The sequence below is a fragment of the Myxococcus sp. AM010 genome (assembly GCF_013372585.1).
In the GTDB taxonomy this organism is placed as follows: domain Bacteria; phylum Myxococcota; class Myxococcia; order Myxococcales; family Myxococcaceae; genus Myxococcus; species Myxococcus vastator.
Map to the genome: position 1 here is coordinate 1 of NZ_JABXEO010000014.1, position 115343 is coordinate 115343.

Genomic DNA, 115343 nt, shown 5'->3' on the forward strand with positions numbered 1-115343 from the left:
GGGCGGGGTGGGGTGGCTCAGCCGCGCCGTGGACGTGGGCCCGTAGGCCCCGCCCCGGACGTCCGGCTCAGACGGACAGGTGCGCCGCCGCGCGCCCGAGCCCTTCGGCCACGGAGGTGAAGGCATCCGCGGTGCGCACGCGCCCTTCGCCGAAGCGGCGCACGTAGAGCTGGCGCACCGCGGGAATCTGCGACGAGCCGCCGGTGAGGAACACCGCGTCGATGTCCCTCGCCTCCGCGTGCTTCTCCAGCAGGCCCGTGGTGCACGCGTCCAGCTCGTCCAGCAGGGGCTTGCTGAAGGTGTCGAACTCCTCGCGGGTGATGGGCTCGTGGAGGGTGATGCGGGCCTCCTCGAAGTCCACCGTGGCCTGCTCTTCCTGGGACAGGCGCACCTTGGCCGCTTCAATGGCGCGGAACAGGCGGTAGCCCAGGTTGTCCATGACGAGGTCGTACAGGGCCTGGATTTCGGCCTTGCGGTCGCTCGTGTTGAGCATGGTCTCCAGCAGCTCCTGGGTGGACTTCTCCCGGATGAAGGACATCTCGTGCCAGGTGAGCAACTTGGCCATGATGTGCTGGGGAATGGGCAGCCGCTTGTCGCTGAAGCCGCGCACCTGGTAGGTGGAGCCCGCGCCGAAGCGGGGCAGCAGCTTGTGGCGCATGATTTCGGCGTCGAAGCGGTCACCGCCGATGCGCACGCCCGTGGAGCCCACCACGTCCTGGCGGCGGTCCGGGTTGCCGCGGCGGCTGGGGCCCAGGCGCATCAGGGTGAGGTCGGTGGTGCCGGCGCCGAAGTCCGCCACCAGCACGAGCTCGTCGCGGGTGAGCTGGGCCTCATAGGCGAGCGCCGCGGCGATGGGCTCGATGAGGAACTGGACGTGCTGGAAGCCCGCGAGCTCCGCGGCGCGCAGCAGGCGCTGCTGGGCCAGGGCATCCGCCTCCGGGTCCGGCGTGAAGACGGCGGGCCGGCCGAGCACGACGGCTTCGGGCGCGCCGCCCATGCTGCTCGCGGCGGCGTCCCGCACGCGGCGCAGCAGCACGGCCACCAGCTCCTCGATGGTGTAGGTGCGCCCCTTCACCTGGGTGGCGCGGAAGGAGCTGGAGTGGAGGAAGGACTTCACGGACTGGATGAAGCGTCCGGTGTTGTCCTCCAGGTAGCGCTGGATGGCGTCGGCGCCGGCGTAGATGTCCTGCTCGTCGTCCGGGAAGAAGAGGACGGAGCGGAAGAGACGGGCCTCCGAGGTATGGGGTTGCAGGGACAGCACCGTGCCGTCAGGCAGGGCCGCGGCGGTGTTGCTGGTTCCGAAATCGAGTCCGCACGCACGCATGGGGGGCGCCCCTTACCGTTAAACCCCATCCATGGGTAGCGCTTCGTGCATCAACAAGTGGAGGTGGGCGGCCAGGAGGGCGGACGCCTGGCGCGGATGTGGGTTGGCGCGAGGATGCCGCTCGCCATCTTTCTCCCAGGACGTGCATGACGGACGGGAGACATCCAATGAGATTTCGAGCGGGGTGGTTGATGGCGGGCGCCGCTGCATTGACGCTGGGGACGGCGTGTGAAGAACGCGACCGGGGGACCCAAGGGCAGGCAAGCGGGCAGTCGCCGGTGAATGACCAGTTGGCGCAGGCGCAGCAGCGCACGGAGAGCGCCTTCGGCTCGGCCCGCCAGGCCCAGGAGCAGGCGAGCAAGCAGCAGGAGCAGGCCGCCAGCGCCCAAAAGGAGCTCCACGAGAAGCAGCAGGCGTATCAGGAGGCCCAGGCCCAGGCGCATACGGCCTCGCAGGAGGCCCAGCAGGCCCAGCAGCGCGCGCAGCAGCAGGCGCAGCAGGCCCGGCAGGAGGCGCAGCAGGCCCAGCAGGAGGCGCAGCAGGCCCAGCGTCAGCAGAGCGAGAGGCTGGCGCAGCAGAACCAGCAGGCCCGCCAGCAGACCGAGCAGCTTCGTCAGCAGTCGCAGCAGCCGGTGGCCGTGGCGCCCGCGCCCCAGGCGCAGCAGCAACAGCAGGGCGCCCAGGCGCAGGAGGGCGCCGAGCAGCAAATCGTCGGTGAGGTGCTGAGCGCCAACGACGACGAGCTGTTGCTCAGCTCACGGGGCGAGCCGCAGCTGCGCCTTCAGATGTCGCCGCAGACGCAGGTCACGGTGGACGGGCGCCAGGCCAGCGCTGGGGACATCCAGGAGGGCAGCCAGGTCCGAGCCTCCTACCGGACCGACGCGCAGAGCGGAGAGCCTCAGGCGGTGCGAATCGAGGCGACCTCGCAGGTGCAGCCCACGGCGCCGGCCGCTCCGGAGAGTGGCCAGTCCACCCCGGGTTCCCAGCAGCCCACGCAGTAGGCGGCATGGGTCGTCCGTCCTTCCCCCACGGTGAAGGGCGGACGCGTCATCGTCAGTCAGACTGCATTCGCGCTTTGACCCGTTGAGCCGGTGCGCGCGTCGTGCTCTAGGGCATGCGCATCATGCGCACGGAGACTTGGCTTCCCCTCATCAGTCTGTTGCTCGTCATTCCCCTTCGCACCGTGGAGGCCCGGCCCGTCAGCGCGGAGGCCCAGCTCTGGTACACGGTGTCGGCGCAAGGGGGCATCGGGGAGCACTTCCTCTACTACCTGGAAGCCCAGCCGCGCTTCGGCAAGGACGACGCCCGCGCCATCCTCCGCTCGGCGGCGGGTGTGCGGGTGGGCCAGGACCTGTCGCTGTGGCTGGGGCCAGCCTGGATTCCGCTGTGGCAGTGGGAGGGTGACCCGGCCCTGCGCCAGGGCGAAAGCCGCCTCTTCCAGCAGCTCCTCTACACGCCGAAGTTCGGGCAGGTGGCGGGCACGCTCCGCGCCCGCCTGGAGCAGCGCTTCCTGCCCGGCACGACAGAGGTCTCCCACCGTGCCCGCGTCATGCTGCGCGGGGCGCGCCCCGTGGCCGCGCAGGGGCGGCTGTCGTTGATTGTCTGGGATGAGGTCTTCTACCACCTCAACTCGGTGGCGAATGGCCCCAGCGCCGGCTTCGACATGAACCGCGCGTTCGTCGGCGCGGGCTGGAAGCTCGGGGACCACTCCTCCATCGAGGTGGGCTACCTCAACGCCTTCACGCGCAGGCCCTCCGAGCAGACCGATCAGCTCATCCACACGCTCTCCGTCAACATGCCCTTCAATTACATGTAACGGAATGCGCTACAAAACGCGGAGGCCGGGTCAGGACGGACGCGGTCTCCGTGCGCAGCACCTGTGTCGCGGTGGTTGTTGACATCGCGTTTCATGAGCCCGGGTGTTGTCTGTTTATTCAGAATGCGCTGACATGCGTGGCCTCGTTCCCCCAAGGAGGTTCACGTGAAGTCTCGTCTGGTCGTCATGCTGGCAGGGTTGTCACTGGGGCTGTTCGCCGCCTGTGGCCCCGTGGAGTCGGAGTCGGAGCTGGTGGAGGTGGGGCAGTCCGAGGCGGAGGTTCAGCGCTACCTGTGTGGCGACGGGTTCTGTGACACCCTCAACGGGGAGAACGGCGACAACTGTCCCTGGGACTGCAACGTGCTCATGTGGTGTGGGGACGGGGTGTGCAACGGGCGCGAGACGAGTCGCACCTGCCCCGAGGACTGCGGCCTCATCCTCGCCTACTGTGGTGATGGCATCTGCAACGGCAACGAGACCACCAACACCTGCCCCCAGGATTGCGGCCCCGTCACCTGGTGCGGCGACGGCATCTGCAACGGCTCGGAGACGACCGCGACCTGCGACTTTGATTGTGGTTCCCTCTGTGGCGACGGCGTCTGCAACGGCCTGGAGACGCCCCGGAGCTGCCGGCAGGACTGCGGCCTCATCCTCGCCTGCGGTGACGGCATCTGCGGGCCGGGCGAGGACGTCGTGACGTGCTACGTCGACTGCTGCGTCGGCCCGCGCTGCCTGGATCCGAACCCGGACCCGGCCCCCTGGCCGTAATACACAGGTCCGCCACGTCTGGGCCTCACCTGGGCGTGGCGGGCGGGTTGAGTCGTTTCAACTGACCAGACAGACTGTGTGCCATTGGGGATGTGCCACATACGCTCCGTGGCCTTCAGGTCAACATGCGGCGCAGGCGCTTGGGAATCTCCTCCGTGCGCCAGCGCTGGACCTCGCGGGCAATCTCCGCCGCGCGCTTCGTCCGCTCCTCCCGGACCAGGGGGAGCAGCGCCCGAGCGGACTTGCGCTCGCGCGGCGCGGACTCCGCGGCCAGCCGCTCGAACAGCTCCAGCCGCACGTCGGCGTCATGCAGCTCGCCCAGGCCGTCCTGGAGCGGGACGAGCACCTCCAGCAGCGCGTCCAGGGTGCGGCGGAAGGCCGGCTGGAAGATCTCCAACTCGTAGCGCAGCCGCTTCAGCTCCTTGCGCAGCTCGTGGGCGGACGCCGCGTCGGCCGCGTCCACGTACGTGTCGATTCGCTTCTGCACGCGCTTGAGGCGCTGGCGCAGCGTGTCCCGGACGCGGCGGCCAGCGAAGCGGTGCCCGTCATCCAGTCCGTCCAGCTTGCGCAAGAGCCGGGGCACCGTCTTGTCCACCCAGCGCTCCAGCTCCGCGTGCAGGCGCGTCTCGTGCGTCTCCAGCTCGGACAGCCGCTTCTTGCGCAGCGCCTGGATGCCGGCGCGCACCTGGGGCTTCTTGCTCGCCTTCCGGGCCACGCCCTCCAGCCACGCGGACTGGACGTGCACGTCGCGAACGCCCCCCAGCGCGTCCTGGATGCGCTTCACGTCGCGCTCCAGCTTCTTCAGGCCGCCCAGGGAGCGGAACACCTTGAGGGCGGCGCGGAGCCGCCGGGTGGCCACGCGCATGTCATGGACGGACTCGTCATCCACGGCGTCCTGGAAGCCGGCCTCTGGCTTGCGGACGTCCGCGAGCCGGCCCGCGAGGATGCGGCGCGCGGCGTCGCCCAGTCGGCTGTCGGGCCCGAGTCCTCGGATGGGCGTGGGGTGAGCCATCTATTCCTCCGTGCGTGCGTGTTGGCGGAGCATCCGCTCCACACCCTCCGGCCCCTCCCAGCCCAGGATGCGCGCGTCCTTGTCCTCGAAGCGCACGGCGGCGAGGAAGAAGTGCTCCAGCTCCTCTCGCTCGCGCCGTGGCAGTTGCTGAGAGTCCGTCAGGTGTCCGGCGCGGGACGGGGTGACGGGGACCGCGAGGATGCGGTCATTGCGCTCGCGTCCGCCGCCGCCCGTGTTCTGCTCCACCTGGAGCACGCCGAGCGCGCGGCAGGGCAGCACCACGCCGGGAAAGCTCGCGTCGTCCCAGTACACCATGGCATCCAGCGGGTCCCCATCAGGCCCCTGGGTGGAGGGGATGAAGCCCCAGTCGAAGGGATAGCTCAGGCCCCTGGGAAGCGGCCGTGAGAGGCTGAAGGCCTGGAGCGCCGTGTCGTACTTGAGCTTCAGCGTGGAGCCTCGGGGAGACTCGACGACGACGTGAAAGGCGCCTTGTTTCCCTCGCAAGGGCAACCGGGTGAGGTCCGTCACCATAGACAGCAAAGGTTGCGCCTGCCGTGGGTTCCGGCAAGCGCGTCCGGGCGGAAGCTTCGCCTCTTCAACCTTCACCAGCGCGCGGCCTCAGGAGCTGCAGCTCACCTCGAGGTGCCGGCCCCAGGCGGGCGGCGCCGCCGCGTAGGACTCCGCGTCGGGGTGCTCGGCGAACGGGTCCGACAGCACGCCGAGCAGCCGGTCCACGAGCGAGAAGTCCCCAGCCTCCGCGCGGGAGATGGCCTCCTGCGCCACCCAGTTGCGCAGCACGTACTTGGGATTCACCCGGGCCATGCGCGCGTGGCGCTCTGGGTCCACGCTGCCTTCGGCGGCCAGCCGCGCCCGGTAGCGCCCGGCCCAGGCGTCGAAGCCCTCGGGGGCGGAGAACATGTCACGCACGGGACGGGCGTCCGAGCCCAGCGCGCGGAAGAAGCGCGTGTAGTCCACGGGGGCCTCTGCCATGCGGGCGAACAAGTCGCTCACCAGCTCGCGGTCCTCGTCGCGCGCCTCCCGCAGGCCCAGCTTCGCGCGCATCCGGTCCATGAAGTGCGCGTTGAAGGCGGGCTGGTAGGTGGCCAGCGCCGCGCGGGCCTCGTCCTCCGAGATGAGGGTGAGCAGCGCTTCGCCCAGACACGCGAGGTTCCACAGGCCGATGCGCGGCTGCTGGTCGAAGGCGTAGCGGCCCCGGTCGTCGGAGTGATTGCAGATGAAGCCCGGCTCGAAGTCGTCCAGGAAGCCGAAGGGCCCGTAGTCCAGCGTGAGGCCCAGGATGGACATGTTGTCCGTGTTCATCACCCCGTGCGCGAAGCCCACCGCCTGCCACTGCGCAATCAGCCGCGCCGTGCGCTCCACCACCTCCGTGTAGAAGCGCGCGTAGCGGCCCGCCTGGCCCGCCAGGTGAGGGAAGTGCTCGGTGATGACGTGGTCGGCCAGCGTGGCCACGTGCTCACGCTGTTCGGTGTAGTGGAAGAACTCGAAGGAGCCGAAGCGCACGTGCGAGGGCGCCATGCGCACCAGCATCGCGCCCGTCTCCACCGCCTCGCGGTACACCGGCGCCTGGCTGCCGAGGATGCCCAGGCCCCGCGTGGTGGGGATGCCCAGGCCGTGCATGGCCTCACCGCACAGGTACTCGCGGAGGGTGGAGCGCAGCACCGCGCGTCCGTCGCCCCCGCGCGAGAAGGGCGTGGGCCCGCCGCCCTTGAGGTGCAGGTCCCACTTCTCACCGGCGGCGTTGCGGACCTCGCCCAGCAGCAGGGCGCGGCCGTCGCCCAGCCGGGGCACGTACACGCCGAACTGGTGCCCCGCGTACACCATGGCGAAGGGCTCCATGCCCGGCAGGGGCGCTTCGCCGCCCAGCGCCGCGACGAACTCCGGCCGCCGCGCTTCCTCGGGCGTCAGGTCCAGGAGCTTCAAGGCGGCGGGGTTGACGCTCACCAGCTTCGCGTCCGGGAAGGGACTGGGGTGGACGCGCGCGCCAAACCCAGCGGGCAGGCGGGCGTAGGTGTTGTCGAATCGGAGCTGTTCGAGCGTGGCCATGACGGGGGAGAACACACGGCAGCGCGGCGGCCATCCGGCCACCGCGCTTCCAGGCAAGCTGCGTGGGACTACTTGAGCTCGGGGACCTTCATGCCGCGCTCCACGGCGGGACGGCTGCCCACGCGGTGGAGCCACTGCACGACGTTGCTGGAGCCCTGGAACAGCTCGGGGAAGTACGCGCGGGTGCCGGCCACCCAGGGGTACAGGGCGATGTCCGCGATGGAGTAGCGGCCCGCGACGTAGTCCCCCCCGCCCAGCTTTCCGTCGAGCACGCCGATGAGCCGCCGGGACTCGGCGTGGTAGCGCTCGATGCCGTAGGGGACCTTCTTGGGGGCGAAGCGGGCGAAGTGGTTGAGCTGGCCGAACATGGGGCCCACGCCGCCCATCTGGAACATCAGCCACTCCAGCACCTCCGCCCGGCCGCGCGGGTGGGAGGGCAAGAGCTGGCCCGTCTTCTCCGCCAGGTAGATGAGGATGGCGCCGGACTCGATGACGGTGAGCGGACGGTGGTCCAGCGCCGCGTGGTCGACGATGGCCGGAATCTTGTTGTTGGGGTTGATGGCCAGGAACTCGGGCTTGAACTGGTCGCCCTTCGTGATGTCCACCACGTGCGTCTTGTACTGGAGGCCCAGCTCCTCCAGGGCGATGGAGACCTTCTGCCCGTTGGGCGTAGCGAACGTATACAGGTCAATCATTCCTTGACTCCCGTGAGCTGCGCGCTCACCTGCCAGAGCCGCTCCGCGAGCGCGTCGTTCCGCGCGGCGGAGGACGGCTTCTTCGGACGGCATTTGTAGAAGTACTGCCCGGACACTGCCTCCACTTCGGGCGAGGACGCCAGGTAGATGGACGTCCGCGCTCCCTTCTCCGCCGAAAGCATGAACGCCGCGCCCAGCTTGACGATGTGGCGGAAGAACCCCTGCGTGTTGTGACCGAAGCCCGTGCGCACCACGCCCGGGTGCAGGGCGTTGGTCGTCACCTGCGTGCCCTCCAGCCGCTTCGCCAGCGCGCGGGTGAACAGGATGTTGGCCAGCTTCGACGTGCCGTACACGCGGAAGCCGATGAAGCTCCGCTCGCTCTGCAGGTCATCGAAGTCGAGCTTGCCCGCGGCGTGGGCATCCGACGAGACGTTGATGATGCGGGCCGGGCCGGTGGCCTTCATCACGTCCAGCAGCAGGTTCGTCAGGAGGAAGGGCGCGAAGTGGTTGGTGGCCATGGTGGCCTCCAGTCCGTCCTCCGTCACCTGGCGCTGGTCCAGGATGAGCCCCGCGTTGTTCAGCAGCACGTCCAGCCGCGGGTAGCGGGAGCGGAAGGTCTCCGCTAGTTCCCGCACGGACTTCAGGGAGGTGAGGTCGGCGCGGAGCCAGTCCACCTGGGCGCTGGGGGCGGCCTCCTTCACGGCGGCCACGGCCGCCTCGGTGCGGCCCGCGTCCCGGCCCACCAACACCACCGTGGCGCCCATGCGCGCGAGCGCCTTGGCGGCCTCCAGGCCAATGCCCCCCGTGGCCCCGGTGATGAGGCACACCTTCCCGTCCATGCGCGTCTGTGAAGTCAAAAGGCGTCCTCCAGCGTGAGAGGACGCCTTCTATACGCTGGAGCCTGTCCGCGCGCTTGCTCTTGAGCAGGCGCGCGGGGCCTTCCGGTGGTCAACGCTCCGCTCAGGCGTTGGACGGGGGGGTGGAGGCGTCCTGGGCGCGGACCTCACCGCCGCGGCGCACCCCCGCGCGAGGCTCGCCGTGCAGGTGGCTCTCCAGGAACCAGAGGTCCAGTTCGACCTCGCCCAGCGTCTGGGTGAGCAGGTCCGCGGTGACGGGGTCGTTCAGCTCGTCGGAGCGGTGGATGCCGCTGCGGATGCTGGCCCCGTAGCGGGCGAAGCGGTCCACCAGGGCCTTGAGGTGGTCGTCACCGTCCACGGCCTTCAGGTCGTACTCGGGCAGCTCGCTGTTCTTGGCCGCCAGCCGGATGGTGCCCTCGGCGTAGCCGCCCAGCGTGCCCGCGCGCTCGGCGAACTCGTCGGCTTGTTTGCGGACGTGCTTGGCTAGGTCGTCGAACAGCTCGTGGCGGCTGTAGAAGTGCCGGCCGCGGATGTTCCAGTGCGCTTGCTTGATTTGCCAATGCAGGTCGATGGCGTCGGCCAGCAGGGTGTTGAGCGAATCGATGAGCTCTTCACGGGCGTCTGTGGGGAGATTGACATGGCTTGGAAAGTTCATGGTCACCCCAAGGTGGGGATTCCTTCCGGGAATGCCAGTCCGCGCGCGACGCCTGGGGGGCAGGCGGCCGGGCTCCCGGCCGGTATGATGGGTGGACCATGCTTGCTCTCGACCTCGTGGAACGGCTGCGTCAGGTATCCCCCAGCGCGGCGAACGCGCTGCTGACGGTGGCGGTGAAGAACATCATCCCGCTGTCCTCGGTGATGGGCGTCCGGGTGGAGGACGCCTCGGATGCCCGGGCGAAGGTGTCCGTGCCGCTGAAGCGGCGCACGCGCAACCACGTGGGCAGCGTGTACCTGGGCGTGCAGGTGACGGTGATGGAGCTGACGATGGGCGTGTGGCTCTTCCGCCGCTTCCCGCCGGGCCGCTACCTGGCGCTGGTGAACGAGCTCCAGGTATCCTTCCACGCGAAGGCCAAGGGCGGCGTGCGCGCCATCTGCGAGCCGCCTCCCGAGGTGTTCAACACCCTGGACGCCACGCTCCAGCAGAAGGGGGACAAGGCCCGCGAGTGGATTCCCGTCCGCCTGGAGGACTTCGAGGGCACGCACATCGCGGACGCCCGCTTCCTGGCGGTGCTGAAGAAGGCGTGAGGTGGCGTGGGGTTGACCCCTTGCGCCGGGGCCAGGCGGTGCCGGTCGTCATCCCCCCCTGACTCAGGTCGCGGCCGAGGTGCGCCGGGTCCTCGGTGTGGCACCGGCGCGCCGGATGAGGTCGCGAAAGGAGACCATCGCAGGGTCGGCGTGGGTTCGTTCGTGCCAGCACAGGTTGATGGTGAGGGTGAGCGAGGGCACCGGGCTCTGCACGCCGCGGAGGCCGAGGCGAGGGCCGAGCCGGGAGAGCAGTGAGGCGGGCAGTGTCGCGACCAGGTTGGTCTCCGCGACCACGGCGGCGGCGGTACTGAAGTTCGGCACCACCAGCGCGACGTCGCGAGCGATGCCGAGCCGGGCGTAGGCGCCGGGCAACGCGCGGTAGCCCTTGCCGGGGGCCACCTGCACCTCGACGTGGCGCAGGCTGGCCAGCGCGCTCCTGGAGACACGGTCTCCTGCCTGGGGATGATTGTGACGCGCCACCAGCACGGTGCGCTCCCGGTAGAGGGGCTCCAGATGCAGGCCGGGGGACTTCTCGCCCACCGCGATGGCGACGTCGACCTCGGTGCTGGCCAGGCCGCCTCCCGTGAGGAAGGTGTCGATGCCCATCACCCGCAGCCTGGCGCGTGGCATCTCAGCGGCCAGCAGCGTGGCGATGCGAGGCAGCCGCACCATCTGTCCGGAATCCGCGATGGCGAGCGAGAACTCCCGCGTGGTCGTGGCGGGGTCGAAGGCCGCGCCGTGAACGGCGTGGTCAAGGTCTCTGAGGGCGCGGCTCAACGTGGGGGCCAGCGCCACCGCGCGGGGCGTGGGGACGATGCCCCGGCCGCTGCGGGCGAACAGCGGGTCGCCAAGCGCGACGCGCAGCCTGGCCAGGGCGTTGCTGATGGCCGACGGCGTGACATGGAGGCGGCGCGCGGCCCGCGCGACGCTGCGCTCGGTGAGGACGGCGTCGAGCACCACCAGCAGGTTGAGGTCGAGGGCGGAAATACTCATGAGTGGTGAGGATACCCATCACGAACAATCACTATCCGAAAATAAAGAAGCGACCCATGAAGGGGCCATGCCAAGGATGAACCTGCTGTTCCCGCTCCTCTCGGTCGCGCTCACCGCGTGCTTGCGCGTGGCGACCCCTCCCTTGCCTCTGGAGACAGCCATGCGTGACGTCAACGTCCTCGATTCCCACATGGCCTATCGGGAGGCGGGGCGCGGCCCTTCGGTGGTCTTGCTCCATGGAAACCCGACCTCGTCCTATGTCTGGCGCGACGTCATCCCCCATCTCTCGGACCGCTACCACGTGCTGGCGCCTGACCTGATTGGCATGGGCGACTCGGGCAAGCCGGACATCGCCTACCGCTTCGCCGACCAGTCCCGGTATCTCGACGCCTGGTTCGATGCGCTCGACCTGCGCGACGTCGTGCTCGTGGGCTACGACTGGGGCGGCTCGCTGGCCATGGACTGGGCCGCTCGCCACCCCGACAGGGTCCGCGGCCTCGTCGTGTACGAGACCTTCCTCCGCTCACTCGAGTGGAGCGACTACCCACCGCAAGGCGCCGAGCTGTTCAAGAACCTGCGGACGCCTGGCGTGGGGGAGACCTTGGTGCTGGAGCAGAACCAGTTCCTGGCCCGGTCGCTGGGGGTCGGCGTCAAACGGGGTCTGACCGCGGCTGAGGCCGCGGTGTACGCGGCGCCCTATCCAGACGCGCCTTCACGGCGCCCGTTGTTGGCGTGGCCGCGGGAGATTCCCATCGAGAATCAGCCGGCTGACATGATGGCGGTGCTGGAGCGCTATGTCGCTTGGATGGGAGCGTCGCCGGAGGTCCCCAAACTGCTGCTCACCTTCGACAGTCCGACGCCGCTCGGCGCTCCGTCCGTCGTCGAGTGGGCTCAAGGCCGGTTCGCCAACCTCGAGGTCGTGGCGCTCGGCGCGGCCGGTCACCACGCGAGTGAGGACCTCCCGGATGACATTGGACGGGCCATCGCCCATTGGCTTCGCAGCCTGGCGCCTCCGCGGGAGGAGGGGGGGAAGCCGGCCAGCGGACGGTAGCCGCGAGGCCGGAAGGGGGGCGTTCCAGCCGCGCCTGCCTGTTGCGCCACCCACGCTTGCCTGCCATCCGGCGAAGTCGGGTTGTCAGTCGTGCCTGGAGGGAAGGTGAGGGCGGGGAGTTGGCAGGCACGCGTCAGTCCCGTGCGCCAGTCCACAGGGCTGCTTCACTGTGGTGGCATGGCGAGGCAAGCTGTCCGCCGTGTCGCGGCGCGCTCAGTTGATTTTCATGCTCCTGGTTTCGGGGCTCCTGCACGGAGCGCTCTTCGTGGCGCTGTCGAGCCGTGCGCCCAGCGACCGCCAGCGCCGGGCGCCACCGCGTGCCGTCGAGATGGAGGTCGTCTACCAGGACGTGACGCCTCCCCTCGCGCCGCCGGTGCCTGAGCCCCGCCAGCCGCCTCCTGACGAAGCGCCTCCGCGCCCGCCACGGAAGTGGGCGCCGCCGCGCCACGCGGAGCGCCCGCGCCGAGCCGCGACGGAGCCCCCCGACACGTCCCAGGCACCTCCGTCCGAAGCCGCCCCGGCGGGCGCCGGAGCGCCGCCGCAGGTCCTGGCTCAAGACGTCCCGCCTCAGCCACGGCCGCGTCCCAACCTGGAGCCAGAGGGCCTGCTGGGCGGTGGTCTGCTGGGCGGTGGCCCACCGTCGACGGGACGGACGCTCCGCCCTGGCGAAGCTCCCGACCCGAAGGCCGTGGCGGCCCGGCAGGCCGAGGAAGCCCGCGAGCGGGTGGACGGCTGGGCCCAGGACGCCGCCGCGAGTGCGCGCGCATCGAGCGGCGCCACGCACCCCTACTTCGCGAAGCTGCGGGAAGGCTTCGCCAGGCAGTTGGTGAACCCGCCACCCCCGGACCTGTCGGTGCTGGGCTCACGGATGAAGCGCGAGCAGGTGGAGGCCATCGCGCGCTTTGGAAAGACAGGCAGCCCCGTCGTCTCCGAGCCCCGGGACCACCGGCTGGAGCAGCGCAATCGCATGCAGGCGGCGGTCGAGGCCGGGCGCGCGGCGAACATGTACATGGCGGACGTCACCGCGCCGGTGCTCGCGCTCAAGGCCATCGTCGAGGTCTGGCAGGCGCGCGACGGGGAGTTGCTCGACCTCAAGGTGCTCGAAGGCTCCGGCGACCCGAACTTCGACACCTGGGCCGTGTCCCAGCTCCGGGAGGCGCTCGCCAGCGCCGACGCGCCCGAGCCCAGCGGGGGCCTGGGCATCCGGGATGACGGCATGCGCAGCCGCTGGCGACTGGAGGAGTACCTTGGGAATCCGCGCGTGCAGATTCACCTGATTGGCGTCTACTGACCCAGCCGGACGTTGGGCTGCTCGTCCTCCAGCATGAAGTCGACGATGGCCTTCCACGTCGACTCGAACTGGGGCCTGCGGAAGCCGGAGCCGGAGATGAGCCAGTCCACGTGCGGCGGCTGGTGCGCGGGCTGGTCGAAGTGGCCAATCGCATCCAGGTGGTCCGCGCGCACCGCGGCCAGCACCCGGCCATGCACCTGGGAGCGCGTGGGGACGATGCCGTCACACGCCGTGGGCCCGGGCATCGCGCCATAGGCCTGCACCAGCGCCGCCGTCTGCGCGGGGGTGTGCAGCGGCAGCGCGGTGAGCGGCATCCGCTGCGTCTGTCCGTATGTCAGCGCGTAGATGGTGTGCGTGAGCTGGGCATACGGGTCCAGCCCCGCCGCCATGCGCGTGCGCAGCGACGGCGGCCGCGCCTGCGTCACCACCGAGCCATACCGCACGCCGGGCCGCTCCAGCGTGCTGGCGTTGAACAGGTCGATGCCTTCCGGCGTGAGCTGCGGAATCAGCGACGTGTCGTTGCCCACGTCGCTCAGGAACTTCGACACCGCGTCACGACGCTCCGAGGAGAAGTCCCCCAGGAGCTGGTCATAGAGCTGGTCCAGCAGGGTGGGCTTGAACCCGAGCTGGTCATCCGCCCGCGCCAGCAGATGTCCGAAGCGGAACACCACGCGCAGCGGCAGCCGGCCGAAGCGCAGCACATACACGGTGAAGAGCGACAGCAGCTTGAGGATGCGCTGTCCGAACAGGCCCATGAAGAACGTGGCCAGCGGTGTGCCCGCGTGCGGGGTGGACACGGACGTCACGGAGCGCACGCGCCTGGCGAAGGGCTCCAGGTCCAGGCCCTCCGCCACCTGCGCGCCGGGGCTGACGAACAGCCGCGCGTCCAGCCCGCCCGTCGAGTGGCCGATGAGGTGGAGGGGCCCGTCATCTCCAGCGGCCGTCTCCTGCACGGCCCTCAGCAGGTCCGCGGTGCGCGTGCGGATGGAGGCCGTGGGGTGGGAGAGGACGATGATGACCTCCGACTCCACCTGCCTGCGGGCCAGCTCCGCCTTCAAGTAGTCCAGGGCGTGGCCGAAGTAGATGAGCTCGCCCAGGTTGATGAAGCCGAAAAAACCGGGGACGAGGTAGACGCGATGCTTGCCGGACATTGCCGCCACCATATCTGACGCGGCGCATGATACCTGTGGGGAATGCGTCCTCCGCCCGGAGGTTGACGCGCGCCGGCCGTCAAGTCCAGCACCGGCAACACCCACTCACAGTCACGACAGAAGGACGCCCGCACGTGGATCGCAGACTGCTCGCACTCGGCCTGCTCCTGTCCCTCCCCGCCGCCGCGGATGAGGGAATGTGGACCTACGACGCCTTTCCCTCCGACGCGGTGAACAAGGCCCATGGCTTCACGCCCACGCAGGCGTGGCTGGACCACGTCCGGCTCGGCTCGGTGCGGCTGGCCGGCGGCTGCTCCGCCAGCTTCGTGTCGCCGGAGGGACTGGTGATGACCAACCACCACTGCATCCGCGGCTGCATCGAGGATTTGTCCTCGCCGAAGAAGGACCTGCTGGCCAAGGGCTTTTATGCGTCAAGCGCCGCGCGGGAGCTGCGCTGCCCCAAGGTAGAGGCCAACCAGCTGGTGGAGATGACGGACGTCACCGCGCGGATGAACGCGGCGACGAAGGGTCTCATTGGCGCGGCCTTCAACACCGCGCTGAAGAAGGAGACGGCCGCGGTGGAGGCCGCCTGCGCCACGTCCGGAGACGTGCGCTGTGACGTGGTGACGCTCTTCAACGGCGGCAGGTATCACCTGTACAAGTACCGCCGCTTCCAGGACGTGCGGCTCGTCTTCGCGCCCGAGTTCTCCATGGCCGCCTTCGGCGGTGACCCGGACAACTTCAACTTCCCGCGCTTCGGCTTCGACGCGGCCTTCCTGCGCGTGTGGCAGGACAACGCGCCCGCGAAGAGCCCGCACTTCCTGCCGTGGGCGAAGCAGGGCGCGAAGGAGGGGGACCTCGTCTTCGTCTCCGGCCACCCCGGTGGCACCGAGCGCAAGGCGACCGTCGCCGAGCTGGAGTTCCAGCGCGACGTCAACCTGCCGTACACGCTGCTCCAGCTCGCCGAGCTGCGCGGCATGCTGCGCGAGTACGCCGGGGGCTCCGCGGAGCGCTACCGCACCACGCGCTCCCTGCTGCGCGGCGTGGAGAACGGGCTCAAGGCGCTGCGTGGGCGGCACCAGGCGCTGGCGGACCCGGCGCTGCTGGCCGGCAAGCGTCAGGACGAGGCGGCGCTGCGCCAGAAGGTGGACGCCAACGCGCAGGTGAAGGCCGCCACCGACGGCGCGTGGGAGGAAATCACCCAGGCGCTGGACGTGTACCGCCGCATGCTGCCCGACTACCGCATGAAGGAGGCCGGGGACGCCTACCCCTCCGAGCTCTTCCGCATGGCCCGGCACCTGGTGCGCGTGGCGGAAGAGAAGGAGAAGCCCAACGCGGAGCGGCTGCGCGAGTACACCCAGGCCCAGCTCCCCACGCTGGAGCAGCAGCTGCTGCGCGACGCGCCGGTGACGCTCGAGCTGGACCAGGCGCTGCTGACGTTCGGCCTCACCCGCGTGCGCGAGACGCTGGGCGCGGATGATGCCTTCGTCCAGCAGGTGCTCGGACGCGAGGCGCCCGCGGACCTGGCGCGCGCCCTGGCGCGTGGCACGAAGCTGCGGGACGTGAAGGTGCGCGCCGCGCTGCTCAAGGGCGGCAAGGCGGCGGTGGTGGCCTCCAAGGACCCGATGATTCTCTTCGCGCGCAAGGTGGACGCGGAGGCCCGCGCGGCTCGCAAGCGCTACGAGGACACCGTGGAGGCGGTGCTCAAGCGCAACGGCGAGCGCATCGCCAAGGCGCACCTCGCGGTGTACGGCACCTCCGGTTATCCGGACGCCACCTTCACCCTCCGCCTCAACGCGGGGCAGGTGAAGGGCTGGGATGAGAATGGCCGCCCCGTGGCGGCGCTCACCACCTTTGGCGGCGCGTATCAGCGGCACACCGGCAAGGCGCCGTACAAGCTCCCGGACACCTGGCTGAAGGCGCGCGGCAAGGTGCCGCCTCAGACGCCGTTCGACGTGGCCACCACCAACGACATCATCGGCGGCAACTCCGGCTCGCCCCTGGTGGACCGCGACGGGCGCGTGGTGGGGCTCATCTTCGATGGGAACCTGCACTCGCTGGGGGGCCGCTATGCCTACGTCCCCGAGACGAACCGCGCGGTCGCCGTACACGGCGAGGGCATCCTGGCGGGGCTGGAGCACGTCTACGGGGCCAGGCGCGTGGTGGACGAACTGCGCACCGCCAGCGACGTCGCGCTCTTGCCCGCGAAGTAGTCGCGGCTCTCAAGAACTGAGACGCCTTGGCCGCGGTGGCCAAGGCATGTCAGAGGGAGCAGGATAGAATCCGGTTCAAAGCTGAAAACCGGTTACTCATGGCTCCCTCCAAACCCAATGACATTCCCCTCGGCTCGGTGCTGAGGGAGACCTATGAGATTGCAGGCGTCCTCGGCCGGGGTGGCATGGGGACCGTCTTCCTGGCCAACCACCTGCGGCTGCGTGGACGGCAGGTGGCCATCAAGGTGCTGCGGCACGATGCGGGCATGGGGGCGGAGGCCCTCGTGCGCTTCCGGCGCGAGGCGGAGATTGCCTCGAAGCTGGGGCACCCCAACATCGTCGAGGTGCTGGACTTCGACAGCCTCGAGGATGGCTCGCCCTACATGGTGATGGAGTGCCTGCGCGGCCAGCCGCTGTCGCGCAGGCTTCGCAAGGGCCCGATGACGCTGGAGGAGGTGTTCTCCTGCACACGGCAGATGGGCTCGGCGCTCCAGGCCGCGCACCGCGCGGGCATCGTCCACCGTGACCTCAAGCCGGGCAACGTGTTCCTCGTGCCCACCGAGGTGGGCGGCGTGATGATGGAGCACGTGAAGCTGCTCGACTTCGGCATCTCCAAGGTCATCGACTCGCAGAGCGTGCACACGCAGGGCGGCATCCTGCTGGGCACGCCGCAGTACATGGCGCCCGAGCAGGCCACCGGGAAGAACGGCGAGGTGGACCCGCGCACGGACATCTTCGCCTTCGGGTGCCTCGTCTACGAGATGCTGGCGCGCCGGCTGCCCTTCCGGGACAACGGCAACCTCGCGGAGCTCATCTACCGCATCGTCTATGATCCGCCGGAGCCCCTGGAGGCGCTGGTGCCGGACCTGCCGGACCACGTCATCGCGGCGGTGGAGAAGGCGCTGGAGAAGCGCCCGGAGGACCGCTTCCCGGACGTGGGCGGCTTCATCTCCGCGCTGACGGGGCGCGCGCTCCAGACGATGGGCGAGGTGCCGATGCTCACGCCGCTGAGCACGCCGCGGCTCGCGGTGGAGTTGGCTCCGGAGTCGAAGCCGGAGACGGTGCCCGGCAGGCGCTCGGGACACGGGACGAAGGAAGGCGACGTCGACGCGAAGCCGCCATTCCGGGAGTCGGAGACGGTCAGCCTGCCAGCGCCCGCGCCCGCGGTCGTTTCCTCCCACGACGCCGCGACCATCGCCGAGGCGATGCCCTTGCCGGAGCTGGAGGCGCCCCCGGCGCGCCCCGTCGTGGCGCCAGCGGACGTCGTGCCCGCGCCCATCGCCCGCTCGCCCGTGGCGAGGTCACCCTCCGCGGGGACACCAGGCCCGGGTGCCCGGAAACCGACGCCTCGGGACGGGGCCGTGGCCGGGACGAGGGCGCCTGACGCGGCTCGGCCCGCACGTCCGCCAGCAGGGGGCGCGCAGGCCGGTGTCGCGTCGCCCAAGGTGGTCCCCGCGCCCATCGCGCGGTCGCCTGTCGCCGGGGGCCCGTCCGCGCCTGGCGCTGCCCGGAATGGACCGCCCGCGCCAGACGCGGGCGCGGTGGGGTCGACCGTGCTGCTGCGCTCGAAGACGGGCGTGGCCCCGTCGGCCTCGCAGGGCGTGCTCGCCGCCCAGCCGAAACGGAAGCTGACGCCGCTCACGGTGGTGATGATGGTGGCGCTCGGAGCCGCCGTGGCCTTCGCCGCGTGGCCACGGCCGTCTCCACGCGTGGAGGCGTCAGGAACGCCCGCCGCGGGCGCGGAGTAGCGCCCCGCTCACGCGGAGGCGTCAGGCGCGATGACCGAGCGCGCCTCGAGCACGAGGCCGTGCTCGGGCTGAACCCTCCGGCGCTTCCTCGAAGGTCAGCCCCTTCGGACCGTGGGGCCGTGCCCTGTCAGGACCCGGACCGAACCCAACCTGCTGAGTTCGAGGCTCGACAGCCCGGACAGGACGCAGCAGGGCGTTGGTGCGGCGCGTCAGGGTTTACGTATCCTGAAGAGGGCTGACACGCCGGTTCATGTCATGCCCAACACCGAGCGTAGGCGGGCGCGGGGAGGGCAAGGGGCCCTCGGGGGGAGCCTGTCGTCGCCGGTGGACCCACCGTGTACGGCCACGTCCCCCCGGGGCGGACGGCCGTCCAGGGCCCGGTCCCAGCCGGGAGGGGGGCTCGGCTGGGACCGGGGGCCCTGTGTGATGTAGCATTGCTGACAGTGCCGGGGGGGAAGGGGAGATGCACGATGGTGGTGGAGGCTCCAGAACCCGGGAAACTATCGGCGATTCTCTTCACGGGCATTGAGGGCCCTGATGGGCTCTCATGGCGTGACGAATCGCTCCAGAACGACATGCGGGATGAGCATGCGCTGCTCGTCCGTGAGTTGTTGCCGCGCCATGGTGGGCGCGAGGTGAAGCGGATGGAGGATGGCTTCCTCCTGGAGTTCGAGGGCGGCCCCTCGGCGGTGGACTTCGGTCTGGAATTGCAGCGCGTCCTGGAAGCCCGCAACGAAGACGTGTCCGCGGAGCGCCGGGTCGTCTTGCGCGTGGGTGTCCACCTGGGCCTGGTGGTCCACCGCGACGGTGACGTGTTTGGCGAAGGCGTCAACCTGGCCGCGCGCATCGAGGCGCTGGCCCGTCCCGGCACGCTCTATGTCAGCGAGACAGTGGCGCGTCAGGTGGAAGGCCGTCTGGCTTCACCGCCGGTTCGCCTGGGCCGTGGCGAGATGAAGAACATCCGGTTGCCCGTGGCCGTCTACCGCATCGACCCGCCCGAGCACCGCCGCCGGATGCCGCTGCTGTCGCGCATGCGCTCCTTCTGGGGGCGCCGGAGCGCGGCGCACTGACGCGCACAAGCGCGGGCGGGCCTGGGCGAGCGGCGTTATAGAGGCCGCCCCATGCCCCAGCTCACGCTCGTCGTCGGTTCGAAGAACTACTCCTCCTGGTCCCTGCGGCCCTACCTCGCGCTGGCCCACACGGGGCAGCCCTTCCAGGAGGTGGTGGTTCCGCTGGCAGTGCCGGACACGGAGGACCGGATTGCCCGGTACTCCCCCAGCAAGCGCGTGCCGGTGCTCCAGCACGGCGACCTGAGCATCTGGGACTCGCTGGCCATCTGTGAGTACCTCGCGGAGACCTTCCCCGAGGCGCGGCTGTGGCCCCAGGACACGGCGGCCCGCGCGGTGGCCCGCGCCGTCACCGCGGAGATGCACTCCAGCTTCGGCGCGCTCCGGCAGCACATGAACATGAACCTGCGCGCGCGCAGCCCGGGCAAGGGCCGGGCGCCCGGCGTGGCGGAGGACATCGCCCGCATCCAGGCCATTTGGAAGGACTGTCGCGGCCGCTTCGGCCAGGGCGGGCCCTTCCTCTTCGGCCGCTTCTCCATCGCGGATGCCTTCTACGCGCCCGTCGTCACCCGCTTCGTCACCTACGGGGTGGAGCTGGACGCGGTGAGCGCGGCCTACCGCGACGCGGTGCTCGCGCTGCCCGCGCTCCAGAAGTGGACCGAGGAAGGGCGGAGCGAGCCCGGCATCCCGAAGTACGACTGAGCCTCCGCCCTCAACGCGCTACCTGCTCGCGGGGGCCGGCGTCACCTCTTCGATTCGGGTGGCGCCGTCGCGCACCCGCTCGAACAGCGCGTCGTAGCGGCCCTCCGCGTAGAGCCGCGTCAGCTCCGGGTAGCGGCCCTGGCGCAGCTCGCGCAGGTACGCGTACTTCGTGGCGTGGTAACCCGCCACCGCCCAGGCCAGGCGGGAGGCCGCCGCGCCGCCGCGCCACAACGCCCCCTTCAGCAGGCAGTCGCGCGCCCAGGACGCCAGGCGCTGCACGCCCACCGGCTTGAGGCCGCGCTGCTCGGCATGGGCGCGCAGGGCCCACAGCAGGGCATAGCGGTCCTCCTTCACCGCGCGGTACTCCACCGACGTGGCGAAGCGGTGCTCGATGAAGGCGTGGACGCGCCCACCCGCCAGCTTCGGCAGGGCCTCGTGGACAATCTGCTCCGGCCGCCACACGGCCTTGTCCTTGCGCACCAGCCGCGCCCGCCACTGCGTGCGGTAGCGGAAGCGGCGCGCCCCCAGCTCGGCCCAGTCGCGGCGGGGCAGCCGGTACACGGCCGCCGTGGGCGAGGTGGCCCTCCACGCGCGCAGCGTCTCCACCGCCTCGGGCTCCAGGTGTTCGTCCGAGTCGAGGAAGAAGACGTAGTCACAGGGCGCCAGGGCGTTCACCGCGGTCTCACGCGCGGCGCCGTAGCCGCGCCACGCATGGGGCACGGAGCGCGCGCCCAGCGAGCGCACCAGCTCCGCCGAGCCATCCGTGGCCCCGGAGTCCAGCGCCACCACGTCGTCGCAGAGGGCCAGCAGCCCGCGCAGGCACGGCTCCAGCGTGTCCCGGTTGTTCCGGTGGAGGACGTAGCCGCCCAGCTTCATAGACCCAGGGCCTCGAGCTGCGCGTCAAAGGCGTCAGCGGTGGTGAAGAGCCGGCCATGCAGGCCCACGGCCTCGGCGGCCTGGACGAACTCGGGCAGGTCATCGAAGAAGACGGCCTCCTCCGGGGCGCAGCCCACGCCCGCCAGCGCGAGCCGGAAGATGTCCGGCTCCGGCTTCACGTGGCCCACCTCGCAGCTCATCACCACGCTGTCGAAGCGCTGGAGCACCGGCAGCAGCGGGCGCAGGTAGGCGACGTGCAGCGCGTTGGTGTTGGACACCAGCCCCACGCGCACCCGGCCCAGGAGCGCCTCCACGCGCGGCAGCACGGCGTCATGCAGCGTGAAGTGGCTGCTCCACAGCGGGGCGAACTCCGCCATGGGCAGGTCCACGTCCAGCGCGCGGCACACGTCCTGGCGGATACCCTCCGCGCCCAGCACGCCCCGGTTGGCGTCCGTCCACCCCGCGCCCGTCAGGCGCCGGGCCACCTCCGCGGCCTCCAGGTCCGCGCGGGCGCCCAGCCGGGAGAAGAGCAGGGTGTTGTCGTGGAAGACGAGGACGTTGCCCAGGTCCAACAGCACTGCCTTCACCTGCGCCATGCGAGCTCCTTCAGATGCGATAGGCGCGAGCCACGTCCTGCATCTGCTCGGACACGTCCTGGAGCAGCTTCGCCGCCCGGGTGGTGGCCGCCAGGCTTTCCTGGGTGTCGTTCATCATGGAGGACAGGTCGGTGACCGCGCTGAAAATCTGGGCGATGCCCGCGTTCTGCTGGCTCACCGCGCCGGCAATCTGCCGCACCGCGGTGGCGTTGTCCTGGATGATGGCGGCCAGCTCCTTCAGCCGCTCGCCGGTGCCGCGCACCTGCTCCAGGCCGGCTTCCATGTTCGTGTGGCCCAGCTCCGTCATCTTCGCGGTGGAGAGGATGGCGCTGCCCAGGTCGCCCAGGATTTCGCGCACCCGGTCCGTGGCCTGGATGGACTGGTCCGCCAGGCTGCGAATCTCCCGCGCCACCACGTTGAAGCCCTTGCCGTGCTCGCCGGAGCGGACGGCCTCGATGGCGGCGTTGAGCGCCAGCATGTTGGACTGGTCCGCCAGGTCCTTCACCGTCTGCGTGATTCCGCCAATCTGCTGCGTGCGCTCGTTGAGCTGGGCGATGCGCTCCGTCATCTGCTCGGCCTGGGACAGGATTTCGGAGAAGCCGCCCAGGCTGTCCCGGATGGCCCCTTCGCCCGCGCGTCCCACCTCTTCGGCCATGGAGGCGCGCTTGAGCACGTCCTCCGCCTTCTCCGAGGCCAGCACCGACGTCTGCTTGATTTCCTGCGCCGTCACCTGCGTCTGCTGGAGGGCCGCGGCCTGGCGGGCCACGTTGCGCTCCTGCTGCGTCGACGCCGTCTGCAGCTCCGCCACCGTCTCGCTGAGCACGCGCGTGCCGGTGTGCAGGCTCTGCGCCGTCTCCCGCAGCTGGAACACCAGCAGGCCGAAGGCGCCGGCCAGCTCGCCCACCTCGTCGTTGCCGGCCTTCACGTCCAGCGTCTGCGTGAGGTCGCCTTCGCTCACCAGCCGTGTCACCGCCGCGCGCAGGGCCAGCACCGGACCGGAGATGCGGTGCGACAGCAGCCACGCCCCCACGACGGCCAGCACGATGAAGCCCACCGCCATCAGCAGCGCCACCCGGCTCACGCGCTCCACGGGGGCGTAGGCCTCCGCCGGGTCCACGCGCGCCACGAAGTGCCAGCCGTCGGCCACGTCGCGCACGTCCGTGCCGTTGACGGCCGTGACGGCCAGCAGCCTGTCATTGCCCTGGGCGTTCGCGCCGCGTGAGTCATACAGCACCGCGCCGTCCGGCCGCTGGAGGCTCACCGCGAAGCTCTTCAGCGCGCGCTGGTGGGCGCGGGCGAGCGCCGGCTGCACCAGCTGGTCCACGTGGGTCCAGTCAAAGGCGGCCAGCAGCACGCCCAGCCGGTGCTTGGAGACCGGGTCCAGCACCGGGAAGGCCAGCGACAGCACGTGGCCGGTGAAGATGGGGTGCTCCTCGGTGATGCCCTCGCTGCTGGTGCGCCCCTGCTGGGCCTCCACGAACCAGGGGCTGCGCCGCACCTCGTCCTGCCGGCGCAGGTACTCGTCGCGCAGGGCCGGCGTGTTGGCGGAGATGGCTCGGCCGGTGTCGTCGAAGACGACGATGCCGTTGAGGGTGAGGTAGCGGCTCTGGAGCACGCCGAGCATGGCGTCGGAGGGCGCGACGTCACCCCGCAGCGCGGCGCGGACCGCGGCGTCCTCGGACCAGCCGCGGGCGCTGGCCTCCCGTTCGGCCAGCGTGGCCTCCAGCAGGTCCTTCACGCCTTCGGCTTCGCTCAGCAGCGACGCGCGAATCTGCTCTTCCATCACCTGCCGCGCGCTGCGGGCCTGGAGCCACGTCAGCGTCAGCAGCGGGACGACCGACAGCAGCGTCGCGTAGAGCGTGAGGCGCCCGCGAAGGGACTTGGTTCCAGGAAGAGAAAGGGCCATGTGGCGCGGCGGGCAGCGTGCGGGGGCCTCCCAGAAAGGTCGGCCCCCGTCCTATACCAGAGCCCCGCGTCTCCAGGGCACCCCCGCGCTTGCCTGCTCAGCTCAGATGACAGGCACCCGGCCGGGCAGGTCCTTCGCGGGGACGCTGGAGTAGTCCGAGTCCACGTCCAGGAGGACGCGCTGACGGACCCGGGTGCTCAGCGCGCGGCGTATCCTCCCCAGGAACCCCGGCGGGGCGGCGATGACCAGCTTGTCGAAGTCGTGCCGGTCATGCCCCTGGTCCAGGAACACCGACAGCTCGCGGGCGAAGCGGTCGTGCTCCAGCTCCTTGCGCCCGTCGGGCTCATTCTCCACGGGTGGACGGTGGAGTGTGCCGGCGTTGGGGTTGTCGGCCTGCTGGAGCAGCTCGCCTTGATGGGCCCGACTCTCGTCGTGGTGGAACTCCTCCACCAGCCGCCAGTCCTCTTCCGCCTTCGCGTCCGTCGCGAAGAGGCGGGCCCGGCTCGCGTTCCCCACCAGAATCCAGAGCGTCCCATTCGCCATGTCGTGCGTCTCCTTGCGCTATAGAGTGGGAGATGCGGACCCTGCGGGGCCAAGGCAAGCTTCCCCAGACGAGCCGCGCGCCCGCCGCGCGGAGGGCAGGCAGCCGGGCCGCGCGTCCTTGACGGGTTTTGCGGAGACTGGGGGCGTCTCATTCCGTTGCGCGGAGCGTCGCGATACAAGGGGGGCCATGCGTATTCCCGTTGCTCCCGTCACCGCCCTGCTGGCGCTCGCGCTGCTGGCCGCTCCCGCGTGGGCCCAGGAACAGGGTGGACTGGGCCTGGACCTCACCTCGGACGCCCCCGCCGAGCAGCCGGGAATGGACATGGGGCTGGACCTGCGTCCCAGCAATCCAGACGCGGACCTGCTGCCTCGCTTCGCGTTGGTGGGGCTGTACGCGACGGAGCGCGCGGGCGCGCAGCAGGCGTCGAGCTGGTTGGAGGCCCTGGCGCGTGGGACGCTGTCCTCCGTCAGCGTGGCGCAGGCGTCGGACCTGGTGGAGACGCGTGAGCGGCTGGCGGAGGGCTACGACGCGGCGGTGCGCTGCGCGGAGGCCGCGTGCTTCGCCGAGCCCGCGGAGCTGCTGGACGCGGACCTGCTGACCACCGCGCGGCTGTCTTTGGAGGACGCGGGCTGGACGCTGCGGACGTGGACCTACGACAGGGACCGCCGCGTGGTGCACGAGGACTTCGTGACGGGGCGCAACCCGCGCGACGAGGACTTCGTGAACGAAGCCGCCGCGATGCTGTCCAAGCGCCTGACGGCCTTGGCCCGGCCGCGCGCGATGTTGACGGTGAACGTCAACGTGCCGCAGGCGGTGGTGAAGGTGGGCGAGCGCATCGTGGGCGTGGGCAGCGTGGAGGTGCGCCAGGCGCCCGGCGCGGTGGCGCTGGAGGTGTCCGCGGACGAGTACGGCACCCGGACGCGCACCCTGGACCTGCGGCCCGGCGCGCGCGAGACGGTGGACGTCATGCTGGAGCTCTCCGGTCCGGCGCCGGAGGGGCCTCCCGATGAGTCCGTGGCCGGCGTGGGGGCTTCCCGGAAGGCGCCTCGCGAGTCCCTCTTCAAGCGGCCCGCGCTCTACACCGCGCTCGTGGGGCTGGCCGCGGTGGGCGCGGGTGTGGTGATGGGCCTGGCCGCCAAGGACGTGGAGAAGCGCGGAGGTGACGCGGATGGGGACGGGGTGTTCGACGTCACGCGCAAGGAGCGGCTGGACGCGCAGTCCCAGGCCAACCTGGCCACGGCGCTGCTGGTGGGCGGCGGCGCGGTGACGGCGGGCAGCGTGGCGTGGCTGGTGCTGGTGCCCGCGCGCGGCGCGCCCGCCTCGACGTCCGTGGCGCCTGGAAGCAGCGGTGGCGCCTCCACGTCGCTGCACCTCATGGTCGGCGGGAGTTTCTAGAACCTATGAAGACCTTCGAATCCCGGCTGCGCGTGTGGTGTGGCCTGTTGCTCGTCGCGGGCGCGGTGGGCTGCACGGTGAGCTTCCCGGACGACGTGCCCTACACGTGCACGGAGACCGCCGACTGCGGCGGTGACGGCTACGTCTGCACGTCCCTGCCCGACGACGGGCCGCGGTACTGCTGCCTGCCGGACCCCGCGGAGGTCTGCAACGGCCTGGACGACGACTGCGACGGCCGGGTCGATAACCTGGAGACCGCCTGCTACACGGGGCCGGAGGGCACGCGCGACGTGGGGCTCTGTCACGCGGGTGAGTCCATCTGTACCCGAGAGGGGAGCATCGCGTGCGTGGGGCAGGTGCTGCCCGGTCTCGAGACCTGCAACGGCCTGGATGAAGACTGCGACGGGGCGGTGGACGAGGACTTCGACCTGAAGACGGACCCGGGCCACTGCGGCGCCTGCAACAACGACTGTTCCTTCCTCCAGGACTGCGTGAATGGCGAGTGCGTGCGCCGGCAGGAGCTGGACTGCGCCAATGGCCAGGACGATGACAGGGACGGCTTCACGGACTGCCAGGACCGCGCGGACTGCGACGGCCAGTCGTGTGGTCCGCAGTGCGTGTGCCAGGAGGGCTCGAAGACGGAGATGAGCTGCACCAACGGCGAGGATGATGACGATGATGGCCAGGCGGATTGCGCGGACCGCGCGGACTGCCCCACGGGGACGCAGTGTGGACCTCGCAGGTCGGATGCCCCAAACGACTACCCGAGCTGCCAGGTGAACGGAGTCTGTTCGTGATGAAGCCCTCGCCCGCGCGTCTCTGTCCGCCATCCCGCACTCGGTGCGTGGGGAGGGCGTCCCTGGGAAGACAGAGCGCGGATCAAGGGTTGCTGTTTGCCCCGGACATGGAAATTTCTTCTCACCATGGGCTCCGATGACGCCTTCATGCAGACCGTGCAGTCCCGTGCCGAGGCCACCGTGAGTGACGCGGGGCCCCGAGCCAGTGACGAGCTCCAGGAGGGCTCCACGCTGGGGAACTACCAGTTGGAGCAGCTCCTGGGCGAAGGGTCCATGGGCCGGGTGTTCCAGGCGCGGCACGCGCGGCTGGGGCGGCAGGTGGCGCTGAAGGTGCTGCGGCCGGAGCACGCGCGGGACGGCGGCTTCGTGCGGCGCTTCTTCCAGGAGGCCCGCACCGTCAATCAAATCAACCACGAGCACATCGTGGAGATTTTCGACTTCGTCGACGAGAGCGCGACGGGCGGGCACGTCTACTGCGTGATGGAGCTGCTGCGCGGGCAGAGCCTGAGCTCGCTGGCGCAGGCGGAGCCGCTGACGCTGGCGCGCATCCAGCGCTTCGTGGTGCAGGTGTGCGCGGCGCTCGGCGCGGCCCACCTGGTGGGCGTGGTGCACCGGGACGTGAAGCCGGACAACCTCTTCGTCATCCACCGCGCGGGCCAGCCGGACTTCGTGAAGGTGTTGGACTTCGGCGTGGCGAAGCTGCTCACCGTCGAGGGGAGCACCACCGGGACGCTGGACGGCACCATCATCGGGACGCCCGCGTACATGGCGCCGGAGCAGGCCGCGGGCTTGCCGGTGGATGCGCGCTCCGACATCTACGCGGTGGGCAACATCCTCTACGAGCTCATCTCCGGCAAGCCGCCCTTCCAGGCGCCGGCCTTCGGTCACCTGGTGGTGCAGATCATCACCCAGCCGCCGCCGCCGCTGCCCTCACACCTGCCGTCCGGCGAGCCCGTGCCGCCGCAGCTGGCGGAGCTGGTGATGCGCTGCCTGGCCAAGGAGCCCGAGGCCCGGCCGCAGAGCCTGGCGGAGGTGACGACGGCGCTCCTCCTGCTGCCCGCGTCCGCCCAGGCGCCGACGCCCGCGGAGCTGGCGCTGGAGGCCTCCGAGCGGCCCACGCACAAGCTGCGCGTGGCGGTGACGGGGCGCTGGCGCCGCCGGGCGGCGGTGACGGTGGGCACGGCGGCGTTGGGGGTGGTGGCCGCGGTGGTCACCTGGTCCGGCATGCAGCCAGCGCCCGCCCCCGCCGAGGCCCCGGTGGCCGGCGTCATGGGCCGGCCCGTCGCCGAAGCCCCGGCCGCGCCCGCCGCCGCGCCGCGGCTGCTTCCGCCCGTCACGCTCACGGTGCGCTCCTTCCCGGAGGGCGCGCAGGTGCTGCGTCTGGACACGGGCGAGCTGCTGGGCGTGACGCCGCTGGTGAAGCAGGTGTCCGGTGAGTCCGCGCCGCTGCGCCTGCGCGTGGAGCTGGCCGGCTATGCCCCGCTGGAGCGGATGGTGGAGCTGGACAAGCACGCCGAGCTGGAGGTGCCGCTGGTGAAGGCGCTGCCTTCGCCCCGGCAGCAGCCCGCGGCGGGGACGCAGCGCGTGACGGGCAACAAGCGCCGCGCGCGCCCTGTCACGCAGTAGGTGCCGCGGTGGCCCCGCCCTGGGTGGCGGGGCCCGTGTCCGCTCAGCGCGGCGCGGCCGTCTGGGCGAGCACCTGGGCGGCGATGCGGCCAATGCGCTCGTTGAAGTCCTCCGCCTCGTGGAAGGTGAGGCGCACGTCCCCCACGTTCAGCGGTACGCCGGGCTGGAGCACGGTGGGCTGCTCCGGCTCCAGGGCCGTGCCGCCCAGCGTCACCGGCCGGGAGGCGGCCACGCGCGTCACCGTCCAGCGTCCTTCCAGGGTGGGGGACAGGTGGAGCTGCTCGCGCGACACGGTGGCGTCATTGACGACCAGCGCGTTGTTCGAGGCCCGGCCCAGCCGCAGCGGACTTCCGTCCGTGTGGCCCACCAGCTCGAAGCACAGTGCGTCACCCGCGGGCAGGCAGTCCCGCAGGTCCGTCAGCGGCAGCCGCGTGGCGGCCACGTTGCCCTCCACCACTTCGGGGACATTCCACGCGCCCGCCTCCCACACCAGCCACGGGTGTGGGTACTTGGCGCGAAACTTCTCCTTGAGAGCCATGTGCTGCCTCACGAGCAGCGAGAGCAGCAGAGCGCGAGCCATGCGGGTTGAATAGCCTTCCTCCCCCGTCGCGGCCCGAGAACGTGCGCGCGGGGGGCCATGGGATGTCAACGAATGGCCAGATGCCGGGTGGGATGCCCCACTCGCGCACGGGCCGACCCCTGTAGTACACCCGCGACCGCCTCCTGTCCCCGGACAAGGCCTCCCCTGCCTCCTGGAAGATTCGATGCGTCGCCTGCTCGCTGCCGTGTTCTGCGCCGCCGCCGTGCTGGTGGCTTGTGAAGACGACTCCCCACCGGCCCCCACGCCGCCGCCTCCCTCCACGGAGACGTACCCGGACGCCGGCACGCGCCCGGACGCGGGCACCCAGGAGCCCTGGGCCTGCCAGCGGAGCACGACGGTGCACAACGCGCCCATGACGCTGCTCACCCGGCTGCAGTTGGAGATGAGCCGCGCCACGTCCTCCGCGCAGCGCACGGAGGCCATCGACCGCTTCGTGGCGGAGGTGGAGGAGCAGGGCGGCAGGCCCCTGGTGAGTGACGCCAGGGCGGGCCGTCCCCGCGTGGCCTTCTTCGTGCGGGGCGAGGCTGGCCGGGACACCTTCGTCGCTGGTGACTTCAACGGCTGGTCCGCCACGGCCACGCCCCTGGTGCAGGTGCGGGACACCGACTTGTACGTGGCGGAGGTGGAGGTGCCGCGCACCGGTCCGCAGCCGTACAAGCTGGTGAAGGACGGTGACTTCATCGCGGACCCGGGCGCGCGCCACGTCGCGTGGGACAACCTCAACCGGTACGACGTGGGGCAGTTCAACTCGCTCGTCTACCCGGGGCTCCAGGACGCCACGAAGGGCCGGCTCACCGCGTGGTACGGCGTGCCCGCCACGGTGCTGGGGGATGCGCGCGACGTCTTCGTCTACACGCCGGCGGCGTATGACGGACCAGAGTGCCCGGCCCTGCCGGTGATGTACCTCCATGACGGCAATGAGAGCCTGACGCGCGAGTCCTTCGCGGAGGCGGCGGACGCGCACTACGCGGCGCGGCCGGCGGACGCGGCGGTGCTCGTCTTCGTGGCGCTGCCGGACCAGTCCGTGCGCCTGGCGCAGTACACCTTCCCGCCCGCGCGCGCCCCCGGCTGGCCCACGCCGCGCGGGGATGACTACCTCGCCTTCCTCCGCGATGACTTGATGCCGCGCGTGGAGGCGGCCTGGCGCGTGAAGACGGGGCCTCAGGAGACGGGCATCGCCGGTGCGTCGCTGGGCGGCCTCATCTCCGTGTACGCGGGCTTCCAGATGCCGGAGGAGTTCGGCTTCGTGGGCACCCAGTCCGGCACGCTGTTCTGGCCTCACGACGGCGAGGTGGACCGCGACGACGGCAACGCGATGGTGGTCCGCGCGGGCCAGGAGCCGGTGGTGCCGGTGCGCTTCTACGTGGACCACGGCTCGCCGGTGGCGGGGTGCACGCGGGACGGCGAGGCGGGTGGGGACGACTGCCAGTCCAACCTGCAGCTCGTGGAGGCGCTGCGCGGTCGCGGCTACGCCGTGGCCCACTGGAACGAGCCCGGCGCCGAGCACGACTGGTTCTTCTGGAAGCGCCGCCTGCCGAAGCTGCTGTGCAGCTTCCGCAACGAGGACCCGGCGGTGTGCGGCCTGTAGTCCGGCCTCACAGCTTCGCGACGATGGCGCGGGCCAGCCGGTCCGCGGCCCCCGCGTCGAGCGACAGGAACAGGCGCGGCTCGGTGGCCTCCAACTCTTGCAGCCGGGACTGGCCCGCGTTGTCGGTGGCCACGTCCACGCGGGCGTAGAGCAGGGGGCGGCCCACCGCCTCCAGCACGGACTCCGCCAGCCTCAGCTCGGCCGCGTCCTCGGGCGTGAAGGCGGTGGGCTCGGAGAAGCCGCGCGGCGCGTCCAGCAGCGTGGGCGGCCGGCGCACCGCGTGGCTGAAGGCGCCGTCGAAGAAGACGTAGCTGCGCTCGCCCTCCGTTTCGAAGGCGGTGAGGTAGGGCTGCACCATGACGTCGCCCTCGCGGGTCAGCTCCAGCAGTCGGGTGGTGGCGGCGTGGGCCTCCGCGCGCGGGAAGATGTGTGTCTTGAGCGCTCCCGCGGACACGGCGGGCTTGAGCACCACCGCGTCCCAGCCGTGCCTGCTCGCCAGCTCGCCCACGTCCAGCGTGTCGCCCTGCCGCGCCCAGGTGGTGGGCGTCACCAACACGCCCTTCTCCTCCAGCTCGCGCAGGTAGTGCTTGTGCGTGTTCCAGCGCAGCACGGGCGCGGGATTGTGGAGCTGCGTGAGGCGGCCCACCTTGTCCGCCCAGGCGACGAAGGCGTCGCGGCGCAGGTGGCTGTCCCACGTGTTGCGCACCAGGGCCAGCCGCACCGTGCGCCAGTCCATGGCCGGGTCATCCCAGACGACGGGCCGGGCATCCACGCCCAGCGCCGCGAGCGCGGGCAGCAGTGACGCGTCGAACGCGTCGAGTCGAGGCAAGCCTTCGAAGGTGAGGACAGCGACGTCCATGACGCGGACTCCCGATGTTGAAACCTGCCGCGGCTTGTAGCGCGCGCGGCGCCTGCGCGCAGGGCTCTCGCGGTGCGTCAAAGTGGGGTGCGGGCCAGGCCGACAGGTAGGCACTGAACGTCCCGCACTTGAGGTGAGGCGGGCGGCGTACTCCACGGCACATTCGCGGGCGCGGACGCTCGGGAACTGGACCTGTGCGGTCAGGTGTCGCTGAAATGTTTCAAGGGGTACGCTCTTCGCGTGCCAAGGACCTGTCACCTTCCCTCCGGCCGGCTCCGCCGGGAGACCCACGAGATGCGAATGTCCCCACGTTTATTACTGGCCGCGCTAGGCGCGGTCCTCCTCTTTCACGCCGGATGTGGCGGCGACGAGCCTGGCTGTGAGGGTGCGAGCTGCACGCAAGCCGTCTGCGGCAACAACGTCGTGGAGCAGGGCGAGCAGTGCGACGACGGCAACAAGGTGGACGGCGACGGCTGTGAGTCCAACTGTACGCCGACGCCCCCGCCGGCCGCGGTATGTGGCAACGGCAAGCTGGAGGGCGAAGAGGTCTGTGACGACGGCAACACGGTGGACGGTGATGGCTGTCAGGCGAACTGCGCGCTGACGCTGACCCAGTGCCCCGCGGCCAACGCGCCCGCGCTCCCCGACGGCGCCACCTGCGCGGTGACGCAGGCCGGCACCGCCGCGCGCCTCTTCACGGGCGTGGTGCTGAAGGAGGGCGAGACGCTGGTGGGCGGCCAGGTGCTGGTGGACGCGCAGGGCGTCATCCAGTGCGCCGCCTGTGACTGCTCCGCCGCGGCGGGCGCCGCCGAGGCCACGCAGGTGTCCTGCCCCGGGGGCGTCATCTCTCCGGGCCTCGTGAACCCGCACGAGCACATCACCTATCCGATGGAGCCGTTCGTCGGCACCGAGGAGCGCTACGAGCACCGCCACGAGTGGCGCACCGGCCGCAACGGCCACACGCGCATCAACAGCCCCGCGGCCAGCGCCGCGGACAACGTCCGCTGGGGCGAGCTGCGCCAGATGATGGCGGGCGCCACCACCATGGCGGGCGCGGGCGGCCAGGCCGGCCTGCTGCGCAACGTGGACGTGAACAACACCGCCCTCCAGGAAGGCCTGGGCGAAGGCGTGGTGGACTCCGACACCTTCCCGCTGGGTGACACCAGCGGCAACCTGATTGCTTCGGGCTGTGACTACGGTTCGAGGCCGACGACGGCCTCGCTGCCGCGCTCGGCCGCGTACCTGCCGCACGTCTCCGAGGGCATCTCCACCGCGGCGCTCAACGAGTTCCTCTGCCTTTCCACGGGCCCGAACAACGTGATGCAGCCGCGCACCGCCGTCATCCACGGCATCGGCCTGACGGCGAAGGAGATTCGCCTCATGGCGGAGAACGGCACCGGCCTCATCTGGTCGCCCCGCTCGAACATCTCGCTGTACGGCGACACGGCCATGGTGTCGACCTACAAGAACCAGGGGGTCACCATCGCGCTGGGCACCGACTGGCTGCGCTCCGGCTCCATGAACCTGCTGCGCGAGCTGCAGTGCGCGGACTACCTCAACAGCACGCACTACGCGCGGACCTTCAGCGACGAGGACCTGTGGCGCATGGTGACGTCGAACGCGTCGGACCTGGTGGACACGTTCGAGAAGACGGGCCGCATCGCCGAGGGCAAGGCGGCCGACCTGGCCATCTTCCAGCTGCGCACCTTCGCGGCTTCGCCGCACCGCGCGGTCATCACCGCGAACCCCGAGCACGTGGTGCTCACCATGCGCGGCGGCAAGCCGCTCTACGGAGACCAGGCGCTGATGGCCGGGCTCCGCGGCGCGGACGCTTGCGACACGCTGGACGTGTGCGGCAGCTCGAAGGAAGTGTGCCTCCAGTCGGAGATTGGCAAGGACCTGGCGGCGCTGACGTCGGGGGCCACGCACAAGTACCCGCTGTTCGCGTGTGAGACGCCGGAGAACGAGCCGGTGTGCGCGCCCCGCCGCGCCTCGCTGGACTCGCGCTGGCCGGCCAGCGTGAACAACTCCACCAGCTACACGGGCGAGGTTCGCGCCGCGGACCCGGACGGCGACGGCCTGGTGGGCGCCGCCGACAACTGCCCCAACATCTTCAACCCCATCCGCCCCATGGACAACGGCAAGCAGGCGGACTCGGACGGTGATGGGATTGGCGACGCGTGCGACCCCTGCCCGCTGGAGGAGGGCAACGCCTGCACGTCGTTCACCGTGGGCGACGATGACCACGATGGCATCGTGACGTGGCAGGACAACTGCCCGTTCGTGGCCAACCCGGACCAGGCGGACGCGGACAGCGACGGCAAGGGTGACGCGTGTGATGCGTGCTCCAGCGTCCCGAACCCGGGCGACCTGGGCTGCCCCGCCACCATCCACGAGCTGAAGACGCCCGTGGACGGCAACCTGCCGCTGGTGGGCCGGCCGGTGTCCATCTCCGACGTCGTCGTCACCGCCGTGGTGAAGGGCGGCGCGAGCTCCCTGGGCTACTGGGTGCAGACGCATCCGCTGCCCTCGGGCACGAGCGTGGATAACTCCGGTCTCTACGTGTACGCGCCCAAGGGTGACCTCGCGGTGGGTGACCGCATCGACATCCACACGGGCGTGCTGACCCTCTACTTCGGCCTGCCCGAGCTGACCGAGGTCAAGTACGTCAAGCGCAGCTCCGGCAACGAGGTGCCCGCGCCGGTGGTGGTGACGACGGCGGACATCCGCACCGGTGGCCCGCGCGCCGCCGCGCTGGAAGGCGTGCTCGTGGAGGTCCGCGACGTGGCGGTCAACACGGCGGTGGACGAGTTCGGCCAGTTCCTGGTGAACGAGGCCGGTGACGCCGGTCAGCCGGGCCTGATGGTTGACGACCAGGCCTATGCCTACGCGGTGCCTGCCATTGGCACGCGCTTCGGCGCGCTGCGCGGCGTGCTGACGTACAACTTCAACGACTCCAAGCTGGTGCCGCGCTTCCAGGCGGACATGCCGCTGCCGCCGCCGTCGCTGACGGGCTTCGGTCCGGACGGCTACGTGCGTCTGGGTGGCACGGGGCCGGTGAGCACCTTCCCGCAGGCGCTGACGGTGACGCTGTCCTCCGCCTACGCGGAGGCGCTCGACATCACCATCACCTCCTCCGACGAGAACGCGCTGAGCGTGCCGGACGGCCGCATCACCATCCCCGCGGGGCAGACGTCCGCGACGGTGCAGGTGGTGCCGGTGGCGCCCGCGCAGAGCGTGACGCTGACGGCCACGCTGGGTGGCTCCTCGCAGACGGCCACCGTTCGGGTGCTGGGTGCCGACGAGCAGCCCGAGGTGGTGGGCGTCACCCCGGGTGACGTGACGATGGTGCCCGGCGGCGAGGTGGTCTTCACCGTGCAGTTGGACCGTCCGGCGCCCGCCAACACCACCGTGGCGCTGAGCATGGAGCCGGCGACGGGCTTTGGCGCCTTCGTTCCGGCGGACGGCGTGCTCACCGTGGCGGAGAACGCCACGGAGGCGGTGTTCTCCTTCATCGCGGACCCGGCGGCCACGGCCACCGCGCCCGGCACGGTGACGGCGACCCTCGGCGCGAGCAGCGGGAGCGCCACCGTGACGCTGGACCAGGATGCGCCGCGGCTGACGGCCCTGTCGCCGTCCTCGGCGGTGACGATTCCGGCGGGCGGGACGCAGACGTTCACCCTGACGGTGGACCGTTCGGCCGCGCAGGACACCGTCGTGGAGCTGGCGGTGGTGCCGGGTGCGGGCGTGCCGAACTACGGCACGGTGCCGGCCACCGTGACGATTCCGGCGGGCGCCACGGAGGTGACGTTCACCTTCACGGCGGACGCGCAGGGCGAGGGCACGGGCACGGTGTACGCCATGCTGTATGGCATCACCCAGGCCACCGAGCTCACGGTGCTTCCGCCTCCGCCCACGCTCAGCGCGCTGTCACCGTCCACCGCGGCGGTGCTGACGGGCCGGACGTTCACCTTCACGGTGACGCTGGACCGCCCGGCGCAGACGGACGAGTCGGACGTGGCGCTGACGCTGGAGCCGGCGACGGGTGTCGGGTCCATTCCGGCCTCGGTCCGGGTTGCCCGGGATGCGACGACGGCGACCTTCACCTTCACGGCGGACGAGGTCTCCAGCCCCGCGCAGGCGCTGCTCACGGCGAGCTTCGGCGGGGTGGACCAGACCGCGCAGGTGTCCGTCATCCTGGCCGCGGAAGGCGGGCTGGTCATCAACGAGGTGGACTACGACATGGTCGGCGCGGGTGACTCGCAGGAGTTCGTGGAGATCTACAACAACTCCTCTACGCCCGCGTCGCTGAGCAGCGTGTTCCTGGTGTTCGTCAACGGCAACAACATGACGAGCTACCAGAAGATTGCCCTGGCGGAGGTCAACGGCGGCGTCCTGGGGCCTCGGGAGTATCTGGTCGTGGGCGCTGCCTCCGTCGTCGATCCGCTCGCGGGGCGTGCTGGCGTGCACACGCTGCAGCGGGGGACCACCGACTTCATCCAGAACGGTGCGCCGGACGCGGTGGCCCTGTACGACGAGGCCACGGATGCGTTGATTGACTCCCTCTCCTATGAGGGGCACGTGGTGGACGCCTCCATCGCCGGGACGGACACGAAGTTCGACCTGCGTGAGGGTGACGCGGACACGGCGACCCTGGCGGACAGCAACACCGCTCAGGGGTCGCTGTGCCGGGACGCGGACTCGACCGACACGGACGTGAACATGGCGGACTTCGCCTTCACCACGACCGTCACCCCTGGCGCGGCGAACGTCATCACGGCGCTGCCGTAGCCGTCAGGTGACTGGGGGGCGGGGCTGAAGCGCGAGCCCTGTCCCCGTGAGGTCCAGAACGGGCGGAACCCTGACATGGGGTTCCGCCCGTTTGATTTTCAGCGGCGCCAGGGGTTGTAGGTAATGCCAATGATTATGTGAAGAGCTGCCTTGCTCTCGGGCGTGTCCCGATTGAACTGGCTTGGTTTGACCGGACGCTCTCCTGTGTGTGTTTAAATCTCGGCTCTGGGCTCGTTGAACCAGGAGGGAGGGACATGGGGACGCGACATGGCGCACGGGAACACCCCGACATTCAAGGTCTCATCGTCTGTGCGCGAAAGGTGGCGGAAGTCATCGGCTCTCCGGACGTGTCGGACGCCGAGTTGTCCAGGTTCATCGAGTCGATTCTGTATGGAGAAAAGGAAGCTTGGGTGTGTGCGGGCATGGGGCTCATCACCAGGGAGGAGACTGCGAACTTGTTGCTGGCCCACTTGGAGACGTGGTTGATGGACCGGACCAACAAGGGCTTTCCGGAGCAAGGGGCGTGGGACCTCGAAGTCTTCAGGCCCGCGTTGGAAGAGGCCTTGTTTGGGTGAACGAGGAAGCTTCCAATCGCATCATCAAGGTCCGGTTCCCGCAGGCGACGGATTTCCCTGGCGGGGCTTGGGTGGGGCGGTGGCGCATTGAGACCCGGGCGGATGTCGTCTGGGGGCGTTTCCTGATGGGGGCGGCCGAGGCGTTTACCCAGTGGTGGAGGGGGGCGCGATTCCAGCCGTCATCAGCAAGCTCAGCGCTGCCACAGGCAGGTCAAAGGCCATGGAGGCCCGGAAGAGGTTCTGGTGCACGAGCACTCCCAGGAATCCACCAAGCAGGCTGTGCGCCGCGTGGAGTGCATCCACATCCTGTCGGAATTCTCCCGTCTCCTGCCCGTGGCGGATGATGTCCTCCAAAGTCGTCGCGTAGAACGCGAGCTTGTCGCGGATGGCCTCCGCCACCTGGTCATTCGAATCAGCCGCTTCCGCTGCGAGCATCGCGAAGAAGATGCCGTATTCGCGGTGCTCGCGCAGGAGCCGGTGCGCCCGCTCGGATATCGCCTGGAACTGCGCTTGTGCCGGCAGATCGCGGTAGTCGCCGAGCAGTTGGAACTCGTGGACGCAGCGCTGGTGCAGTTCTTCAATCGCAGCCAGCAGCAGGTCTTCCTTGGTGGGGAAGTGCCAGTACAGCGCTCCAGGGGTCATCCGGATGGCGCGGGATAAGTCCGCCATGGTCGTGGCGAGAAATCCCCGGCGCGCGAAGAGGTGGATAGCCGCTTCCAGAATCTCCGTGCGCGTGCGCGCGGCACGCTCTTGTTTCAGCTCTCGCTGGGCAGGTTCCCTGGCCATACCCGGCGAATCTATGCATCACGCCAACAGTGTCACCCGGACAATCTCCGGCGGCGCTCCGACGCGCAGCGGCGGACCCCAGAAGCCTGTTCCCCGGCTGACATACAGATTCCGGTCCCCCTCGCTGAACAAGCCCGCGTCGTGCTCCCAGATGGCGGAGACCGCCAGCGTGAATGGGAAGAACTGACCCCCATGCGTGTGTCCGGAGAGCTGCAAGCCCATTCCCTCTTGCGCCGCGACCTTCCAGTTCGACGGCTGGTGCGCGAGCAGCACCGAGGCCCGCTCGGAATCCCGGCCCGCCGTCGCCGCCGCCAGGTCATAGCCCTGCGAGAATCCCATCTTGCCCGCCGACCAGTCGTCCACGCCCACCAGGTCGAAGGACGCGGCCGTGTCGCCAATGCGCACGTGGCGGTTGCGCAGCACCTGCACCTCCATGCGCTCCAGCGCCTCCGCCCAGGCCGCGTCGCTCCAGTAGTACTCGTGGTTTCCCGTGACGAAGTAGGTGCCGTGGCGTGACTTCAGCTCGGACAGCGCCGACACCGCTGGGGCCAGCGACGCGACGTGGCCATCCACCAGGTCTCCGGTGATGCACACCAGGTCCGGGCGTAGCGCGTTGCAGCGGCGCACCAACTCGTCCATGAAGCGGCGCCGGATGACGGGGCCCACGTGGATGTCGCTCAAGTGGACGATGCTGAAGCCATCCAGCGCCTTGGGCAGCCCCGGCAGCTTCACCGCCACCTCGTTCACTACCGGCGGGTGGAAGGCGCTCCACATCCCGAAGCCCGTCACGCCGCCCGCGGCCAGCACCGCTCCGCCGGCTGTCGCCCGAGCAAGGAAGCGTCGACGCTCCACATCCACCGGGGCTGAGGACGCGGAAGTGGCGCCGACGGGCCCCTCCGCCATGGCCACCGGCGCGGCTTCGGTGCGCGTCGCCGCCGCGCCGTGTCCACGGGTCGCCATGGCCTCTTGAGCCACCGAGATAGACTCCGTGCCAGTCGCTGCCAGCGTGCCGCCAGCTTGCGCCGAGCCACCCACCGCGTGCGCCTGGAACACCGGGTCCGCGGTGCCGACGACCCGCGACTCAACCACCGCCGGCTCGCCGCGCGAGCGCTGTATCCGCGCCGTCACCTTGCGCACCGTGCCCAACACTCCGAGCGCGAGCAGCAGGTAGATGGCCATGCCCATCCACGTCCACACCGCCGTGGCCACGGCGAAGGTGGAGTCCATGGGAAGGAAGCGCGTCACGGACCACGACAGCACCAGCAGTGTGCCTAGCACCGTCATGACGCCCATGCCCACGCGCCGCCACGCGCGGTGTTCCGACGTGGCCGCGAAGAGGCGCCGGTACAGATAGACGTGGACGGCGACCGTGGCGGGGGCGGTGACGAGGGCGAAGAGGACGAAGCGCGCAGTGACCATGCAGTGCGCCATCCTGCTCCGTGCGCGACGCGCTGCAACGCAAGCCGCGTGAAGAAATGTGAACGCCTCGTACACGGACATCGCATCAATCCGCGCGGGACGTTCGCGGCTGGGGCAATCGCGACCCGAACTCACGTCGCATGCGCTTGCGGCATGCAGCCCATGGCGCTCGGAGTCCGATGACCATCAACACTCCAGCGCCGCCCTATCGCGTCGGCAGTTCGCGGAATGTGATGCCATCCAGATTCAGGCGGCGCACGGCGTCCACGAAGCGCTCCGTGCCGATGACCATCGTGGCGAAGTTGCTCACCCGGAACAGGTCCAGCTCCGGGGGGAGGGATGCCGTGTCCAGGATGGGCTCGTCGGGCCTTCTGAACGCATGTCGGCCGCAGGTAGGGCACGGTGGCGGCACGTCCAGAGGGACGCAAGCTGGGTGCAAGCGCCCACGGGGCTGTACCTGAAGCTCCAACAGTTCCGGTGGACGCTTCTGACGGAATCGCAGGGCTGTCGGGCAAGGATGGATGCCCCGTAGCTCCTCGGCCTGGAGCCGTTCCACCGCCTCTCGGTGAACAAGTAGCACATCGATTATCCAGGCAAACGCAGGGAGCTTTCCGAAGGCGGTTCCAACCAACGGGCCGAAGCCCGTACCGGGTGGAAGTTGCGAATCCGGAGCCACCAGAGGCCGCACCAACTCGCGCAGGCGTACAAACTCCGGGAAGGGCTCGGGTCGAGCCTTCTCGAACGCGCGGTGCTCTGGCAGTTGTGACAGGTCAACGGACGGGAGGTAGTGCCCGGCCCCGCTCCATGTAGCGCCGCATGCGGAGCAGCTCGCGCCGGGCAGCCCCCATTTGTGTGAGCCGTGGGCCTCCCCGCCGTATGTGTCCGCGACCGCCCTGTCTTCCCGCATCCAGAAAAATCGATTCATGGGCTCACGCTCCGGGCCGGGAATAGTACGGCTGGATGGGGCCACCGATGAGCTGGAAACGGTGGATGAGCTCCCCCGCGTGCTTGTAAATCTCGACAGGCGCAGCCAATGGGTTGTCCGCCTTGAAGTCGCGCCAGGCTTGATTCCACCGACCACCTCGCCCCCCCACGTTGTGAATCCGTTGATGAACGTCACGCGGAATGGGCATGGTGTAGTCGTGGATTTTGATGCCCTGGCGCTCAAACCACTCTCTGAGTTCCCTCTCTTGCGGGAAGATGTGGTGCTTTTCCCAGCGTCCGGGCGTGAGCTGACGTGAAGGGGGGATGACCCGCGCGGGGGCGCCGTTCCAGTGGGGGAACGTCATGACGGCGCCACGCGGGAGATTCCGCGCGCCGCCCCAGTTCCTCCGGGGGCCACTACCGGGCGCCGCCGCAGCCGCTGGCGGACGCGAGGGCGGGAAACGCGCAAGCTCAATCTCCCCTGGCGTGTCCTCGCAGCGGTAGAAGCCGCAGGCGTCATCCAGGCACAGGAGGGTGACGCACGAGTCTTCCCGAGGGTCGTCGCACTCCACCTCGGCCGCTTCCCATGCCTGCTGGATGGGAGGCCTGCTGACGGTGGAACAGCCCAGCCAGGACACGGCGAACAGTGCAATTCCCAAAGCGAGGTAGGCTTGCATAGGCGGCAAGGCCTACCATTCCGGCCTGTCATGGCGAGCGGTGCGGCAGCCCCCTGCCTTGGCGCCCATCCCGCGCGCCATCCTGACCCGTGCACGACGCGCTGCAACGCAATCCGGCGTGAAGAAATGTGAACGACTCGTACACGGACATCGCATCAATCCGCGCGGGACGTTTGCAGCTGGGGCAAACGCGACCCGAACCCACGCCGCATGCGCTCGCGGCAGGCAGCCAGGAGAGCGCCTGAGCCGTTCTCGCGATACAAGTAACAGCGTGTTGGCCGTATACACCGGCCTGCCCGCAAGCCACTGAAGGGTCGCCGCGCGTGTGACGGCGAACCGCCTGGCTGACGCGAATGCACCACCTCCTCGAGGAGACCCCCATGCCCCCTGACCTGATGGCGGGAACACGCCGCCTGTTGACGTGCCTGTTGAGCGCCTTGCTGATGGTTGGCTGCGAGCCCTCGGGGGAGCTCGCCACGCCGGAGCCTCCACACGCCGCGCGCGCCCAGCGAGTGGTCGTCGCGGCCCCGCTGATGCGCATCGCCGCGGGTGCCCAGCACTCGCTGTATCTGTCACCCGAGGGCGACGTGTGGGCCTGGGGCGGCAATGGCTCCGGCCAGCTTGGCGGGGCGGCGCTGTCCCTCCAGGGGCTGGCGCCGGTGCGGCTGGCGGCGCTGGAGGACATCGTGTCGGTGGTGTCCGGAGCTGCCCACTCGCTCGCGCTGGACGCGGATGGCACGGTGTGGACATGGGGCAGCAACAGCTCCGGGCAGCTCGGGGACGGCACCACCACCGACCGCGCGACGCCGATGCAGGTGGCTGGCCTTGCCAGCGTAGTGGCGGTGGCCGCCGGAGACTTCCACTCGCTGGCGCTGCGTGAAGACGGCACGGTGTGGGCGTGGGGGACGAACTTCCACGGACAGCTCGGCCGGGGGCACACGCAGCCGGGGCTCACGCCCGAGCAGGTCCCCGGGCTGAAGGGCGCGGTCGCGCTCGCCGCGGGCTTCGACTTCACCCTGGCCGTGCTCGAGGACGGCACGGTGCGCGCGTGGGGCTCCAACGGCTCCGGCCAGCTGGGCGACGGCACCTTCACCCCGCGCCTGTCTCCCGTGAAGGTCTCCCAGCTCAATGGCATCACCGCGGTGGCGGCGGGCACCTACCACGCGCTGGCGCTGGGCAAGGCCGGCGGCGTGTGGGCGTGGGGCAGCAATGCCTCCGGGCAGCTCGGTGATGGCACGTGGAATGACCGCGCCGTGCCCATGCAGGTGCCGGGGCTCGAGCGGGTGAAGGCCGTGGCCTCCATGGACTCGGATTCGCTGGCGCTGCTCGAAGCGGGGACCGTGTTCGCGTGGGGGGCCAATGGCTCCGGCCAGCTGGGCAATGGAGACACCACCGACCGCGCCACGCCGGGGCAGGTGTCGGGGCTGAACGCGGTGGCCTCGGTGGTGGGCGGCGCGCAGCACGCGCTGGCCCTGCGAAAGGACGGCACGCTCTGGGCCTGGGGCGGCGGCCCCTCGGGCCAGCTGGGCCACGGCGGCTCCGAGCGCCACGTGGTGCCCGCGTCGGTGATGCGCCTGGCGGGCGTGACGTCGGTGGCGACGGGCAGCTTCCACTCCCTGGCCGCGCTGGGGGACGGCTCCGTCTGGGCCTGGGGCCGCAACTCCTACGGACAGCTCGGTGATGGCAGCACCGCCGAGCGCCACGCCGCGGTGCGCGTGGAGGGGCTCGGCAGCGTCCGCGGCGTCGCCTCGGCCGCCCACCATTCGCTCGCCGTGGGCATGGATGGGACACTCTGGGCCTGGGGGCGCAACGCCGCCGGGCAGCTGGGAGATGGCACCACCCACGACCGCGCCCGGCCCGTCGCGGTGTCGGGTCTGACGTCGGTGACGGCGGTGGCCGCGGGCGGCAGCCATGTCCTGGCGCTGCGCAGCGACGGCAGCGTATGGGCCTGGGGCTACAACGCGCTGGGACAGCTGGGCGACGGCACGACGGCGGACCGGTTGACGCCGGTGCGCGTGTCGGGGCTCGGCACGGTGGTGGCGGTGGCCGCCGGCTCGTACTTCTCCATGGCCCTGCAGTCCGACGGCACGGTGTGGACGTGGGGCGAGGGCTTCGAGGGACAGCTGGGAGATGGCGGCGGCGTGCAGCGGCTGCGACCGGTGCGCGTGGAGGGACTGACGAACGTCACCCGCGTGGCGGCGGGCTCCGCGCATGCGCTGGCCGTGCGGAGCGACGGCACGGTGTGGGCATGGGGCGACAATGGTGAAGGGCAGCTCGGGGACGGCTCCTGGGCGGACCGCTTCCGCCCCATGCAGGTGCCGGGGCTGCAGGGCATCACCGCCGTCAGCGGTGGCCGCTCCCACTCCATGGCGCTGCAAGGTGACGGCACGGTGCGGGCGTGGGGCTCCAACGGCTATGGCCAGCTCGGGGACGGGACGCTCACCTCGCGCGTGCGGCCCGCCCTCATCCCTGGCCTGACGGGCATCCAGGCGCTTCATCCCAGTCACCTGCACGTGCTCGCGCTGCACTCGGACGGGACGTTGCGCGGGTGGGGCTACAACCGCTTCGGCCAGCTGGGCCTGGGCGCCGCGGGTTGGAGCGCCGTGCCGGTGCAGGTGCGTGGCATTGGCCGCGTGGACCGGCTGTCCGTTGGCCGCGCGCACACGTTGATGGTGCGCGCCGATGGCATGGTGATGGCCTGGGGCGAGAATGGCTCGGGACAGCTGGGCGACGGCACCACCACCCACCGCGCGGCGCCCGTGCCCGTGCGCGGCGTTCCCTGTGTCCGCTCCGTCGCCAGCGGTGTGCGGCACTCGCTGGCGCTCGCGTGTGACGGCACCGTCTGGGCCTGGGGCGCGAACAGCCGGGGGCAGCTGGGGGATGGCACCACCGCCCCGCGCGTGACGCCGGGGCTGGTGGAGGGGCTTCAAGGCGTGGTGGCGCTGGCGGCGGGTGGAGACGCGTCGGTGGCGCTGCGCGCGGATGGCTCCGTGTGGAGCTGGGGCGGCAACGCCAGTGGCCAGCTGGGGGACGGCACCGTCATGGACCGCGCGCTGCCGACCCAGCTCAAGCACCTCTCCAACGTGGTGGCCGTGGCGCTGGGCGAGACGCACGCCCTGGCGGTGGGCGAGGACGGCGCGCCATGGGCCTGGGGCGCGAATGGCTCGGGCCAGCTGGGAGAGGGGGGCACCGAGCCGAGCCTGACGCCGGTGCGCGTGAAGGGGCTGGAGCGTGTGGCGTCCGTGGCGGCCGGGCGCGCCTTCTCGGTGGCGGTGCGTGACGACGGCACCGCGTGGGCCTGGGGCACGAACCCGTCCGGCCAGCTGGGCGACGGCACCAACCACACGCGGAGCGTGCCCAGCCAGGTGGCCGTCGTGAAGGGCATCCGCGCCATGTCCGCGGGGGCCCACCACGTGGTGGCGCTGAGCGCCGACGGCACGGTGTGGACGTGGGGCGACAACACGCTGGGGCAGCTGGGCAATGGTTCGTCCTCGCCGACGTGGATGTGGCCCCAGCAGGTGCCGGAGCTGCGGGGCGTGGAGGCGGTGGCCGCGGGAGAGCAGTACTCCGTGGCCGTGCTGCTGGACGGCACCGCCCGCGCCTGGGGCAGCAATGAGTACGGTCAGCTCGGAGATGGGGAGACGGGCCCGCGCCTGACGCCCATGGTGGTGAAGATCGAGGGGCCGAAAATCCGCCCGCCCGTGCGCACCGTGCGCGCCTGGGAGCAGCACGCGGTGGCGCTGATGTCGGACGGCACCGTGCAGGCGTGGGGTGGCAACGCGTTCGGCCAGCTGGGGGACGGCACCACCGAGCGCCGCGCCGCGCCCCTGGAGGTGCAGGGCCTGTCGAGCGTGGTGGCCGTGTCCTCGGGCGCCTGGCACTCGCTGGCGCTGCGCAGTGATGGCACCGTCTGGGCGTGGGGCGCCAATGGCTTCGGCCAGCTCGGGGACGGCACGTCCACTTCGCGCACGAGGCCGGTGCAGGTGGCCGGGCTGGAGAACGTGGTGGCCATTGGCTCGGGGGGCTACCACGCGCTGGCGGTGCGCTCGGACGGCTCGGTGTGGACGTGGGGCTACAACGTGTTCGGCCAACTGGGCGACGGCACCACCGCGGAGTCGCGCGCCCTGCCAGGCCGGGTGGAGGGGCTGGGGGGCGTGGTGGCCGTGGCGGGCGGAGACCACTACTCGCTGGCGCTGCACTCGGACGGCACCCTGTCCGCGTGGGGCAACAACGCGTCGGGCCAGTTGGGAGACGCCACCGGCACGACAAGCTATTCGCGCTGGGTGGTGAAGGGCGTGGACGGCGTGGTGGCCGTGCGCGCGGGCGCGGCGCACACGGTGGCGCTGCGGGGCGACGGCACCGTGTGGACGTGGGGCGACAACGCGTTCGGCCAGCTGGGCGACGGCGACGGCGGCACGCCGTCTCGCTTCGTGCCCCGGCCGGTGCCGAACCTGTCCTCGGTGTCCGCCGTGGGCGCGGGGGCGCGCCACGCGTTCGCCGTGGGGGCCAAGGGCACGGTGTGGACGTGGGGGCGCAACTCGCACGGCCAGCTGGGGCTGGGGGACAACGCGAACCGGACGGAGCCCCTGCGCGTGCGGGAGCTGGCGGACGTCACCGTGGTGTCGGGCGGGGCGGACTTCTCCCTGGCCATGAAGCGCGACGGCACGGTGCTGAGCTGGGGCTCCAGCCTCCACGGCGCGCTGGGCCTGGGGACCGCGGGACAGCGCTCGTCACCCGGGCAGGTCGCGCTGCCCTGAGCCGGGCGCGAGCGCGCGTCCGTCAGAAGGTGCGGCGGGCGGTCCGCAGCCGCACCCGGTACTTCCTGGCCGGGCGCGCCCTGAGCCGGGCCCGGTACGTGCCATGTGCGCGCCGGGCCGGGCGGGAGCGTCTGCTGATGGTCTTCCTGCGACCCGCGCCGGGGGTGCGTCGACGAGGAGCTTTCATGGGTGCATCCGGCTCGTGCGCTACGGCTTCTCCGTGAGGGGGCGGGAGGGCGTCAGCTCAGAGCCAATCTGCCGCCACTCCTGCGCGTAGGCGCCGCGAGCGAAGGCGCGCAGGTCGTCGGACGTCACCGTGCCCCGCGCCATGGCGGTCCCCAGCGCGCGCACGACGGCGCTGCGGTGCGGCTGCTCGACGTAGGGATTGCCCTCGCGGAACACCTCGCCGAAGAGCGACTCCAGGCGGCCGTCCTCCTTCAAGCGCTCGACGATGCGGGCCTGCGAGGCGGGCTCGTTCGCGTGCGCGTGCAGCATGGCGGAGGCGAGCCCGCCCTGGGCGTCCGCCTGGTCGGGAAACTCGGAGAGCAGCTCCAGCTCCGCGTCGGCGCCCGCGATGGCGGTGGCGTCAGGGGGCGGCGCCGCCACGCCGCGCTGGGTGGGGCGCCGGTCGGGCTCGAAGTCACTGCGGCCCTGGAACGTCTGCACCGTGCGGTGCGCCTGGACGCCCGTCGTCCCCTGGGTGGCGGCGCCGGAGGCCGGCCGCTGCTCCGGAGCGCTGGCGCGCTCAGGCGCCGTGCCCTTGGGCGAGGACGGACGGTTACCACCATCAATGCGAGACATGGGGGGCTCCAGGGATGGGGCCCGGCGCGGACAGAGCTCCGGGAATTCCCATGTAGGTTATCGGGCGCGGTGTGGCTCCAGTTGCGTCCCGCCCCTAACGTGCGTCCGCCGCGACCCCCTCGCACGGCGGGCGGGCCCGCGTCAGCGCCCGGAAAAGCGCAATGACTCCCGGCGCTTGGCGGGCCAGGGAGGGAAGTGGCGCTCCAGCCCGTGCACCAGGTCTTCCCGCCACGCCGGGTAGTTGTGCCCGCCGCTGTATTCCCGGAGTTCCACCTGATGCCCGGCTTCTGAGAGCACGGGAGTGATGCGGCGGTTGCCCGCCAGCAGGCCCTCGAAGCGGCCGCAGTCCAGCCAGACGTCCAGCGGGCGGCGGGGCGGGTGCCGCGCGAGGTCGAAGACGACGAAGTCATGGCCCTCCACCGCGAAGGCCCCGGACTGCGACAGCACCCGGCCGAAGACGTCCGGCATGCGCAGGCCGGTGTAGAGCGCCATCAACCCGCCCAGCGAGGCCCCCAGCACCGCGTGGGCGCCGGGGCTGCGCCGCTCGTCCACCAGCGACAGCTTCTGGCGCGCCAGCGGCAGCACCTTCCACTTCAGCAGCCCCACCGTGTATTCGCTGCAGGCGTACTCCGTGCTGCGCGTGTCGCCGCCGTTGCACACGAGCGCCAGGGCCACCGGACGCATGCGGCCTTCGGCCACCAGGGTGTCCACCAGCTCCGGCAGGCGCACGCGGCGCAGGTAGTCCTCGCCGTCGTACACCACCAGCAGCGGCGCCGGCGCGTCCGTGGGCGGCGCGTACAGGTACACCCGGCGCTGGCCCGGCAGGTCCACGTCCCCCGTGTCCACCACGTGCCGTGTGACGCGGCCCCGGGGCGCGCCGCGCGGGTGCCGGGCGGGCAGGGAAGAGCGGGCCCGGGGCATGTGGAACGAATGGTTGATGCCGCCAAGGCCGTTGTCGGAAGGGTGGCGGTTGAGCGGGTCCTCCACGCGCTGGCCGCGCGCGTCCTCCAGCGCGTATTCGACGTAGGCATCCGCGGGCAGCGTCAGCGTGCGAGCCCACAGCCCGGGCGCCACGCGCTTGAGGGGCAGCGGCTTGCCTCGCCAGTCCTGGAAGTCACCTTGGAGGCAGATGGGGCCCCGGCCACGCCACACGAAGGTGGCGGTGTCCGCTTCGATGACGGGCGTGCCCTCGGCGCGGGCCCGCGCCTCCAGTGTCTTCGCGTCCATCCACGCACCCTATGCCAGCAGGTCGCGCAGCGCGCCCTCCAACTCCGGGTAGCGGAACACGAAGCCGGCCTCATGCGCGCGCTGGGGCAGCACGCGCTGGCCCTCCAGCACCACCTTCGCCATCTCTCCCAGGGCCGCCTTGAGCATGAACGCCGGAACGCGCACCACGGACGGGCGGCCCAGCACGTGGCCCAGCATGTGCGCGAAGAAGGCGTTCGTCACCGGCGTGGGCGCGGTGGCGTTCACCACGCCCTCCACCTGGGGGTGGGCCAGCAGGAAGAGGAGCAAATCCCTGGCGTCGTCGCGGTGCACCCAGCTCACGAACTGCTCGCCGCTTCCCACCGGGCCGCCCGCGCCCACGCGGAAGGGGGGGAGCATCTTGTGGAGCGCGCCGCCGTCCGGGTGAAGCACCACGCCCATGCGCACCACCGCCGTGGTGATGCCGGACTCGCGCGCCTGCATCGCCTCCGCCTCCCAGTCCACGCACACGCGGGCCAGGAAGTCGTCACCCGGAGGGCTCTCCTCCGTCAGCGGGTCCGCCCCGCGCGTGCCGCCGTAGTAGCCAATGGCGGACGCCGACACGAACCGCCGCACCGTGCTCGCGCCCCGCATCGCCGCCACCACCGCGCGCGTGCCCAGCACCCGGCTGTCGTGGATGCGGTGCTTGCCTTCCTTCGTCCAGCGCTGCGCCACCGGCTCGCCCGCCAGGTGCACGACGGCCTCCGCGTCCGCCAGGGCCTCGGGCGGCAGCGGCGCGCCCGCGTTGAAGGCCGCCCCCGTCACCCCGGCGGGCAGGTGGGCCAGGGCGTGTTCAACGTTCCGGGCCAGGACGTGGACCTGGTGTCCACGCTCCAACAAACCTTGGACAAGCCCTGGACCCAGGAAGCCGCTCGCGCCGGTGACGGCCACCTTCACGGCGAGGGCTCCGAGGGCGCCGGGTCATTCAGGTCCACGCCCACCAGGCGGCTCAGGATGGCGAAGAAGGTCGTCAGCTCATCCGGCTTCATCCGGCCGGAGTGCCGGTAGACCAGGGCCCCCTCGGCGTCCAGCAGCACGATGTTGGAGGTTTTCACCGGCAGCTTCCACGGCGCCTTCCCCAGCGTTCCATCCATATCCACCAGGATAGGCACGCCCACCTTCTTCTCCTCGTCCCGGACGAAGGAGAGGGCAATCTGCCGGGCCGGAAAAAAGTCGAAATTCTGAAGGTTTGCGACCGCCAGCACCCAGGCCGCGTCCAGGATTCCGCGCTCCTTCCCCCGGGCGAACAGCTCCTTCTTCAGGGCCGAGTTGAGCTTGGTCGAGTCCTTGTCCTCGTAGAACAGAATGACCGGTTTCCCGCGCCACTTGGAAAGCCGGACCTCCTTTCCCGCGGAGGTGCGTAACGTCGCGTCCACCGGCTCCGTGGCAGGCGCCGCGCCCAGGGCGCTTCCCGCTGCCAGGGAGATGGAGAGCGCACCTGCGATCCACGCCTTCATGAGGGGACCTCTGTGTACAAGGTTATCGCAAACCTTAGACATACCCTTGACAAGCTCTGGACGCAAACGCTACCTCTAGGGAGCAAAGGATCAGGTTCTTCGGAGGAAAGAAGCATGGCACTCACGCTTCCCGATGCGCAGCCGCCGACGGGCCTGCTTCCTCTGGAGCAGGCCTGGCTGCAGCTGGTCCAGGCGGAGGTGGAGACCTCGCTGGCGGAGCTGTTCGAGCTCCCCGACGAGGCCTGCCTGGACGTTCGTTGGACACAGGCGCTGTCGCAGGCCCGGGCCTATACCTTGCGGCCCGCCAAGCGGCTCCGCCCGGCGCTGGTGATGGCCGGACACTGCCTGGCGCGTGGGAGCGCGGTGGTGCCCTCCGGGCTGTGGCGCTTCGCCGCGGGCCTGGAGCTGCTGCACACCTTCCTCCTCATCCATGACGACGTGGCGGACCAGGCGGAGCTGCGGCGGGGCGCCGCGTCCCTGCACCGGATGCTGGCGCCCGGACGCGCGGGGGAGGACCTGGCCGTGGTGGTGGGCGACCACCTCTTCGCGCGCGCGCTGGAGGCCATGCTGGGGTCGGGGATGCCGGGCGTCGCGGGCGTGGTGCAGTACTACCTGGGCGTGTGCCGTCACACGGCGGCCGGGCAGTACCTGGACCTGGACCTGGGGCGCGCGCCGCTGGCGGAGGTGACGCTCTTCCAGACGCTGCGCGTGGCGCATCTCAAGACGGCGCGCTACGGCTTCTGCGCCCCGCTGGTGTGCGGGGCCATGCTCGGCGGCGCCAGCAGCGGCATGGTGGAAGGATTGGAGCGCGTGGGCCGTCACGTCGGTCTTGCCTACCAGCTTCGGGACGATTTGCTGGGCCTTTTTGGTGATTCGAACGTCGCTGGCAAGGCCGCTGACGGCGACTTCCTCCAAGGCAAGCGAACCTTTCCAGTGCTGGCCGCCTTCGCGCGCGCCGCCGCGGACGAGCGCGCGGAGCTGGAGGCGCTGTGGGCGCTGCCGGTGGCGCGGAAGGACGCGGCGGCGCTGGCGCGGGCCCGCGCGCTGGTGGAGTCCTGTGGCGGCCGGGCCGCGTGTGAGCGCATGGTGGTGCGCGCCTCCCGGGCCGCTCGCCGCTCGTTGCAGTCGCTGCCCAATCCCAACGGTGTGAGAGAGCTGCTCGACGCGCTCATCGCCCGGCTGGCCCACCGCGCCGCCTGAGGACGCCATGAGCGCATCGACACAGGGCAGGCGCATTGTCGTGGTGGGCGCGGGCGTGGGGGGCTGGCCGCCGCCGCCCGGCTGGCGCACCAGGGCTTCGACGTCCAGGTCTTCGAGAAGACGCAGGGGCCGGGCGGGCGCTGCAACCGGTTGCAGGTGGAGGGCTTCACGTGGGACCTGGGCCCCACCATCGTGCTGATGCCGGAGGTCTTCGAGGAGACCTTCCGCGCGGTGGGCCGCCGCATCGAGGACTACCTGACGTTGCTCAAGTGCGATCCGAACTACCGGGTCCACTTCCGGGACGGTTCGGAGGTCACCTTCACGACAGAGCTGTGCGCCATGGGCCGCGAGCTGGAGCGCGTGGAGCCCGGCAGCTATGCGCGCTACCTCGCCTTCCTGGCCCAGGGCCGCGTCCAGTACCGCACGAGCCTGGACCACCTGGTGGGGCGCAACTACGAGGGCCTGCGTGACTACCTCTCGCCGCGCGTGCTCGCGCGCATCTTCCAGGTGCGCGCCCACCGCCGCATGTACGGGGACGTCAGCCGCTTCTTCCAGGACGAGCGCCTGCGCGCGGCGATGACCTTCCAGACGATGTACCTGGGCGTGTCGCCCTACGCGTCGCCCGCGGTTTACGGCCTGTTGCCCTTCACCGAGCTGGGCGTGGGCATCTGGTTCCCCAAGGGCGGCCTGTATGCCATCCCCCAGGCCCTGGAGCGGCTGGCGCGCGAGGAGGGCGTGCGCTTCCGCTACGGCGCGCCCGTGGAGCGCATCCTCACCGACGGCGGCCGTACGCAAGGCGTGCGGCTGGAGGGCGGTGAGGTGGTGGAGGCGGACGCGGTGCTGTGCAACGCGGACCTGCCCTACGCGTACGACAAGCTGCTGGACCCGAAGGCCACGACGCTCAAGCGCAAGGAGAAGCTGCGCTACACGTCCAGCGGCTACATGCTCTACCTGGGCATGAAGCGGCGCTACCCGGAGCTGTTGCACCACAACGTGGTGTTCGGCCGGGACTACAAGGGCTCCTTCGACGACATCTTCGAGCGCTTCCGCGTGCCGGAGGACCCCAGCTTCTACGTCAACGCGCCCACCCGCACCGACGCGTCCCTGGCGCCCGAGGGCAAGGACGCGCTCTACGTGCTGGTGCCCGTGCCGCACCAGCACCCGGACCTGGACTGGAAGGAGGAAGGGCCCAAGGTCCGCGCGAAGTTCTTCGCGCGCATGGCGGAGCTGGGCTTCCCCTCGCTGGAGTCGGACATCGAGGTGGAGCGCGTCTTCACCCCGGACGACTGGGCCGGCACCTTCAACCTGGCGCGTGGCAGCGCCTTCGGCCTGTCGCAGAACTTCACGCAGATTGGGCCGTTCCGTCCGGCCAACCAGGACGCGCGGGTGAAGAACCTCTTCTTCGTCGGCGCCTCCACGCAGCCCGGGACGGGGCTGCCCACGGTGCTCATCTCCGCGCGGCTGGTGACGGAGCGGCTGATGACGTGGGCCCAGGCGCAGGGCGTCTCGCTGTCGCCCCGGACGGCCGCGCCGCTGGAAGGGGTGGCCGCGTGAGCCCGCCTGTCGACAAGGCGCTGGTGGCGCGCGGCTATGTGCTGGCGAAGCAGGTGACGCGCCATCACGCCAAGAGCTTCTTCTTCGCCTCGTACCTGCTCTTCGGCCTGCGGCGGAAGGCGGCGTTCGCGCTCTACGCCTTCTGCCGGCGCCTGGACGACATGGTGGACGGGGACGACGCGGCGAGCGCTGCCGACGCGCTGCCGGTGCGGCTGGCGCGGGCGCGGCAGCGCGTGGCGGAGCTGTATCTGCCCATGCCGGAGCTGGCCTCGCGCGAGCTGGGGCCGCCGGCGGACCGGGTGAAGGGCCGCGAGGCCGCGACGCCGTGGGACGCGCGGGAGTTCGCCGCGCTGGAGCACACGGTGCGCCACTTCCGGATTCCGGAGCAGCCCTTCCAGGACCTCATCTCCGGCATGGAGATGGACCTGACGAAGCACCGCTACACCACCTGGGCGGAGCTGGACCTCTACTGCTACCGCGTGGCGGGCGTGGTGGGGCTGATGCTGACGCCGGTGCTGGGGTGCGCGGACGCGGCGGCGGTGGAGCCCGCGGCCGACCTGGGCCGGGCCATGCAGCTCACCAACATCCTCCGCGACGTGCGCGAAGATTGGGAGCGCGGCCGGGTGTACCTGCCCGCCGAGGAGCTGGCCGCCTTCGGGCTGTCGGAGGAGGACCTGCGGCGCGGACAGGTGGATGCGCGCTGGCGGTCCTTCATGCGCTTCCAGGTGGAGCGCTCGCGGGCGTACTACGCGCGGGCGGCGGCCGGGGTGCGCTACCTGACGGGCTTCGGCAGCCAGCGGATGGTGCGGCTGATGGGCGCCATCTACGGCGACATCCTGCGCGACATCGAAGCGCGCGACTATGACGTGTTCAGCGCCCGGGCCCACGTGACGACGCGCCGCAAGCTCGCGCTGGCCTCCGCGGCCATGGTGCGGCCCGCCGCGGTGCTGCCCGTCCCCCAGGGCGAGGCGCGCATGCCGCTCTTGCCCACCGGGACGGGAGGGTGAGGGCGTCATGCGTGGCGATGGAATGAACCCGGGGCTTCAGCGGCGCATGGGAGGTGGGGCATGAAGCGCACCCGCGTCGCGGTGGTGGGGGGCGGCATCGGTGGCCTGACGGCCGCCGGATTGCTGGCGAAGGACGGGCACGAGGTGACGCTGTTCGAGCGAGGCGCCTCGCTGGGCGGCAAGGCCCAGGCCGTCACCGTCAATGGCATCACCCTGGACACGGGGCCCACGCTGCTGACGCTGCCGCACCTGGTGCGTGGCACCTTCCAGCAGCTGGGCGCCGAGGACCTGCTGCCGCGCTTCACGGAGCTGGAGCCGCAGTGCGCCTACCGCTTCGAGGACGGGTGTGACTTCACGGCCTACAAGGACGTGGAGCGGATGGCGCAGAGCGCGGCGGGAGTCCGCCCGGGTGAGCGCGACGGCATCCGCGGCTTCTACCAGGAGGCCGCGGCCATCTGGCGGGCCGCGGGCGAGCCGTACCTGGAGGCGCCCTTCGAGGGCATGGCCGGCTTCATGACGCGCGTGGCGAAGCGCGGCGTGGGGGCCGTCATGGCGGGGATGAAGCTGGGCACGCTGCATGAGCTGGCGGGCCGGCACTTCAAGACGGACCACCTGCGGCAGTACGTGGGCCGCTTCGCCACGTACACGGGCGCGTCCCCCTACGAGGCCAGCGCGGCCTTCGCGCTGATTCCGCACATCGAGCAGGCCTACGGCGTGCACCACGTCCGCGGCGGCATCGGCGCGCTGGTGGAGGCGCTGGGACAGGCCGTGCGCCGGCTGGGCGTGCGCATCCACCTGGACACGCGGGCGCGCTTCGAGCGCACGCGCGAGGGCTACCAGGTGGGCCCACAGGAGGGCACGGAGCGCTTCGACAGCGTGGTGGTGAACGCGGATCCGCTGGAGCGGCTCGCGCGCGCGGAGGAGCCCCTGGCGCTGTCCGGCTTCGTGCTGCTGTTGGAGGTGGAGGGCCGCATCGCCCTGCCGCACCACGCGGTGCTCTTCGGCGGCGACTACCGGCGCGAGTTCGACGAGCTGTTCGGCGGGCAGCTCGCGTCCGACCCGACGGTGTATTTCTGCAACCCGTCCGCCACCGACGAGAGCATGGTGCCGCCGGGCCGCACCGGGCTGTTCGTCATGGTGAACGCGCCCGCGCTGCCCGTGGACGCGCGCGGCGCGGAGCAGGCCACCCGGGACTGGGAGGCAGGCGCCGAGCGCGTGAAGGCGCAGATGCTGGAGCGGCTGTGCCGGCACTACCCGGCGCTCAAGGGGCGCGTGCGGGTCATCGGCCAGCGCTCGCCGGTGGACCTGGCCGCGCAGGGGGCTCCGGGCGGGTCCATCTATGGCTTCCTGCCGCACGGGAAGTTCGGTCCCTTCCGCCGGCCGCGCATTCGCGGCGACACGCCGGGCCTGTTCTTCGCGGGCGGCGGCACGCATCCAGGCGGTGGGGTGCCGCTGGTGATGTTGTCCGGGCGCTTCGCCGCGGAGCTGGCCTCGCGGCACCTCCGGAGGAACGCATGACGCGCCTGGCGAAGCTCCCCGCCCTGCCGGACGCGGCGGGCACCTACCGCTGGTTCTACGCGGACGTCACCGCGGGGCCCTACAGCGCGGTGTGTATCTTCATGCTGGGCTCGCTGTTCTCGCCCCGGTACTCGGTGGCGGCGCGGCGCGGCGGACGGCCGCTGGAGCACAGCGCGGTGAACTTCGCGCTGTACCACGAGGGGGTGCGGCGGCTGTGGGTCCTCAGCGAGTACGCGCGCGCGGAGCTGGAGGCCCCGGGCCGGCTGCGCATTGGCCGCTCCACGCTGTCGTACGAGTGGGACGGCACGGTGCGGATGGCCGTGGACGACTGGACGGCGCCGTGGGGGCGGCCCGTGCGCGCACGCCTGACGCTGGAGCCGATGACACCCGTGGGTGAGGTGGTGCAGCTCATGCCTGGGCTGCCGCACTACTGGCAGGCGCTGGCGCCTCGTTCGCAGGCACGGCTGGAGGTGTCCTCGCTGGGCATCGAGGCGAGTGGCCTGGGCTACCACGACACCAACCACGGTGGAGAGCTGCTGGGGGCGCGGTTGTCGGGGTGGCACTGGTCCCGCACGCACCGCGAGGACGAGACGGTGGTGGACTACCACCTGCCCGAAGGTGTCGCGCCGCTGCGAGTGGTGGCCGGCGCGCGCGGCGTGCGCTGCGAGCGAGGGCCTGCCCTGGGGGAGGCGCGGCCCACCAACATCACCGGTTGGGGGCTGCGCGTGCCGTCGCGGCTGCACGCGGGCAACATGGTGGTGGGACAGCCGAAGCTGCTGGAGTCGTCGCCCTTCTACGCGCGGCTGGAGGCGCGCCAGGGGCCGCTGGACGCCCTGGGCGAGGTGGCGGACTTCCGTCGCTTCCACTCCCCCTTCATCCGCTGGATGGCGCACTTCCGCACGCGGATGGGACGGGCGGCATGAGCGCGCTCGTCCTCGCGTCCCTGGTGTGGTGCGCCGTGGCCACGGGCTTCAGCGCGGTGGCGTGCGTGCGCCTGTCGCGTGCGCGTGCGCGGACCGCGCCCAAGCCCGGCGCGCTGCCATCGGTGCTGTTGCTGCGCCCGGTGGACGCGCCCACGCCTCGGGAGCTGGAGAACCTGGCGCAGCCCGTCGACTACGCGGGGCCGTTGGAGCAGGTGGTCGTGTCGCCCTACCGGCCTCGGCTTGCCCCGGAGGTGCGGTGGCTTCCCAGCGATCCGCTGACGCCCAACCGGAAGGTGGGGCACCTGCTGTATGCGCTGGACGTGTTGCCCGTGAGTGACAGGGTGGTGCTGTCGGTGGACGCGGACGTGGCGGTGACGGGCGCGCTGGTGGAAGGCCTGGCCGCGCCGGTGGCCGCGGGCGCCGCGCTGAGCACCGCGGCGCCGCTGCCGGTCGGCCCTCGGGACGGCGCGAGCCGGGCCATGGCGGGCCTGCTGCGCTACACGCACCACAGCTTCCGGGCCCTGGACGCGATGAGCGCGGGCGCCAAGGCCGTGTGTGGCAAGGCGCTGGGCTTGTCGCCCGCGGCCGTGGAGTCGCTGCGGCGGCTGGCGGACCACATTGGCGAGGACCTGGAGCTGGCCAAGTGTCTTCACGCCCGGGGACTGGACGTGGTGTTGAGCAGCGCCCCGGCGGTGGTGCCCCTGGACGCCGAGGTGCCCTGGGCCGCGCCGCTGTCGCGCTTCACGCGCTGGATGCAGGTGCTGGCCAGTCACCGGCCCGCGCTGTACCCCACGGTGCCGCTGCTCTTCACGCCGACGCTGCCGCTGACGGTGCTGGCCGCGACGCTGGGCTCACCGGTGCTGGCGGGCTCGGTGGCGGGACTGGTGGCCGTGCGGACCTTGCTGGCGTTGCGATTGGCCGGACTCCACGCGCCGGTGGCGGACGCGGGGCGGGCCTGCGCGGTGACGGACTGGTTGCTGGGCGAAGCGCTCTTGCTGGCGGCCTTCCTGCGCTCGTTGTGGCGGCAGGGCACGGTGACGTGGCGAGGGCAGACCTATGCGTTGCGACCCGGAGGCCGCATGGTACGGGTGGCTCCGGAGCTGAGTGGAGGGCCGGGATGACGTACGCGCGATTCCTCGGGCTGTTCGTGGTGGTGCCCATTCTCTTCCTGGCGTGGCGCTATCGCCGCACCTTCACGGCCAGGAGCCTGGCGCCCATGGGGCTCCTGCTCATCGTCGTGTACGCGGCGACGTCGCCCTGGGACAACCTGGCGGTGAAGTGGGGCCTGTGGGGCTTCGACCCCGAGCGCATCTGGGGCATCAAGCTGGGCTACCTGCCGCTGGAGGAGTACCTCTTCTTCGGCCTGCAGACGCTGCTGGTGGGGCTGTGGGCCCGGGCCCGGCTGGCGCGTGTGCTGGCGCCGGACGCCCAGGCGCCCCGGCCCGCGGCGGAGGCGGGTGAGCGCCGCGACGGCGCGCTGACGGCCCGGGAGGTGGCGCCATGATGGAGACGAAGTGGGCATACCTCATCCACCTGCTGGGCTGGACGCTGCCGCTCATCGCCTTCCAGCTGGCGGTGCTGGTGCGTCACTACAAGGAGCGCTCCGGCGCGGTGCTCAAGGCGGTGCTGCCGCCGGCCTTCATCATGGGGCTGTACCTGTCCATCGCGGACCACCTGGCCATCTCCACCGGCATCTGGAACTTCGGTGAAGGCAAGCACCTGGGCGTGTACCTGGGGGTGGTGCCGCTGGAAGAGGTGCTCTTCTTCCTGGTGACCAGCGTGCTGGTGTCGCTGGGCCTGGCGCTGTTCACCGCGTTGGTGTCGCTGCTGGGGGAGGCCCGGGCGTCGTGATTCACGCGGCGAAAGGAGGCCCGCTGGGCTGGGCGTGGGACCGGTACATCGGCTGGAAGTTCCGCGCGGCGTTCCGGGGGCTGTGGGTGCGCGGGACGCTGCCGCCGGGAGGCCCGGGACGGCTGGTGTACCTGAACCACTCCAACTGGTGGGACGGCTTCGTGCTCAACCAGCTCTGCCAGACGGCGGGCTGGGACGGCTACTGCCTCATGGACGAGGAGAACCTGCGCCGCTACCGCTTCCTCACGCGCATTGGCGCCTTCAGCATCCGGCGCAAGGACGCGACGTCGTCGGTGGCGTCGCTGCGCTACGCGAAGGAGCTGCTGCGCAGGCCCCGCGGGGTGGTGTTCGTCTTCCCGGAGGGCGAGCACCGCCCCTTCGGCGTGCTCCCCCTGCGACTGGAGCGGGGCGTGGAGCTGCTGGCGCGGGTGGCGAAGGTGGAGTGCCTGCCCATCGCGGTGCGCTACGGCTTCTTCGAACACGAGCGCCCGGACGTGCTGCTGGAGGTGGGCACCCCGCATCCGCCCGGCGACATGGCCGTCTTCCAGGAGGGGTTGGAGACGGTGGTGCGGCGGCTGGCGGCGGTGACGTCCCTGGAGGACTTCACGCGCCGGGTGTCCGGCGCGCGAGGCGTGGCGGAGCGCTGGGACGCGGCCCGGGGGCTGGCGTCATGACGTTGCGCATCCGCACCATCGCGCGCATGACGGGCATCCGCGAGGCGACGCTGCGCGCCTGGGAGCGGCGCTACGGCTTCCCGCGTCCACTTCGCAGCGAGGGCAACAACTACCGCGTCTATTCGCGCGAGGAGGTGGAGGCCGTCCGGCGCGTGGCCCGGCTCATCCAGGAGGAGGGCCTGTCGGTGAGCGAGGCCATCGCCCAGGTGAAGACAGCGCCGCCGCGCGCGCAACCCGAAGCCGAGCGCCTGAGCGAGCGCTTCTGGTCCTCCGTGGGGGCCCTGGATGGGGACGAGGTGACGCGCGTGCTGGATGACGCGCAGACCGTCATGGAGGTGGAGACCTACTGCGACCGCTTCCTGCTGCCCCTGCTGCGGGAGATGGGCGTGCGGCTGGACGTCGCGCGGGAGCACCTGGCCTCCGCCCTCATCCGCCAGCGCCTGCGGCAGGTGTATGACGCCCTGGCCGCCTCGCCTGTGGGGCCCCGCGCCCTGCTCGCCTGCCCGACGGGGGACACCCATGAAGGCGGCCTGCTGGCGCTGGGCATCCACCTCAAGCGCAAGGGGTGGCGGGTGACGATGCTGGGCGCGGACACTCCAGCGGAGGCGCTCCAGGGGGCCTGCGCGCAGGTGCGTCCGGACGTGGTGGCGCTGTCCTTCGTGCGCGCCCGCGCGCCGGAGGAGTTCGCGTCCGTCCTGGAAGCCGCGCTCCGGGCCTGCGCGCCCTTTCCCGTGGTCGTCGGCGGGCTGGGCGCCCGCGAGCGCCTGAAGGCCATCTTCTCGCTCGGCGCGCAGTACGCGGAGTCGTCGGAAGAGCTGGTGGCCATCTGGAACCAGGTGCGCAACGCTCAGCATCGCCCGTAGTCTTGCCGTAGCGACATGGCTGAGCGCACCTACCGAATCCACATCGCCGCGGAGCTGGCAGGAGTCCGGGTGGAGCTCATCCGGGCCTGGGAGCGCCGCTACGGCGTGCTCACGCCGCGCCGCACCCCCGCGGGCTACCGCGCCTATACGGACCGGGACGTGGCGGTGCTCAAGCAGCTCAAGCGGCTCACCGACGAAGGCGTGGCCATCAGCGAGGCGGCGAAGCTGCTGCCCCAGTTGATGGAGGGTCTGGACGCGGAAGCGGCGGTGCGCGGCGCCAGCCTGGAGCCGCGCACCCATGTGGAGACGTGGCGGGAGTCCGTGCTCGCCGCCGCCCAGGCGTATGACCAGCCGCGCGTGTCGGACGTGCTGGACGAGGTGCTGGCCGCGCTGCCCCCGCTCAAGGCCTTTGACGACGTGCTGGCGCCGCTGCTGTGCGACGTGGGCGAGCAATGGGAGGCGGGCGCGCTGACCGTGGCGCAGGAGCACCTGGTGTCACAGATGGTGCGGGCGCGGCTGGTGAGCCTGCTGCACGCGGCGCCCCAGGGGCGCAGCCGGCACGGTGTCCTGGCGTGCTTCCCGGAAGAGGAGCACGAGATGGGCCTGCTGGGCGCGGCGCTGCGGCTGCGGCACCTGGGCGTGCGGGTGACGCTGCTGGGGCAGCGCGTTCCCGCGGAGGACCTGGGCCGCGCGGTGGTGGCGCTGCGGCCCGACTTCGTGGGGCTGTCCTCGGTGGCCAGCCGGAGCGCGGAGGACTTCGAGGACACCCTGACGCGTTTGACCCAGGCGCTGCCCAGGGGACTGCCCGTCTGGGTGGGCGGCGCCGCCGCGCGCTCGCACCAGGCCGTGTGCGAGCGGTTGGCGGTGCACGTCTTCCAGGGCGAGGCGGACTGGGAGCGCCTCGCGAGCGCGTGAGTCAGGGCGTGTTGAGGGCGGAGCTGTTGAAGACGCGGCTGCCGTAGTAGTGGGCGGCCTCGTCCGCGTTGTCGCAAATCTCCGCGCACTTGCCCGTGCTGTAGGGTGTGTTCGGGTCCCTGCAGTCGTTCACGATGTCGCCGTTCGCATCGTAGATGGGGGGATTGAGCGGGACGCAGGACGCGGTCAGGTGCTTCCAGCGCAGGTGGCTGAGGCACGCGGGGCCCGCGGTGTTCCAGCCCGCCTCGAACGTCAGGTCATCCGAGCCGGAGCCCGGCGACGGCGCGGAGATGATGGCCGGCGTCAGGTCGTCCCAGGGGCGGATGCGGGTGCCGTCCTGGGTGAAGGACGTTCCCTGGCCGCAGTAGTCGGCGCGCGCCATGCGGGTGCAGGACCAGTGGGCCTCGGTGATGGGGCCGGACGTCGCGCCGTCCCGCCACGGCTGGTAGCCCCAGCGGTAGCACTTGGCGATGACGCCCGCGTCGCAGCCCAGCGTGAACGTCCGGGGGCTCTCGCTCCGCGCTCCCGTCAGGTTGAAGACGCCCTTCACGGGCACGGCCCAGTTCGCCCCCGTGGAGCACAGGGACACGGGTGACGTGCCACCGCTGGGCGTGTAGCGCACCCGGTAGAGGAAGGTGTGCCCGCTGGGCTCCCACATGCCGGAGCCTTCGGTGTTCGGGAACTCGTTCCCATTGATGACGTCTTGGATTTCCAGGAAGGGGCCCGTGGACGGCTGACGGAGCCGCGCGCCAATCAGCGCCTCGCCGCGGAAGAGCTTGCGCGTCGTGGGGTAGGTGCTCGACCGGCTCGTCAGCTGCATCCGCCAGGCGGTGTTGGGCGTGCGCGGCCCGGCGAGCGCGGTGTAGACGCCGCTGGCGGGACAGGTGAACTCGACCGTGGGACAGTTGTTGAGGGAGAAGCTGCTGTTGGCGGAGGCGAGGTAGCCCGGTCCCTGGTGCTCGCACGGGGCCTCGCCCGAACAGACGCGAACCACGGGCGCACCCGCACAGTGGTTTCGAGGGGAGCCGCTGTCACCGCCCGTGAGCGTGACGGTGCTTCTCGGTGAACAGACGCCTTGCCCGTCCACGACGAAGCCGCAGCTTCGCGTCTCGTTCGCGGCGGCGCCTCCGCCGCAAATCATCAGGCTCGGCGTGAAGCCATTCACCGCCAGGGGCATGGCGGCCACGACTTCGCCGCGCAGCAGCTGAACGTCGGCGTCCCGGAATGCTCCGGCGTGCCGCACGAGCGCCCCGTCGTACATCACCGAACGCACGGGGGTGCCGTGGAGCTGGGTGCCCTGGGAGTGGGAGTCAGGGTCCTCCGAACCCGCCGCGAAGGACTGCTGGGCCAGGGCCGCGTCCGTCTCGTCCAGGGGGGGCGCGCAGGCGAGGAGCAGGCAGAGCGCGAAGCAGGGGCGGAGCATGCGGAGGCGGGACTTCATGGGAGGCACCTCGGTCGTTGTGGGTTGAGCGCCGTCAGAGCATTCGCCATGCCACCCCACCAGGGCGCGACCGGACGCCCGGTGTCCCTGGCAGGACTTGCAGGCAACCCTGTCCTGGCATGTGTCGCGAGCAGGAATGGACGGCAAGGATTGCCAGGGAGCTGGCAGGGATTGCCGGCAGGGGACGCCCGTTCAGGGACGCGGCGTAGCGCAGACGCGAAAGCCGATGAGGGCCTCCCGCTGCGTGCGCTCCACGCGGTCCCGGTTGGCGGTGTGGGCGGTCAGGTCGCTCTGGTACCAGCTGCCGCCCTGGGCGGACGGCTTCTCCGGGTCCACGTCGGAGCGCGTCCACTCCCACACGTTGCCCACCAGGTCGTCCACGCCGAAGGGGCTCCGCGAGCGCGGGTGGCTGCCCACCTCGTCGGGGCCGAAGCCCCAGGGCTCCCGGCCATAGGTGGCGTCATGGTTGGCGTCGTCCGGCGCCAGCCAGTCGCCTGAAGGGTAGCGGCGTCCGTCGGCGCCTCGCGCGGCCCGCTCCCACTCCCGCTCCGTGCACATGCGCGCGCCCGGCACCTGGCCGGTGCGGTCCAGCCACGCCACGTAGGCCAGGGCATCGTCGAAGGAGACGGCGGACACGGGGAAGCGCAGCCAGTCCTGCTCCCGCCGGCGGTCCCGCTTGCCGTAGCGCAGTCGCTCGCCGTCCCTCACGCTGTAGCTGGCGGACGCGGGACGCAGGGTGAGCCGCCAGCGGCCATCCGGCTCGTGGGCCAGGTCCACCACGGTGAGGCGGCGGCGCGAGCCCGGCATCCGCGCGGCGCGCTCCTCGGGGGGGAGCGTCTCCAGGAAGGCGATGTACTGCGCGAACGTCACCTCGTGCCGCGCGATGAGGTACGCGTCCGTCTCCACGCGATGCAGTGGCGGCGCGAAGAAGAAGGCACGCCGCAGGTACTCGCTCTCCGACGCGCCCTGGAGGAAGCGTCCGGCGGGGATGTGCACGAAGCCCTCGGGGACCGACTCCGCGGCTGGAAGGGGGACCTCCAGCGCCAGCCGCTCGCCGGACGCGAGCAGCACGGGGACGCGCACCGGAAACCGGCCCGGCGCTTCCAGCACCAGCAGGTGGGAGCCCGCGGGCAGTGCCACCTCATGCAGGGGCGTCTGTCCCAGGTCGCGCCCCGGGAAGGGTTCTCCCGCTGGCGTGGGCTCCAGCAACCGCACGCGAGCGCCCGCCGGCGCGCTGGTGAGCGACAGTTGAGCGGGTGCCGTCAGCCCCCGGCGCAGCTCGCCCGTGGGGTCATGGGCCCCCAGCCGCGCGAGCCACTGCGCGCGCTGCTCGGGTTGTCGCTCCTGCTCGGCGAACTCCACGCGCGTGACCAACACGTTGGCCATGAGCGGGCTCACCCGAGGGTTGCCGGGCGCCAGCCCCCAGGCGGCCTCCAGCTCCGACATGGCGCGCAGCGCGGCCTCCTCCACCGCCTGCCGGGCCTGTCGGGCGCGGGTCCACACGGCTTCGGCCGCTTCGCGGTTCTGTGGGCCCGGCGTGTCGAACAGGGTGAAGGCTTGGGTGCTCAGTTGGTCCAGCTCGGCGCGGCGCATGTCCAACGCGACCTGCTGCGCCTGGGCCTCGTCCAGGTGGCGGTTGATGCGGGCGTCCAGCTGCGCCCGGGCCTGCACGCGGGTGACGCCCACCACGCCGCCCAGCACCAGGGGCACCAGGGCCACGGCCAGCCAACGCGTCACCCGGCGACGGCGCGCGGCCCGGCGCGAGCGGGAGAGGAAGTCGCGCTCCCGTGGCCTCTCGACGTGGGAGAGGCCCGCGGCGCGGCTCTCGCTGAGCTGCCGCTCGCCGTAGAGCAGCTCGGGCGGGTGGCCCAGCCGCTCCCACTCCGCGGCGGCGCGCTCCAGGCGCATGCGCACGGCCCGGCGCTGCTCGTCCTGCCCCAACCACCCGCGCAGGGTGTCCCAGCCGGTGACGAGGCTCTCGTGGGCCAGCGTGTATACGCCGTCTCCGTCCTCCGCCTCGCCCGCGGTGAGCAGCCGGCCGCGCACCAGTCCGTCCAGCACCGCGCGTCCGGCGTCGTCGTCGGGGCCGCGCAGCAGCTCCTCCTGGGTGCGGCGCAGGCGCGTGCCCTCGGGCGTCACCAGCTCCAGGAGCATCGCCCGGGCGCGAGGCCGTTGCTCGGGCCGGAGACGGGCGACCACCGCGTCCGCGTGACGGGCCAGCGCGCCTTCCACGCCGCCCAGGGCCTCCAGCGCGGCGGCGGGGATGCGCTGGCGCTGGGAGTCCCGTGCCTCCCAGAGTGCCTCCAGCGCGAACTGGAGCAGGGGCAGGCCGCCCTCCGCTCGGGCCGCGGAGGCGACCAGGGCATCCACCATGGCGGGGCTTTCGAAGCGCATGCCCAGCACGCGGACGGGGCCCTCCACGGCTTCGCGAAGTCCGTGTTCGGAGAGGGCGCGCAGCAGGTGGAGCGCGCGCGGCACTTCATCACCCAGGCCTGGGAGGGCCACCAGCCGCGTGAGGCAGTCGCTGCGCGCGGTGGCGAGGAGGTGGACGCGGGGCGCGCGGCGCAGCACCAGGGCCAGCTCCTCGGCGAGCCGGGCCGCCTGCGTGGGCTCCGAGAAGGTGACGAGCTCCTCGAGCTGGTCGATGAAGAGGAGCAGGGGCGGGGCGCTCGCGGGGCGGCGACGCAGGGCCCGGGCCAGGACGCCAGGCTCCTCGGTGGCGAGGCGTGCGCGCAGGGCCTCCGCGCGCTCCCCGGCCGCGGGGGCCAGCAGCTCCACCCAGGTCTCCAGCGGCCGGCGCCCGGGTGTCCCGGAGAGGACCGCCCACGCGGGGTCGCCCTCCTCCAGGCCGCTCTGACTGACAGCAGGGAGAATGCCCGCCCGGCACAGCGAGGATTTGCCCACGCCGGAGTCGCCCGCCAGCAGGACGAAGGTGTCGCCGCGCAGCCGGTCCAGGACCTCTCGCAGCTCGGGCTCGCGGCCGAAGAAGACGCCCCGGTGCGCGGCATCGAAGGCGCGCAGGCCCAGGTAGGGATTGCCGGCGGGGAGGGCGCTGGCGCGCGTGGGCGTGCTCAGCGCTTCGAGTGCTGCTCGAAGCGCGTCGCCAGACTCGTAGCGCCGGGCCGGGTCCGCGTCGAGGCAGCGGTCCACGATGGCGGCGAAGGCTGGCGACAGTCCCGGTGCGTGCCCGGCGAGGGGCGCGGGGGGACGCTCCTGTATCGCGGCGCCGAGCTGCTCCAACGGCACGCCCTCATGGGGCGCGCGGCCCGCGCACAGTTCGTAGAGGAGCACGCCCAGCGCATAGACGTCGCTGGCCCGGCTGGCGTGCTCACCGCGCCACAGCTCCGGCGCGAGATAGAGCGGCGTGCCTGGGACGAAGGCCTGTCGGGCCTCGTCGGAGCCTGGCGCCGGGAGGTCGCTTGTCCCGGTGTCGGCGCGCGGGCCGGTATCTCGCCCCGACATGACGGGGAGCGGCCGGGTGTCCACGGGCCGTGGTCCAGCCAGCGGCTGGGTGTCGGTGGGTGTTGGCCCTGATGAAGACGGGACGTCCGCGCCCGCCACCGAGGTGGGGAGCTCCACCTCCGCGACCGCGGCCTCCGCGAGTCCGAAGTCGAGCAGCTTCACCTCGCCGTCCTCGGACAGGATGGCGTTGGCGGGCTTGATGTCCCGGTGGAGGATGCCGCGCCGGTGCGCCGCGGCCAGTCCTCGCGCGAGCCCGAGGCCCAACGTGAGCGCCAGCCGTGCATCCACCGGTCGTCGCAGCCGGTCCAGCGGCGTTCCTTGGATGAGCTCGGACACCAGGTAGGGCTGACCCCGCACCTCGCCGACGCGGTGGATGGCCACCACGTTGGGGTGCTGGAGCCGGGCGATGGCGCGCGCCTCCTGGAAGAAGCGCGCGCGCGCCGCCGCGTCCGGCAGCCGGCCCTGCGCCGTGGCGATGAACTTCACCGCCACCCGCCGGTCCAACAGCGTGTCCTGCGCCAGGAACACCTGTCCCATGGCGCCGTGCCCCAGGGGGCGCAGCAGCCGGTACTCCTCGAACTCCGCGGGGGGATTCAATCGCCCGGAGGAGGAGGTCATCCGCTGGGCGTCCCTTTGCGCGAGGCGCGGGGGTGCAGTCCAAGCTGCTTCAGCTTGAACGAGAAGGTCCGGATGGGCATGCCAATCATCGCCGCCGCGCGAGTCTGGACGCCCTCGGCCTCATCGAGCGCCTCCTGCATGCGGCGGCGCTCCAGGTCTCGAATCTCCTGGGCCAGGGGAACACGCGTCTTCTGGGTCGCCACCCGTTCCGCCGCCGCGGGAGGCGGCCCCAGGTCCTGCGCCAAGGGCTGCGTGGGCGCGCCGGTGCCACGAGGCTGCATGCGCGAGGGGAGGTGGTGCGGCTCCACCACGTTCTCCGGCACGGCGGCCGCCGCGTAGTCCATCAGGTTGCGCAGCTCGCGCACGTTGCCGGGCCACGCGTGTCGGGACAGGGCGTACAGCGTGCCCGCGGACAGCTCCATCTCCTCACGGCCCAGCGACTGGCACGCCCGGGCCAGGAAGTCGCGCGCCAGGAGCGGCACCTCGCGCGGGCGCTCCCGCAGCGGTGGCAGCAGCACCGTCGCCGCGCCGAGCCGGAAGTACAGGTCCTCCCGGAACCGCCCCGCGGTCACCTCCGCTTCCAGGTGCCGGTGCGTGGCGGCCACCACGCGCAAGTCGATGGGGCGCTCCCGCACGTCGCCCAGGCGGGTGATGCGGCGGACCTCCAACGCGCGCAGCAACTTGGCCTGCGCGGAGGGGGGGAGCTCGCCCACCTCGTCCAGGAAGACGGTGCCGCCCTGGGCGCTCTCCAGCAGGCCCACGCGGGTGGCGTTGGCACCCGTGAAGGCGCCGCGCTCATGGCCGAAGAGCTCGCTCTCCACCAGCCCCTCTGGCAGGGCCGCGCAGTTGATGGCGATGAAGGGCTTGTCCGCGCGCGGAGACCAGTGGTGCACGGCGAAGGCGGCGTTCTCCTTGCCCACGCCCGTTTCACCGCACACCAGCACGGGCAGCTCGCTGGCCGCCAGCCTGCGCAGCAGCGCGTAGAGCTGCGCCATGGCGGGGTCCGCGACCAGCACGGTGCGGTCCGCCAACGTCAGGCGGGTGATGCCTTCGGCCGCGGGCGCCCACGCGCCGGACACCGCGGTCCGGGCCGCTGCACGCGCCGCCGCCACCAGGGACTCCGCGTCGCAGCCGTCCGAAGGACAGGTCGCGATGCCCAGACGCCCCTGGGGACACGCGGCCAGCAGCGCACCGACGCGCTCACCCAGGCCATCCTCGCCCGGCTCTCCAGAGACCTCGGGCATCATCCACAGCAGGTGCGAGCCGTCCAGCCAGCCCGCGGCTTCCGCCGGGCCCGCCTCCGCCGCCAACAAGGCCTCCGCGGCTTCGTGTCCCACGCAGCCCCGCTCCGGCAGCGCGAGCACCAGCGCGGTGAGCGGCCGGCCATACCGCAAGGCGCGCTCCGCCTCCTCGCGCAGCCGCGCCATCAGCCGTTCCGCCTGGAGCGGGGCGTGCGCGGGAGCGGCGCGTGCACGCGTGCGCACCACCGCGACCACGGCGCCAAAGGACACCACGTCACCGGACAGCAGGGGCTGCGCGGTGTCCACGGGGCGGCCGTTGAGGGTGGTGCCGTTGTGGCTGCCCAGGTCCACCAGGCGCGCGCCTTCCTCCGTCAACACCAGACGCGCATGGCGGCGTGACACGCTGTCGTCGCGCAGGCACAGGTCCGCCTGCTCGTCGCGGCCCACCAGCACCACGCCTTCGGCGGGGAGGGAGAACCGCGACGTCGAGTCCCCCTCCAACACCAGGAGATACGAGGCGCCGGAGTCTGATGATTCCGGGGCGCTCCCAAGAGGGCGCGTGTCGCGAGCACTGGGCTGTGAATGGGCCATGACGGGGCAGAGAATGCTGTCACGCCCACACTGGACCGGGCAACCGGGGGCGCGTCCAGACGTGCGCCGGTCCGGGCTCCACACGTCCGGGCGTCTCACGGTCGCAGCGTCATGGGAAGCGCCTCACCCGCACGCGACAGGTAGATGCGCGAGGTCAGCCGGCCGCCGTCGTCCGCGGGCCGCATCACCGCCTGCCCCTGGAGGCCGTTCACCCTCATCAGCGATGACAGCAATTCCGCGCGCGCCTCGGCCGCGTCGTGCTCCACCTCCAGCACACACAGCCGGGTGCGGCAGTCCACGCGCGTCAGCCGTGAGCCCGCGAAGTCCGCACCGCCGAACGCACGGGTGACGAGCGTCTCCGTCTGCCCCGCCCACTCCCTGTCACGCGGCTCGGTATGGGCGGCGGCCTGCAACTCGGCCTCCAACTCCTGCCGCCGCTCCTCGCGAGCCACCTCCAGCGTGGCCGGGTTTGGCGAGGTGGGCGTCGCCGCCTGGGGTTCGGGCGCTGCCTCCTCCCCGGGCACGGGCAGCGGAGCGGGGGGCCCCACGGACTCCACGCGTCGCATCAGGTGCCCTTGTCCCCGGCGTAGCGCCTCCAGCTCCGCGCGCAGCGCCCGCACCTCCAACGTCAGGTCCGCTGGGGACCCGGGCCGGGCCTCTGCCGCTTCCACGCGCGCCGGTGTGGCTTCGGGCGTGGCCCCCCACATGCTCCACCCAACGGCGGCGGCGACGGCGGCCGTGGCCAGACCCAGGATTCCCCAACGAACCTGTCGCATGGTGGCTACTCCGTGACGACGAAGCTGGCGAGGACGGACGAGTACGTGCTGGAGCCGCTGGTGTACTGCCCCGGCAGCACGCAGCGCAGGCTCACGTAGCCATTGAGGCTCGCGAACACCGACGGCAGGCTGATGGAGAAGGTGTTGTGGCTGGAGGTGTTCGCACCCCAGTTGGAGCACGCCGCGGACGAGGCGAGGGCGGTGCCGTCCTTCTCGGCCACCGTCGCGGTGCAGCAGACGTTCTCCGTCAGGTGCGGGTCCAGCGCGGTGACGCTGACGGACAGCGATTCCGTGAAAGAGGGGATGGAGACGTTGCGCTGAATCGGGCAGACGACCTCAATGGTGTTCGAAGTCGAGTTGAGGAGGCGACCACTGCGGAAGATGGTCGGGTTCGCGAAGCCAGAGACAGACGTACAGAGCGAACCCGAGTAGGTCGCGGTCCCCGCGAGGGCGGGCAGGGCGCTGAGCATCGCGAGCGCGGCAACGGACTTCGACACGAACGAAAGCGACTTCTTCATGGAGCTCTTCCTGGCTTCACACCCTCGTCGCGGCGTCGCGTCATGCGGGCCGGCGGAGCGTGGCGAGCAGGGGAAGAGCAACCCGGATGCCAGCCTTTGCACCGCGCCGGTGCCTGGAGAATCCATCGCAGGTGAGGCAGCTGTTGCCGCGCCCGCGCCATTTCGGTGCGGCAAGGCTTGCCAACCCCGGCAGGACTTGCCGTTCCTACGGCGTGGTGGTGGGGGCCCTGCGCTGGCGCGCGCAAGCGGCCTGGATATCGGGCCGGAACGCTCGGCGTCCGCAACCATGACGAAGGGGGCCGCCCGGTGCATTGATGCCCGGCGCTCAACTGTAGTGAAGTACCTCCGTGCCGGTTCCTTCCTCTGCTCCCGCGTCCGCGTCGCGTCCGGTGGGGCCGCTCCAGCTCCTCGCGCTTGGCGTCAATGGCATCGTCGGCGTCGGCATCTTCTTCGCTCCGGCGGAGGTCGCCGCGCTGGCGCCGGGGGCCAGCGCCATTGCCGCCTTCGCGCTCACCGGGCTCGCGCTGATACCGGTGGCGCTGGCCTTCGCCGTGCTGGGCCGGCGGTTCGACGCGGACGGCGGGCCTGTCCTCTTCGCGCGCGCGGCCTTTGGAGAGCGGGCGTCCTTCCTGGTGGGGTGGGTGGCCTACGTCAGCGCGTTCCTGAGCACGGCCGCGGTGGTGGCCGGCCTCTCCCAGGCGGTGGCGCCCTCCCTGGGCCTGGAGGGGGCGCTGGGGCAGCGCGTGCTCGCCTCCGTGCTCGTCACGGCGTTGGCGGGCGTGGTGGCGTCCGGCATTCGCGTGTCGGCGGGGACCTGGACGGCGCTCACCGTCGTCAAGCTGCTGCCGCTGGCCGCGCTGCTGGTGGCGTTCCTGGCGCTGTCGGGGCCACCTCCCGCCCAGGTGGTGGCCGCGCGCCCGGCCATGGACGTGTCCTGGCTGCGCGCGGGGTTGACGGTGATGTTCGCCTACCAGGGCTTCGAAATCGTCCCGGTGATTGCAGGGCAGGTGCGCTCATCGTCGCGCACCGTGCCGCTGGCCACGGTGGGCTCGCTGCTGGTGGCGGTGCTGCTGTACGTGGGCCTGGTGTGGGCGTGCGTGGCCGCGCTGCCGGAGCTGGCCACCCAGGCCGCGCCGCTGGCCGCGGCGGCGGGCGTGTGGGGCGGGCCTGGGCTCGAGGGGTGGGTGAAGGCGGGCACCAGCGTGTCCGCGCTGGGCATCTGCCTGGGGATGATGGTGACGACGCCGCGCTACCTGTCCGCGCTGGCGGCGGGCGAGCACACGCTGCTGGGGCTGGATGGGATGTCCGCCGGCGGCGTGCCGGTGCGCGCGCTGGTCGTCACCTGGGCGCTGGTCCTGCTGTTCGTCAACCTGGGCGACCTGTCGGAGCTGTTCGCCCTCTCCAGCATCGCGGTGCTGATGCAGTACGGCGTCACCTCGGCCGCGCTGGCCGCGCTGGCCTGGCGGCGTGAGCGGGGGCTGCGTCCGCTTCACGCCCTGCTGGCGGTGCCCACGCTGGGGCTGGGGCTGACGTTGGTGGCCTTCGGCGCCAGCCCGCGTGAAGGCGTCACCATGGTCCTCACCACCGTCGCGGGACTGGTGCTGCTGCGGCTGTCGCGGCCCCGGGCCTCCGAGCCGCCCGCGGCGCTGCGCAGCGAACCGCTGTAACGCGCGAAGCCGCCGCCTCCCCATGTCGCGGGAGGACGGCGGCCTCTCTTCCGTTCCTAGAACTGGCTCCAGAGGTACTGGTTGGTGATCTCGTGGTGGAACACGATCTCCGAGTACTTCACGCGGTTGCCCAGCTGCTTCGGGCTGCGCTCGGCCGTGGACGTCTTGAGCTCGGCGAACTTGCTCTGCACGCTCTCACCCAGGATGGACGACACGAACTGGCTGCCCTTGAAGAGGCGGATGGCGTCGAAGATGTTGTCCGGCAGGAAGCGGGTGCGGCTGCGCTTGGTCTCCGCGTCCTCCTGCGGCTGCGGGCCCTCCAGGCCAGTGCGCAGCAGGGTGTAGAGCACCAGGTACGGGTTGGCGTCCGGCGCCACCGAGCGGCACTCGACGCGCGCGCTGCGCTCGTTGCCGAAGGGGATGCGCACCATCGCGCCGCGGTTGTTGGCGCTGGCCTTGATTTGATTGGGCGCCTCGTAGTGCGGGTCCAGGCGGCGGTACGCGTTCACGCTGGAGTTGAGCGTGAGGCAGATGTCGTTCGCGTTGTTGAGGATGCGGTCGATGAACTCCCAGCCCATGGGGCTGAGGCCGTCCTGGCCGTCCTTGTCGTAGAAGAGGTTCTTCCCGCCCTTGGACAGCGACATGTTCACGTGCATGCCGTTGCCGTTGACGCCCGTCACCGGCTTCGGGAGGAAGCTGGCGGTGCAGTCCAGCTGCGCGGCCACCTGGCGGCTGAGCAGCTTGTAGAGCTGAATCTGGTCGGCCGCGATGAGGGCCTCGCTGTACGAGAAGTTGATCTCGAACTGGCTGGGCGCCACCTCGGGGTGGTCCTTCTCGTTCTGGAAGCCCATGGCGCGCTGGGCCTCGGCCACCTTGTCGATGAACGTGCGCAGCACGTCGCCGGGCAGCGAGTGGTAGTAGCCGCCGATGGAGATGAAGTCGAAGCGGCCCGTCTCGTGGTAGTGGCGCTCGGCGTCGCGGCCCTTGAAGAGGAAGCCCTCGATTTCGGGCGCCGCGTGGAACACCGTGCCGTCCTTCTGGTACATCGACTCGGTGAGCTGCTTCAGCTTGCCGCGCAGGTCGGCGTGGTACGGCGAGCCGTCACGCTCCAGGACCTCGCTGAACACCAGCACCTTGCCCGGCCCGAAGATGTCCGAGGGCAGCCAGTAGAAGGCGCCCCAGTCGATGTTCAGCCGCAGGTCGCTCTCCTGCTGCGCGGAGAAGCCCCGGATGGAGGAGCCATCGAACGTCAGGTTGTCGGCGCTCTTGATGAGGAACTTCTTGTCGTAGTCCAGCATGTGCAGCCGACCCTCGAGGTCGGTGAAGCACACGGTGACCGCCTTGATGGCGCGTTCCTTCGTCAGGTAGTCGATGCGCTCGTCACGGAGCTTCTCAGGCGCGATGTGCTTGAGACGCTGCTCCTTGACCTTGAGGTTGCGCTCTTCCAACTCGTCGTAGGGAATTTCCAAGAACGTCCGTAGCCCTTTCGCGTCCATTGTCCGTACCTCCCAAGCCGGGTTCCTCGCCGTCGGTGCGGCGGAAGGAATCCGTGGACGCAGGTATTTACACTTGGGGAGATGAAATCAAGTCTAAATCTGCCGACCTGAAGTATAAAATCTTTGCGCTGAAACCTTCAAGCTCGCCTGCTGACACTCAAGCCTACCATGGACGCTCCCGGACTGATGGCCGGTGGACACTGGAACGGGCGTTTTTATTGCGATGCGTCACGCCTCAACGGCCGAGCCACATGGCCACCTGGGCGCCCACGAGCTTCAACATGAACCCGAGCGGGTAGCTTGGGTAGCTCGGCACGTCGGTTGGCAAGGTGACGCTCGCGGGTTTGAACTTCGTCTGGACGCGGGCCTCCACGGGCGGGGCGGGCTGCTGGAACCGGGCGCGGTACACCGACACCCAGTGGGGGCCGCGGTCGAAGCCCAGGAACATGGCCGTGTTGCAGCAGGTGGCGACGACGCGGTGGGAGACGGACTTCTCCTGGAGCTTGTGGGGGCGCAGCAGCTCGGCGCCCTTCTCGCAGCGGACGCGGTCCTTCCGGTAGAGCACGTACTCCGTGCCGCCGTCGGGCGACAGCACGGGGCGCGCATCCGGCAGCGCCTCGATGCGGCGGGCGCCTTCCTGGCAGTCATCGCAGTAACAAGCGGTGGTCATGATGGGCTCGCCACGCGCTTCGACCTCCACGCTTCCGCACGCGCACCGGACGGTGGTGACCTTCTTGGGCGGCTTCGACATCGGCGACTCCGGGGTGGGGGGGGCGCCCTGGCTATGCCTCCACGGGTGGGCCCACGCAACCGGGTAGGATGCCTCCATGAGCTCGATGTGGGTCCTGGAGACGCCCGCGCCCGCCGCGGACGCGCGCATCCCGTATGGAACGGAGTCCCACCAGTTCGGCGACCTGCGTGTCCCCCATGGCCCCGGGCCGCATCCGGTGGTGGTCGTGGTGCACGGAGGCTTCTGGCGCGCGAAGTACGGGCTGGAGCACGCCGGTCACCTGTGCGCGGACCTGACCCGGCGCGGCTTCGCGACGTGGAGCCTGGAGTACCGGCGCGTGGGGCACGAAGGCGGCGGCTGGCCCGGCACGCTGGAGGACGTGGCGCGGGGCACCGACTTCCTGCGCACGCTCGCGCGGGCGCATGCGCTGGACCTCTCGCGCGTCGTGGCGCTCGGCCATTCGGCGGGAGGGCACCTGGTGGCGTGGCTGGGAGCCAGGCACCGGCTGCGGCCCGGTGATGCGCTTCACGGCGAGGCGCCGTTGTCCCTGCGCGGCGTGGTGCCGCTGGCGGGTGTGGTGGACCTGCCGCGCGCGTTCGCGCACCGGCTGGGGGACGGCATCGTGGAGACGTTTCTGGGTGGCACGCCGTCCACGGTGCCGGAGCGCTACCGCACGGCCTCGCCCGCGGCGCTCCAGCCGCTCGGGGTGCCGCAGGTGCTCGTCCATGGAGCGGAGGACGACACCGTGCCCGTGTCGATGAGCGAGGACTTCTGCGCGCGCGGCCGTGCGCTTGGGGACGACGTCCGCTGCGTCACCTTGCCTGGCGCGGGGCACTTCGAGGTCATCGACCCGCGCTCGCGGGAATGGCCCCAGGTCGTGGCCGCGGTGCAGGCCTTGATGTGAGGCTTTGGCTGCGAAGTCGCCCGCTTGGTTCTTCACAGGTCAAGATTCGACAGGGTAGGTTCGTTTTGAAGAGAAGTCCTTTTGAGGGGGCATCATGGGCGTCGTCTATCTATTGCTCTACATCGCGGGAGGGGGGCTGCTGACCCTGGGGGTGTCCCACTTCCTTGATGATGTGATGGCGGGCGAGCCGCTGTGGAGCGCGGGGCGTCTGCTGGCCATCGGGGCGTTCCTCATTTGTCTCGCGGGGGTGCTGCACGCGTTCGTCGCGCGGCGCCGCGACCCGAGGGGCGCGCCGGCGGCGTTGCCCAGGATGAGGGCTCGCTCATTCGCCCTGGCGGGCGCGCTATGGGCCGTGCCCATCCTCGTGGGGTGGGTTCAGTTCGAGCGCTTCGTCGACCCCATCCGGATGATGCCGCAGCTCACGGTGCTGGGCGGCCTCTTCCTGGTGTTCTGTGTGTGCACCCACGTCATGGCGAACCTGCGCGCCCGCGTGGTGGCGACGACCATGGCGGTGGCGTGTGTCGGCCTGCCGCTGGGGTTGTTGGGGGCCGCGCTCCCCATCCGCCACTTCAACCATCACCTCAGTGATGTGATGACGCTCCAGATGGACCCCATCACCCACGCGGACTGGAGCGTCACGAGCCGTCGTGATGGCGTGGACATGCCCCCGGCGCCGCTGGATCCGCACGAGAGCCTGCTGGCGGTGGCGGCCGCGATTGGAGATGCCCGTCCCATCGACGTGGAGGCCGAAATCGCCGCGGGGCGCATGCGGCAACTCGAGGACGGGACCTACGTCATCGTGAATCCAGACGGCTCGGAGTCAGGCCTGGCCGACGCGAAGGCGTTCGACCAGCAGCTCGACGAAGCGGACGCGGCCGACAAGCGCCGCGCCGCCGAGGCACAGGCGGCGCGCGTGGCGGCGTGGGAGCGGGAGCTGCGCCAGCGCAAGCTGGGCGGCCGGCTCTTCACCCGGGCTCCGGCTGACTGAACCTCGCCGGACGCGGCGTGGCGCCCGGCGAGGTCCGCGTCCGGCTGACGCGCTCAGAAGCCTCGCTGCGCGCCGCCGTCCACCGCGATGGACTGACCGGTGATGTACGACGCCTGCTCGGAGGAGAGGAACGCCGTGAGCGCGGCCAGCTCCTCCGGGCGGCCCAGCCGCCGCGCGGGAATCTGCGGCGCCACCTTCTCGTCCGTCAGCCCGAGCTGCTGCATGCGCTCGGTGGCGTGGTAGCCCGGCAGCACCGCGTTCAGCGTGACACCGTGCTGCGCCACCTCGTTGCTCACCGTCTTCACCAGCCCGAGCAGGCCCGCGCGCAGGCCGTTGGAGATGGTCAGGTTGTTCATCGCCTCGCGCGCGGCCAGCGACGTCACCAGGACGATGCGGCCCCACTGGCGCTCCTTCATCCCCGGGAGCACCGCCTGGATGCCATCCACCGCGGCCATCCACAGGCTCTGGAAGCCGAGCTGCCACTGCTCCGCCGTCAGCGACTCGAAGCCGCCCGCCGGCGGCCCGCCCGTGTTCACCACGAGGACGTCCACGCCGCCCAGCTTCGCGGTGACAGCCTCCACCAGCGCCTTCGCCGCCCCGGGCTGCGTCAAGTCACACGGCACCGCGAGCGCGGCGCCCAGCGTCTTCGCGGCCCGCTCCAGCTTCTCTCCACCGCGCGAGCAGATGGCCACCGTGGCGCCTTCCTTCACCAGCGCCTCCGCGATGGCGTAGCCCAGCCCCGCGGACGCGCCCATCACCAGCGCGCGCCTACCCTTCAGTCCGAAATCCATCCGCGTGCTCCTTCATGAATGGCGCCAGCCGGCTCCGGATGAGCTCCGCCGCGCGCGTCAGGTCCACGTCTTCCGCCCGCGCCAGGCCCTCGCTCAGCTCGGAGACGATGCCGTCCGTCAGCGCGCCCACCTGATAGGCCAGCCGGTACGGCACGCGGCTGAAGCTCACCAGGGAGTAGCGGCTGACGAACGCGTCCGGGAAGGCGTTGAGCAGCACCTTCTCCACGGCCTTGCGCAACTGGAAGCGCGGGTCGCCGGCGCTGTCGCGCATCTCGACGAAGTTCTCCACCGCCATGTCGGCGATGGCGTCCGCGTTCGTCTTGCGCAGGCGCTCGAAGTCCGTGAAGACCTGCTCCCAGCCTGCGCCCTGGCCCAGCAGTCGGTCCAGGACGACGCAGTCCTCGAAGCCGCAGTTCATCCCCTGGCCGAAGAAGGGGACGATGGCGTGCGCCGCGTCGCCCAGCAGCAGCGTCTGCCCGCCCGCGTGCCAGGGCGCGCCCTTCACCGTCACCATGCTGCCCGTGGGGCGCGAGAAGAACGCCTCCACCATGTCTGGGATGAGCGCCTTCGCGTCAGGGAATTGCGCGTCGAAGAACGCCTCCAGCTTCGCGGGCGTGTCCAGGGACGCGAAGCTCACCGGCCCCTGCCAGGGCAGGAACAGCGTGCAGGTGAAGCTGCCGTCCTCGTTGGGCAGCGCAATCAACATGAACGTGCCGCGAGGCCAGATGTGGAGCGCGTGCTTCTCCATCTGGAACGCGCCGCCGGGGCCCGCCGGAATCGTCAGCTCCTTGTACCCGTGGCCGAGCTGCTCCTGCGTCCCCTGGAAGTCCGGCCGCTGCTCCAACGCCTGACGGATGGCGGAGGCGGAGCCGTCCGTGCCGAACACCACGCGGCCGGGCTCCTGGCGCACCTCGCCGGTCGCATCGTCGTGCACCGTGAGCGCGCCTGAGCCGAAGTCCACCGCGGTCACCCGCTGCTTGAAGCGGATGTTCACCTTGCCGGTGGCCTCCGCCGCCGTCATGAGGAAGGCGTTGAGCCACGCGCGCGACAGCGAGTTGATGTGCTGCGAGTCATCCTTGCCGTAGGGCTGGTAGACGCATTCGCCCCGGGGCGGGTGAATCATCCGCCCGCGCATCGGGATGGCGTGCTTCAGCGCCTCGTCCTCCAGGCCCACCTGCCGCAGCGCATGGAGCCCGCGCGTGGAGATGGCCAGGTTGATGGAGCGCCCCGCGTCGACCAATTCGCGCCGCATGTCCGGGCGCCGCTCCAGCAGCTCCACGGCGTGGCCCCGGCGCGCCAGGTAGATGGACAGCAGCGCGCCCACCAGCCCCGCGCCCACCACGGTGACGGTGTCCTTGCGCGCCTCACTCACGGGCGTGGCCCTCCAGCGTCTTCACGAAGCGGTACACGTCCGTGAAGGAGTTGTAGAGCGGCGCGGGCGCGGCGCGGATGATGTCCGGCTTGCGGAAGTCGCAGATGACGCCCGCGTCGCCCAGCCGCTTCAGCAGGCCCTGGGGCTCGCCCCTGAAGCGCAGGGAGAGCTGGGCGCCGCGCTGCTTCACGTCCCGGGGCGTGGTGATGCGCACGAAGCCCTCGGGCAGCTTGTCCAGCAGGAACTCCATGAAGCCGGTGAGCCGCTCGCTCTTGGCGCGCAGCGCCGCCATGCCGGCCTGGTCGAACAGCTCCAGGGACGCGCGCAGCGCCGCGAGCTGGAAGATGGGCGGGTTGGAGAGCTGCCACCCCTCCGCGCCCGGCAGCGCGCTGAAGGTGGGCCCCATCTGGAAGCGCGTCTGCTTGTCGTGGCCCCACCAGCCCTCGAAGCGGGGGAGGTCCTTCGTGTTCGCGTGCCGCTCGTGGACGAACACGCCGCCCAGCGCGCCCGGGCCCGCGTTGAGGTACTTGTACGAGCACCACACCGCGAAGTCCGGCCCGTCGTCGTGCAGCGACAGCTTCAGGTTGCCCGCGCCGTGCGCCAGGTCGAAGCCGACGAAGCAGCCCTTGGCGTGCGCGGCCTTCGTAATCGCGGCCAGGTCGAACGCCTGCCCGGTGAGGTAGTTCACGCTGCCCAGCATCACCAGCGCCACCTCGTGGCCGTGCTGCTCCAGCGTGGCGAGGATGTCCTCGGTGCGCAGCGTCTCCTCACCCGCGCGAGGCTTCAGCTCCAGCACGGCCTCGCGCGCGTCGTAGCCGTGGAAGCGCACCTGCGAGGCGACGGCGTACTGGTCCGACGGGAAGGCGCCGGCCTCCACCAGGATTTTGAAGCGCTGCTTCGTGGGCCGGTAGAACGACACCATCATCAGGTGCAGGTTCACCGACAGGGTGTTCATCACCACGACTTCCAGGGGCCTGGCGCCCACCAGCCGCGCCGCCTGCTCGGTGACGAGCTCGTGGTAGTGCAGCCACGGGTGGCGGCCCTGGTGGTGGCCCTCCACGCCCAGCCGCGCCCAGTCCTCCAGCTCCTCCTGGATGTAGCGCGCGGCGTTGCGCGGCTGGAGGCCCAGCGAGTTGCCCGCCAGGTACACCACCGGCTCGCCGTCCGGGCCGGGTGGGAAGTGGAACGCGTCGCGATAGCCGCGCAGCGCGTCCTCGGCGTCCAGCTTCCGCGCGAAGGCCTCGGAGTCCTCGAAGGGGTACGGCGTCGTCATGGTGCGAAGTCCTCGGGGGCGCGTCCCAGCCAGTCGAAGGCGTTGCGCCAGAGCAGCCGCTCACGCGCGGCGGGCTCCAGCTCGGTGAGGGACTCGATGAGCGTGCCCGGGCGGTCCTCGCCCAGGGGGAAGGGGTAGTCACTGCCGAGCGCCACCTTGTCCTGGCCGAAGAGCCGGACGATGTAGCGCAGCGCGTCCGCGTCATGGACCAGCGAGTCCACCCAGAAGCGGCCCAGGTAGTCCCGGGGCGGCACCTTGTTGTCCACGGCCACCAAATCCGGCCGCGCCTCGAAGCCGTGCTGAATCCGGCCGAGTGTGTGGGGGAACGCGCCGCCGCCGTGCGCGAAGGCGAAGCGCAGCCTGGGCAGCCGCTCCAGCACTCCGCCGAAGAGGATGGAGCAGATGGCCAGCGACACCTCGGCCGGCATGCCCACCAGCCACGGCAGCCAGTACTTCTGCATCTTCGCCTCGCCCATCATGTCCCACGGGTGGACGAAGACGGACGCGCCCAGCTCGCTGGCGGCCTCGAAGAAGGGGAACAGCGCCGGGTCGGACAGGTTCCAGTCGTTGACGTGCGAGCCAATCTGCACGCCCGCGAGCCCCAGCTCCTTCACGCAGCGCTCCAGCTCGCGCACCGCCAGCTCTGGGGACTGGAGCGGCACCGTGCCCAGGCCCACGAAGCGCTTGGGGTGCGCGTGCACCACGGAGGCGAGGTGGTCGTTGAGGAAGCGCGCCAGGTCCGCGCCGTGCTCCGGCTTCGTCCAGTAGCCGAACATCACGGGGATGGTGGACAGCACCTGGACGTGGACGCCGGCCGCGTCGCACTCCTCCATGCGCTTCACCGGGTCCCAGCAGTTGCTCTCGATTTCGCGGAAGAACTTGCCGTCATCGCGGAGCATGCGCGCGCGGCAGGGCGCGTGGTGGTCCAGGGTGATGAAGCCGCCGTCGCCGTAGCGCTCGGCGAAGCGCGGCAGGTGGGCGGGGAGGAGGTGCGTGTGGATGTCGACCTTCAACGGGCGGGGCCTCCCTTGACGACCTGGGTTCCGCACTTCTTGCAGGTGCAGTTGTCGGGGTTGCCGTAGAAGTGCTCGAAGATGGGCGGCAGCTGCGTCACCAGGTTGGTGACGTGGACGAACTCCTCATAGAGCTTCTCGCCGCACCGCGGGCACAGCCACATGAAGCCGTCCATTTCCTTCGGCTGGCGGCGGCGCTCCAGCACCAGGCCCACCGTGCCCGCGGGGCGCTGCGGCGAGTGCGGCACGTTGGGCGGCAGCAGGAAGATTTCTCCTTCCTGGATGGGGATGTCCTGCACCTGGCCCTCGTCGATGACCCGCAGGTTCATCGTGCCCTCGAGCTGGTAGAAGAACTCCTCGCCCTCGTTGATGTGGAAGTCCGTGCGCGCGTTGGGCCCGCCGACGACGGTGACCATGAAGTCGCGGTCCTCCCACACCTGCTGGTTGCCCACGGGGGGCTTGAGCAGGTGGCGGTGCTCGTCAATCCACTTCTTGAAGTTGATGGGAGTCAGGCGGCCCATTCATTCACCTCCGATGGTGGCGATGCACTTGAGCTCGATGGCAATCGGCGTGGGCAGCCGGTTGATTTCAAGCGTGGTGCGGCACGGCGGGTTGTCCTTGAAGTACTCCGCCCACAGCCGGTTGTAGGTGGGGAAGTCCTTCTTCATGTCGGTGAGGTACACCGTCACGTCCACCAGCTTGTCCCAGGACGAGCCCGCGTCCTCCAGGATGTAGCGGACGTTGCGGAACACGGAGTGGCACTGCGCCTCGATGTCGTACGAGACGATGTGGCCCTCCGCGTCCAGCTCCACGCCGGGAATCTTCTTCGTGCCGCGCTCGCGCGGGCCCACGCCGGACAGGAACAGGAGGTTGCCCACGCGCCGGGCGTGGGGGTACAGGCCCACCGGCTCGGGGGCCTTCTGCGAATCGACTCGCGCGCTGTCACTGCTCACGGCGTGCTCCTCACGTGGGGGCTAGGGGGGCTCACAGCTTGATGCAGACGTTCTTCGGCTCGGTGAAGAAGCGCAGCGCGTCCCAGCCGCCCTCGCGTCCCACGCCCGAGTCCTTCACGCCGCCAAAGGGCGTGCGCAAGTCGCGCAGCATCCACGTATTCACCCAGACGATGCCGCTGTGCAGCCGCGAGGCGAAGCGGTGCGCGCGCTTCACGTCCTGGGTCCACACGCTGGCCGCCAGGCCGTACTTCGTGGAGTTGGCCCACGCCAGCACCTCGTCCTCCGAGTCGAAGGGCATGATGCTGGCCACCGGGCCGAAAATCTCTTCCTGGTTGGTGCGGCAGTCCGCGTCCAGGCCTTCAATGAGGGTGGGCTCCACGAACCAGCCGTCGCGGCAGCGTCCGGGCACGCTGGCGCGCTGCCCGCCGGTGAGCACGCGCCCGCCCTCCTGCTTCGCGAGGCTCACGTAGCCCAGCACCTTGTCGAAGTGCTGCTGCGACACCAGCGCGCCCTGGTCCGTGCCCGCCTCCAGCGGGTCACCCACCTTGAGCGCGCGCGTTCGCGTGACGAGCGCCTCCTTGAAGCGCTCGTAGAGGGGCCGCTGCACGAAGATGCGCGGGCCGCAGAGGCAGATTTGCCCCTGGTTGGAGAAGGACGAGCGCAGCGTGGTGGCCAGCGCCTCGTCGAAGTCGCAGTCCGCGAAGATGACGTTGGGATTCTTCCCGCCCATCTCCAGCGACAACTTCTTGAACGCGGGCGCGGCCACGCGGGCAATCTCCGCGCCGGTGCGGGTGCTGCCGGTGAAGGAGATGGCGCTGATGTCCGGGTGCTCGCTCATCGCGGCGCCCACCTTGGGGCCCAGGCCGTGCACCAGGTTGAGCACGCCGGGCGGCAGGCCCACGTCGCGGCAGACCTGGGCCAGCAGGTACGCCGTCATCGGCGTGACCTCGGATGGCTTGGCCACCACGCAGTTCCCCATGGCGAGCGCCGGGGCAATCTTCCACGTCAGCAGGTACAGCGGCAGGTTCCAGGGGGAGATGCAGCCCACCACGCCCAGCGGCGCGCGCAGGGTGTAGTTGAGGGCCACGTCGTCCGTCTGGTGCGCCTCGCTGGAGAACTGCGTCACCGCGTCCGCGAAGAACTCGAAGTTGAGGATGCTGCGCGGGATGTCCACCGTGGCGGCGACCGACAGCGGCTTGCCGGTGTCGATGGACTCCGCGCGGGCGAAGCCGTCCAGGCGGCTCCGGATGCCGTCCGCGAGACGGCGCAGCATGCGCGAGCGCTCGGTGGCTGGGGTGGCGGCCCAGGCAGGGAAGGCCCGCGCTGCGGCCTCCACCGCGTGCTGGACGTCGGACGCGTCGGAGTCCGGGACGTGGGCGTACGTCCTGGCAGTGGCGGGCTCGGGCTTGTCCAGCCACCCGCCGCCGCGCGCGGGCAGCAGCTCACCGCCGATGTAGTTGAGCACCTTCTCCATGGCCGAGCCCTCCGGTAGCGCCTGCCCACGGACCCGGCGGCGGTGAACCCCGCCAGCCCTGTGGAAGGGCGCGCAATGTACGCCGCCCCTCCGTGCCTCACCAGCACCACGCGCGCCCGCAGTCCACTGTCATGGAATCGTGGCCGCCCGCCCGGAAGGCCCGCGCAATGCCGCACTGCGCGAACGCGCGAGGACCGCCAGCGTCGCCAAGGGGTGAAGCTGCTGTCAGTGCGCCGGGTGGGGCACACGCAGTCCGCCTCGGGGGACCCGGTCCTCGCGGCCCGCGCGTCCCAACGCCCAGCCCGCGGCGATGAGCAGCGCGCCGAAGACGAGGAAGCCCACATCCCACGCGAGCTGGTCCGGCCCGGGCTTCACGTGGTGCAGATCGAAGAGCTGGTGGTCGAGGATGCCCTCGACGACGTTGAAGAAGCCCCAGCCCGCCAGCATGGCGCCCGCGAAGGTCCGGGTGGACCACGGCACGTCGGAGCGCTGCCCCGCGCGCCACAGGACCCACACGCCCGCGAGCGTCACCACCCAGGTGAGCGCGTGGAAGAGGCCATCCCAGAACATGTTCACCTTGATGCTGACCACGTCATCGGGCGGCAGCGGTGTGGAGAGCATGTGGTGCCACTGGAGAATCTGGTGCAGGAGGATGCCATCGACGAAGCCGCCCAGGCCCACGCCCAGCAGCAGTCCCGCGAGCACGAGCGGGCCGCGATTCCGGCCACTCACCGGGAGCGCTCCCGCCCCTGTCTCCGTGCGCGCTGCTTCACCGGCGCGGGGGCAGGGACTTCTCGCGTGGCGAAATACAGCGCGCTCACGATGAGCAGGAGGATGAGGAAGGGGTGGAATGTGAGCAACAGCCGGCCCCAGAAGTGCTCATCGAAAATGGCGGCCACCACGTCGGGGCGGCAGGTGGGGCATGCGGAGGCCGCGGTGGTCGTCAGCAGCCCGGTGGTGAAGCCCGTGAGAATGCCTCGCTTCATGTGTCGCCCTCCCCTGGGTGGGCGGGAAGCTCACCACCCCGCCAGGACGCGGCAAGCCACGAGGCCGCCCGGCAGCCCCGCCTGCCGGGGCGGATGGATGTTCGCGGGGCAGCCACGCTCGAGCCGCTCGGCTATAAGGCGGCACCTGGAGGAGACATCCATGTCGCGGAAAGTGGCGCTCATCACCGGAGCTTCGGCGGGTTTGGGAGAGCAGTTCGCACACCTGTTCGCGAAGGATGGACACGACGTCATCCTGGTCGCGCGCAGCGCGCCGCGGCTGGAGGCGCTGGCGGTGAAGCTGGAGCAGGCCCATGGGGTGAAGGCACACGTCTTCCCATCGGACCTGAGTCGGCCGGAGGCTCCCGAGCAGCTCTTCGAGGCCGTGCGCGCGAAGGGGCTGGCGGTGGAGTTCCTGGTGAACAACGCGGGCTTCGGTTCGTGTGGCCCCTTCCTGGAGCAGGACCTGGCGCGCGAGGCGGAGATGGTGGAGGTCAACTGCACCGCCCTCCTGAAGCTGTCGCACCTGTTCGCGCGGCCCATGCGGGAGCGGGGCAGCGGGCGCATCCTCAACGTCGCCTCCACCGCGGCCTTCCAGCCCGGGCCCTTCATGGCCACGTACTTCGCGACCAAGGCCTTCGTGGTGTCCCTGTCGGAGGCGCTGGCGCACGAGCTGAAGGGCACGGGCGTGACGGTGACGTGCCACTGCCCGGGCGCCACGCACACGGAGTTCACCCAGCGCGCCGGCAACGGCCAGACGCGGCTATTCCAGCGGCCGGGCGTGGCCAGGGCGGAGGACGTGGCCGCCCATGCCTACGCGATGATGCTGCGCGGCCGGGTGCTCTCCATCCACGGACTGCTCAACTGGGTGGGGGCGTTGGGCGTGCGCTTCAGCCCGCGCGTGGCGGTGCGAGCGCTCGCGGCCAGCCTCAACCAGCAGGGCTGAGGCTGGCGTCCACTGCGGCGCGCGTCAGTTGTACGTCGCGGAGAGGACGATGGACACGTTGGTGACGTTCCAGTTGTCATTGTTGCTGTCGTCCCGGATGCGGCCCAGCGCCAGCTCGGCGCCGATGCCCAGGCCCCAGTTCTTGCTGACCCACCACTCCTTGCCGATGCCCAGGTGCAGGCCGCCGCCCAGGTCCGTCTCCGCGACATTCTCGCCCTGCTCGGTGATGGAGAGCTGGGTGTAGCTGATGGCGCCGGACAGGTAGATGTTGGCGGGCATGAAGTAATAGGTGACGCCCAGGCCCACCGCGCCGAAGTTCTGGCTCCACTCCTCGTTCGCGTTGTCGACGGAGAGGTCACCCACCTGGATGCTCGGGTTGGGTGCGCCGGCGCCGTAGAGCTTGCCGTAGAGGATGAAGTTGTTGAAGAGCGCGAAGCCGATTTCGGCGTTGATGTTGGCGCTGGCGCCCTTCACCGCGACCTCGGGCGAGAAGTCGGCCGCCGTGGCTCGCAGGTGGCCGCCGCCCACCTGCAGGCGCAGGTAGAAACCGTCGTGGACGTGCTCGTCGTATTCCTGGGCGTTCGCGGCGGTGGCGGTGAAGAGCAGGGCCGCGATGATGCTGGGGTAGCGCATGAGAACAGCTCCTTGGGAGAATCCCACCCGGCCGGGGGTTGCCGCGCTATGTAGCACGGCGCGCTGGACGTCCGCGTCCACCCCGGTCCGGGTTCGCGGCGCTTGCGCGTCCGCGTCCGGGTGCCGGAAGCTCCGCGCCACCACCCGGGCGGTGCGCCATCCTGGCGTGGCCGGAAAGACGAAGAGAGGGACGGGGATGACCGCGACCGTGGACCACGAGGCACTGGCACATATCCTGGACTCGGCCAGGCTGGAGCGCCGCGAGGTGGCGCCCCTCACCCGCGAGCAGCCCACGCTGAGCGTGCCGGAGGCCTACGCCATCCAGGAGGCGGGAATCCGGCTGCGCCTGTCCCACGGCGAGCGCGTGGTGGGCTTGAAGATGGGCCTCACCTCCGAGGCCAAGCGCAAGCAGATGAACCTGGACTCGCCCGTGTACGGCGTGCTCACGGACCGGATGCAGGTGCCCGCCGACGGCGTGATTCAGCTGTCGCGGGGCGTCCACCCCAAAATCGAGCCGGAGATTGCCTTCCGCACCGCCCGCGAGCTGCGCGGCACGGTGACGCGCGACGAGGTGCTGGACGCCTGCGAGTCCGTGTTCGCGGCGATGGAAATCCTCGACTCGCGCTACCGCGACTTCAAGTACTTCTCCCTGCCGGACGTGGTGGCGGACAACGCGTCCTCCTCGCTGTTCGTGCTGGGCACCACCGAGCATCCCCCGCGCGCGCTGGACCTCACGCGGCTGGAGATGACGATGTCGGTGAATGGCGAACCCGTCCAATCCGCCCGCTCGGATGCCATCTCGGGGGACCCCGTCATCTCCGTCATCCAGCTGTGTGAGCTGCTGGCCCAGCGCGGCCAGGTGTTGCCCGCGGGGAGTATCGTGCTCGCGGGCGCCGCCACCGCCGCGCACATGCTGCGCCCGGGGGACCGGGTGCAGCTCACGGTGGAAGGGCTGGGCATCGTGGCGGTGTCCGCCGAGTAGCGCCCGGCGCTACTCGGCGAGCGGAGCGCCCGCCGCTTCCATCGCCGGATGCGGCGCGCGCGTGGATGACAGGCGCTGGAGCAGGTGCCACGCGAGCTCCCGCGCCTGTCCTCGAATCTCGGGGACGGCCGTCGTCTCCCACAGCTCGCCCCGGCGCGGCGGGCCCAGCGTGTAGAGGCGTCCGGAGGCGCGTCCGCCCGCGTCCAGCAGCGCGCCGTCCGCGTCCGTGGCCAGCCCCATGCCCAGGGCGTCCGAGCGCGCGCGCCCTGTCTCCACCAACCCCCCGAGCACTGGATGGCCGCGCGTCATGCTGCCCTCCGGCCCCGTGCAGTTGATGACGTGCTGGACGCGCAGCACCTCCTCTGCGCCCTGGCCCCGCCGCCGCACGCGGACCGCCACGCCGGACGCCTCCAGCGCGAAGCCCTGGAGGCGCGCCGCATGGAGCGTCAGCCGGCCCTCGCGTCGCAGCCGCTCCACCTTCTCGCCGATGCCAGGCGCCATCCGGTGCCGGTGCACGTCCCAGTACGCGCGCAGGTGCCGGAGGAAGCGCCGCCGCTCGCCCACCGGCAACCGCCGCCACAGCGGTATCGACACGGGCCGCAGCGCGTCCACCACCGCCCGCCAGTCCGCGCCCGCCTCCTCCGCGCGCCGCACCTCCCGGCGCAAGAGGTGGAGGATGGCGCGGATGCGCACGGGGCGCGTGCCCGCCGCGCTCACGTCGCCGCGCCCGCGCCGCACCTCCTGGCGCAGGGCCCGCAGCGCCTCCCGGAGCCCGGGCGAGGCATAGGCCGTGGCGCCCGCCTGGAGTGTCTCGTGGTGCACGTGGGGCAACAGGCCGTGCCGGGACAGCGCATGGAGGTGCCCCTGGTGTCCCTGCTCCACCAGCGACAGCACGGTGTCCACCATGGTGAGCCCCGTGCCGATGAGCAGCACGTCGTCGGTGGCGGCCACGCCCCGGAGCGCAGCTTGCGCCCAGGGGGAGCGGTGATAACGGCGGCTGGCGTACAGCCCGCCGTCGGGCACGCGCGGGTTGGCGGGCAGCGCATTGCCCAGGGCCAGCACCACGGTCCGGGCCTCCAGCTGGTCCCCGCTCGCCAGCGCGACGCGCACCGTGCCGTCGTCCGTCTCCTCGACCGAGGCGACGTCGCGGGTCACCACTTCCAGGTGCACGCCCGGCGCGGCCTGGGCGCGTGCCTCGCGCAGCACCGACTCCAGGTAGCGGCCATAACGCTGGCGGGAGATGAACGCGCCGGGCGCCGTGTCGGGCAGCTCACGGCGCACCCAGCGCAGGAAGTGCTCCGGGTCGTCCGCGAAGGCCCCCATCCGCGCCGCTGGCACGTTCAGCAGGTGACACGGGCTCGTCGTCGAATACGCCAGCCCCAGGCCCGCCCGCGCGCTCCGCTCCACCAAGGCCACGTGGAGCGGCCCCCGCGCGCTCCTCAGGAGGTGCACGGCCAGCAGCGTGCCGCTGGCGCCTCCCCCCACGATGGCCACGTCCCAACACCCCAGTGCTCGCACGCACCCATCGTAGGTCCTGGCACGCCCGCTGGCATCCGTTGGAGGTGGCCGGGTGTCCAGGCGCCGGACCTGGATGCCCGGCGCTCCTCCCTGGGCAGGGTGCCGCTTCGTGCTCACATTGCCTCGCACACGCGGGGGAACATCATGCGCGCGCCCATCATCGACCAGCGTGAGCACGGCGCCGTGGCGCGGGCGCTGCTCGGCTGGCCATTGCCGGAACAGACAGAGGACGTCGTCTCCCTGGTGTGGCTGGTGGAGCGGCTGCGCTCCAGCAAGCTCGATTGGGGACTGCTGGACAAGCTGGTGCGCTTCGAGCCCTCGGGCTACTCGCGGCAGACGCTTGCCCGGACGCCCGCGTGCGAGCTGCTGCTCGTCTCCTGGCTCCCCGGGCAGGCGTCCCGCGTCCATGACCATGGCGGCTCCGGGGGCGCCTCCTGGCTGGTGCGGGGCCTGCTGCGGGAGACGCGCTTCGCGTGGGCGGGGGACCGGCTGGTGCCCCAGGTCATCGTGGGGGCGAGCGAGGGCGACCTCCTGCTGGAGTTCCCGGACACCATCCACCGCATCGACAATGCGTCCCGCCGCGGGGCGGTGTCCCTGCACCTCTACGCGCCGCCGATGCAGGGGATGACGCCATACGATGCGAGCCTGGCGCCGGAGTCGCTCAAGCCACCGCGTCCGCCTGCTGCGGAGCGCGAGGCGCCTGGGCGAAGGCGCCGGCCACGGGCAACGTGACGCGGAAGATGCTGCCCCGCTCCGGGGCGCTCTCCACCGTCAGGGTGCCGCCCAGCGACGTCACGATGCCATGGCACACCGCCAGCCCCAGGCCCGTGCCCACGCCCAGGGGCTTGGTGGTGAAGAACGGGTCGAAGATGCGCTCGCGGTGCTCGGGGGAGATGCCGCAGCCGGTGTCGCGCACCTCCACCGCCACCCGGCCGGCCTTCGCCTCGAGGGCGACGACGTGGACCTCGTTCTTCTCCACCTCGCCGGGGACGATGGACTGCGCCGCGTTGAGCAGCAGGTTGAGGAACACCTGCCCCAGCCGCGCGCCGTTGCCCTGGACCGGCGGCAGGCCCTCACACTCCACCACCAGCCGCGCGCGGTGCCGCAGCTCGTGCATGGCCATCTTCGCCGCCGTGCGCACCACCGAGGCCAGGTCCGACGGGCCCGTGCCCACGTCCTCCGCGCGTGACAGCGTCTGCAAGTCACGGACGATGAGGCGGATGCGCTCGGCGCCGTCGCGCGTCTCCGCCAGCGCCTCCAGCACCTCCTGCCGGTCCTGCTCGGAGAGGTGCTCCTTCTGCTGCAGCTCCTGGTGGATGTACTCCAGGTTGCTGAGGATGAAGGCCAGCGGGTTGTTGATTTCGTGCCCCACGCCCGCGGCGATGCGGCCCAGCGCAATCAGCCGGTCGGCGAACAGCAGCTGCGCCTGGGTGGCGCGCAGCTGCTCCAGGCTGCGGGACAGCTTGACGTTGGCCGCCTCCAGCGCCGCGGTCCGCTCACGGACCGTCTCCTCCAGCAGCGCCGCCTCCCGTGTGGAGGGCTGCGGCGCGCGAAGCCGCGCGCCATTCATGGCAGGGGCCTGGAGCGTGTCGAAGGCCCGCCGCAGCGTTCCGCGCCGCTGCGCCACCGCGGACATCAGCATCACCCTCGCTCGCAGCGTCATCGCGTCCGGCTCCAGCGGTGTGGTGTCTGTTCGTGGAAGAGCCACGAGTCGCGACAGACCCGCGTAGTCAACACTGTCATGGCGGTCAGGGGCAAGGGACGGAAGGGGGGTGACAGCGTGCGCCGCAGGACGGAGACGGTGTGTTCCAACCGAGCACCCGCTGCTTCAGTCGGGGCACGTGCCGCAGTCCGCCTGGCAGCTTCCCGCCGCGACGCCGCTGCCGCAACGCTCGGTGAACTGACAGACGCCATCTCCGCAGCGGTGGATGTCGCGCGGCTGCAGGCGCGTCGTGAGCGGCTGGAAGGCGCGTCCGTTGTACGTGCAGGTTTCGTAGTAGGGCGTTTCGCCGGTGGAGGGCGGGTTCTTCTTGCCCGCGTCCCAGTCAAAGGGGAGGGCGTCGGTGGCGGCGCGTTGGCAGAGCGACTCGCAGGTGCCCGTGTGGATGATGGGCAGGCAGTCCGCCTGGGCGGGGTTCGAGGCAAGGCCGCAGGCGCGCACGCTGCTCTCGTCCTCGCGCAGGTAGCCGCGGTCCGTGGCGGCGAAGACGCCGGTGCCGTCGAAGAGGTTGCCGAAGAAGCACGCCTCCCGCTCGCTGAACGTCGACAGCTCCTGCTCCGTGTACGACAGGGCGCCGCCCCGCGCGTTGCGGCCCAGCACGGAGATGGCGACGGAGAGCCCGAACTTGTTCGCGTGGGCCGCCAGGCAGGCGGAGACAATCTCCTCCTCCTGGGGCGTCGCCGGTGCGCCCGTGGCCCAGTTGTGTGCCAGACCCAGGCCTCCTTCCCAGGTGTACTTCACCCCCGTCACCGGGTGGGTGTACTTGCGCTGCTGATTCTCCTTCGCCGCGCACCGGATGATGTAACGCATGATTTCATCGGCTTGGATGGGGTCCTGGTTGAACCAGTTGGAGAACCCAGCCGAGGAGAGCCCGGTGGTTGACAAGCCATTGGTGGACAGCCCGTTGGTTGAAAGGCCGTTGGTTGATAAGCCATTGGTCGACAATCCGTTGCCTGATTCGGCCGCCGTGCGGGCTTCGGACAGCGTCCAGGTATCACCCTCGGGTTCCGCTGGACCACATGCCCCGCCTCCGAATCCCAGCGCCAGGCTCAATAGCCCCCCGGCGATGCGCGGCCGGCGTAGGTGTTTCAGGCAGGGATTGATTTGGATTCCAGACAGAGACGCTGGCATGAAATGCATGGCTCTCCCCCGTTTCAGGGAGCGAGCAATGCCAGCTCCCCGGATGCCATCAGCTCCAGCTCCCACGAACTAAAACACTGTCGCTGATGGATGAAGCCAGTGTGACGGTGTTCAAGTCGTGAGAAAATATGGCTCGGCGGGAAAATTCGGGTAGGGGTCTGCCCGGAGACACCTGGTGTGTGTCATGGGCGACGACGGCGCTCCTACTTGCTCGCAAGGTGATAGCGGATACGGGCTTTCCGCCAGCTAATCGCTTTCGTCGAACTCCAACGCGAGCGATGCGGCCGGCGTGAGCGCGAAGCCATCCGCGGTGCGCAGGCGCCAGGTGCCCACGTCGGTGACGGGGCCTCCCACGACCTCGGACTCCGAGGCGTCGCCACGCGTCTCCGCCTGGCCCAGGTGGAGGCAGAGGTGGACGCGGGCATTCACCGGGTCCGCCAGCTTCTGCGCCATGTCCTGGAGCACCCGCAGCGTGCGCTCCGCCTCGCGCAGGTACTCGGTGCGCTCGGTGGTGGGGGCGCCGTGGTCCAGCGGGTGCACGGCCAGCAGGGAGGTGCCGGACTGGAGCGCCAGCAGGAAGCCGCCGCCGCGCAGGCCCTGCTCCAGCCCATCCAGCACGTCCGCGAGCACCGCGTACACGGCGTCGTCATCCTGGGCGGAGGCGGCGAGCACGACTTCGGCGTGGACGGCGAGCGCCAGCCGCGTGCGGCGCGTGGGCTGGACGGGCTCCTCGGCCGCTTCGCTGAGCGCGGCGAGGAAGGCCGTCACGCTGCCGAAGCGGCGGCCGCCGTCCTTCTCCAGGCAGCGCAGCACCACCGCGTCCACCGCCGGGGACACCGCGGCGATGGCGCTGGGCCGGGGCGCGGGCGCCTCCAGGTGCAGCCGCTCCAGCTCCATCCGGTCCTCGCACTGGAAGGGATAGCGGCCGGTGATGAGCTGATGCAGCAGCACGCCCAGCGCGTAGATGTCCGTGTGCGGGCCAATGGGGCCGCCGCGGAACTGCTCGGGCGCCATGGCGTGCGCGGTGCCCAGCCGCTGGCCGGCGATGGTGAGCCCTTCCTGCGAAGGCTCGGCGTGCAGCAGCTTGGCGATGCCGAAGTCCAGCAGCTTCACCCGGGGGTGCTCGCCTTCCTCCACGACGAGGATGTTGCTGGCCTTCAAGTCGCGGTGGACGACGCCCGCACGGTGCGCGGCCTCCAGCGCGCCGCAGACGGGCTCCAGGTACGCGCGCGCGCGCGTCGACGACAGCCGGCCGCGCTCCAGCACCACCTGGCTCAGCGTGCGGCCGGTGAGCAGCTCCATGACGTAGTAGGGGCTGCCGTCCGGCATCAGCCCGAAGTCATAGACATCCACGATGTTGGGGTGGCGAATCTGGTTCACCACGCGCGCCTCGCGCACGAAGCGCTTGAGCATCTCCCCCTGGTCCGCCAGGTGCGGGTGGAGGACCTTCACCGCGGCCCGCCGGCCCAGGATGCGGTGCTCCGCCTCGTACACGCTGCCGTGCCCACCCGAGGCGAGCAGCGCCTTGAGGACGTACTCCCCGGCCAGCGTGCCCGGGCCTTGCTGGGCACGCGAAGGGTCGCTCTGGGACCGCTCGGATGCATGCAGGTCCGCGCGGGCCTGGATGCGAAAGGTGCTCTCGGAGTCCGCCGCCATGGGGTGCCTCATCCTTACACCTTTCCCCAGGGAGTCTGCGCTGACGCCGGATTGAATTCCCGCCGCGCCGCGGCATCGCGGTGTGCGCGTTGGCCACCCACCGGGGAGGACGTGGGCGCGTCCCGCGGGGTGTTCGCTGGCGGAAGGTCTGCTGCCCTGGAGTCGGGGGGGATTGGACGGAGGGGCCCTGGCACTGATGGGATTCAGGGGGCGTGACGCTTCGTACGGGGAGAACGGGGATGGCGGGTGAGCGGGGCTTCGGGCGGGCGCCGGGGGGCTGCGACATGACGACGCTGGACGAACTCACGACGTGCGCGGGGCTTGCCTTGGCGCCACCGTCCTCCACGGGAGCCTGTCTCATCCTCATCAGCACCACCACGCCGGCGGCCATCGGCAAGGCCTATCGCCTGGACCCGGGCGAGCACATCATCGGCCGCGGCTCCGAGGTCACCGTGCGCATCGACGACCACGGGGTGTCGCGCAAGCACGCGCGCATCGTCCGCGCGAGCGACGGTGCCTGCCACGTGACCGACCTGGACTCCACCAACGGCACGCTGCTCAACGGCGTGCCCGTCAGCACCGCCGAGCTGATGGAGGGGGACCGGCTGCAGATCGGCACCGTCACCGTGTTCCGCTTCTCCAAGCGCGAAGTCCTGGAGCATCGCGAGGAGCAGCTCCGCCAGGCGCTGACCGCCGCGCGCGTGGGCATCTGGGACTGGAACGCGCAGAGCGGCCGGGTGACGTGGAGCGAGCAGGTGGACCGGCTGCTGGGGCTCCCCGTGGGGAAGCTGTCCGGCCGCGCCATGGAGCTGTCGGAGGTGGTGCACCCGGCGGACCTGCCGCGCGTGAGCGAGGTGCTGGGCGCCGCGCTGGAGAAGAAGACGCAGGTGGACGTGGAGTACCGCATCGAGCCGCAGGGGAGCGGCTGGCGGTGGATTTCCTGCAAGGGTGACGTGCTGTGTGACGCCTCGGGCGCGCCGGCGCGGGTGACGGGCACGGTGATGGACATCACCGCGCGCAAGCTGGCCGAGCAGGAGCTGCACCGCCAGTCGCTCATCTTCGAGAGCATCTACGACGGCGTGGTGATTACCGATTTGGGCGGCGGCATCATCGACTGGAACTCCAGCGCCGAGCGCATGTTCGGGCGGCAAAAGTCGGAGGCGCTGGGCCAGACGCTCTTCAGCGTGCTGCACCCGGACGAGCCCGACCGGCTCACCGGCCTGATTCTCACCGCCTTGGACAAGCAGGGGCGCTGGTCCGGAGAGATGGAGTTCAAGCGCCGCGACGGCACCACCTGCTGGTGCGAGTCCGTCGTCGTGCCGCTGCGCGACAGCGAGGGGCGCGCCATCGCCAACATCATGGTCCACCGCGACACCACCGAGCGCAAGCAGCTCCAGGCGCACCTCGTGGTGGCGGACCGGCTGGCGTCGGTGGGCACGCTGGGCGCGGGCGTGGCGCACGAAATCAACAACCCGCTGGCCTACATGCTCGTCAACCTGCACCTCATCCGCGAAGGGCTGGAGCGGCTGGAGAGCCAGGCGCCCGCGGCGCCCGTGGCGTCGTTGCAGCAACTGGTGCGTGAGACGGCGGAGGGCGCCGAGCGCATCGCCACCATCGTCCGCGACCTGAAGGTCTTCTCGCGGGGTGAGCAGGAGGCGCGGCTGATGCCGGTGGACGTGCGCCGGGCGGTGGAGCTGGCGTGCAAGATGGCGGACAACGTCATCCGTCACCGGGCGCGGCTGGTGACGGAGTTCGAGCCGGTGGCGCCGGTGGAGGCCAGCGAGTCCCGGCTGTGTCAGGTGTTCCTCAACCTGCTGCTCAACGCGGCGCAGGCCATTCCGGAGGAGGGCACGCCGGGCGTGGACCACGAGATTCGCGTGGTCATCCGCGCCGGAGAGAAGGACCGGGTGGTGGTGGAGGTCCGCGACACGGGCATGGGCATGGGCCAGGAGGTGCTGGGCCGCATCTTCGACCCGTTCTTCACCACCAAGCCGGTGGGCGTGGGCACGGGGCTGGGGCTGTCCATCTGCCACGGCATCATCGAATCCATGGGCGGCTCCATCCAGGCGGAGAGCGAGCAGGGCCGGGGCAGCACGTTCCGCGTGGTGCTGTGCGCCGCCACGCGCGAGCTGGAGGTGCTGCCGCGCCTGTCCGCCGCCATGCAGGCCAACGCGCGCGCGCGCATCCTGGTGGTGGATGACGAGCCCAACGTGACGTTGTCGCTCCAGCGCTCGCTGGCCGCGGACCACGAGGTGGCCACCGCGAACAGCGCCCAGGCCGCGCTGCGGCTGGTGAGCGACGGTGGCCGCTTCGACCTCATCCTCTGTGATGTGATGATGCCCGGGATGACGGGCATGGACCTGTACCACGAGCTGGGCCGCTGCGCCCCGGAGCAGGCTGGACGCATGGTGTTCATGACGGGTGGCGCCTTCACACCGCGCACGGTGTCCTTCCTGCGTGACGTGCCCAACGCCAAGATTGCCAAGCCGTTGGACCTGATGCAGCTGCGCGAGCTCGTGGGCCGCTCCGCCGAGGCGGGGCGATGAGCCACCCGGAGAGCGGCCTCTCTGGAGCGGCCCCTTCAAAGGCCGCGCCCTCCCTGTCCCTGGTGACGGAGCGCCCCGCGGCGCTGGAGTTGACGGCGCGCGCGCTGGGCATGGGCCTGCTCATCGGCGGGCTGCTGGCCGTCACCAACGTGTACATGGGGCTGAAGACGGGCTGGTGGGAGAGCGGCTCCGTCACCGCCGCGGTGCTGGGCTTCAGCGCGCTGGCCTCGGTGTCCCGCAGGCGCGGCGTTCCCTATACGCCGCTGGAGAACAACCTCACGCAGACGGCCGCGGCGTCCGTGGGCGCCATGCCGGCGGCGGCGGGCCTCCTGGGCGCGCTGCCCGCGCTGACGTTGCTGGGCACCTCCGTCCCGGTCTGGGGCGTGGCGGTGTGGAGCGTGGCGCTGGGCGTGCTGGGCGTGCTCGCCGCGCACTTGTTGCGCAGGCGGCTGGTGGCCCAGGAGGCCCTGCCGTTTCCCACCGGCATCGCCACCGCGGAGCTGATTACCGCGATGCACGCGTCCACGGGCGACACGGTCCGCGCGGGCCGTGGACGGCTGCTGGCGGGCGCTGGCGCGGTGGCGGTGGCGGTCACCGCGGCGAGGGACTCGCTCAAGTGGCTGCCTGGGATGACGGCGCTGCCCGGCACGCTGGCGGGCCTCCCCGCCGCGTCGCTGACGTGGGGCGTGGGGTGGAGCCCCATGCTGCTGGCCATTGGGATGATGACGGGGCCGCGCCTGGGCTTGAGCATGCTGGTGGGCGCGGCGGTGGCGTGGGGCGTGCTGGCGCCGGGGCTCGCGGGCGCGGGCGTGCTGGCGGACACGCGCTACGAGACGCTCTCCGCCTGGCTCACGTGGCCGGGCGTGGGGCTGATGGTGGGCTCGGCCCTGGCGGCGCTGCTGGCGCAGGCGCGTGACTTCCTGAGCGCGGCGCGGGACGTGGGCAGTTTGGGGCGGGGCGCGGCGGTGCCGCGCTGGGCGCTGGGCGTGGGCCTGGTGGCGTGCGTGCTGGCGGCGGTGGTGGGCGCGGCGCTGTTCGGCCTCAGCGTGCCGTACATGCTGCTGGCGCTGGTGCTGGTGCTGCCTCTGTGCGCGGTGTGCGCGCGCGGCGCTGGACAGGTGGACGTGTCTCCGGTGACGCAGATGGGGCAGGTGACGCAGGTCATCTTCGGCGCGCTGCTGCCGGGGGCCATGGCGCCCAACGTCGCCGCGGGCGCGGTGGTGTCGGGCGCGGCGGCGCAGACGGGCGTCAGCATGTGGTCGCTCAAGGCGGGGCACCTGCTGGGGGCCTCCGCGCGCCACCAGCTCGTCGCGCAGCTGGTGGGCGTGTTGGCCGGGTCGGTGGTGGGCGTGCCGGTGTACCTGCTGCTGTCCAGGGCGCATGGCCTGGGCTCGGAGGCGCTGCCCGCGCCCTTCGCCCACCAGTTCCGCGCGGTGGCGGAGGTGGCGGTGCGGGGGCTGGACGGGCTGCCGCCTCACGCGGCGCTGGCGGCCTGCGTGGCCGTGGGCGTGGGCGCGCTGCTCACCGGGGTGTCTCGTGGCCAGGCGGCGCGGTGGCTGCCGCTGCCGGTGGCGCTGGGTATCGGCTTCATCCTGCCGGCCTACTACGCGGTGACGCTGTGCCTGGGCGCGCTGGGGCTGGCGGCGGCGCGTTGGCGCTGGCCCCTGGCCGCGGACCGGGACACGTCCACGCTGGCGGCGGGCGCCATCGCGGGCGAGTCGTTGGCGGGCGTGCTCATCGCCGCGCTGATGGCCTTCGGCCTCACGTAGCCGGCGAGGGCTCGCGCACCTTCGCCAGTGAGCGGCGGATGCGGCCCTCCATGAGGTTGGGCACGTGCCGCGCGCGCTCCAGGGCCTCGCTCAGCACGCGCGCGGCTTCTTCCCGGTCGCCCCGGCGCAGCGCCGCCAGCCCCATCATCTCCAGGACCTCCAGCGGCTCCTGCTCCACGGACACCTGCGCGGAGCGCTCGCGCAGGGACCACCACGCCTCGGGGGCGGCGTCGCGGGTGGCCAGCTCCACCATGGAGAAGAGGACCTCCTCCGACGGGCTCAGCTCCACGCCCGGCGGGCCCTCCGCCATCACCTGCCGCACCTGGGCCAGCACCTCGCGGGCGCGGGTGTGCCGGCCCATCCAGGCCAGGGCCCGGGCCTGGAGCAGCAGGGCCCATGGGCGCGACGCCACCTCCGGGTGCCGCCGCTCCAGGGCCATGGCGCGGGTGATGTGGGGCGCCGCGGCGTCGGCGTCGCCGGCCTGGTAGTGCAGCTCTCCGAGGTTGTGCTCGGCGAAGTACTCCCAGCCCACCATGCCCAGCTCGCGGCCCAGGTGCATGAAGCGCTCCTGGTCCTTCAGCGCCCGCGTCAGCTCCTTGCGCGCCACCCACAAGTTGCGCCGGTTGTTGATGGCGCTGCCCAGGTGGAAGAGGTCGCCGCGCTCGGTGCAGGCGGTGATGACCTCGGTGAGCACGCGCTCCGTCTCGTCGATGTCGCCCAGGTTGGGGAGGATGACGGCCAGCAGCAGCTGCGCCACCACCTGCGTCTCGTAGCCCGCGTCGCCCAGGCGGCGGGCGCGCTCGGCGGCGGCCTCCAGCGGCATGCGCGCCTCCTGCCACTCGCCCTTGCGGAACTGGGCGCGTCCCAGCGCCAGCAGCAGCCGCGCCTGCACGTAGGGCGAGGACACGGTGGCCGCCAGGTGCTGGGCCTCCAGCGCGCGGGCCTCGCTGCGCGTGTAGTCGTTCACCCAGTCCAGCGCCATGGCCTCGTCCAGCAGCAGCTCTACCTCCGTGCGCGTGTGGCCCAGGCGGCGGGCGCGCTCGCGGGCCGCGGCGAAGTCCGCCAGCGAGTCGTCATACCGGCCAATGCGGATGCGCATCAGGCCCCGGCCGCGCAGCGCGGTGAGGCAGCGCAGCTCGTCGGTGGGCTCCAGCAGCTCCAGCGCCCGCGTGTACATGGCCTCGGCGTCGAGGAAGGCGTGGCGGCCCCGGGCGGACTCGGCCAGGTCGATGGAGAGCGCGGCGGCCTCGTCGCGACGCCCGGCGGCGGCCGCGTGCAGGGCCAGGCGGGGCAGGCGCTGGCGCTCAACGGCCCCGGCCGCGCTGAGGAAGTAGCGGTAGGCGGCGTGGTGGATGCGCTCACGCTCGGCGGCGGGCAGGTTGGCGGCCACGGCTTCGCGGAGCAGCTCGTTGCGGAAGCTCAGCCCTTCGTTGCGGTGGGACACCAGCAGGCCTGAGTCCAGGAGCCGCCGGGTGGCGTGGCCCGCGTCCAGGGGGAAGCCGCCCGCGGCCCCTTCGCGCTCCAGCTCGCGCACCACGCCCTCCGCCGTGGCCGCGGTGAAGTCCGTGCCCAGCATCGCGCACAGGCGCGCGTGCGCGGCCAGCGATGGCGGCAGCGCGCCCAGCTCACGGTCCGCCAGCCACTCCACCAGCCGGAGCTCGGGCACCTTCTCCAGCCCGTCCGTGACGAGGTACCAGCTCCCGCCCGGCGCGCGCTGGCGCACCAGGCCCTGGCGCTTGAGGCCGCGCACCAGCTCCACCAGATAGAGCGGGACGTGCTGGGCGCGCTCGACGATGCGCTCCACCGCCTGCGCGGGCACGTTCTCCACCGGCTTGAGCAGCAGGCGGCACAGGGCCTGGGCCTGGTCGACCGCCAGCGCCGGCAGGGACAACGTGGCCTGCTTCGCGGCGCGCGTGCCCCAGGTGGGGCGGCTCTTCTCGAAGCCGGGGCGCGCCAGCACGCAGACCCACAGCGGGACGCTGGCCTCGGCGAGGCAGGCGTACTCCAGCGCGTCCAGCGCCGTCTCCTCCGCGAAGTGCGCGTCGTCCAGGACGAGGCACAGCGGGCGCTCGCGGGCATTGGCGGCCAGCAGCTCACCCGCGGCGCGCATGGCCAACGAGCGCAGCGCGCCGGGCGCGGCGGCCCAGCTCTGGAGCTCCGGGCCCCCAGGCGTGTACCAGCCCAGCGTGGCGGCCACGCCGGGCCACAGCTCGGTGCCCAGCGTGGGGCCCAGGCGCTGGAGGATGGCGGCGCGCGTCTGCTGCTCGGTGTCCGTGTCGTCGCGCTCGAAGGCGTTGAGGGCGCACCGCAGCAGCGTGCGCAGGGTGCCGTCGGGGTCACCCTGCACCGGCTCCCGGGAGCGCGAGCTGTACACCCGCGCGTGGGGCAGCATCAGGTGGAGGCGGCGGGCGAGCGTGGCGGCCAGGTGGCTCTTGCCCAGGCCTCGCTCGCTCAGGACGGTGACGATGGTGGGCGTGGCGCCCCCCACCGCGGAGCGCGCGCTCTCCAGCAGCTCGGCCAGCTCCGCCTCGCGGCCCACCAGCACCTCGCTGCCCAGCTGGAGGACGGTGATGTCCGGACGGGGCGCGGCGCCCGGCGGCGCGGGGCGCAGGAGCCCCCGCAGCTCCGGCACCTCCATGCAGGGCACCTCGGGCACGGCCTCGGCGGCGGCGGGAGACAGCAGGAGGCCATGGGCCTCGGGCCCGCCGGGATAGCGGTCCTCGCGGGACAGGATGGCGCCCAGGTAGCGCGGCGCGCCGGTGGGGCGGCGCTGCACGGTGACGGCGGACACGTCCACGAGGCCGTTGGGCGACAGGCCCCGCTCCGCCAGTCCCTCCGCGGCGCGCATGGCGCGGCGCACCGGGTTCTCTCCCGCGTCCGGGTCGAAGACGGCGGCGATGCGCTGGGCGTCGGAGAAGGCCAGGTGGCCGCCATAGGAGGCCAGGGCCTTCTGGAGCGACACGGGGTTGGCGCGCGAGGTGAGGAACAGGATGGCGACGGAGCGGCGCACCTGGGCGGGGCGCGGCTCGCCCGGCGCCGCGGGCCGAGGCGTCGCGGGCGCGGTGGCGCGGTGGGCGTGCTCGAAGGCCTCGCGCAGCGCGCTGCCCAGCGCGGCGGCGCTCTCCGGACGGCGCGCGGGCTCCTTCGCCAGGCAGCGCAGCACCACCTCCTCCACCGCGGGCGGCACGGGCGCGAAGTCGGACGGGGGCGGTGGGCGCAGCGACAGGTGGGCCTGGAGCACGTCCGGGGTGGGGCCGAAGAAGGGTGGCCGTCCGGTGAGCATCTCGTAGAGGAGGACGCCCAGCGCGTACACGTCCGTGCGCGCGGAGATGTCCGCGGTGCCCGTACACTGCTCGGGGGCCATGTACTCCGCGGTGCCGGCGAAGCCAGACGCGTCGCTGGGCGTGGAGGCCTCGCTGGGCAGCGGGGCGCTCTCCGTGGTGGCGCCCCGCACCAGGCCGAAGTCGAAGACGCGCACGCGGCCCGTCGCTTCATCGACGAAGAAGTGCTCCGGCTTGAGGTCGCAGTGGGCCAGCCCGTGGGCGTGGACCTGGGCCACCGTGTCCACCACGGCCAGCGCGCGGGCGGCCAGCTCTTCGGCGGGCAGCCGCCCCTCGGCGCGGGCCAGCCGGTCCGCCAGGGTGGGCAGCGGCACGTACTCCATGGCCAGGAAGCGCGCGCCGCCCGTCAGCGCGCCCGTCTCATAGAGCGCGGGCACCGTGGGTGGCCCGAGCACCCGCAGGGCCTCCGACTCACGGGCGAGCTGGGCCCGGCCCAACCCGTTGCTCCCACGCGCCACCTTGATGGCCACGCGTTGACCGTCCGCTTCGCGCAGGGCGTCCAGCAGCACGCCGAAGCCCCCTTGCGCGAAGACGCCGTCCACCTGGTAGCCCGGAACGGCGGGCACGGGGGACGGCGAGGGGGTTTCTCCCTGGGGAGGCGGTCCTGGCGGGCACGGCGCATGGGAGCCTTCCCAGCGCCGTCCGCATGTCTGGCATCGCGGCACCAGGGGACTCTACGTCAGGTGTCCGCCGGTTTCAGAACCCCCGGGGGCGTCTACGTACCATCCCGGGGGTCCAAGGTTTCCCACCACCGTGTTCAGCGTTCCGGGACTTCCACCGCGCGCAGCAGCGTGGACTCCGAGCCCGGCATGCGCACGCGCAGGAGCAGCGCGGCGCCAGGCTTCGCGGACGTCAGCGCCTGGGCGGCGTCAGACACGCTGGCGATTTTCTGGTCGCCGACCTGGACCAGCACCATGCCCGGCACCAGCCCGCCGCGCTCGGCGGGGCTGCCGGGCTCCACGGCCACCACCTGCGCGCCGCCGTCCCGCGTCTCCGTCAGCTGCACGCCCAGTCGCCTCGGCGCGGAGGCGGACGCGTTGCGCGGGAGCACCTCTTGCTCGCCATTCAGCGCGGGCCGCGTGCCCAGGGTGACGTCCAGCGACTGCGTCTTGCCGCCGCGCAGCAGGTCCACCTTCACGCGGCTGTCGGGCTGGAGCAGGGCCACGGCGCGCGTCAGCCCGCCCGCGGACTCCACCGGCCTGCCATTGACAGAGGTGATGACGTCCTCCTCGCGCAGGCCGGCGCGCTCGCCCGGGCTGCCGCGGTTGACGCCCGCCACCACCGCGCCCTTCATCGCCTCCAGGCCCAGCGCCCGCGCCAGGTCCGGCGTGAGGTCCTGCACGGCCAGGCCCAGCCAGCCGCGGCGCACCACGCCCGTCTCCTTGAGCTGCGGTAGCAGCGCCTGGATGAGCTTGCTGGGCACCGCGAAGCCAATGCCCGTGGCGCCGCCGACGATGGCGGTGTTCATGCCCACCACCTCACCCTTCATGTTGAAGAGCGGCCCGCCGGAGTTGCCGGGGTTGATGGCGGCGTCCGTCTGGAGGAAGTCGTCATAGGGGCCCGCCTGGATGTCGCGGGCCCGCGCGGACAGGATGCCCGCGCTCACGCTGGACGCCAGGCCGAAGGGATTGCCAATGGCCATGACGGCGTCGCCCACGCGCAGCGCGTCCGAGTCCCCCAGCGGCACCGCCGGCAGGTTGCCCGGCGCCTCCTTCAGCTTCAGCAGGGCCACGTCGGTGAGCGGATCGCGCCCCATCACCTCCGCGTCGAAGGCACGCCCGTCGTCCAGCTTCACGCGCACCTGGTCGGCGTCCTCCACCACGTGGTTGTTGGTGAGGACGATGCCCGCGGCGTCGATGATGAAGCCGGAGCCCGCGCCCTGTCGCGCCGGGCCGTTGCCCTCGCCGCCGAAGCCGGGCGGCAGGCCGAAGCGCTCCGCCATCCCGGGCGGCAGGCGCTGCATGGCGGCTGACCTGCGGGGCCGCGCGCGCACCTCCACGTTGACCACCGCGCCCTTCACCGCGTCCACCAGCGGGGCCAGCGAGGTGATGCCGCCCTGGCTTCCGGCCACGGCCGGATTGAAGAGCGCCTTCTGGATGGGCGGCGCCGCCTGCGCTGGAGCAGCGGCGGCGACCTGGGCGGTGGGAGCGGGCGGCGCCGCGGACGCGGAGCCAATGGCCTGGCCGCAGGCGCCAAGCGTGGCGGCGGGAAGAAGGACCAGAGCACTGAGGAGGCGGCGGGACGGGAGCGAGCAGGTCATTGTTCGTTCTCCAATCGAGAGGGAAAATGCCGGTTCAGGCGAGGGGCCTGCGCGAGAAAGGTCCCACCTTGGAGGGGTGGAAGATGATGCCCGGCCGCCGACTGTCCCCCGACGTCAGCAGCGGTCATCGCCATGGGGTTTCTTGTGTGAGCCCCGCGCCCGAACCGATGCTGGGAGGCATTGCAGGTGGCGGGCCAACGCGCTTCGCTCTCGGGATGCCTCGGGGCCACGGGCCGTGCGTGCCCCAGGTGCCCCGTCGTTCCGGGGCAAACTGCCCCGGCTTGGGGCATTTCTCCCCGAGGCAACGTGCCCCGCCCAGGGCCCACGGCGTGGCACGGGGGATGCTCATGCGTGGGACGCCGGGCGCCGCCCCGTCCCCAAGCGAGGAAGGGGCCCAGGTGCCGGGCGTGCCCACCACACCCAAGGAGCAACGATTGATGGGGCCAGATGAAGTCACGGCGGTCAGCGATGAGGTTCGGGAGTGGCCGCGGTCGACGCGGGAGTGGGTGGCGCGCCGCAGCGCTCCGCGCATCCTCCTGGGGGAGGACCAGCCGGAGATGCGCAGCCTGCTGAAGCGAGCGCTGTCCCGGCGCGGGTATGACGTCGTGGAAGCTCCGGACGGGCCGGGGCTCGTCAAGGCCCTGGTGGACGGACTGCTCGCGCAGCAGACGCAGGTCCCCGACCTCATCGTCACCGACGTGCGCATGCCCGGCTTCTCGGGCATCGAGGTGCTGGCCCGCCTGCGCCGCGAGGGCTGGACGACGCCCGTCATCCTCATCACCGCCTTCGGGGATGCGCAGCTCCACGAGGAAGCGGAGCTGCTCGGCGCGGCGCGCGTGCTCAACAAGCCCTTTGCCATGGAGGACTTGTGCGAGGCGGTGGAGGCGCTGGTGCCGCCTCCGCGCTGAGCCTTCACGGCGCGCGTGCCCCGACTGTTCACCCGGTGTCGCGGGCCCGCCGTTGAATCCGATGGACGCGGTGGTACGGGTGCTTGCACCCTGACGGGCCTGGGTCCAGGCTCGCGCGGGGCGGTCGGCGTCGCACGAGCCGCTTCACTCGAGGCGTCTCATGCGGATTCCAACCTGGCTGCTGTCATTGCTCGCGCTGGGCGCGGCGTGCCATTGCAGCCCCACGAACCGGCCGGTGCCGGATGCGGGAGGCGGCGTGCAGGAGCCCGTGCGGCGCGTGGCGCACATCATCCGTGAGTATCCACACGCGACGAATGCCTTCACCCAGGGGCTGGTGTTCCACCAGGGGCACCTCTTCGAGAGCACGGGGCACCAGGGGACGCTGCGGCAGTTGTCGCTGGAGAGCGCGCAGCCGGTGTGGATGGAGCGGCTGGGGAACATCTTCGCGGAGGGCCTGGCCAGCGACGGCGAGCGCCTGTACCAGCTTACCTGGACCGAAGGCCTGCTCTTCACCTGGAGCGGCCTGCCTCCGCGGCGCGAGCGGACCACGCGCTACGCGGGGGATGGCTGGGGCCTGTGCTACTGGGACGGGAAGCTGGTGCGCAGCGATGGCGGCACCATGCTCACCTTCCACGAGCCCGACGGCTTCGCCCTGGTGGGCGCGGTGCAGGTGAAGCTGCGCGGCCAGCCCGTGGAGCTCATCAACGAGTTGGAGTGCGCCAACGGCGTCATCTACGCCAACATCTGGCACAGCTCGGACGTGCTGGAAATCGACCCCGCCACGGGGACGGTGGTGGGCGTCATCGACGCGTCGGCGCTGACGCGCGCGGTGGCGGGGCAGGTGACCAGCCCGGAGGCGGTGCTCAATGGCATCGCCGTGGAGCCGGGCTCGGGCCGCATCTTCATGACGGGCAAGCTGTGGCCCCGCCTCTTCGAGGTGCGCCTGGGCGAGGTGGACTGAGACGTCAGCCCTTGCGGGTGCCGTCGTCGCGCTCCAGCTTGCGGTACAGCGTCTTGCGGTCCACCCCGAGGATGCGCGCCGCCAGCGTGCGGCTGCCGCCCACCGCCTCCAGCACGCGGTGGATGTAGCGCCGCTCCAGCTCCTCCAGCGTCACCAGCTCCGAGGCGTCCTGCGTCTCCGGCACCACGCGCGGCTGGCTGTAGTTGCGGACGCGCTCGGGCAGGTCGTCCACGGTGATTTCCTCGAAGGAGGTGAGCGCCACGGCGCGCTCCAGGCAGTTCTGCAGCTCGCGCACGTTGCCCGGCCAGCCGTAGGCCAGCAGCCGCTGGGCCGCCGCGGGGGACGGGCCCAGCACGCGCTTCCCGGTGCGCGAGGCGAACTGTTCGATGAAGCGCTGGGACAGGGCCAGCACGTCGTTGCCGCGCGCGCGCAGCGGCGGCAGCTCCACGCCGATGACGTTGAGCCGGTAGTAGAGGTCCTCGCGGAAGCGGTCCTCCTCCACGGCCAGCTCCAAGTCCCGGTTGGTGGCGGCGACGATGCGCGCGTCGAAGGGGACCTCGGTGTCGCCGCCCACCGGGCGCACCGTGCGCTCCTGCAGGGCGCGCAGCAGCTTGGGCTGGAGGGTGAGGGGCAGCTCGCCCACCTCGTCCAGGAAGAGGGTGCCGCCGTTGGCCTGGACGAACAGGCCGGTGCGCGCGGCCTTGGCGTCGGTGAAGGCGCCCTTGGCGTGGCCGAACAGCTCGCTCTCCAGCAGGGCCTCCGGCATGGCCGCGCAGTTGATGGCGACGAAGGGCCCCTCCTTGCGGCGCCCGCGCGTATGGACGGCCCGGGCCGCCACCTCCTTGCCGGTGCCGCTCTCGCCGGTAATCAGCACCGTGGAGTCCAGGTCCGCCACGCGGTCGATGAGCGCGTAGGCCTGCTTCATGGCGGGGCTCTCACCCACCACGGCGCCGCTGTCCTCGCGCCGGCCCAGCTCCTGGCGCAGCCTGCGCACCTCTTCCCGCAGGGCGCGGTGCTGCACGGCGCGCTCCAGCACCAGCACCAGCGCGTCCACGTCGATGGGCTTGGTGACGAAGTCGTAAGCGCCGGCGCGGATGGCGGCCACCGCCGTCTCCAGGCTGCCGAAGGCCGTCACCACCACCACGGGGATGTCCGGGCGGTTGAGGGCGATGCGCTCGCACAGCGCGAGCCCGTCCATGCCGGGCATGCGCAGGTCCGTGAGCACCACGTCGAAGTCCTCGGCGGCCAGCCGCACCAGGGCCTCGTCCGCGGACGGGAGCGCCACGGGCGTGAAGCCCCGGCGCGTGAGCCCCTTCTCCAACATCGCGCGCATCTCGCGCTCGTCCTCGACGACTAGGACGCGGCCTGGCATGTGTCCTCACCTCTTGGCAGGTAGATGGAGAAGCAGCTACCGCGTCCGGGCTCGCTGCGCACGGCAATCCAGCCGCCATGCTCCAGCATGAGCCCATAGGAGACAGACAGGCCCAGCCCGGTGCCCTCGCCCACGTCCTTGGTGGTGAAGAAGGGCTCGAAGACGTGGGACAGCACGTCCTCGGGGATGCCCTGGCCCTGGTCCTCCACGTCCAGGCGCACGAAGTCCGCCTCGGGCCCGCCCACGTCCGGGGGCGGGGTGCTCCGGGTGTGGGCCGCGCTGACGCGCACCGTGCCCGGCTGCTTCATGGCCTGCACGCCGTTCATCACCAGGTTCGTGAGCACCTGCTGCACCTGGCCCGCGTCCACCTCCACCGTGAGCCCCGCGGGGATGTCCGTCTCCAGCGTGACGCTGCTTCGCGCCGCCATGGAGCGCAGCAGCGACAGGGTGCGTTCGACCAGGCCCTGCACGTCTTCCGGTGCGCGGTGCGGCTTCCTCCGCCGCGCGAAGTCGAGGAGCTGGCGGATGATGGCCGTCATGTGCTGGGCCTGCTGCGAGATGATTTGCGCGCACTCGCCCACTTCTTCGCCCTCCGCCTCGCCGGAGGAGATCATCTTCGCCCGGCCCATGACGACGTTGAGCGGGGTGCCCAGCTCATGCGCCACGCCGGAGGCCAGCTTGCCCACGGTGGTGAGCCGGTCCGCGTGACGCAGGTGGTCCACGGCGGACAGCCGCGCGGCCGTCTCCGTGGCGAGGCGCGAGCGCGTCTCCTCCAGTTGTTCGCCCATGCGGTTCATGGCGCCGGCCAGCGTGGTGAGCTCGTCGCCGCGGCGCTGCGGGAGCGGCACGCGGGCGGTGAGGTCGCCCTGGCCAATGCGGTGGGCCAGGGACACGAGCTGGTCCACCGGCTCGCCCACCAGCCGGCGGCCCATGGCCATGGCGGCCACGATGAAGCCAAGGGCCATGGCGGCGGTGGCGGCGAAGGTGCCCATGACCACGGTGTTGACGTACCGCTGCTGTTCGCCCAGCGACTCGGTGATTTCGATGGCGCCCAGCCGGTTGCCGATGAGCACCGGCGTGTACGAATGCAGCAGGCCCGGGTCCACGGCGGGGTCCACCATGGAGCCGTCCTTGCCCTGGAGCAGGGACGCGAGCAGGCGCGGCGGGAAGCCAGTGAGGGCCGGGGTGCCAGGGCCGCCATCCAGCCACACCCAGCGCAGGTGGACCTGCTCCTGGAAGCGGTTGGCCTGCTGGAGCAGGGTGAGCGCCTCGCGCTCTCCGGCGAGCTGCCACGCCTTGCCGATGGAGCCCGCGAGCGTGTGGCCGAGCAACCGGTGGTCATGCTGCATGTCCAGGGCGGAGCGCTCGAGCTCGCGGCGGACCTGGACGTACTGCAAGCCCGCCATGACGGCGATGGCGAGCAGGACGAGGGCGAGGGTGAACTTGCGGGCGAGTCTCACGGGCGGTTCGAAAGAGGCTGCTCCGGTCCGTGCGCCTCGAGGGGGAGGGAGCGCACGGACCGGAGGTGGGTTCTCACAACGTACCGCGAGTGCCGCAACAAGGAAGGCGGCGTTTGCCGCACGGGCCCTCGCCGGCCGTCGGGACGGGCGGGCCTTGCTTCCTTGGGCTCACGCAAAGCATCCGCTGTGCCAATGGGGGCGGGGTGGTGCCTCACTCGGGGACGCGTGTGCCGTGTCCCACCCTGGGCGGGGCAGATTGCCTCGGAGAGGGGCAGGATGCCCCGGGCACCTTTCTACAAGCCCGACGTCTTATGTCCTCGCACGAAATCCTCACGGAGGAACCGGCGCCGGAGCGTGCGCGTGACCTCCGCGTCCCACCGGGCGGAGAACACCTCCACGAAGGTGCGGCGGAAGCGCAGCGCGCACGCCAGACACAGCAGCGTGGTGGCCAGCCCGATGACCGCGTTCTGCCAGGAGGCGAGGTTCCACTGCCCCTGCCAGAACCACTCCCGCATGCTCGTGGGCCAGTAGTAGTAGCTGGGCCAGCCCGGGCCGCTGCCCGCGAGGTCGCAGAGCAGGTGCAGGTGGAAGGCGAACAGGGACAATGCCGCCACCCGCAGCCGCTCACGCGCCAGCGCCGCGCAGGCCACCGCCGTGACGATGGCGCCCACGTAGCCATGGAAGATGACGTGGTGATAGCGGATGTAGGCCGCCTCGCCCGCGAGCAGCGTGAGCCCATCCAGGTCCGGCGCCAGTCCCGCGCAAGTGACGAGGATGCGGTCCCTGCGCTCACGCAGCCCCTGCGCCGCGAGCCAGGCCAGCTCGGCATGGACAATCGGATTCATGTCCGCAGCCTATGCCGCTGCCCGGCCTCACTTCACCCGACCACGGGCGCTCGCCGGGGTGTGCCGAGCAGCTCCAGCGTGCGCATCGCCACGTCCACCAGGGAGGAGGCACACGGGTGGCAGCCGCCACCGCAGCAGCCCGGCCATTCACCCTCCGGGTCACGCAGCAGGGGATACACGCAGCCCCGCAGCGAGTCCGGCAAGCCGACCTCCTCGCACGCGCGGCGCAGCGCCGCCTGCACGGCCGCGTCCTTCACATCCAGCACGGCCCGTTCATAACGCCCGGGCCAGCAGGCGCCAGCCCCCGGTGCAAGGTCGCTCCCTTTCTGATTGCCTAAAACCATTAGGAGCCTTACGAGGCCGGTGCCGTGCCTACTCGATCTCCCACTTCCCCGGCGCCCGCGGCGCTGCCGCGCTACGAGCGGCTCCGGCGCCTGGCGCTGCGCTTCCCTGAGCTCGACGCGAGCGCCATCGAGACGTGCATCGCCCTGCTGAGGGCTTCGCACGACTTGTCGGGGGCCTACGACGCGCACCTGGGCCGTCACGGCCTGTCGATGGGGCGCTTCATGGTGCTGGTCCGGCTGCTCACCACCGAGGACGACGAGGTGGAGCGCGTGAGTGGGCTCACGCCCGCGGACCTGGCGGAGAGCTCCGGCGTCAGCCGGGCCACGATGACGGGGCTGCTGGACACGCTGGAGAAGGACGCCCTCATCTCCCGCGAGGACCATCCGGGGGACCGCCGCATGTACACGGTGCGCCTCACGCCCAAGGCCCGGCAGCTCATCGAAGGCGTGTTGCCGGACCACTACCGGCGGATTGCCGCGCTGATGGCGCCCTTGAGCGAAGAGGAGCGCGCCACGCTGCGGACCTTGCTGGCGAAGGTCACCTCGGGGCTCCCCCTGCTCAAGGAGCCCTGACTCACGACCTCGCCGCGCGGGGCCTGCCGGAGCACCGACACGCCCCGCGATGACCAGGCCGCTCAGCGCTTCGCGTGGGCGCGAGCCCGGGCGGGCTTGCGGCGGCGGGTGAACAACGCGGCGAAGGAGAGCAGGCCCGCGGCGACGGTGATGGGCACACCCGCCGCTCCGCCGCCGGAGGCATTGCAGCCCTGCGCCCCATCGGCGCCTGGCGGACGCTCCCCGGAGAGGAGCTCCTCGGGGGTGGTGATGCCCCAGCGGGTCTGCGGCCGCGTCTCGGGCGTCTGGACGATGGGCGCGTCGGGGAGCTCCTCGGCCGGCGCGTCCTCACCCGGCTGCTCCGGCGCGGGGAGGGGGGGCTCCGGCGCGGGGGCCGGCGCCGGGGCCGGCGGCGGCATGACCTCCTCCAGCGTCGAGGCCATGGTGAAGCCGTCGTGGTACACGCTGGCCTCGGGACGGATGGCGTCGTCGCGGTACAGGCCCAGCTTCAGGTAGTTCATTTCCTTGCCGAACTGCGTCGCGATGGAGGTCTTCGGCACGACGACCTCGTTGTTGTGCCAGAGCTGGACGAAGCCCTTCTTCGCGTCGGACGACCACTTCACCTGCAACACGAAGTCGCTCCAGTCACCGCGCTTGAGCGGGGCCGTCCACAGCACCTTGCCATTCACTCCGCCCACGCGCATGTGCATCTCTTCGCCGCGCACGTAGAACTCCAGCGGCGGTGAGCCGCAGCAGCCCTCCTGGTGCCACTGCGCGAAGACCTGCCACCTGTCATCGAGCGGGTAGTCGGCGGGAAAGAGGGTGCTCCACTTGTAGTACCAGGTGGAGTCCGCCTTCTCCTGGCTGATGTAGAGCAACTCGTTGCGGTTGCCGCTGGCGTTGATGGGGTCATCGCCCTGGCGCACCGTGGCCTTCAGCGCATAGCGGCCCTCACGCACCACATCCGTCACCACCTGGAGACGGTTGTTGGAGACGCTCTGACTGCGCGTCCACTGCGAGGTGTTGCCCGTCTCGAAGTCGCCTTTCCACACCACGTCCGCGGAGGCGAACGAGGGAATCAGAGACACCAGGGCGGCAAGTCGAAGCAGCTGCGTCAAGCGAGGTCCTTTCGTTCCAGGTTGGCGCGGTAGGACACTCAGGCGGACGTGCTGCTTCCCGCTCGTGCCCTCTCGTCAAACCCTCGGGGGGACGTGGGCCCGCCGTCTCATGTGGAGGGCGGCCTGACGGGCGGGCCGCTGGCGTCATGCTGGCTTTTTCCACCTGGGAGGCAGTGATTCCGGAGGGATGCGCGGACGACCTGCACTCAAGGTTTTCAGCGCAAGCCGTCTCCAGGTCAGGCCGCCTGGTTCACGGCCTGACCACCCAGCGGAGCGTGGGCGGGCGGTAGGGGAGGTGGGCTGGAAAAAGCGGGCGAAATGCCGCGGGTGGCGATGCGCCAGGCGGCTGTTTCGGGTTGCCCAGCCTCCGCCGGAAGTCGGTGGGGAACGGTGGATGGTGTACAACGCGGTAGTTGGGCGGCTGCTTGGGGGTTGGCGCCCGAGGGGGCAGTATGTTGAAGCCGGCGTACGACAAAGTCCTGGTCCTGGCGCTGGCCACGCCCGTCTTGGTGTTGACCGTCTTGCTTGCCCGCACGCCCTCCAAGGGGAGCGGGGCACCTGTATCCGCGCAGTTCTGGGCGGAGCGGCGCTCCGCGTCACGCATCGAGGCCCGGCTCACGCACCCCGAAGCGGACCGCTACCGGCCACGCACGTCGGCGGGCGGCTGCCCCGTTGCTCCCGAACCCATTCCGCTGCGCGACCTCGCCCGGTTGGAGGAGGCGGGCGACCTGTCCGGCATCGCCTCCGCGTATGCCCTTCAGGGTGAGTGGAACCAGGCGGCCTCGTTCCTGGAGCGCATGCCCGCCTCTCCGGACCGCGACAGTGATTTGGCCGCGGTGTACCTCGCCCGCGGCTCGCATGAGCAGGCGTTGCGGTTGCTGGACGGCGTGCTGAAGGCGCAGCCGAGGCATGCGCAGGCCATGTGGAACCGCGCGCTGGTGCTCCAGTCGATGGGGCTCACGATGAAGGCGGCGGACACCTTCGAGCAGGTGGCGCTGATGGGGGAGTCGGGCTGGAGCCGCGAGGCGAAGGCCAACGCCCGCGAGCAACGCGACGCCACGATGGAGCGCGCCCGCCGGTGGAAGGAAGCGCGCGAGGCCACGCTGGCGCTGGTGGATGACCCTCAGGCACCTCTTCCGCTGGAGGCGGCCCGAAAGGACCCGGGCATCGTCCGGCAGGCATTCTATGAGGTGGTCCGCGCGGCGCCGTCGAAGGAGCGTGTCCTGGCCCTGCTGCCCCTGGCGCGGGAGCTGGACCGCGGCCACGGCGGCTCCACGCTGACGGACTACGTCCAGCGGGTGAGCCGCCGGAACTTCACGCGCCGCGGCGCACTGTCGCGCGAGTACGCGTCGCTGGTGCGCGGCAAGCTGAGCCAGCCGGACAAGCTGCTGGAGCGGGTGCTGGCCTCGGGAGAGGACGACCTCTTCCTGGGCACGGCCCAGCACACGCGCGCCACGCGCCGCATGTTGACCCAGGTCGTGGAGCGCGCGAAGCGCCAGAACGACCCCTGGTTCAACCTCTACATCGAGCGTGAGGAGGCCATCCGCGAGACGGCCGAGGGCCAGTGGTGGAAGGCCGAGCAGCGCATCTTCAACGCGCTCCAGCGCTGCCGCGAGGACGGCCTGTCCGCGCGCTGCGTGGACCTGGAGCTGCGGCTGGGCATCCTTTACGCCGACCTCCAGCGTCTCACCGAGGGCGAGCAGCACGCCCGCACCGCCTGGGCCTGGGCGCGCCAGCTCCGCGAGTGGGACATGGAGTTCACCGCCCTGGAGGCGCTGGCCGCCATCACCCGCTCGCGCGGGGACTTCGCCAGCTCGCGCGCCTATGTGGAGGAGTGGTCCGCCCGCGGGCGCGGCAACTGCGTCTGGCCCCGGGAGAACCTGGCTCACACGTACTACCTGGACAACAGCATGGACGACGCGCGCCGCGAGGTGGACGCGAACGCCGCCTGCGAGAACGAGCCGCTGAGCCTGCTGTTCGCCGTCAACCTGGCGGAACTGTCGCGCACCCGGCCGAAGCCCGGGGACGAGGCGCTGCTGCGGCGGGCCCTCACGTGGGCCAACCACAGCAACCCCATGCCCAGCGACGCGGTGTATGCCCGCTACGTGGAGGGCCGCTTCCTGCTGGACTCCGACAGGGCGCGGGGGCAGGCGCTGCTGCGGCAGACCCTCACCGAGGCGGAGGCGCTGCCTCGGGGAGATTCGCTGGCGCGCGAGGCCTGGGCGCTGAGCTATTCGTCGCTCGTCACGGACGCGGGCAAGGCGGGCGAGTACACCCAGGCGCTGGAGCTGATGGCCGCGCAGCTCGGCACGCCCGTGCCTCGGCGCTGCGCCCTGGCGGCGGCGGTGCACGGCGAGCGCACGGTGGTGGTGGCGCGTGGCACGCAAGGCCAGGTGCTGGGCCACTATGAGCCGGACCGACAGGGGCCCTTCAGCCGGGCGGACACCTCGCGGCTGGTGCCGGAGCGGCTGCGCGCGGTGCTGCGTGGCTGCGAGCGCGTGGACGTGCTCGCCTGGCCGCCTGTCTTCGGTCGCACGGACCTGTTGCCGCCGGAGGTGCCCTGGAGCTTCCGGCTCGGCCGCACGGCCCAGCCGCGCACCACGCCCACGGCCCGGCGGCTCGTCGTCTCCAGCGTGGATGCGCCCGCGCTGCTCCAACTGCCGCGGCTGCCGCAGTGGCTGCCCTCGCAGGAGCCGGAGGCGGTGCCGCTGCAGGTGCTGTCCGGTTCGGACGCCACGCCCGCGCGCGTGCTGGCGGACATGCGGGACGCCACCGAAATCGAAATCCACGCCCACGGCATCATGGACCCGGCGCTCTCGGACGCGTCGCTGGTGGTGCTGTCCCCGGAGACGAGCGGCCGCTACGCGCTCACCGCGGACGTGGTGCGCCAGCAGAAGCTCACGGGGGCGCCCATGGTGTTCCTGGCGGCGTGCAGCGCCGGACGCGCGGCGAGCACCACCACCAGCCACGAGCCCTTCAGCCTGCCCGCGGCCTTCATCGACGCGGGCGCGCGGGCGGTGCTGGCCTCCACGGTGGATATCCCGGATGCCGCCGGGCGTTTCTTCGATGGCGTCCGGCGCCGCATCCGTGAAGGCGCCGCGCCGGCGGTGGCCCTGCGGGACGAGCGTCAGCGCTGGTTGGAGCGGGACAGCCGTGCCGGGTGGACCCGGCACGTCATCCTCGTGGAGTCCTATTGAGTGCGGGCGTCCGCGCGGTGCGGCCGTCTACTGCGGAGTCCTCAGGTGCGTGTTGCCTCCCGGGAGCTGGAAATGATGGAACGTGACAGTGGCGCTCACGTCCAGTGCGCGCACCCAGTGCCACCACCCCACGGGCAGGAAGAGCAGCTCGCCCGGCTCCACCACGGCCTCCAGGACGGTGGCCTCGCCGTAGAGCGGGAAGCGCGCCGCGTCCGGGCTCGCCGCGTCCACGGCGCTGAAGGTGCCATGGCGCGGGTAGACGAGGTGACGCTGGAAGGACGGCACCAGCCGCACGTGCTTGCGGCCCATCACCTGGCCCAGCAGCACGTTCATGTTGTCGTGGTGGAGCGGGGTGACGGTGCCCGGTGGGCCCAGCAGCAGCGTCGTCATGTCCGGGCGCAGCTCCGGGTCGATGATGCCGGCGGGCGCGCGGATGTCCTCGCGCAGCCGGGCCAGCCCGTCGCGCTTCCAGTTCTCGTTGCGCGGCACCATGTAGAAGTCGTTCGTCTCTCCGTCCGTCTCCACCCGCTGGACGTAGTCGCGCAGCTTCACCACCTGGCGGTGTTTGTCGGGCTGCGAGGCATGGTCCGGATTGGCGTCGCGCCCGGACATGATTTCGACCTCCACGTCCCCGAAGCGCTCCCGGAAGTCCGCGAGCGACCAGCGGCGCATCGCCGGCCAGTCCTCCATGAAGCCTTGCAGCACCACCGGCCGGTGACCGAAGTAGTAGCGGGTGAAGAACTCCTCCGGGCTCACCCCGCGGCGCTTCTCCAGCGTCACCGCGCCGGACTGGCGGTGCAGCTCCGCGTAGAGGTCCGCCAGCGCCTCCAGCCACTCGTAGCGCCGGCCAATCCGCCGCGCCGCCACCACGTAGGGGTGCGCCTGCGCCGCGGCAATCTCCCGCTGCGCCAGCGAAGCCTCCACGCCCGCATCCACCAGCACCCGCTGCGCGTCCTCCGTGCTCACGCCCAGGGCGAGGTTCTCCGCCAGCCAGGTGTGCCACTCCAATGCCAGGCGCGAGTCTTCCCTGCTCATTCAGAACTCCGTGAATTCCATGTCGCGAGTCATCCCGTCAGATGCGCGGGGTTGGCGCGTGTCGTGATAAGGACTGTACGTGTTGCCGTATCACCCCTGTCTAGCTTTCAGACCATCCCCATCGCGAGGTGCGAGCGCTCATGACGCCCGTCGAATCCCTTATGGCCGGTAGCTTGGATTCCGAGTCCGGCGAAGCCCACGTGAAGAACACCTACGTCAACTGCGACACGGCCAGCGTCGCCCCGCGAAAGCGGCTCCCGCTGCCGCCGCCCGCGGTTTCTCCCCTGGCCGGGCCGGAGCATCCGAGCCCCAGTCAGGCCCGCTAAGCGCCAGGCCCGGGCGGGGGTTTTCACCCTCCCGGGCATTTTTCTGCCCGGGTCTTTCTTTTTCTTCTCAAGGATTGGAACGCCGCGCGTTTCTGACTGGGTAACGCGCAGGCGCGCACGTGAGTGGGGCTGAATGTCCAACCTCTTCAACCGGGAGCGGAGGCGCTTTGAAGCGTTCATCCGTCAGCATCGGCCCAGCCTCCTAGGGCTGGCCCGCCGGTTGTGTGCCCGCTCCAGCCTGGAGCCGGAGGACCTCGTCCAGGAGACCTTCGAACGGGCGATGCCGGAGTTCGAGCATCTGAAGGACCGGACGGACTCCGCGGCGGCTGCGTGGCTGTGTACGACGATGACGAACCGCTTCCTGGACTATTGCCGCCGCCAGCGGACGGAGTTCCGGGGGATGCCGCACCTGGCGCTGGTACAGGATTTGGCGATGTCACCAGACGAGACCCAGGAGAACTGGGAGCTGGTGAGCACGGACGCCTTCCAGAAGGCCATCGAGCGGCTGAAGCCTCATCTGCGTGACGCCTACCGCCTTCACGCGGCGGGCAAGCGCTACAACGCCATCGCCGAGCATTTCAATGTTCCCGTGGGCACCGTGGGCAGTTGGCTCACCCTGGCCCGTAGGGATTTGAAGGAACTGCTGCTGCCCCAGGTGGTGGTAGCCCGGGAGCAGGGGGCCACGAGCTCATGATGACGCCATGCACCAATCTGCACCTCTTCGTGGACGGAGAGCTGTCCGCTCCCGACGCGGAGGCCTTCCGCCAGCACCTGGGACGTTGTCCCGAATGCGAGGCGGGGCTGAGGGACTTGCTCCAGTTGGAGCTGCTGGCCTCCCGCGCCCTGGGGGGGAGCGCCAGCGTCGCCGAGCCGCCTCCCGCGAAGGTGACGCCGCTGCGGCCGTGGATGCAGCGGGTGTCCCGCACGGTGGTGCCGGTGGCGCTGGCGGCGGGGCTGGCGGCGGTGGGTGTGTTCCGTCTCCAGGCGCAGCCGGAGGCCCCCGCCGACGTGTGGCTGGCGGGCGCGGACGTGCGGACCTTGGAGGCGCGGCTCAGCCACCCGATGGCGGACCGCTTCCTGCCCTACGAGCCGATGCGCGGCACGTCCGGCGCCGCGAACCCGTTGCCGCTGCGTCCCCTGGCGGAGCTGGAGGAGCAGCGAGACTTCCGGGGCATCGCCGCGGCCTATGCGCTGCGCGGGGACTGGCAGCAGGCGGAGTCCTTCCTGTCGCGGGCACCGGCCTCGGCGGACCGGGACAATGACCGCGCGGTGGTGGCCCTCAGCGGGCAGCGGTGGGAGGAGGCGCTGAACCTGCTCGGCGGCGCGCTGCGCCAGGAGCCGCGGCACGCGCAGGCGCTGTGGAACCGGGGCCTGGCGCTGCGGGGCCTGGGCCTGCTGAAGCAGGCGGAGGCGTCGTTCCGCGACGTCGCGTCGCTGCCGGGCCAGGAGGCGGGCTGGAAGGTGGCCGCGGAGAAGCGCGCGGAGGAGATGCGCGCGCTGCGTGACGCGGAGGCCGCCCGGTGGCGGCGCCAGGTGCGGGAGACGTGGACGCAGCTCACCGAGAAGACGGCGGATGCGTCGTACCTGGTGCACCAGCAGCCCGCGGTGACGCGCGCGGCGCTCTATGAAGTGGTGCGCTCGGCCACCTCGGCGGGCGCGGTGGCTTCGCTGCTGCCGCTCGCCGCGGCGTTGGACCGGCTGGGGGAAGGCACGGTGCTCCAGGACTACGTCCGGGATGTGGCGGCTCATGACTTCCAGGCGCGTGCGCCGCTGGCGGAGGACTATGCGCGGCTGGTGAAAGGGGAGTCCGTCCCCGGCCTGCTGGAGCGGCTGCGCGTCTCCCAGGAGACGGACCTGTACGTCGGCGCGCTGCTCCACACGGGCGAGGCCGCCCGGGACGCGGAGTCGCTGAAGGCCCTGCAGCGCTACGCCCATGGCTCCAGGGACCCGTGGCTCAACCTGCTGGCCGAGCGTGAGCGGGCCCGGAGCGAGGAGGCGTCCGGCCGCGCGGCCAACGCCGAGCACCTGCTGCTGGCCACGCTGCGCACGTGTGGCGCGTACAACACGCTCTTCCCGTGCGCTGAAATCAACTGAGCGCGCGCTTCGGATGAAGTCGCGCGCGAGGCCGGCCTGTGACAGGGCCGGCCGCTTGCGTTTGTGGGCTTCGCGCGGGCGCGTGTCCGGCACCGGGCGAACGCGGGACTCGCGGAGGACGCACCTGGCGCGGCGTGGCAGGCTCTCGCGGTTGGTTTCTTCCGCCCAGGAGTCGGCCGCCATGCCCCTGTCACCCCCTCGGAACATGAAGGACTACGAGGCCACCCGCCGGGACTTTCGGTGGGAGCGGCCCGAGCACTTCAACTTCGCGGCCGACGTCATCGATAGGTACGCCGCCGAGCGCCCGGAGGCGCTGGCCCTGTTGTGGTCCGACGAAGCGGGGCAGGAGCGGCGCTTCACGTGGGAGGACTTGCGGCGGCGCTCGTTGCACGCGGCCCGCTTCCTGGCGGAGCAGGGGCTGCGCCGGGGTGACCGGGTCTTCATCATGATGCCGCGTGTGCCGGAGTGGTGGTTCCTGGTGCTGGGCTGCATTCGCGTGGGCATCGTCTTCGTGCCGGGCACGCCCATGCTCACGCCGAAGGACATCCGCTACCGGTTGGAGGTGGCGGAGGCCCAGGTGGTGATTGCGGACATGAGCTGCCTGGAGCGCTTTGACGGCCTGGTGGGGACGGCGGGCAAGGGGGGCCGCACCTGGGTGTCGGTGGGCGAGGGCGCGCCGTCGCCGTGGGCGCGCTACGCGTCCGGTGTGGCGGACGCGGGCGCGGCCTTCGAGCCCACGCGCGCGGATGCGCCGCTGCTCATCTACTTCACGTCCGGAACCACGGGCATGCCGAAGATGGTGCTGCACACGCAGGCCAGCTACGGGCAGGGGCATGTGATTACCGGCCGCTTCTGGCTGGACCTGACGCCGGAGGACCGGCACCTGACGCTCAGCGACACCGGCTGGGCCAAGTGCGCGTGGGGCAAGCTCTTCGGGCCGTGGAGTCAGGGCGCGTGCAACGTCGTCTATGACTTCCGTGGCCGCTTCGAGCCCGCGAAGTTGCTGAAGGTGCTGGAGACGCAGCAGGTTACGACGTTCTGCGCGCCGCCCACCGCGTGGCGCGCGCTGGTGCTCCAGGACTTGAAGGCCTTCGACGTGTCCTCGCTGCGCCACACGGTGAGCGCGGGCGAGCCGCTCAATCCGGAGGTCATCGACACGTGGAAGGACGCCACCGGGCTGCACATTCACGAGGGCTACGGGCAGACGGAGACGGTGATGATTGTGGGCATGTTCCCCTCGATGACGCCGCGCGTGGGCTCCATGGGCAAGCCGTCCCCGGGCTTCACGGTGAGCGTCATCGACGACCAGGGTCAGGAGGTGGCGGACGGGCAGGAGGGGGACATCGCGGTGCGCGTGGCGCCCGAGCGGCCCGTGGGGTTGTTCCAGGGCTACCTCGGGGACGACGCGGCCAACGCTGCGTGCCGGCGTGGCGACTGGTACGTAACGGGAGACCGGGCCGTGCGCGACGCGGACGGCTACTTCTGGTTCGTGGGGCGCGCGGATGACGTCATCAAGACGTCGGGCTACCGCGTGGGGCCGTTCGAGGTGGAGTCCGCGCTGCTGGAGCACGACGCGGTGGCGGAGTCGGCCGTCATCGGTGTGCCGG

Annotated in this window: 95 protein-coding genes (1 of these 95 running past the window's edge); 43 read left to right on the forward strand and 52 right to left on the reverse strand. The window is 71.3% G+C overall.

Annotation, left to right across the window (positions count from 1 at the left end; genetic code table 11):
• Positions 1-67 precede the first annotated feature (67 nt).
• Entirely contained in the window at positions 68-1324 is a 1257-nt protein-coding gene (locus HV826_RS09850) for an Hsp70 family protein (protein WP_176416747.1), read from the reverse strand.
• 167 nt (positions 1325-1491) lie between these two features.
• Here HV826_RS09850 and HV826_RS09855 point away from each other — a divergent pair, with 167 nt between their 5' ends.
• From HV826_RS09855 to HV826_RS09865, 3 genes are all read left to right on the forward strand, one after another.
• Entirely contained in the window at positions 1492-2325 is an 834-nt protein-coding gene (locus HV826_RS09855; protein ID WP_255217138.1) for a hypothetical protein, read from the forward strand.
• Between the two features lie 122 nt (positions 2326-2447).
• Entirely contained in the window at positions 2448-3140 is a 693-nt protein-coding gene (locus tag HV826_RS09860; RefSeq protein ID WP_176416748.1) for a DUF2490 domain-containing protein, read from the forward strand.
• Positions 3141-3305: 165 nt separating this feature from the next.
• Positions 3306-3908, forward strand: coding sequence for a hypothetical protein (locus HV826_RS09865; RefSeq protein ID WP_176416749.1), 603 nt, complete (start codon positions 3306-3308; stop codon positions 3906-3908).
• Between the two features lie 115 nt (positions 3909-4023).
• On the opposite strand, the gene HV826_RS09870 is transcribed toward HV826_RS09865, so the two are convergent.
• The 6 genes from HV826_RS09870 to dps all read right to left on the reverse strand — a co-directional run bounded on the left by HV826_RS09870 (position 4024) and on the right by dps (position 9191).
• Positions 4024-4920, reverse strand: a complete 897-nt coding sequence (locus HV826_RS09870) for a CHAD domain-containing protein (RefSeq protein ID WP_176416750.1) — start codon at positions 4918-4920, stop codon at positions 4024-4026.
• Positions 4921-5451 (reverse strand): inorganic diphosphatase, encoded by a 531-nt coding sequence (locus tag HV826_RS09875; protein WP_176416751.1) that lies wholly within the window; start codon positions 5449-5451, stop codon positions 4921-4923.
• An 87-nt stretch (positions 5452-5538) separates the two neighbouring features.
• The gene (locus HV826_RS09880) at positions 5539-6984 is read right to left on the reverse strand and encodes a YdiU family protein (RefSeq protein WP_176416752.1); all 1446 of its coding nucleotides are present in this window, start codon (positions 6982-6984) and stop codon (positions 5539-5541) included.
• 68 nt (positions 6985-7052) lie between these two features.
• Entirely contained in the window at positions 7053-7679 is a 627-nt protein-coding gene (locus HV826_RS09885) for a glutathione S-transferase N-terminal domain-containing protein (protein WP_176416753.1), read from the reverse strand.
• Positions 7676-8518, reverse strand: a complete 843-nt coding sequence (locus tag HV826_RS09890; protein WP_176416841.1) for an SDR family oxidoreductase — start codon at positions 8516-8518, stop codon at positions 7676-7678. The genes HV826_RS09885 and HV826_RS09890 overlap by 4 nt, the downstream gene beginning before the upstream one ends.
• A 121-nt stretch (positions 8519-8639) precedes the next feature.
• Positions 8640-9191 (reverse strand): DNA starvation/stationary phase protection protein Dps, encoded by a 552-nt coding sequence (dps, locus tag HV826_RS09895; protein WP_176416754.1) that lies wholly within the window; start codon positions 9189-9191, stop codon positions 8640-8642.
• Positions 9192-9289: 98 nt separating this feature from the next.
• On the opposite strand from dps, the gene HV826_RS09900 reads away from it, so the two are divergent.
• Positions 9290-9781: a DUF4442 domain-containing protein gene (locus HV826_RS09900; protein WP_176416755.1), complete on the forward strand. Its 492-nt coding sequence runs from the start codon at positions 9290-9292 to the stop codon at positions 9779-9781.
• A gap of 63 nt (positions 9782-9844) precedes the next feature.
• Here HV826_RS09900 and HV826_RS09905 read toward each other — a convergent pair whose 3' ends face one another.
• Positions 9845-10774, reverse strand: a complete 930-nt coding sequence (locus HV826_RS09905; protein ID WP_176416756.1) for a LysR family transcriptional regulator — start codon at positions 10772-10774, stop codon at positions 9845-9847.
• A gap of 160 nt (positions 10775-10934) precedes the next feature.
• Here HV826_RS09905 and HV826_RS09910 point away from each other — a divergent pair, with 160 nt between their 5' ends.
• Positions 10935-11825, forward strand: a complete 891-nt coding sequence (locus HV826_RS09910) for a haloalkane dehalogenase (protein WP_255217139.1) — start codon at positions 10935-10937, stop codon at positions 11823-11825.
• A 226-nt stretch (positions 11826-12051) separates the two neighbouring features.
• Complete coding sequence (locus HV826_RS09915) at positions 12052-13116, forward strand: TonB C-terminal domain-containing protein (RefSeq protein WP_217918561.1); 1065 nt, start codon at positions 12052-12054, stop codon at positions 13114-13116.
• Here HV826_RS09915 and HV826_RS09920 read toward each other — a convergent pair.
• A complete protein-coding gene (locus tag HV826_RS09920) occupies positions 13110-14267 on the reverse strand; it encodes a triacylglycerol lipase (protein ID WP_255208146.1) in 1158 nt (385 codons plus the stop codon). The genes HV826_RS09915 and HV826_RS09920 overlap by 7 nt on opposite strands.
• Before the next feature lie 134 nt (positions 14268-14401).
• Between HV826_RS09920 and HV826_RS09925 the strand changes: the two genes are divergently transcribed.
• The 4 genes from HV826_RS09925 (at position 14402) to HV826_RS09940 (ending at position 19997) form a co-directional block, all read left to right on the forward strand.
• The gene (locus HV826_RS09925) at positions 14402-16480 is read left to right on the forward strand and encodes a S46 family peptidase (RefSeq protein ID WP_176416759.1); all 2079 of its coding nucleotides are present in this window, start codon (positions 14402-14404) and stop codon (positions 16478-16480) included.
• A gap of 98 nt (positions 16481-16578) precedes the next feature.
• Positions 16579-18228, forward strand: a complete 1650-nt coding sequence (locus HV826_RS09930) for a serine/threonine-protein kinase (RefSeq protein WP_176416760.1) — start codon at positions 16579-16581, stop codon at positions 18226-18228.
• 470 nt (positions 18229-18698) lie between these two features.
• Positions 18699-19298: an adenylate/guanylate cyclase domain-containing protein gene (locus HV826_RS09935; RefSeq protein ID WP_163784866.1), complete on the forward strand. Its 600-nt coding sequence runs from the start codon at positions 18699-18701 to the stop codon at positions 19296-19298.
• Between the two features lie 51 nt (positions 19299-19349).
• Positions 19350-19997 (forward strand): glutathione S-transferase family protein, encoded by a 648-nt coding sequence (locus HV826_RS09940; RefSeq protein ID WP_176416761.1) that lies wholly within the window; start codon positions 19350-19352, stop codon positions 19995-19997.
• Positions 19998-20015: 18 nt separating this feature from the next.
• On the opposite strand, the gene HV826_RS09945 is transcribed toward HV826_RS09940, so the two are convergent.
• From HV826_RS09945 to HV826_RS09960, 4 genes are all read right to left on the reverse strand, one after another.
• Positions 20016-20873: a glycosyltransferase family 2 protein gene (locus HV826_RS09945; RefSeq protein WP_176416762.1), complete on the reverse strand. Its 858-nt coding sequence runs from the start codon at positions 20871-20873 to the stop codon at positions 20016-20018.
• A complete protein-coding gene (locus HV826_RS09950) occupies positions 20870-21469 on the reverse strand; it encodes an HAD family phosphatase (RefSeq protein ID WP_176416763.1) in 600 nt (199 codons plus the stop codon). The genes HV826_RS09945 and HV826_RS09950 overlap by 4 nt, the downstream gene beginning before the upstream one ends.
• A 10-nt stretch (positions 21470-21479) precedes the next feature.
• Positions 21480-23375, reverse strand: coding sequence for a methyl-accepting chemotaxis protein (locus HV826_RS09955; protein ID WP_176416764.1), 1896 nt, complete (start codon positions 23373-23375; stop codon positions 21480-21482).
• Positions 23376-23477: 102 nt separating this feature from the next.
• The gene (locus HV826_RS09960; protein ID WP_176416765.1) at positions 23478-23918 is read right to left on the reverse strand and encodes a host attachment protein; all 441 of its coding nucleotides are present in this window, start codon (positions 23916-23918) and stop codon (positions 23478-23480) included.
• Positions 23919-24105: 187 nt separating this feature from the next.
• Here HV826_RS09960 and HV826_RS09965 point away from each other — a divergent pair, with 187 nt between their 5' ends.
• The 3 genes from HV826_RS09965 (at position 24106) to HV826_RS09975 (ending at position 27737) form a co-directional block, all read left to right on the forward strand.
• A complete protein-coding gene (locus HV826_RS09965; RefSeq protein WP_176416766.1) occupies positions 24106-25314 on the forward strand; it encodes a hypothetical protein in 1209 nt (402 codons plus the stop codon).
• A 5-nt stretch (positions 25315-25319) separates the two neighbouring features.
• Positions 25320-26111 (forward strand): MopE-related protein, encoded by a 792-nt coding sequence (locus tag HV826_RS09970; protein ID WP_176416767.1) that lies wholly within the window; start codon positions 25320-25322, stop codon positions 26109-26111.
• 126 nt (positions 26112-26237) lie between these two features.
• Entirely contained in the window at positions 26238-27737 is a 1500-nt protein-coding gene (locus HV826_RS09975; protein ID WP_176416768.1) for a serine/threonine-protein kinase, read from the forward strand.
• 43 nt (positions 27738-27780) lie between these two features.
• On the opposite strand, the gene HV826_RS09980 is transcribed toward HV826_RS09975, so the two are convergent.
• Complete coding sequence (locus HV826_RS09980) at positions 27781-28317, reverse strand: FHA domain-containing protein (protein ID WP_176416769.1); 537 nt, start codon at positions 28315-28317, stop codon at positions 27781-27783.
• 184 nt (positions 28318-28501) lie between these two features.
• Between HV826_RS09980 and HV826_RS09985 the strand changes: the two genes are divergently transcribed.
• On the forward strand, positions 28502-29926 hold the full coding sequence (locus HV826_RS09985; protein ID WP_176416770.1) for an esterase family protein: 1425 nt from the start codon (positions 28502-28504) through the stop codon (positions 29924-29926).
• Between the two features lie 7 nt (positions 29927-29933).
• Here the strand turns inward: HV826_RS09985 and HV826_RS09990 are convergent, their stop codons facing one another.
• Positions 29934-30785, reverse strand: a complete 852-nt coding sequence (locus tag HV826_RS09990; RefSeq protein WP_176416771.1) for a RimK family alpha-L-glutamate ligase — start codon at positions 30783-30785, stop codon at positions 29934-29936.
• 294 nt (positions 30786-31079) lie between these two features.
• On the opposite strand from HV826_RS09990, the gene HV826_RS09995 reads away from it, so the two are divergent.
• The gene (locus HV826_RS09995; RefSeq protein ID WP_176416772.1) at positions 31080-35576 is read left to right on the forward strand and encodes an amidohydrolase family protein; all 4497 of its coding nucleotides are present in this window, start codon (positions 31080-31082) and stop codon (positions 35574-35576) included.
• Positions 35577-35830: 254 nt separating this feature from the next.
• Positions 35831-36151 (forward strand): hypothetical protein, encoded by a 321-nt coding sequence (locus HV826_RS10000; RefSeq protein WP_176416773.1) that lies wholly within the window; start codon positions 35831-35833, stop codon positions 36149-36151.
• Positions 36152-36295: 144 nt separating this feature from the next.
• Here the strand turns inward: HV826_RS10000 and HV826_RS10005 are convergent, their stop codons facing one another.
• From HV826_RS10005 to HV826_RS10020, 4 genes are all read right to left on the reverse strand, one after another.
• On the reverse strand, positions 36296-36937 hold the full coding sequence (locus HV826_RS10005; RefSeq protein WP_176416774.1) for a TetR/AcrR family transcriptional regulator: 642 nt from the start codon (positions 36935-36937) through the stop codon (positions 36296-36298).
• Positions 36938-36955: 18 nt separating this feature from the next.
• Entirely contained in the window at positions 36956-38356 is a 1401-nt protein-coding gene (locus tag HV826_RS10010) for a metallophosphoesterase (protein ID WP_176416775.1), read from the reverse strand.
• Positions 38357-38561: 205 nt separating this feature from the next.
• On the reverse strand, positions 38562-39281 hold the full coding sequence (locus HV826_RS10015) for a double-CXXCG motif protein (RefSeq protein WP_176416776.1): 720 nt from the start codon (positions 39279-39281) through the stop codon (positions 38562-38564).
• Positions 39282-39285: 4 nt separating this feature from the next.
• Complete coding sequence (locus HV826_RS10020) at positions 39286-39957, reverse strand: TIGR02269 family lipoprotein (RefSeq protein WP_176416777.1); 672 nt, start codon at positions 39955-39957, stop codon at positions 39286-39288.
• A gap of 380 nt (positions 39958-40337) precedes the next feature.
• On the opposite strand from HV826_RS10020, the gene HV826_RS10025 reads away from it, so the two are divergent.
• A complete protein-coding gene (locus HV826_RS10025) occupies positions 40338-44714 on the forward strand; it encodes a chromosome condensation regulator RCC1 (RefSeq protein ID WP_255217140.1) in 4377 nt (1458 codons plus the stop codon).
• Positions 44715-44921: 207 nt separating this feature from the next.
• On the opposite strand, the gene HV826_RS10030 is transcribed toward HV826_RS10025, so the two are convergent.
• The 4 genes from HV826_RS10030 to HV826_RS10045 form a co-directional block, all read right to left on the reverse strand.
• Positions 44922-45515, reverse strand: coding sequence for a hypothetical protein (locus HV826_RS10030; RefSeq protein WP_176416779.1), 594 nt, complete (start codon positions 45513-45515; stop codon positions 44922-44924).
• A gap of 141 nt (positions 45516-45656) precedes the next feature.
• Entirely contained in the window at positions 45657-46742 is a 1086-nt protein-coding gene (locus HV826_RS10035; protein WP_176416780.1) for an alpha/beta hydrolase-fold protein, read from the reverse strand.
• A gap of 9 nt (positions 46743-46751) precedes the next feature.
• Positions 46752-47657 (reverse strand): TIGR01777 family oxidoreductase, encoded by a 906-nt coding sequence (locus HV826_RS10040; RefSeq protein ID WP_176416781.1) that lies wholly within the window; start codon positions 47655-47657, stop codon positions 46752-46754.
• Positions 47654-48217, reverse strand: coding sequence for a peroxiredoxin (locus tag HV826_RS10045; protein ID WP_176416782.1), 564 nt, complete (start codon positions 48215-48217; stop codon positions 47654-47656). The genes HV826_RS10040 and HV826_RS10045 overlap by 4 nt, the downstream gene beginning before the upstream one ends.
• A 114-nt stretch (positions 48218-48331) precedes the next feature.
• Between HV826_RS10045 and HV826_RS10050 the strand changes: the two genes are divergently transcribed.
• The 11 genes from HV826_RS10050 to HV826_RS10100 all read left to right on the forward strand — a co-directional run bounded on the left by HV826_RS10050 (position 48332) and on the right by HV826_RS10100 (position 58722).
• Positions 48332-49417, forward strand: coding sequence for a polyprenyl synthetase family protein (locus HV826_RS10050; RefSeq protein WP_176416783.1), 1086 nt, complete (start codon positions 48332-48334; stop codon positions 49415-49417).
• An 81-nt stretch (positions 49418-49498) separates the two neighbouring features.
• Complete coding sequence (locus tag HV826_RS10055; RefSeq protein WP_255217142.1) at positions 49499-50971, forward strand: NAD(P)/FAD-dependent oxidoreductase; 1473 nt, start codon at positions 49499-49501, stop codon at positions 50969-50971.
• Complete coding sequence (locus HV826_RS10060) at positions 50968-51978, forward strand: phytoene/squalene synthase family protein (protein ID WP_176416784.1); 1011 nt, start codon at positions 50968-50970, stop codon at positions 51976-51978. The genes HV826_RS10055 and HV826_RS10060 overlap by 4 nt, the downstream gene beginning before the upstream one ends.
• 60 nt (positions 51979-52038) lie before the next feature.
• Positions 52039-53496 carry an NAD(P)/FAD-dependent oxidoreductase gene (locus HV826_RS10065; protein WP_176416785.1) on the forward strand — a complete coding sequence of 486 codons (1458 nt, stop codon included), beginning with the start codon at positions 52039-52041 and terminating at the stop codon, positions 53494-53496.
• Entirely contained in the window at positions 53493-54419 is a 927-nt protein-coding gene (locus HV826_RS10070) for a carotenoid 1,2-hydratase (RefSeq protein WP_176416786.1), read from the forward strand. The genes HV826_RS10065 and HV826_RS10070 overlap by 4 nt, the downstream gene beginning before the upstream one ends.
• Complete coding sequence (locus HV826_RS10075; protein ID WP_176416787.1) at positions 54416-55540, forward strand: glycosyltransferase; 1125 nt, start codon at positions 54416-54418, stop codon at positions 55538-55540. Before HV826_RS10070 ends, HV826_RS10075 begins: the two co-directional genes overlap by 4 nt.
• Entirely contained in the window at positions 55537-55923 is a 387-nt protein-coding gene (locus HV826_RS10080) for a lycopene cyclase domain-containing protein (protein ID WP_176416788.1), read from the forward strand. Before HV826_RS10075 ends, HV826_RS10080 begins: the two co-directional genes overlap by 4 nt.
• Positions 55920-56270, forward strand: coding sequence for a lycopene cyclase domain-containing protein (locus HV826_RS10085; protein WP_176416789.1), 351 nt, complete (start codon positions 55920-55922; stop codon positions 56268-56270). Before HV826_RS10080 ends, HV826_RS10085 begins: the two co-directional genes overlap by 4 nt.
• Positions 56267-56944, forward strand: coding sequence for a lysophospholipid acyltransferase family protein (locus tag HV826_RS10090; RefSeq protein ID WP_176416790.1), 678 nt, complete (start codon positions 56267-56269; stop codon positions 56942-56944). The genes HV826_RS10085 and HV826_RS10090 overlap by 4 nt, the downstream gene beginning before the upstream one ends.
• Entirely contained in the window at positions 56941-57807 is an 867-nt protein-coding gene (locus HV826_RS10095) for a MerR family transcriptional regulator (protein WP_176416791.1), read from the forward strand. Before HV826_RS10090 ends, HV826_RS10095 begins: the two co-directional genes overlap by 4 nt.
• A gap of 15 nt (positions 57808-57822) precedes the next feature.
• Complete coding sequence (locus tag HV826_RS10100) at positions 57823-58722, forward strand: MerR family transcriptional regulator (protein WP_176416792.1); 900 nt, start codon at positions 57823-57825, stop codon at positions 58720-58722.
• A 1-nt stretch (position 58723) separates the two neighbouring features.
• Here the strand turns inward: HV826_RS10100 and HV826_RS10105 are convergent, their stop codons facing one another.
• The 5 genes from HV826_RS10105 to HV826_RS10125 form a co-directional block, all read right to left on the reverse strand.
• The gene (locus tag HV826_RS10105; protein ID WP_176416793.1) at positions 58724-60163 is read right to left on the reverse strand and encodes an ADYC domain-containing protein; all 1440 of its coding nucleotides are present in this window, start codon (positions 60161-60163) and stop codon (positions 58724-58726) included.
• Between the two features lie 192 nt (positions 60164-60355).
• Positions 60356-64243 carry a protein kinase domain-containing protein gene (locus tag HV826_RS10110; protein ID WP_176416794.1) on the reverse strand — a complete coding sequence of 1296 codons (3888 nt, stop codon included), beginning with the start codon at positions 64241-64243 and terminating at the stop codon, positions 60356-60358.
• On the reverse strand, positions 64240-65988 hold the full coding sequence (locus HV826_RS10115) for a sigma 54-interacting transcriptional regulator (RefSeq protein ID WP_176416795.1): 1749 nt from the start codon (positions 65986-65988) through the stop codon (positions 64240-64242). Before HV826_RS10115 ends, HV826_RS10110 begins: the two co-directional genes overlap by 4 nt.
• 182 nt (positions 65989-66170) lie before the next feature.
• Positions 66171-66851 (reverse strand): hypothetical protein, encoded by a 681-nt coding sequence (locus HV826_RS10120; RefSeq protein WP_176416796.1) that lies wholly within the window; start codon positions 66849-66851, stop codon positions 66171-66173.
• Between the two features lie 5 nt (positions 66852-66856).
• Positions 66857-67369 carry a hypothetical protein gene (locus HV826_RS10125; RefSeq protein WP_163777750.1) on the reverse strand — a complete coding sequence of 171 codons (513 nt, stop codon included), beginning with the start codon at positions 67367-67369 and terminating at the stop codon, positions 66857-66859.
• Between the two features lie 389 nt (positions 67370-67758).
• On the opposite strand from HV826_RS10125, the gene HV826_RS10130 reads away from it, so the two are divergent.
• Positions 67759-69036: an APC family permease gene (locus HV826_RS10130; RefSeq protein ID WP_176416844.1), complete on the forward strand. Its 1278-nt coding sequence runs from the start codon at positions 67759-67761 to the stop codon at positions 69034-69036.
• 56 nt (positions 69037-69092) lie between these two features.
• Here HV826_RS10130 and HV826_RS10135 read toward each other — a convergent pair whose 3' ends face one another.
• Positions 69093-70532, reverse strand: coding sequence for a glutamine synthetase family protein (locus HV826_RS10135; protein WP_176410931.1), 1440 nt, complete (start codon positions 70530-70532; stop codon positions 69093-69095).
• A gap of 235 nt (positions 70533-70767) precedes the next feature.
• Positions 70768-71283, reverse strand: a complete 516-nt coding sequence (locus HV826_RS10140) for a GFA family protein (protein WP_176416797.1) — start codon at positions 71281-71283, stop codon at positions 70768-70770.
• 76 nt (positions 71284-71359) lie between these two features.
• On the opposite strand from HV826_RS10140, the gene HV826_RS10145 reads away from it, so the two are divergent.
• Positions 71360-72166, forward strand: coding sequence for a S9 family peptidase (locus HV826_RS10145; protein WP_176416798.1), 807 nt, complete (start codon positions 71360-71362; stop codon positions 72164-72166).
• Between the two features lie 94 nt (positions 72167-72260).
• The gene (locus tag HV826_RS10150) at positions 72261-73154 is read left to right on the forward strand and encodes a hypothetical protein (RefSeq protein WP_176416799.1); all 894 of its coding nucleotides are present in this window, start codon (positions 72261-72263) and stop codon (positions 73152-73154) included.
• A gap of 53 nt (positions 73155-73207) precedes the next feature.
• On the opposite strand, the gene HV826_RS10155 is transcribed toward HV826_RS10150, so the two are convergent.
• The 9 genes from HV826_RS10155 to HV826_RS10195 all read right to left on the reverse strand — a co-directional run bounded on the left by HV826_RS10155 (position 73208) and on the right by HV826_RS10195 (position 81016).
• Complete coding sequence (locus tag HV826_RS10155) at positions 73208-73945, reverse strand: SDR family oxidoreductase (protein ID WP_163777764.1); 738 nt, start codon at positions 73943-73945, stop codon at positions 73208-73210.
• Positions 73923-75317 (reverse strand): NAD(P)/FAD-dependent oxidoreductase, encoded by a 1395-nt coding sequence (locus tag HV826_RS10160; RefSeq protein ID WP_176416800.1) that lies wholly within the window; start codon positions 75315-75317, stop codon positions 73923-73925. The genes HV826_RS10155 and HV826_RS10160 overlap by 23 nt, the downstream gene beginning before the upstream one ends.
• Positions 75310-76590 (reverse strand): kynureninase, encoded by a 1281-nt coding sequence (gene kynU / locus HV826_RS10165; RefSeq protein WP_176416801.1) that lies wholly within the window; start codon positions 76588-76590, stop codon positions 75310-75312. The genes HV826_RS10160 and kynU overlap by 8 nt, the downstream gene beginning before the upstream one ends.
• Positions 76587-77603, reverse strand: a complete 1017-nt coding sequence (locus HV826_RS10170) for an amidohydrolase family protein (RefSeq protein ID WP_176416802.1) — start codon at positions 77601-77603, stop codon at positions 76587-76589. Before HV826_RS10170 ends, kynU begins: the two co-directional genes overlap by 4 nt.
• Positions 77600-78124 (reverse strand): 3-hydroxyanthranilate 3,4-dioxygenase, encoded by a 525-nt coding sequence (gene nbaC / locus HV826_RS10175; RefSeq protein ID WP_176416803.1) that lies wholly within the window; start codon positions 78122-78124, stop codon positions 77600-77602. Before nbaC ends, HV826_RS10170 begins: the two co-directional genes overlap by 4 nt.
• The gene (locus tag HV826_RS10180) at positions 78125-78556 is read right to left on the reverse strand and encodes a RidA family protein (RefSeq protein WP_176416804.1); all 432 of its coding nucleotides are present in this window, start codon (positions 78554-78556) and stop codon (positions 78125-78127) included.
• Between the two features lie 31 nt (positions 78557-78587).
• The gene (locus HV826_RS10185) at positions 78588-80030 is read right to left on the reverse strand and encodes an aldehyde dehydrogenase (RefSeq protein ID WP_176416805.1); all 1443 of its coding nucleotides are present in this window, start codon (positions 80028-80030) and stop codon (positions 78588-78590) included.
• 225 nt (positions 80031-80255) lie between these two features.
• On the reverse strand, positions 80256-80762 hold the full coding sequence (locus tag HV826_RS10190) for a DUF2243 domain-containing protein (RefSeq protein ID WP_176416806.1): 507 nt from the start codon (positions 80760-80762) through the stop codon (positions 80256-80258).
• Positions 80759-81016: a hypothetical protein gene (locus HV826_RS10195; protein ID WP_176416807.1), complete on the reverse strand. Its 258-nt coding sequence runs from the start codon at positions 81014-81016 to the stop codon at positions 80759-80761. The genes HV826_RS10190 and HV826_RS10195 overlap by 4 nt, the downstream gene beginning before the upstream one ends.
• A 160-nt stretch (positions 81017-81176) precedes the next feature.
• On the opposite strand from HV826_RS10195, the gene HV826_RS10200 reads away from it, so the two are divergent.
• Positions 81177-81959 carry an SDR family oxidoreductase gene (locus HV826_RS10200; protein ID WP_176416808.1) on the forward strand — a complete coding sequence of 261 codons (783 nt, stop codon included), beginning with the start codon at positions 81177-81179 and terminating at the stop codon, positions 81957-81959.
• A 24-nt stretch (positions 81960-81983) separates the two neighbouring features.
• Here the strand turns inward: HV826_RS10200 and HV826_RS10205 are convergent, their stop codons facing one another.
• Complete coding sequence (locus tag HV826_RS10205; RefSeq protein ID WP_176416809.1) at positions 81984-82592, reverse strand: outer membrane beta-barrel protein; 609 nt, start codon at positions 82590-82592, stop codon at positions 81984-81986.
• Between the two features lie 196 nt (positions 82593-82788).
• Here HV826_RS10205 and HV826_RS10210 point away from each other — a divergent pair, with 196 nt between their 5' ends.
• The gene (locus HV826_RS10210; protein WP_176416810.1) at positions 82789-83574 is read left to right on the forward strand and encodes a 2-keto-4-pentenoate hydratase; all 786 of its coding nucleotides are present in this window, start codon (positions 82789-82791) and stop codon (positions 83572-83574) included.
• A gap of 9 nt (positions 83575-83583) precedes the next feature.
• On the opposite strand, the gene HV826_RS10215 is transcribed toward HV826_RS10210, so the two are convergent.
• Complete coding sequence (locus HV826_RS10215) at positions 83584-85068, reverse strand: FAD/NAD(P)-binding protein (protein WP_368670887.1); 1485 nt, start codon at positions 85066-85068, stop codon at positions 83584-83586.
• A gap of 168 nt (positions 85069-85236) precedes the next feature.
• On the opposite strand from HV826_RS10215, the gene HV826_RS10220 reads away from it, so the two are divergent.
• Positions 85237-85824 (forward strand): cysteine dioxygenase family protein, encoded by a 588-nt coding sequence (locus tag HV826_RS10220; protein WP_176416812.1) that lies wholly within the window; start codon positions 85237-85239, stop codon positions 85822-85824.
• Here the strand turns inward: HV826_RS10220 and HV826_RS10225 are convergent.
• The 3 genes from HV826_RS10225 to HV826_RS10235 form a co-directional block, all read right to left on the reverse strand.
• Entirely contained in the window at positions 85754-86755 is a 1002-nt protein-coding gene (locus HV826_RS10225; RefSeq protein ID WP_176416813.1) for a sensor histidine kinase, read from the reverse strand. The genes HV826_RS10220 and HV826_RS10225 overlap by 71 nt on opposite strands.
• Before the next feature lie 165 nt (positions 86756-86920).
• Positions 86921-87952, reverse strand: coding sequence for a hypothetical protein (locus HV826_RS10230; protein ID WP_176416814.1), 1032 nt, complete (start codon positions 87950-87952; stop codon positions 86921-86923).
• A 246-nt stretch (positions 87953-88198) separates the two neighbouring features.
• Positions 88199-89608 carry a serine/threonine-protein kinase gene (locus HV826_RS10235; RefSeq protein ID WP_176416815.1) on the reverse strand — a complete coding sequence of 470 codons (1410 nt, stop codon included), beginning with the start codon at positions 89606-89608 and terminating at the stop codon, positions 88199-88201.
• Positions 89609-89847: 239 nt separating this feature from the next.
• On the opposite strand from HV826_RS10235, the gene HV826_RS10240 reads away from it, so the two are divergent.
• Both HV826_RS10240 and HV826_RS10245 read left to right on the forward strand, forming a co-directional pair.
• Positions 89848-92154: a PAS domain S-box protein gene (locus tag HV826_RS10240; RefSeq protein ID WP_176416816.1), complete on the forward strand. Its 2307-nt coding sequence runs from the start codon at positions 89848-89850 to the stop codon at positions 92152-92154.
• Positions 92151-93923, forward strand: coding sequence for an OPT/YSL family transporter (locus HV826_RS10245; RefSeq protein WP_176416817.1), 1773 nt, complete (start codon positions 92151-92153; stop codon positions 93921-93923). Before HV826_RS10240 ends, HV826_RS10245 begins: the two co-directional genes overlap by 4 nt.
• Here HV826_RS10245 and HV826_RS10250 read toward each other — a convergent pair.
• Both HV826_RS10250 and HV826_RS10255 read right to left on the reverse strand, forming a co-directional pair.
• The gene (locus HV826_RS10250; protein WP_176416818.1) at positions 93916-97929 is read right to left on the reverse strand and encodes a serine/threonine-protein kinase; all 4014 of its coding nucleotides are present in this window, start codon (positions 97927-97929) and stop codon (positions 93916-93918) included. The two genes, HV826_RS10245 and HV826_RS10250, sit on opposite strands and share 8 nt — an antisense overlap.
• A gap of 92 nt (positions 97930-98021) precedes the next feature.
• Positions 98022-99524, reverse strand: coding sequence for a Do family serine endopeptidase (locus tag HV826_RS10255; RefSeq protein ID WP_176416819.1), 1503 nt, complete (start codon positions 99522-99524; stop codon positions 98022-98024).
• A 407-nt stretch (positions 99525-99931) separates the two neighbouring features.
• Between HV826_RS10255 and HV826_RS10260 the strand changes: the two genes are divergently transcribed.
• Positions 99932-100432: a response regulator gene (locus HV826_RS10260; protein WP_407938389.1), complete on the forward strand. Its 501-nt coding sequence runs from the start codon at positions 99932-99934 to the stop codon at positions 100430-100432.
• A gap of 160 nt (positions 100433-100592) precedes the next feature.
• Entirely contained in the window at positions 100593-101393 is an 801-nt protein-coding gene (locus HV826_RS10265) for a glutaminyl-peptide cyclotransferase (RefSeq protein ID WP_176416820.1), read from the forward strand.
• A gap of 4 nt (positions 101394-101397) precedes the next feature.
• Here the strand turns inward: HV826_RS10265 and HV826_RS10270 are convergent, their stop codons facing one another.
• From HV826_RS10270 to HV826_RS10285, 4 genes are all read right to left on the reverse strand, one after another.
• A complete protein-coding gene (locus HV826_RS10270; RefSeq protein WP_176416821.1) occupies positions 101398-102765 on the reverse strand; it encodes a sigma-54 dependent transcriptional regulator in 1368 nt (455 codons plus the stop codon).
• Positions 102747-104225 (reverse strand): HAMP domain-containing sensor histidine kinase, encoded by a 1479-nt coding sequence (locus HV826_RS10275; protein ID WP_176416822.1) that lies wholly within the window; start codon positions 104223-104225, stop codon positions 102747-102749. Before HV826_RS10275 ends, HV826_RS10270 begins: the two co-directional genes overlap by 19 nt.
• 293 nt (positions 104226-104518) lie before the next feature.
• Complete coding sequence (locus tag HV826_RS10280; RefSeq protein ID WP_176416823.1) at positions 104519-105070, reverse strand: metal-dependent hydrolase; 552 nt, start codon at positions 105068-105070, stop codon at positions 104519-104521.
• Between the two features lie 32 nt (positions 105071-105102).
• Entirely contained in the window at positions 105103-105336 is a 234-nt protein-coding gene (locus HV826_RS10285) for a hypothetical protein (RefSeq protein ID WP_163783952.1), read from the reverse strand.
• 102 nt (positions 105337-105438) lie between these two features.
• On the opposite strand from HV826_RS10285, the gene HV826_RS10290 reads away from it, so the two are divergent.
• Positions 105439-105987 carry a MarR family transcriptional regulator gene (locus tag HV826_RS10290; RefSeq protein WP_176416824.1) on the forward strand — a complete coding sequence of 183 codons (549 nt, stop codon included), beginning with the start codon at positions 105439-105441 and terminating at the stop codon, positions 105985-105987.
• 62 nt (positions 105988-106049) lie between these two features.
• Here HV826_RS10290 and HV826_RS10295 read toward each other — a convergent pair whose 3' ends face one another.
• Complete coding sequence (locus tag HV826_RS10295) at positions 106050-107084, reverse strand: polysaccharide lyase (RefSeq protein ID WP_176416825.1); 1035 nt, start codon at positions 107082-107084, stop codon at positions 106050-106052.
• A 452-nt stretch (positions 107085-107536) separates the two neighbouring features.
• On the opposite strand from HV826_RS10295, the gene HV826_RS10300 reads away from it, so the two are divergent.
• On the forward strand, positions 107537-110281 hold the full coding sequence (locus HV826_RS10300; RefSeq protein WP_176416826.1) for a CHAT domain-containing protein: 2745 nt from the start codon (positions 107537-107539) through the stop codon (positions 110279-110281).
• Positions 110282-110308: 27 nt separating this feature from the next.
• Here the strand turns inward: HV826_RS10300 and HV826_RS10305 are convergent, their stop codons facing one another.
• Positions 110309-111316, reverse strand: coding sequence for a cupin-like domain-containing protein (locus HV826_RS10305; RefSeq protein WP_176416827.1), 1008 nt, complete (start codon positions 111314-111316; stop codon positions 110309-110311).
• A gap of 459 nt (positions 111317-111775) precedes the next feature.
• Here HV826_RS10305 and HV826_RS10310 point away from each other — a divergent pair, with 459 nt between their 5' ends.
• The 3 genes from HV826_RS10310 to HV826_RS10320 form a co-directional block, all read left to right on the forward strand.
• Positions 111776-112336: an RNA polymerase sigma factor gene (locus tag HV826_RS10310; RefSeq protein ID WP_176416828.1), complete on the forward strand. Its 561-nt coding sequence runs from the start codon at positions 111776-111778 to the stop codon at positions 112334-112336.
• Positions 112333-113736, forward strand: coding sequence for a zf-HC2 domain-containing protein (locus tag HV826_RS37855; protein ID WP_176416829.1), 1404 nt, complete (start codon positions 112333-112335; stop codon positions 113734-113736). Before HV826_RS10310 ends, HV826_RS37855 begins: the two co-directional genes overlap by 4 nt.
• 181 nt (positions 113737-113917) lie before the next feature.
• Positions 113918-115343 carry the 5' portion of an acyl-CoA synthetase gene (locus HV826_RS10320; protein ID WP_176416830.1) on the forward strand. Its footprint extends 209 nt past the window's final position, so 1426 of the gene's 1635 nt are visible here — the first part of the coding sequence; its start codon is at positions 113918-113920; the stop codon falls past the right edge of the window.

Excerpts from the sequence above, each read along its gene's own strand:
- kynU (WP_176416801.1), bottom strand. The coding sequence starts at position 76,590 with ATGACGACGCCGTACCCCTTCGAGGACTCCGAGGCCTTCGCGCGGAAG.
- HV826_RS09875 (WP_176416751.1), bottom strand. The coding sequence starts at position 5,451 with ATGGTGACGGACCTCACCCGGTTGCCCTTGCGAGGGAAACAAGGCGCC.
- HV826_RS10075 (WP_176416787.1), top strand. The coding sequence starts at position 54,416 with ATGAGCGCGCTCGTCCTCGCGTCCCTGGTGTGGTGCGCCGTGGCCACG.
- HV826_RS09850 (WP_176416747.1), bottom strand. The coding sequence starts at position 1,324 with ATGCGTGCGTGCGGACTCGATTTCGGAACCAGCAACACCGCCGCGGCC.
- HV826_RS10205 (WP_176416809.1), bottom strand. The coding sequence starts at position 82,592 with ATGCGCTACCCCAGCATCATCGCGGCCCTGCTCTTCACCGCCACCGCC.
- HV826_RS10300 (WP_176416826.1), top strand. The coding sequence starts at position 107,537 with ATGTTGAAGCCGGCGTACGACAAAGTCCTGGTCCTGGCGCTGGCCACG.
- HV826_RS10145 (WP_176416798.1), top strand. The coding sequence starts at position 71,360 with ATGAGCTCGATGTGGGTCCTGGAGACGCCCGCGCCCGCCGCGGACGCG.
- HV826_RS10080 (WP_176416788.1), top strand. The coding sequence starts at position 55,537 with ATGACGTACGCGCGATTCCTCGGGCTGTTCGTGGTGGTGCCCATTCTC.
- HV826_RS09905 (WP_176416756.1), bottom strand. The coding sequence starts at position 10,774 with ATGAGTATTTCCGCCCTCGACCTCAACCTGCTGGTGGTGCTCGACGCC.
- HV826_RS09995 (WP_176416772.1), top strand. The coding sequence starts at position 31,080 with ATGCGAATGTCCCCACGTTTATTACTGGCCGCGCTAGGCGCGGTCCTC.
- HV826_RS09980 (WP_176416769.1), bottom strand. The coding sequence starts at position 28,317 with ATGGCTCGCGCTCTGCTGCTCTCGCTGCTCGTGAGGCAGCACATGGCT.
- HV826_RS10230 (WP_176416814.1), bottom strand. The coding sequence starts at position 87,952 with ATGCATTTCATGCCAGCGTCTCTGTCTGGAATCCAAATCAATCCCTGC.
- HV826_RS09985 (WP_176416770.1), top strand. The coding sequence starts at position 28,502 with ATGCGTCGCCTGCTCGCTGCCGTGTTCTGCGCCGCCGCCGTGCTGGTG.
- HV826_RS09975 (WP_176416768.1), top strand. The coding sequence starts at position 26,238 with ATGGGCTCCGATGACGCCTTCATGCAGACCGTGCAGTCCCGTGCCGAG.
- HV826_RS10125 (WP_163777750.1), bottom strand. The coding sequence starts at position 67,369 with ATGAAGAAGTCGCTTTCGTTCGTGTCGAAGTCCGTTGCCGCGCTCGCG.
- HV826_RS10135 (WP_176410931.1), bottom strand. The coding sequence starts at position 70,532 with ATGGACGCGAAAGGGCTACGGACGTTCTTGGAAATTCCCTACGACGAG.
- HV826_RS09915 (WP_217918561.1), top strand. The coding sequence starts at position 12,052 with ATGCTCCTGGTTTCGGGGCTCCTGCACGGAGCGCTCTTCGTGGCGCTG.
- HV826_RS09935 (WP_163784866.1), top strand. The coding sequence starts at position 18,699 with ATGGTGGTGGAGGCTCCAGAACCCGGGAAACTATCGGCGATTCTCTTC.
- HV826_RS09960 (WP_176416765.1), bottom strand. The coding sequence starts at position 23,918 with ATGGCGAATGGGACGCTCTGGATTCTGGTGGGGAACGCGAGCCGGGCC.
- HV826_RS10095 (WP_176416791.1), top strand. The coding sequence starts at position 56,941 with ATGACGTTGCGCATCCGCACCATCGCGCGCATGACGGGCATCCGCGAG.
- HV826_RS10240 (WP_176416816.1), top strand. The coding sequence starts at position 89,848 with ATGGCGGGTGAGCGGGGCTTCGGGCGGGCGCCGGGGGGCTGCGACATG.
- HV826_RS09950 (WP_176416763.1), bottom strand. The coding sequence starts at position 21,469 with ATGGCGCAGGTGAAGGCAGTGCTGTTGGACCTGGGCAACGTCCTCGTC.
- HV826_RS10120 (WP_176416796.1), bottom strand. The coding sequence starts at position 66,851 with ATGCGACAGGTTCGTTGGGGAATCCTGGGTCTGGCCACGGCCGCCGTC.
- HV826_RS10245 (WP_176416817.1), top strand. The coding sequence starts at position 92,151 with ATGAGCCACCCGGAGAGCGGCCTCTCTGGAGCGGCCCCTTCAAAGGCC.
- HV826_RS10220 (WP_176416812.1), top strand. The coding sequence starts at position 85,237 with ATGCGCGCGCCCATCATCGACCAGCGTGAGCACGGCGCCGTGGCGCGG.
- HV826_RS09880 (WP_176416752.1), bottom strand. The coding sequence starts at position 6,984 with ATGGCCACGCTCGAACAGCTCCGATTCGACAACACCTACGCCCGCCTG.
- HV826_RS37855 (WP_176416829.1), top strand. The coding sequence starts at position 112,333 with ATGATGACGCCATGCACCAATCTGCACCTCTTCGTGGACGGAGAGCTG.
- HV826_RS10025 (WP_255217140.1), top strand. The coding sequence starts at position 40,338 with ATGCCCCCTGACCTGATGGCGGGAACACGCCGCCTGTTGACGTGCCTG.
- HV826_RS10105 (WP_176416793.1), bottom strand. The coding sequence starts at position 60,163 with ATGAAGTCCCGCCTCCGCATGCTCCGCCCCTGCTTCGCGCTCTGCCTG.
- HV826_RS09930 (WP_176416760.1), top strand. The coding sequence starts at position 16,579 with ATGGCTCCCTCCAAACCCAATGACATTCCCCTCGGCTCGGTGCTGAGG.
- HV826_RS10045 (WP_176416782.1), bottom strand. The coding sequence starts at position 48,217 with ATGAAGGCGTGGATCGCAGGTGCGCTCTCCATCTCCCTGGCAGCGGGA.
- nbaC (WP_176416803.1), bottom strand. The coding sequence starts at position 78,124 with ATGGGCCGCCTGACTCCCATCAACTTCAAGAAGTGGATTGACGAGCAC.
- HV826_RS10085 (WP_176416789.1), top strand. The coding sequence starts at position 55,920 with ATGATGGAGACGAAGTGGGCATACCTCATCCACCTGCTGGGCTGGACG.
- HV826_RS10270 (WP_176416821.1), bottom strand. The coding sequence starts at position 102,765 with ATGCCAGGCCGCGTCCTAGTCGTCGAGGACGAGCGCGAGATGCGCGCG.
- HV826_RS09860 (WP_176416748.1), top strand. The coding sequence starts at position 2,448 with ATGCGCACGGAGACTTGGCTTCCCCTCATCAGTCTGTTGCTCGTCATT.
- HV826_RS09890 (WP_176416841.1), bottom strand. The coding sequence starts at position 8,518 with ATGGACGGGAAGGTGTGCCTCATCACCGGGGCCACGGGGGGCATTGGC.
- HV826_RS10150 (WP_176416799.1), top strand. The coding sequence starts at position 72,261 with ATGGGCGTCGTCTATCTATTGCTCTACATCGCGGGAGGGGGGCTGCTG.
- HV826_RS10030 (WP_176416779.1), bottom strand. The coding sequence starts at position 45,515 with ATGTCTCGCATTGATGGTGGTAACCGTCCGTCCTCGCCCAAGGGCACG.
- HV826_RS10200 (WP_176416808.1), top strand. The coding sequence starts at position 81,177 with ATGTCGCGGAAAGTGGCGCTCATCACCGGAGCTTCGGCGGGTTTGGGA.
- HV826_RS10050 (WP_176416783.1), top strand. The coding sequence starts at position 48,332 with ATGGCACTCACGCTTCCCGATGCGCAGCCGCCGACGGGCCTGCTTCCT.
- HV826_RS09945 (WP_176416762.1), bottom strand. The coding sequence starts at position 20,873 with ATGAAGCTGGGCGGCTACGTCCTCCACCGGAACAACCGGGACACGCTG.
- HV826_RS10110 (WP_176416794.1), bottom strand. The coding sequence starts at position 64,243 with ATGACCTCCTCCTCCGGGCGATTGAATCCCCCCGCGGAGTTCGAGGAG.
- HV826_RS10280 (WP_176416823.1), bottom strand. The coding sequence starts at position 105,070 with ATGAATCCGATTGTCCATGCCGAGCTGGCCTGGCTCGCGGCGCAGGGG.
- HV826_RS09855 (WP_255217138.1), top strand. The coding sequence starts at position 1,492 with ATGAGATTTCGAGCGGGGTGGTTGATGGCGGGCGCCGCTGCATTGACG.
- HV826_RS09870 (WP_176416750.1), bottom strand. The coding sequence starts at position 4,920 with ATGGCTCACCCCACGCCCATCCGAGGACTCGGGCCCGACAGCCGACTG.
- HV826_RS09970 (WP_176416767.1), top strand. The coding sequence starts at position 25,320 with ATGAAGACCTTCGAATCCCGGCTGCGCGTGTGGTGTGGCCTGTTGCTC.
- HV826_RS10310 (WP_176416828.1), top strand. The coding sequence starts at position 111,776 with ATGTCCAACCTCTTCAACCGGGAGCGGAGGCGCTTTGAAGCGTTCATC.
- HV826_RS09900 (WP_176416755.1), top strand. The coding sequence starts at position 9,290 with ATGCTTGCTCTCGACCTCGTGGAACGGCTGCGTCAGGTATCCCCCAGC.
- HV826_RS10065 (WP_176416785.1), top strand. The coding sequence starts at position 52,039 with ATGAAGCGCACCCGCGTCGCGGTGGTGGGGGGCGGCATCGGTGGCCTG.
- HV826_RS09910 (WP_255217139.1), top strand. The coding sequence starts at position 10,935 with ATGCGTGACGTCAACGTCCTCGATTCCCACATGGCCTATCGGGAGGCG.
- HV826_RS10255 (WP_176416819.1), bottom strand. The coding sequence starts at position 99,524 with ATGACCTGCTCGCTCCCGTCCCGCCGCCTCCTCAGTGCTCTGGTCCTT.
- HV826_RS10305 (WP_176416827.1), bottom strand. The coding sequence starts at position 111,316 with ATGAGCAGGGAAGACTCGCGCCTGGCATTGGAGTGGCACACCTGGCTG.
- HV826_RS10070 (WP_176416786.1), top strand. The coding sequence starts at position 53,493 with ATGACGCGCCTGGCGAAGCTCCCCGCCCTGCCGGACGCGGCGGGCACC.
- HV826_RS09990 (WP_176416771.1), bottom strand. The coding sequence starts at position 30,785 with ATGGACGTCGCTGTCCTCACCTTCGAAGGCTTGCCTCGACTCGACGCG.
- HV826_RS10005 (WP_176416774.1), bottom strand. The coding sequence starts at position 36,937 with ATGGCCAGGGAACCTGCCCAGCGAGAGCTGAAACAAGAGCGTGCCGCG.
- HV826_RS09965 (WP_176416766.1), top strand. The coding sequence starts at position 24,106 with ATGCGTATTCCCGTTGCTCCCGTCACCGCCCTGCTGGCGCTCGCGCTG.
- HV826_RS10140 (WP_176416797.1), bottom strand. The coding sequence starts at position 71,283 with ATGTCGAAGCCGCCCAAGAAGGTCACCACCGTCCGGTGCGCGTGCGGA.
- HV826_RS10265 (WP_176416820.1), top strand. The coding sequence starts at position 100,593 with ATGCGGATTCCAACCTGGCTGCTGTCATTGCTCGCGCTGGGCGCGGCG.
- HV826_RS10195 (WP_176416807.1), bottom strand. The coding sequence starts at position 81,016 with ATGAAGCGAGGCATTCTCACGGGCTTCACCACCGGGCTGCTGACGACC.
- HV826_RS10225 (WP_176416813.1), bottom strand. The coding sequence starts at position 86,755 with ATGACGCTGCGAGCGAGGGTGATGCTGATGTCCGCGGTGGCGCAGCGG.
- HV826_RS10010 (WP_176416775.1), bottom strand. The coding sequence starts at position 38,356 with ATGGTCACTGCGCGCTTCGTCCTCTTCGCCCTCGTCACCGCCCCCGCC.
- HV826_RS09920 (WP_255208146.1), bottom strand. The coding sequence starts at position 14,267 with ATGTCCGGCAAGCATCGCGTCTACCTCGTCCCCGGTTTTTTCGGCTTC.
- HV826_RS09940 (WP_176416761.1), top strand. The coding sequence starts at position 19,350 with ATGCCCCAGCTCACGCTCGTCGTCGGTTCGAAGAACTACTCCTCCTGG.
- HV826_RS09885 (WP_176416753.1), bottom strand. The coding sequence starts at position 7,679 with ATGATTGACCTGTATACGTTCGCTACGCCCAACGGGCAGAAGGTCTCC.
- HV826_RS10155 (WP_163777764.1), bottom strand. The coding sequence starts at position 73,945 with ATGGATTTCGGACTGAAGGGTAGGCGCGCGCTGGTGATGGGCGCGTCC.
- HV826_RS10235 (WP_176416815.1), bottom strand. The coding sequence starts at position 89,608 with ATGGCGGCGGACTCCGAGAGCACCTTTCGCATCCAGGCCCGCGCGGAC.
- HV826_RS10100 (WP_176416792.1), top strand. The coding sequence starts at position 57,823 with ATGGCTGAGCGCACCTACCGAATCCACATCGCCGCGGAGCTGGCAGGA.
- HV826_RS09955 (WP_176416764.1), bottom strand. The coding sequence starts at position 23,375 with ATGGCCCTTTCTCTTCCTGGAACCAAGTCCCTTCGCGGGCGCCTCACG.
- dps (WP_176416754.1), bottom strand. The coding sequence starts at position 9,191 with ATGAACTTTCCAAGCCATGTCAATCTCCCCACAGACGCCCGTGAAGAG.
- HV826_RS10210 (WP_176416810.1), top strand. The coding sequence starts at position 82,789 with ATGACCGCGACCGTGGACCACGAGGCACTGGCACATATCCTGGACTCG.
- HV826_RS10015 (WP_176416776.1), bottom strand. The coding sequence starts at position 39,281 with ATGAATCGATTTTTCTGGATGCGGGAAGACAGGGCGGTCGCGGACACA.
- HV826_RS10020 (WP_176416777.1), bottom strand. The coding sequence starts at position 39,957 with ATGCAAGCCTACCTCGCTTTGGGAATTGCACTGTTCGCCGTGTCCTGG.
- HV826_RS10185 (WP_176416805.1), bottom strand. The coding sequence starts at position 80,030 with ATGGAGAAGGTGCTCAACTACATCGGCGGTGAGCTGCTGCCCGCGCGC.
- HV826_RS10000 (WP_176416773.1), top strand. The coding sequence starts at position 35,831 with ATGGGGACGCGACATGGCGCACGGGAACACCCCGACATTCAAGGTCTC.
- HV826_RS10035 (WP_176416780.1), bottom strand. The coding sequence starts at position 46,742 with ATGGACGCGAAGACACTGGAGGCGCGGGCCCGCGCCGAGGGCACGCCC.